Source organism: Rhodococcus sp. no. 34 (assembly GCF_054589475.1).
Genome location: NZ_BAAILK010000035.1, coordinates 198,445 through 293,810 on the forward strand (window position 1 = coordinate 198,445; position 95,366 = coordinate 293,810).

The window sequence follows — 95,366 nt, forward strand, 5'->3', positions numbered from 1 at the left end:
GGGCCTGAAGGGATCATCGTGTCCCTGTTCGAGCAGATCGCCTGAAGCGTCACGGCATTCGGAGCGTCAGATCGCCTTCCAGGAGCTGGCCAGAGCGCCCATCGCGGCCGCGAATTCGGCGAACGCCGCGTCGATTCTGACGCGGTCACCGGTGGTCACCAGATCGAGCGTCAACCCGCGAATCTGCGCCAACACGATCGTCGCGTAGCGATCAGCGCGATCGGGTGGACATCCGTGCGCGAGCGCAGCTTCCGCCAAACCACCCAACCAGTCCCCCACCACATGGTCGAGAAACTCGCGATACCGCTCCGGATGCAACAACGCCTGTCCGTAGATCTCGAACATCAAGCGAAAGTTCGGCAACGATTCCGCTGATGTGCGCCCATTCCAGTAACTCGTCAACATCTCGACGATGTCGGTCCCGGAAGAGATGTCGAGAGAAGAGCTGTCTCGCAGGGTGGCAACTACTTCAGTGAGCAGTTGTTCCTTCGAACCGAAATGATGGATGAGTGTCGCATGACTGATCCCCAGATCCTTGGCCAATGGCCGCATGGACAGTTCACCGACGCCGTTCGCCGTGACGTACGCGGTTACCTGCTCGAGCAATTCGGCACGGCGATGCTGATAACGCAGTTTCCGGCCGTCGATCGGCGTGCTGTCCTCCACCTGCAGGAGCCTACGCAGTACCGGAAACACGGCAGTACCGGAAACACGGCAGTACCGGTTACACGGTGACATGGTGGCGATCCGATCGACTGATCGTCACAGCGGCGACGACAACACCGATCACCACGCCGATGAGAGTGTCCGCGACGCGAGCCACTGCCGCTTCGGTCCCGATCGGAGCACTGAAACCGATGAGGAGCAGTGCCATCGGGGTGACGGCCAGTGATGTCAGTGCATAGTTCTTGATCACGAGCAGCTCAGCAGCAGTCTGCAGAATCACGACCACGGCAACCGCTTGCCAGTAGCCGAGCGTCAATGCGATGAGAGCAGCAGCGACGACGGCGCCACCGACATTTCCCACCAACCGCTGAATCCCACGCTGGACGGTCTGCTTGTAGTTCAGCCCCTGCATCGCGGCGATGGCACCCATCGACGCCCAGAGCGGATGCTCCAACCCGGCTCCCGCCGCGAGCGAACCGGCCAGAGCCGACGCTGCCACGATGCGGAGAGCATTCATCCGCACCGGGCGCGAATACAGCCGATTCAATCCTTCGAGAAAATAGCCTTCGGGCGCGGCCAGGTTCTTTGCCGGTGCGAGATCGTGTTCGATCATGCTGGAACGCTTGAGCTTCCGAAGCTCCTTCTCGTGCCGAGCAATGCTGCGAATCAGGGTGGCGTCGCCGTGCAACTGCCACTCCTGAACTGCCGCTTCCGCTTCGTCGAGCACCGCCACCAGTTCGCGTCCGTGATCGACGGTCGACTTGATCCGGCCACTCGACGCAATAACCAAGCGGGCGTTGGCAATCGATCCGAGCGCCGGTTCCACTCCGCCTGCGCCGGACTGTTCGAGACGCCCCACCGCAGAAACTGCACGGGCAACTGCCAGGCGGGCAGGTCCCATCGGCAGTACGAGCGCTGGGAGCATCGCGGCCGCCCAACCGACCAGAACTCCGAGCGCACCGGCAGTGACCAACCGCGCCAAATCATCAACGCTGGAGGCGTATCCGGCTGCACCGGTCGCCGCGAAGACGAGGATGACGGGCCCTGGTCCGGTGATCCGGAAGCCCGACATGAAGCAGTACGACGCACCCGCAAGCAAAGAGAGGATGCCGATCTGCAACCACATCGGAACGCCCGCGACACCCATGGCGCCGCCGAAGGCAATCGAAACCACCAGTGCAGCACCCACCATTGCCAGCTTGCCGGCCAACCGTGGGTACGGCTCGTACCTGCCGAACGCGGCACACAGCGCGCCCAAGGCCGCGAAGCCGGCCAATTCCCGATGCCCGAGCAGTCCACCGACCACGAGGACTACGGCGGTGGCGAGTCCGACTCTGATCGCCGGGGCGATGGTCGCGTCCGCGGATCCGATACGAAAAGCCGCTCGCCACGTCGCCCCTGAGACGGTATGTGCAATGGCCTCACTCGAATGAGTGAGACGGCTGGGCGTCCTGGCTGCGGTTTCGGTTCGGGTCACCCACCCAGCATACATTTATTTCACTAGTAAATTACTTGTGAAGTAATGTGAAATCTGTCGCTAAGATGGGGCCATGGGCGCGGCGAACAGATCCGAAGACGACTTCATCGACAAAGTCCGTCGCGAATGGAAGCGCGCCTACCCCGAGTTCGACACTGCTCCCGTCGAGGTGATGGGCCGGATCGCCCGCATCAACGCGCAGTCTCTTCACCAGCTCGACCGGGCGCTGGCGTCCAGCGGGGTCTCTCGAGCCGAATTCGACGTGATGAGCGCACTCGCTCGCAGTGACCGTCCCCTGCGGGCGAGCGAGGTCACCGCCGTCACGATGGTCAGCGGCGCCGCCACCACAAAACACGCAGACCGCCTGGCCAAGCTGGGCTTTGTCGAGCGTCAGCGCTTCGAACACGACGGACGAGTGGTTCTGCTTCAACTCACCGATGCCGGTCGCGCATTGGTCGAGGCAGAGTTTCCCCGACGCGTCGAGCGAGACCGTCAAGTACTCACCGGACTCGACGAGGACGAACGTGCCCAACTGACGGCACTGCTCAAACGAATCTCACTCAACATCGACTCAGGCATCTGGGACTGACCTACTTCGGCAGCGGTACGTTCTGCAAACGCACCTGACCGCGCGCCACCTCTTTGCCCGATTCCGGATCGGTGATGACCACCGACCACAACTGCTGAACCCGTCCTTGTTGAATCGGGAGAGCTACGACGTCCACGCGCCCACCCGTGCGGGCGCGCAGGAAATCCGTTCCGTTGTGCACTCCGACGGCAAATTCGCCACGGTCCGCCACTGCGGTACTCGCCCCGATGCTCGCGGCCGACTCGACGGCAGTCGTGTAAACGCCGCCGTGGACAACGCCCCACGGAGTGTGGTGTGCCTCGGACAGATCGATGTGCCCGACAACCTTGGTGCCGGAGACCTCGTCCAGTTGCAATCCGGCGGCACTGACAAATCCGCTTGCTGCCTCGAGATTCAATTCCGTCATGTCGACCCCTCATCTGCTCGGTTGGATTTCTCGACTCACCTTCCGCCTCGAAATACGTGCCGTCAAGTGCTAAGTTGGATTTCCCAACTAACGTCTTCAACCAATAAGGACACCGACACGATGGCAGCAAAAGGACGTAACTGCTCCATCGCCAACGCCTTGGAGGTCGTCGGCGAAAAGTGGTCACTTCTGGTGCTCCGAGAAATCGTTCTCGGGCAACGACGGTTCGACGAGATCGCCGCGGGCACGGGAGCCAGCCGCGACATCCTCGCCGCGCGTCTACGCACCCTTGTCGACGCCAACGTCCTCGCAAAGCGACGGTACGAAGAACATCCGCCGCGCTACGAATACATCGCCACCGAATCAGGAAAGGCGCTCTACCCGATCCTGATCGCACTCATGGAATGGGGAGACACCTTTGCGACGACGGGTCCGCCGCCAACCGTCGTCGAACACCGTTGCGGTGAGATCCTGCACGCCCAAGTTGTGTGCGCGCACTGCAAAGAGCCGCTGGCCGCCAAAGACGCGCATGTAGTCGAACTCTCGCCGCCTGCTCGATAACGTCAGCGTCCGGGCGGAAACCCGCCTGTTGCGATCGGACCCCAGGAGTCGACGGTGACGCGGATCAGGCTCTTACCCTGCTTGCGCATGGCTTCGCGGTACTCGTCCCAGTCGGGATGATCACCGGCGATGGATCGGTAGTAGTCGACCAACGGTTCCACCGAGTCCGGGAGGTCGATCAACTCCGCGGTTCCGTTCACCTGGACGTACGGGCCATTCCACTCGTCGGAGTGGATACACAGAGACACCGCCGGGGTGCGGCGGACATTCGCGGCCTTGGCCCGTTCCGGGTACGTGGAGATGACGATCCGACCCTCGTCGTCGACCCCGCACGTCACCGGAGAGATCTGCAGCTCGCCGGATTTCTTCACCGTGACGAACGTGGCCCGATGGCGCGGCCTGATGAACTCGAGGAGTTCGGCAAACGACACACGATCTGCGCTGGCGATCTTGGACATGACCTCAGCCTAATTCGATTTACGAACTGACGCTCAGGGCATCTCGATGGTCTGTGCACGTGCGATTTCGTCGATTGCACGAATAATGTACGCGCTCTGAGCTTTCTTCACTCCGGTCGACAAACTCCCGATGACCAGAACCGCCGAACGCAGGTACGCGCCGTGCCCGATGCGGAACGAATCGTCTTCCAGATCCGAAATCCCGAGCGCCCCGGTGTAGACCGCAGCGAGCGCCTGCACGTCCAGATCCGGCAGCCACACGATCGTGGACTTGGCGCAGGCGGTGAGCGCATCCTGCACGTCCTCGCTGGACAAGCCGTCCGGATGCGTGTCCTCGAGCAATTCGCGCACGATCGCCGCGTGAACCGAGCTGACCTGCTCGAACGAGAGCCCGCGCAGTTCCTCGACAGCCACGAGTAGTCCGTCACGATTTGCCGCCCGCACCGCGGCGAGTGCGTCGGCCGTGGCATCGGCGATGTCACGGGCGACCTTCGGCCAATGCGTCGGCCAGCTCTGTTCTGGCGTCCGCTGTTCTGGCGTCATCGTGGTATCTCCTCGGTCCTCGTGTTCATGCGGAAGCCTTCCATATCCCACCGACATGAGAGGCGATCCGTCAGCGCAGTCGCTCCAACAAGGACATTGCGTTGTGCGGCGCAAAGCCTTTCATGTCGTTGTCGAAGTAGACGTACACGTCGAGGCCCTCGTCCATCCAATCCCGAAAGCGCTTGGACCACTTGTCCAGAGCTTCGTCGGTGTACCCACTCGCATACAGTTCCTTGTCCCCGTGCATCCGCACATAGACAAAATCGGCAGTAGGAGTGGTGATGCGGGGATACCTGCCGGCTGTGTCTGCGACGACAAAACCGATGGAGTGCTCGCGCATCAGGTCCACGGCTTCGTCGGTCTCGAAGCTGGCGTGCCGCGCTTCCACCGCGTAACGAATCGGCACGTCCCTCTCGGTCTGGGCGAACACTCGGTCTTCGGTGAGTTTGTCGTCGTGCTGTGCTGCCAGATCGGCTGCAGCCTGAGTGGTACGGGGAAGACCGTCGAAGAAGTCGGCCAATCGCTGCGATTCGAACTGCAGCGTCGGAGGTAGTTGCCAGAGAATCGGCCCGAGCTTGGGGCCGAGGGCGAGTGTTCCGGCGGCAAAGAAGTTGGCGAGTCCGTCACGGGCGTCGAGCAGCCGTTTCATGTGTGTGATGTACCGGCCGCCCTTGATCGCGAACACAAAATCTTCGGGAGTTTCGCTGCGCCATTTGGTGTAGCTTTCCGGCTTCTGCAGCGCGTAGAACGAGCCGTTGATCTCAATCGACGTCAATCTCTCTGCGGCATAAGACAATTCTTTGCGGTGAGCAAGACCTTTCGGATAGAAATCTCCGCGCCACGCGGGATACGTCCACCCGGAGATACCTACCCGAATATCTGCCATCGATTCAGACTAAGCGGCACTCGAGCGTTTTGGCACTCCGTGTTTCAAACTCCGGCGCTGAGCGCGACGGATACCGGTACGACGGTCAGGCACACCACCGCACCGACGAACAACGCGATCACGAGGCGACGGTCCCACTTTCCGCGTGCACCACTGGCAGCGAGCATGAAGATCACAAAACCTACACACACGGACACGATAGTCACGATCACCGGAGTTCCAACCATGCCGTGATTGTCCCCTACCCATTGCCACCGAGCGCCCTACGGGTACACGATCGAAGTACCCATCCCGAGCTAGGAGTGGAAATGCCGAAATACCTCTGGCAAGTGACGTACTCACCCTCCGGCGCCGCCGGTCTACAGCAGGAGGGAGGCACTGCGCGGCGCGACGCGATAACGCGAATGGTCGAAAGCATCGGTGGCACTGTCGAATCCTGCCACTTCGCACTGGGCGGTCACGACATGTTCGTGATCGGCAACCTGCCGGACGACGTCGCGGCAGCCGCATTGAGCATTCGCACGGCTGCGGCAGGTGCAGCACGCTCGGAGTCGATCACACTGCTCACGCCGGAGCAGATCGACGAGGCAGTCAAGCGACCGACCGACTACCGCGCGCCGGGCAAATGACGACGGAAGGAATAGATCCCGGCAGCAGCCGAGTTGCACCCGCTGTGACGGAGACTACGAAAACACCTGACCTGGGAACCTACGGAATCTGGCGAGGAGCGGCTGGTTTGCCGCCCGAGCTGGGAACTGCGATCGAGAAACTCGGTTTCGGCACCATCTGGATCGGCGGCTCCCCACGCGCCGATCTACGGATCGCCGAGAAACTTCTCGACGCGACCGAGCACATCACCGTGGCAACCGGAATCGTCAACATCTGGTCCTCACCTGCGGCTGAGGTGGCGGAGTCCTATCACCGACTCGAAGCCGCGCACCCGGGTCGATTCCTGCTCGGCGTAGGCGTCGGACATCCGGAGGCTACCGGCGACTACACCAAGCCGTACGCCTCACTCGTGTCGTACCTCGACGAACTCGACGCGGCCCAGGTCCCGGAATCGCGGCGCGTCCTCGCCGCACTGGGGCCGAAGGTGTTGAAACTGTCCGCCGCTCGCGCCGCCGGCGCGCATCCGTACCTGACCACCCCCGAACACACGGCCGAAGCTCGCGAAATCCTCGGCCCTTCGAAGATCCTGGCCCCCGAGCACAAGGTTGTCCTGGAAACCGATCCGGAGAAGGCCAGAGCAATCGGTCGCCCCGCCGTCGCCAACCCGTATCTGTATCTGCGCAACTACACGAGCAATCTCGAGCGCCTCGGTTTTGCGCCCGAAGAGTTGGCCAACGAGGGGAACGATCGCGTCATCGACGCCCTGGTTGCGCGGGGTACCGCGAAGTCCATCGCGGATCGACTTCGGGAGCATGTCGCGGCGGGTGCCGATCACGTTGCGATCCAAGCACTTCCCGCCGAAGGTGATCCGATCGCGACCTACGAAGCACTGGCCGCCGAACTCTTCGACTGACCGGACAACCCTTGACTTGGATAAGTAGTGTCCGAGCATACTTGGACACTACTTATCCGAGTAAAGGAGAAAACATGAAGATCGTCATTTTCGGAAGCGGACTCATCGGAAGCCAGGTCGCCGCCAAGCTCGCTGACGCCGGGCACGACGTGAAGGCGCTCGGTCGCGGCGACGGGATCGACATCACCACCGGCGCAGGTATCGCCGAGGCAGTCGAGGGTGCCGACGTCGTCGTGGATCTGACCAATTCCCCGTCGTGGTCGGACGACGACGTCTTGGCCTTCTTCCGCGACGGAACCGGCCACATCCTCGCCGCGGAAGAGAAGGCAGGCGTCGGGCACCACGTCATCCTGTCCATCGTGGGTGCCGATCGACTGCCCGATTCCGGGTACATGCGAGCCAAGGTCGCCCAGGAAGACCTGGTCAAAGCGGGCCCGACCCCCCTACACGATCGTCCGATCGACCCAATTCTTCGAGTTCGTCGCCGGAATCGCCGACGCGGGAACCACCGACGGCGCCGTCCACGCAACGCCGGGACATCTGCAACCCATCGCGTCTCGAGACGTCGTGTCCCACGTCGCCGAGGTAGTGACCGCCGCGCCGCGAAACGGCACGGTCGAGATTGCCGGACCCGAACCGCTGGGCATCGACGAACTGGTCCGGCGCTTGTTCCTCGTCACCGGCGACAAGCGTTCGGTGATCTCCGATCCCGAAGCCGGCTACTTCGGCGCGAAACTCGACAACTCGGCACTGACCCCGACACCCGGTGCAGATGCATGGATCGCGCCGACAACATACGACGCGTGGCTTGCCGAGAAGGCCTGACGTCGACAACTCGAGCGACGTCCGGCCCTCACCGCTTTCCGCGGCGTCGATAGAGTCCAATCATGAAGCTTTCCGGAGGCGTGGAGTGGTCACTCCACTGCTGCGTGGTTCTGAGCCAGTCCGAGGGGCCGGTACCCACAGCCAGACTCGCCGAACTTCACGGGGTGTCGAAGACATACCTGGCGAAGCATCTGCGAGCGCTCGCGCACGCCGGTCTGGTCAATCCGACCGAGGGCCGAGACGGCGGGTACGTTCTCACCCGGGCTCCCGAGAAGATCACCGTTCTCGACGTCGTACAGGCCGTTGACGGCACCGAACCTGCGTTCCGGTGCACGGAGATTCGACAGCAAGGAATCCTCGCCGCCCCACCGGAACAGTGCCGTTCCGCCTGCGGAATCGCCAAGGTCATGGCCGACGCCGAAAAAGCCTGGCGCGCATCACTGTCGGGGGTCACTATTGCAGATCTTGCTGCAACCCTGGACCTTCCGGCACTCAGAAAGATCCTGACCACACCGATCACACCCTAGAGCAGCCCACACCCCACGAGACGGCAATCCATCGTTCAACTATCGGGTACCTTGTTCGGGGATCAAATCTTGACGAAGAATCTTCCGGGAATTTTCGCAAGATCTCGGAGGGGGTTTCATGGGAGTCAGTGGCGCTGCGGGGTTGGGGCAGAACATTCGTCAAACAACTGGACTGTTGAGTCGCTGGTGGTCTCTTGCATACGACGGCGAATGGTTCCCGAGGTTCCTGGCTGCTCGATCGATGTTGGGGACAGCCAGGGTGGTCGTCACCTTTTGGTGCGCTGTGTTCGTGGCACTCGCCGTACTGGCTCAATTCGTGAAGGGTGGCGCAACCGAGCTCCCTGAACGGCTCGCGGCGGGCGCAGCATGCATGATCGCGCTCTACTGCATGATTCGCTGGTCACTCGGACGGTCTTGGCCGAGTCACCATCAATCCGTTCGTTTCGTCTCGCTCACCAATATCTGCTTGTCCTTGATACTTCTCGCCGGAATCCATTCGAGCTTCCTGGCATTGACCGGCACCGTTCTGTTCGTGGTCGTCGCGAACTATTCGTCGGTATTCCACAGCCCTCGAATAGTCACAGCACAGATCACCGGCGCGCTGTTCGTCGTTGCGCTACTGACAATTCGAGCTGTAACCGATCCGGATACCGACTCTTCGCTGTCGGTGTCCACTGGATTCGTCATCGGGTGTGTTATCGCTTCAGCTTCGATGACCGTGCATTTCCTCGTCCTGTATTTGACCGACGACGCACGACACTCTTGGCGCGATCCACTCACCGCTGCCCTGAATCGACGTGGGCTGCACAATGTCTGGCAACAGTTGTTCGGTGTCGGCGAACTCCAAGGACACGTAGTCCTTGCGGTGGTGATCGATGTCGATTCGTTCAAGAGCGTCAACGACAATCTGGGTCACGCAGAAGGTGATCGGATGCTGGTGACAGTCGGCCGGCGCCTGAACTCGGTGGTCGGAGAGGTCGGGCTGGTTGCGCGGACTGGCGGCGACGAGTTCGTGATTCTCATGCCCGTGGAGCCACGTCGCATCGAACAAACCGTGGTGGACATTCACAATTCGATATCGCGGCCCGCCGGCCGGCAGTCGATTTCCGTGAGCGTCGGAGCCAGCGTGTGGCTGTCCTCGACAATCCCGGACGCTTCGGGAACCATCGATCGGATTCTTGCCGACGCCGACAACGCGATGTATCGGGCGAAACGACGAGGTGGAGACCAGGTAGCTTGGGCAGTAACGCATCTGAGCTGAATCGGCACGATTACCTGCCGATCGAATTCAGAGCGCCGCTTCGCTGTCGTTCGCCGGATCCAGCTGATCCTGGGTTGCCGCCCAACTCGCCAAGAGTTTGAGTGCGTCAGCCGTGGGCGTCCCAGGCGCCGCGGTGTAGACCAGCAGTGTCAGCCCGGGATTGGACGGCAGTTCCATCGCCTCGAAGTTCAGCTCCAGGTCTCCGACGACGGGGTGACGAACCTTCTTGAATCCCGTCCGATGAAAGCGCACATTGTGTTTCGCCCATCGGGTGCGGAATACCTCACTGCGAGTGGCAAGTTCGCCGATAAGCTCGGTCAACGCCTTGTCATGAGGATTGCGCCCCGCTTCCGAGCGGAGCATCGCGGCGATGTCGTCTGCCGCGCGCTCCCAATCCACGAAGAAGTCCTGCGATGCCGGGTCCAGGTACACGAACCGGGCGTTGTTCGCCGGCCTACGTGGATCGGCCAACACCGGCGAATACAACGCGCGCGCCATACGATTGGCCGCCAGCATGTCGTGCCTGGCATTACGTACCCACGCCGGCGCGTCGGTGATGGCGTCGAGTATCTGCTGAATCGCCGGGCTCACGCCCTTGGGGGCGGGCCGCTTTCTACTCGGTGCGCCTGCACTGGCGGCCTTCGCGAGGTCGTACAAATGGGCAGTTTCGGCTTCGTCGAGTTGCAATGCTCGGGAAAGGCTTTCGAGCACCGAGTCCGACGCTCCCGCCAGATTTCCGCGTTCCATGCGCACGTAGTAGTCGATGCTCACACCGGCGAGCAGAGCGACTTCCTCACGGCGCAACCCCTTGACGCGACGGTTTCCGCCGTATGCCGGCAGCCCTGCCTGCTCGGGTGTGATGCGAGCACGACGGGAGCTGAGGAATTCGCGGATCTCGGCTCGGTTGTCCATGCAGTTCACGTTACTCGAGCGGAGAAGACCGAGGGAGGTACTGCCGTTACCTGGAACAACAGACACTCCCGCGCCCGCGAGGCGCGGCGTTGACTGATTGCAGTCGACCGGTCCACGCCGAAACGTCGACTTCGAAGCACGCGACACCAGAAGCAAGAGGGGACACCATGCGAGCAACCATCATGTACGGCGCCGGAGACGTTCGAGTCGAGACCGTGCCCGATCCGGCACTGCAGCAGCCGACGGACGCGATCGTGCGGGTCGTCAGGGCGTGCGTTTGCGGCTCTGACCTGCACCCTTACCACAACATGCCGGCCACGCCCGGTGGTTCCCCGATGGGCCACGAATTTGTCGGAGTGGTGGAAGAGACCGGTCGCGAGGTGTCCACGTTGAAGAAGGGCGACTTCGTCATCGCCCCCTTCGCCTGGTCCGACGGGACGTGCGACTTCTGCCGCGAAGGCTTGCAGACGTCTTGCCGACACGGTGGATTCTGGGCCGGAAACGGGATCGGAGGCGGTCAGGCAGAGGCCATCCGAGTGCCGTTGGCAGACGGCACCCTGGTCAAGGCGCCGGTCGGTGAGGATTCCGAACTCCTACCGTCACTGCTCACACTCTCCGACGTCTTCGGCACCGGCTATCACGCGGCGCTCAAGGGTGGCGTCAACCAACGCACGACGGTCACGGTCATCGGCGATGGAGCCGTGGGGCTGATGGCAGTGCTCTCCGCCAAACGCCTCGGCGCCGAGCGCATCATCCTCATGGGGCGCCACAAGACCCGCACGGATCTCGGTCTCGAGTTCGGAGCCACCGACGTGGTTGCCGAACGTGGAGACGAGGGCATCGAGAAAGTCCGCGAACTGACCGGAGGCGACGGCACTCATGTCGTCCTCGAAGCGGTAGGTCACATGCCTGCCTACGAGCAGTCGCTCGGAGTTGTCCGACCGGGCGGCATCATCAGCCGAGTCGGAGTACCCCAATACGAAGAAGCTCCAATCGGATTCGGGACACTCTTCGGACCCAACATCACACTCACCGGTGGACCGGCCCCGGTGCGCGCGTACATCGAAGAGCTGATGCCGGATGTGCTCGACGGAAAGATCGAGCCGGGCAAGGTCTTCGACCACACCGTCGGACTCGACGACGTAGCGGAAGGCTACCGAGCCATGGACTCCCGTGAATCGTTGAAGGTCCTCGTCCGCCCGTAGTCCACCACTTGCGAAAGTCCACCACTTGCGAAGAAGAAGCGCGTGACCCACACTGCCACCCGTCCTGTTGCCGGTCGCATCAATCCCACCGCGATCCTGGCGATCATTCTGATCAGCTATTTCATGATCCTGCTCGACAATTCGATCATCTTCACCGGGCTACCCAGCATCCAAAGCAGCATGGGTTACTCGGCAACCGGGCTGTCCTGGGTCCAGGACGCCTACACCCTGGTGTTCGGCGGGCTTCTCCTGCTGGGTGCTCGTCTCGGGGACATCTTCGGCCGTCGTCGCGTATTCGTGGCCGGTCTCGCGATTTTCGCGATTGCGTCGTTTCTCGTCGGGGTCGCGCCGAACGGTTGGTGGCTCATCGCAGCGCGCGCTCTCCAAGGCGTCGGAGCCGCAGTGGTGGCCCCGGCGTCGCTGTCACTGCTGACCGCCAGCTTCCCGCCCGGCCCGGAGCGAACGCGCGCTGTTGCCTGGTACGGCGCTGCTGCGGGAATAGGCGCCAGCCTCGGACTCGTGATCGGCGGCGCCCTTGCCGACTGGGTGTCTTGGCGCGCAGGCTTTTTCATCAACGTTCCGATCGGTATCGCGATGATCGCTCTCGCTCCCCGGTTCATTCCGGAAACCGAGCCCAACTCCGGACGTTTCGATGTGGCCGGCGCTGTTCTCGCCACACTCGGGATGACCGCGCTCGTCTTCGGCACCGTCAACTCGGCCGAAGCGGGGTGGACCTCACCGATCACCGTTGCGACACTGGCGGCCGGGGCGATACTACTGACCTTGCTCTTCCTCAACGAAGCGAGAGCGGAGCAGCCGATCATGCCACTGAGGTTGTTCCGTAGCCGGGAGCGATCCGGGGCGTACGCCGCCCGAATGCTCTATCTGGGTGCCATGATCGGATTCTTCTACTTCACGACTCAGCTACTCCAAGGCGTCATGGGCTTCAGCGCGTTCCAAGCAGGCATCGCCTTCTTCCCGATGACGATCGTCAATTTTGCTGTGGCGATGCTTATTCCGCGACTGACACCGCGATTCGGAAATTCCGCAATTCTGTCGGTTGGCATTGCCGTCACCCTGGCCGGGATGGCGTGGCTCAGTCTGGTCCATCCCGGCAGCACGTACCTCACTGCGATAGCACTTCCGATGATCTTGATCGGCGCCGGACAGGGGTTGGCTTTCGCCCCACTGACTTCTGCCGGCATCTCCGGGGTACAGGCCGAGGATGCCGGTGCCGCATCAGGATTGGTCAACACTGCACATCAACTGGGCAGTGCTCTCGGACTCGGCATCCTCGTCGCAGTCTCCGCGGGCGCCGGATCCTCTGCCGACGACGCTACAACGGCACTCACCGATCACGTATCAACGGCTCTCACCGCAGGCGCCGCCCTGCTCGCCGCCTGTCTCGTCATCGTCCTCGCACTGATCGTCCCGGCTACGAGAACGCGAAGTACCGCAAAGCAATTCGACCAGGAGAAAGGAAGCCGAGATGTCGCACTCGTGGACCGAGGCTGAACTGACCAAGATCGGCGACGCCGAGGAGTTGCAGATCTCCTCGTACCGCCGAGACGGAACCGCAAGGCCGTACGTCACGATTTGGGTTGTCCGCACCGACAACCAACTGTACGTTCGCTCGGCCTACGGAACCGACAACCCGTGGTTCGTCCGAGCAACGGCAAGTGGAACGGGCCGAATCCGAGCAGGAGGAATCGAGCGGGACGTGGCGTTCGAGTCCGCCGCACCCGATGCCCACTCGTCGATCGACTCCGCCTATCACACCAAATACGACCGCTACGGCCCGCAGATCGTCGGCTCCGTCACCGGCCGCGCCGCCGCACCCAACACCATTCGACTTGTTCCGCTGACGCAGAACTGAACCGCCCCTTTCGATTCCGAGGAGACCTCATGGAAATCTTGAAGCCCCAGCCCACCAGCAAAGCACCCAGCGACTGGTTCACCGGCGACGTCTGGTGGGACGTCATCTACGCCGGACAGGAGCCGTCGAGGATGCGCGCCAACATGGTTCGCTTTGCACCGTGCGCGCGAACCGACTGGCACTCCCATGCAGTCGGACAGACCCTCCACATCGTCTCCGGTACCGCGCTGGTTCAAGCTCGCGGCGGCGAGATCGTCGAAGTCCACCCGGGTGAGACCGTCTACACCCCGGCAGGAGAGGAACACTGGCACGGCGCAGCACCCGACCGTTTCATGACCCACCTTGCGCTGTGGGAAGGACCCGGCGACGGAGGCACCGAAACTACATGGGGCGACAAAGTCACCGATGAGGAATACGGCGGTCCCCGCGCCAAACGTCGTTGAGACCGGACACCTCTCAGATACGGCGCATCACGGAAACAACTTTGCCCAGGATGACCGCGTGATCGCCGTCGATGACGCTGTACGCGGGATTGCGAGGCTCGAGGTACACGTGACCGTCGCGACGCCGGAGCACCTTCACCGTGGCCTCGCCGTCGATCATCGCGGCGACGATCTCACCGGAATGAGCTTCGTCCTGGCGGCGCACCACGACGACGTCACCGTCACAGATCGCTGCGTCGACCATCGACTCACCACGCACCCGAAGTCCGAACACCGTGCCAGAGCCGACGAGCTCGCGAGGAAGCGCAAGCACCTCGTCGGCGTGCTCCTCCGCGAGGATCGGCGCGCCGGCCGCGATGTCACCGACGACCGGAACCGTCACCGTATTCGACGACGACTGTTCCTTCGCGCCTACGAGGAACGGCCGCACGTCCAACTGCCGAGCCATGGCCGCTCCCCTACGGAGGAAGCCCTTCTCTTCGAGACTCTTGAGGTGCTTGGACACCGTCGACGTCGAGCGCAGACCAACCGCGTCTCCGATCTGCCGTGTGCTCGGCGTGCACCCGTTGGCAGCCACGAGATCCCGGATGGTCATCAGAATCTGCTGCTGGCGGAGCGGCAGGGAGGAGGCGTCGAGGCCACCGAACATGTCGAGATCGTCGTAATCGGTCACGACGAGAATCGTAGTGAGGGGTCCCGACATCCAGGCCAGGCAGTCGGAGTCCGCCAGAAACGGCACAGGCAGTTTGTTTCCCGAGCGGCGCATGGCACGCTGAGCTGATGGAGCCTCTCGAACCGATGCGCCCGGTCAGTGTTGCAGTCGACACGCGGACCAAGACTCCACTCTGGAAGTTGGTGGTGCTCTATCCGGCAGTGACATCGGTGTTCATGTTTGCCGCACTCACCACCCGAACGGGAATTGGTCTTGTCGTCCTGGGACTGGTCATTTTCGCAGTCGGCGCGAGCACTTACGCGATGTCGGAGCGACGGATGCTTCGAGAGAACTCCGGGGTTCGAGTTCCATACTTCGCCGGACCTCCTGTCGCCCCGCGGCACGTCGATCTACTCGCGGCAGCAGGGATGCCCCTGCTTACGAGTGGAGCTGTGTTGACCGTGCGAGCGTCCGAAGCAGCGCGCCCCTGGGTCTTCATATCGGTGTTCGTGATAGCGATGGTCCTGGCAATAACTGTCCCGATGGTTGTGCATAACGCGCGGGTCAAGCGGACAGAATCAGCCTGAACAGTCACGCCATACCGACATCTTGCAGCGTCACGTTCAGCCTTCCCAGACGTCGGACCGACGTCTGGGTGGTGCGACCGGTCCATCCCCCGGTGGAGCCGACTATGCGCTGGCGACCTTGCTATCAGGCACGACAGCAATATCGACCTTGCTGAACTGCAGCACACCGTCTTCGATCTCGGCGTCGTGCATCAGCTTGCGGTCGCGGTAGTAATTGTTGACCACTTTCCACGCACCGCGGGCACCCTGACGCGGCATCTCTCCGTCGCCACGCTGGATGTAGCCCGATGTCAGGGCTCCGCCCATGAGAGATTCTTCGGCGAAGTCCTCAGGTTCGGCGTGAACCTCGAAAGTCGTGTAGTCGCGCTTACGCATGATCTTGAGTACGCGACACAGATAGGACGCGGCCAGGTCGGCCTTGAGCGTCCAGGATGCGTTGGTGTAGCCGAGGATCATCAGGAAGTTCGGGATGTCGGAGTAGAGCACGCTCTTGTAGGCGACCGTCTCGTTGAGCTTGACGGGCTCGCCGTCGATGCTCATGGTCGCCCCGCCCAGGATCTGTACGTTCAAGCCGGTCGCCGTGACGATGACGTCGGCCTCGATTTCGCGGCCCGACTCGGTCACGATTCCCTTCTCGGTGAACGTGGCGATACGGTCGGTGACGATGTCGGCCTTGCCGCTCTTGAGCACCTTGAACAGGTCCCCGTTGGGAACCACGCACAGGCGCTGATCCCACGGGTTGTAATTGGGGGTGAAGTGACGCAGGTCCACGTTCTTGCCGAGTTGCAAGCGGATCTGGGTGAGGAACAGCTTCTTCGCCAGCTTCGGATTGGTACGTGAGAGCTGAAAGCTGGCGCGTTGCAGTGCGATATTGCGGGCTCGACCGATCTTGTAAGCGATCTGGTCGGGAACGCGTGCAAGCTTGAGACCCTTGGCCACAGGGTCCTCGGACGGTAGCGCCTGGATCCACGTGGGCGAGCGCTGCAGCATGGTGACGTGACCGGCAGTGGGGGCCATCGACGGGATCAGGGTGATCGCGGTAGCACCGGAACCGATGACCACTACCTTCTTTCCGGTGTAATCGAGATCCTCCGGCCAGTGCTGCGGGTGCACGATCTGACCGCGGAAGTCGTCCTCACCGGGGAAGGCGGGGCGGTATCCCTTGTCGTAGTTGTAGTAACCACAGGCGCCGACGAGGACGTTCGCGGTCCACGTCTCGGTCTCCCCCGTCGCCTCGACCAGGACGGTCACGGACCACTGAGCAGTCGCGCGATCGAAGTCCATTGCCACGACCTTGCGGCCGAAGTTGATGTGGTCGGTGACGCCGTATTCCTTGGCGGTTTCCTCGACGTAGTCACGGATACTGGCGCCGTCTGCGAGCACTTTGGTTCCGATCCACGGACGGAAACCGAATCCGAAGGTGAGCATGTCGGAATCCGATCGGATGCCGGGATACTTGAACAGGTCCCAGGTGCCACCGATGTTCTCGCGGCGTTCGAGGATCGCGTAAGTGCTTCCGGTCTGCTCACGAATGAGGTGGCAAGCCGCGCCGATTCCGGACAAGCCAGCGCCGATGATCAGTACGTCGACATGCTGTGTCATGAGGAAACTCGTTTCGTCGGTCGTCGCGAAGCTACTTCTGGCGTCGGCAGTGACCGAGAACGATCGGCCGGTTCAGGCCGGGTTCCCTAAGGTCAGCGCCAATGAACAGGGTATGTGCAACTGACGGTAACAGTCAATATCTCGACCCGGCCGCGTACGGAACATTGAGGCGCGACGCACCGGCCTCGCGGAAACTCGATCGAGACGCCTGAATGCCTCGAGCCATTGGGGAGTCGTTCACGTCGTCGACGGAACGCCTAATGGCTCGTCTACGCGGGATACTCATCGCCCGAATATTCAGCGCCCTAGCATAATTCGAAGGTCCACGATCAGGTGTCGAACGCGCGAGTTTCCATGGGAGGACGGGCAACTGCGATATCGCCGTAACCTTCGTGCGCATCAGCGGAAAGGTCACTGCGATAGCTAACCTGCTGACGAAACCACGCTGAAAGCAACGGTTTTGGTTCCGCAGCGAAGAGAGCGGGCGGAGTGGACCTCCACCGGAGATGTAGTCGCTATGACACTCTCCAGCACAGTCACCCTGTACACCACTCATAGCGATCGAGAGTTCGCCAATGCAATCGCTGCCGGAATCAGCGCCAGGGCTTATTCCGAGCCACAAACCGCAGACATGAGCCTGTTAAGGCATCACACCAGCGATCACGGTAGAGCGCTCGTTCTCCTACCACTCGGGGGCGTCGATTGGCAGGTGAAGGAGCTCTCCGCGCTCGAGGGATCGGTCCTGGTCGGCGATCTCAGTAGCGGCAACTCCATGATTCGGGGGCTCGCAGCGGGCGCCCACGCCGTGCTCAACTCTCAACTGCCATTCGCATCCCTGCTCGATGAGCTGCAGGCCGCGATCAACCCCAACTCCGCTCGGTCTGCACACGACAAGTCCTCGCTCGTACAACGCATCCGGTTGCGCACCGAAGAATTCGCACGAATCAGCAGTCTCACCGATCGCGAGTTCGAGATCGTGGGCCTTCTCTACGGAGGCTCGAATGTCGACTCGATTGCTCGAACCGCCCACATCGCACCGACCACGGTTCGCGCCCACATCCGAAGCATCCTGCAAAAACTGGGGGTGCATTCCCAGCTGGAGGCATGCGCGATGCTCCGCCGCTCTGGTCACGACGCACGCAGACACCCACTGGAACTTCGGATCGGACGCTTCTAGCAGGAAGTGCCCCAGACACACTCGCTGAGATGGGGTGCCGCCCCTGATCGAACTGGACCTTCGAAAAGATCGTCAATTTTGACGATTCGATGACGCGCCCGGACGTCGAATATTAGGTCCTACACGACACCGAAGACACGAGTGAACATCGAAAGGTGCATTCAATCAATGGAATACACACGCACAGTGCCGCGGCATCTTGTCCACAGACATGCTGTTGCCGAGGTTTTCTTGACGGACTACCGGATCGAATCGGACTCGGCGTACCAGGTTGCTGTGCAACTCCCGGTCTCGCACCGGATATTCGACGTATCGAGCGAGCAACACGATCCGCTCGGGGTGGCAGAAGCATTTCGACAGGCAGTGGTGCTTCTGTGCCACACCCGATACGAGATTCCACTGCACTACAAGTTCCTCATGGAAACGTTCAGCTTCGAGATGCTGGACGCGCTCGACGTGCAATCAGTCGCGAAGCCGTTGAGTTTCTCGATGACAGTGGACAACCTCACTCATCGCGACGGAGCGGTTTCGGGGGTCGAAGTGTCGGGGATCCTCAGCGAGGGCAACCGGCACGTCGCCAGATGCAACGCTGTTGCGCGAGGAGTCAGCCCCGAGGGATACCGTCGAATTCGGCAAGGACGAGAAGACCACCGCCCGAGCCGGCGCATCCTTCCTTCCGGAGCCGCGGTGGTCGGATCGGAGCGAGTCGGACGCCTAACCGATGGAGATGTGCTCATCAGCACTGATCCTGTTCGGCACGCGATGTTCTGCGCTCCCGATCCGCGCAACCACTCCCTTTTCGACCACCCCGTCGACCACATCCCAGGAATGATTCTTTTCGAGGCCGCCCGACAAGCGCTCCGATTTCACATCGGCAACCCAGCAACAAAGATCGCCTCGCTCTCGGCGGTCTTTCCGAGGTTCACTGAATGGGAAACGCCGTGCGAGGTGTCAACGATCCCCCTTGACGCGTCGGGCCATGTGCACCGAGTTCGGTTCACTCAAGAACTGGAAACCACCGCGGAACTCGAAATTACAGTTGCGGACCAATCATGAGAGGGAACGAACACGTTCTTCTCGTCGCGTCTACCACGTCAAGCGCTCGGTGCTTCCCACTCTCTCGGTGCAAGCGCCGCCAGTTGCATGACGTGCGCCAACTTGTCCTCGCGGACGATCGTTGGCAGCACCAGGTTCCACATCTGACTCAACCGCTCGTACAGATCGGTTCTGCCCGTCAGCATTTCCGAGAGAATCTGCACTCCGGTGAACGACCCCACCACAAATCGAGCCAACGCGTCGATATCGGTGCCCGGGACGATATCGCCGGCTTCGGCCGCTTGGGTTGCCACCTGCTTGATAGCCTCGATCCAATCGAGGTACGGCTGTTCGATGGGGCCTTGAATACTGCCGATCTCCATCGTCAACCGCATGCCACCTCGCGCGATGGGCTCGGTCACAAGCTGCCGAGCCATCTCCTGCGAAACGAGCACCAGGGTTTCGACCGCGATGTCGGAGTGCGCAGCAACCCGCCGGGTACCCTCCATCGCCATACCGTGCTGCGCTGCGATGACCGCGTGCGCAAGCTCCTCCTTGGACGCGAAATGAAAATACATCGCCCCCTTCGACACACCCCCGTGCTGCAAGATCGTGCCCAAACTGGCGGAGTACCCGAACTTCTCGAAGCTCTTCGCAGCACCCAAAATGACGGCCTGGCGCGTCAGGACAGCACGCTCCTGCATGATCTACCCAGCTCTCGTTGCCGACGGAATGAATCTCAACGATACGTCGAAAGAGCCCGCAGCAACGCTCTCGACACGGACACACCGTGACGACTCTGGTACTCGGGGCCACTGGTTTCATCGGCTCCGCAGTGATGAAACAGCTGGTTTCCCGCGACGGAAACGCTGCAATCGGTTTCGTTCGCACGGCCACCGCAGCCAAACAGTTCGGCCGCGTCGGAATTGCCACCGCGATCGGCGACATCAACGAAAGTGCTTCTCTACGAGTTGCAATGAGTCAGGCGTCGACCGTCATCTGCTGCGTGTCGTACGTGGGCGACGACGAACAACAGTGCATTCACGTCAACCAACACGGCGTACAGAACGTTGCGTCGATGGCCGCCGCCGTCGGCGTCGAACGCTTGCTCTACGTCAGTACCGCGGCCGTGTACGGGCCGGGACCGTTTCGAGACTTGCCGGTCAACGGCGCACCTCTCAGCCCCTTCTCACCTGCCAGTCGCACGCGCGCTCTCGCCGAGAAGTTCGTGCGCGACGCCGGAGGCCTGGTCGTCCGGCCGCATCTTGTGTACGGACCCGGCGACAGATGGTTTCTTCCGACACTGACGCGAATTGTCTCTCGCCTCGACTCGATCATCGACGGCGGTAGCGCTGTCCTGTCGGTAGTCGACGTAGACCTACTCGCCCGATCCATCTACGAGTTGTCGATAGAACAGCAATTTCGCTACGGCTCAACACTTCACGTCAACGAGCCTGTCCCGCGGACAGTCATCGACCTTCTCGAGCAACATGCACGAGAGACCAACTGGACTCTGCCCCAGAACTCTATCCCCCGCGCCGACGCGGTGAAAGCTGCTGCCCAGCTAAGTCTCGACATGCACCAGATCGACATGATCAGCCTCGATCACTGGTTCCGGTCGAGAGTGTACTGATGGCACACGGATCACTCTCGCCAAAATACCTGTCTCCCAACCTTTTCAGCCCACCCTATTGTTCAGCCTCAGCAATCAATAGGACCTATTTCGCAGTCACTACAGGCGAACAGAGAGAGCTCTGATCGACGAAAACCACGGCTGTACAAAGACGGCAGTGATCGCGCACACCAAAGAAGCGGCGTTCACGCGACTGGCAGCAGCCTGGGGCTCCCTTCCGTCCGCCTTCGCCGCCGAATGCAGTGTGTGGCGATCATGTCGTGCGCGACGGGACCGTCGGGATTTCCGACATCAAAGGAGAAAGTTCTCCGTCTCAACGACCTCGGCTACCGTCATCTGAACCAGAAAACGGGAGAACAGATGCTCACTGCGGATAATTTGCTGTCGGGCCCGCGCGGGCGCCGGATGCTGCTCGCGTATGCGATCGACGCCGAACGCGCTCTGCGTCCCGAGCCAGGCGACGACATGTTCCGCATCAACGCTCACCGGGCGGCGTATCATCTCGACGTCGGACAAGGAACCTCCCGAGTGTTGTTCGGCCCGGGCGCCGAAGAGGCCCGGCAGACCATAGTCACCGCGGAGGACGTGGCGCGCAGCCTCACGGAAATATCGCTCCCCGAGGTCACCGCCGTCGATCTACGCTCCGCCCTCGCAGAAGCGGTCGATGCGGCGCGTTACTGGCAGGATCCCGACGGAGAAGACGTCCTCGTCGCCACCGAAGTTATGCGAGATGAGCTTCGACGCGTCGCGGAGCACATTGCCGGATCCGAACAGGCGCAATGGTGGAGCAGCCCGCTTGCCGCGCCCGACCAATGGTCGATCATGAGCAGAGGTGAGGAATCTCCGGACACAGACGAAGTGCCTGCTGCGCAACAACTCCTCAGCGAGTGGCGCACGAGCACCCTGGAATCGGAAGCGAGAGCTGAACGTGACCGCCCGGTGGACCCCGCGGCGAACTGGTCAGGTTATTGGTGGTCGAATCCACCCACTCAGGGTTCGACGAGGGCGCTGTTCGACGGGACTCCGGCGGGCTTGTGGTTCGTCGAAGACAGCATGGGATGGGAACGGGTCGTCGTCCGAGCATTGCGGCCACCGACTGGCGCACGCATCTACGAGATCGACAGCGCGCAAGCCTGGTCGGAGCTGTGCAGACGGTTCCCGCTCGAGGTCACCGCAGAAACGCGGCAGGTTTGGTACCGGACTACCGGCCGATCAGGCAGGTGGGTCATCCCCGACTGGGTGCAGGTCGCGGAAAGATTTGAGGGAGTGCACCTTACCGTGACGGGATACCTCGCGGCAGCAGGAACCGCGATCGAGGTCGATACCGAGACGGCGAGCGTCATCGCGGGCTGGGCACCCGACGAAACATACTGGTTCACCGATGCTGCCACCTATATTTCCGAGCCGTGTGCTTGGGGGCTGCACGACGGCCCGGAAGTGACCGACCAGCCCGCATGGACGCTGGAATCGCAGCAATGACCCGCACGTGAGGGTCTACTAGGCATGAGGTTCCGTGAGGAATCGATCGCAGTTGCCCTCCGAGTCGAGTCAACTGCCCCGTGCGCGGTCGGCAGGAGCACTCACGTGCACGCAGATATGCGGAAGGGCGGTACCCCGCCCATGCCGATCCGAACCCGAGTGCCCTAGATCACAAAGGTAAACCTATCCACAAATCGCCAAATGTCCTACATTTGACTCATGCCGGATTCCCGTATCGCACCCACCGCACGCAACATCCCACTTTCAGTGCAGATCGCGGAACAACTGCGGTCCCAGATCACTTCTGGCAACTGGGAATTAGGGGAGAAGATCCCCGGCGAGCATCAACTTGTCGAAATGACCGGCGCGAGCCGCAATACAGTCCGGGAGGCCATTCGCGGCCTCGTCCATGCCGGCCTCCTCGAAGCACGCCCGGGAGACGGAACCTACGTCTGCGCGAGCTCAGAACTCGAGATTGCGCTCCAACGACGTGCAGCGGCGGAGAACGTGCTCGAAATCTTCGAAGCCCGTGAAGCTTTGGAGCTCTACGCCGCCCGACTCGCTGCCGAACGAGCCCTGCCCGAAGACATCGACCGAATGACTCGGGCTTTGGATGGCCGAGACGCTGAGCCCGACGTCGCCAAATCCGTCGAGTACGACCTCGACTTCCACCTGGAGATGTTCGCAGCGAGCGGGAACCAACTGATCACGGACATCTACCGCAGTCTCGATCGCTCTGACACCATGAGCATCCCACAAGGTAAGTCCGACAAGGAGACTCGACAGCTGTTCATCGGACCTTGGACCGACGACGACCCACACCGGCAGCTGCTTGCGGCCATCCGTGACCGCGATCCGGACGGCGCAGCCGCCGCAGTGGTCCGACTGATGGACCACAGCCGATCCCTCTTTCTGCAAAACATGCCGAAGTAGCTGACACACAAGAGGTTCAGCGCACAGACAATCTCAGAAGGGCACACCTATGGCTAACGTCATCTCCGACACCGAAAACGTGGCGTCTGCCCCGAGCGCGATACCGATAATGCGCCGAGGACTCGTTATCGCTGGCATTCTTCTCATCGCAGCCAATCTTCGAGCCTCAATCACAGTCGTCGGCCCGCTACTCGGTGAGGTACGCACCGATCTCGATATCTCGTCGACAACAGCATCAGCGCTGATCAGCCTTCCACTGCTGTGCTTCGCAGTGTTCTCCCCCGTTGCCCCGGTCATCGCAGCTCGGTGGGGAATGGAACGGACACTCGCAGCAGCACTCGGCATGCTCGCCTTAGCGATCGTGATCCGCTCTGTTCCGTGGATGCCTGCGCTGTGGATCGGTACCGTATCGCTCGGCATGACCATCGCAACAATGAACGTTCTACTGCCGGCGCTCCTCAAACGAGACTTCCCGACCGAAGCCGGCCGTTTGACCGGCATCTTCTCGGCGGTCTCTGCAGCCGTCGCCGCAACCGCATCCGGACTTGCCGTGCCGATCGCCGGTCTCACCGATCACGGTTGGCGGATCGCATTCGGAATCTGGGCTGCTATGGCTCTCATAGGATTTGGGGTGTTCCTTCCCCAACTTCGCCGACGCACGCTTCCGAAACACGATCACGCTGCGGCTTTGGATCCCCATCCAGGCGGCCATCGCTCCCCCTGGCGCTCAGCACTCGGGTGGCAGATCACAATATTCATGGGCGTCCAATCTCTCTTCTTCTACACCGTTCTGACATGGTGGCCCACCATTGAAGAATCACACGGCACTACCGCGGCTACAGCCGGACTGCATCAAGGCATCATGCAAATATTCTCGATCGTCGGCAGCCTCCTCACAGCAGTGCTCCTGCACAAACTGCCCAAGGATCAGAGAGGAGCCGTCCTCGGGCTGGTGTCGGTCGCCGCAGTGGCAGTTCTCGGCCAACTCCTCCTCCCCTCCTGGGCCCTGCTGTGGAATGCATTCCTCGGCATCGGCATCGGCGGATCGATTGTCATTGCCTTGTCCTTCTTCGCAATACGCACTGTCAATCACGGTCAAGCAGCGGCACTCTCGGGTATGGCACAGTCCGTCGGATACCTTCTGGCCGCCACCGGTCCCCTCGTTTTCGGTGCACTGCACGACGCCGTCGATTCCTGGACGACTCCGCTGATCGCGTTGCTGGTGCTGCTGGCCGTGCAACTCGTCTTCGGCTCCCTCGCCGGCCGCAACAAGACACTGGGATAAGCGAACCACGGTCGCCTCGAATCCACCCACCAACCTCCCCAGACCCGTGCCGCGACCCGAACTGTCGTCGACGTGCTGAGGTCCGAGGATGTCGACGAGAGAGCGGGGCGCTCAACGGCCTACCGAATTGCACCCGGCCCATCCCCGACTGGTGGATCGGAGCCGGAAGTCGATAATGAGGGCATGAACGAGACACAACCCCACAACCTCGAACGAGAGCGCTGGCGCACGCTGCCAACTCCACCGTCGACCGAGTTGATCGAGATGGTCGGGGACGGACCTTCGAGCGCAGACTTCGACCCTGCTGCACCAGCGGCACAGCAGGGGTGAGACAGTCACGACATTCCGGTATCGCGCAGCGTGATGTTCAACCGTCCGGACGGCAGACCTATGTCGGGACTTGCACTTCCCGCAATAACTTTCGGCACTCCGTGATATGCGAACCGAGACTCTCCACCGAAGACGAAGAGATCACCCGAATGGAGTTCGACATCGGTGTACGGCTTGTTCCGGTTCTCGGAATTCCCGAATCGAAAGACACAACTCTGCCCGACACTCAGTGAGACGACGGGAGCGTCGCAGCGCTCGTCCTTGTCCTGGTGCATTCCCATCCGAGCGCCCTCGTCGTAGAAATTGATCAGCGCGGTGTCCGGCGTGTACCGCTCCCCCGCAGTCGGATCATCATAGGCAGCGGCAACTGCGGCCCGGCCGAGATCGACGAGCCAGTCAGGCACCGCTGCGACAGGCGCACCGTTCACGTCGTCGGCGATGCGCGTGTACTTGTACGGCTGCCAATGCCACCCGAGACAGACTGTTTGCACCGACATCTTGTGCCCACCAGGGACAACAGCGGAGCGCATCGGTACGGGTGCGGTCGCCCACCGTCGGCACTCGGCCACCAAGAAGCGTTGCTGTTCGACGCTGAGCCAATCCGGAACGAGGATCGCCCCCGGCGCCACTTCCAATCGTGGCCGAGGAATCAGAGCGTTCATGGTTTCCACGCTAATCGGTTTCGAAGCATTGACACCCTCGGCATGGGCTCGTATCGTAATCAACAGGTTGGTTGATAAAGGAGATGGTTGACAAGTGATCGTGGATCCAGGGGCAGACGAGCGTCTCGACAAAGCGTTCATGGCGCTTGCCGACCCGGTACGACGGCGGATCATCGCCCGCCTGAGCACCGGCCCCCAAACGGTCAACGAGTTGGCCGAGCCGTTCGAGATCACGAAACAGGCCATCTCCAAACATATTCAGGTACTCGAAGCCGCGGGTTTGGTCACTCGCAGCCGCGAAGCCCAGAGGCGGCCGGTACATCTCAACGCCGCAACTCTCGAGGCTTTGACCGCCTGGATCGACCGCTATCGACTGATCCACGAACAACAGTTCCGCAAGCTCGATCACCTACTCAGCACCACACAGAAGGAGACTTAGCCATGGCTACCACCAATCCCGTCACCATCACGGCTCCTGAGGGCGTGCCGTACATCGACATCACCCGCGAATTCGACGCACCCGTCAGTGCCGTCTTCGCAGCTCATTCGAATCCCGATCTGGTCAAGCAGTGGCTCGGCCCCAACGGATACGAGATGGAGATCGACGAATACGAGTTCGTGAGCGGCGGTCGATACAAGTACGTCCATCGCAACCCCGAGGGCGAAGAGTTCCGGTTCAACGGTGTATTTCACGTCGTTCGCGAGAACGACTTTGCCATCCAGACCTTCGAATACGAGGGATTTCCCGACGTCGTCAGCATCGAATCGATCACGTTCGAGGATCTGGGCAACGGACGCACCCGCCTCTCCGGCCATTCCGTATATCCGAGCCTCGAAGCGCGAGACGGAATGATCGAGAGCAATATGGAGCTCGGCGTCACCGAAGGTTACGAACGCCTGGACAAGATCGTCGCGCAACTCTGACCACCTGTTTGCCCGAACCTCCTCAGCGAAAGGCAGTTTCATGGACTGGACCCTCGAAGTAGTCATCGTTCCCGTCAGTGACCTCGACCGCTCCATCGAGTTCTACCGTGACAAGGTCGGTTTCGATCTCGACCACCACACCGTCAACGAACACATGACGGTCGCCCAGCTCACTCCGCGTGGTTCGGGCTGCTCGATCGTCATCGGGAACCTGCCGTCGCAGACCGAGATGACCCCTGGTTCGTTGAAGGGATTGCAGTTGGTCGTGGCCGACGCTGCAGCGGCTCGCCAAGAGCTCATCGGCCGCGGCGTCGATGCCAGTGAAGTCACCGTCTTCGACGAGCGTGACGGGGGCACCTTCTTCGGATTCGCCGACCCGGACGGCAATACCTGGGCTGTCCAGCAGCTGAAGGTCCGCGGCGACAAGCCGCTCATTCCGAAGGAGTACCGCGACCGCTTCGGCGCGTAGCAACTACCTTCCAGGCTGCGTAACCTTCGGGCATGCAGACGGCACAGGGGCGATAGCCGGCCGCAATCGCGGTCGGCTCGTCCGCGAAGAACACCCGACTGGCGACATACCCGCCACGCGCGATTGCCTGCGCAGCCCCTCGACAGTCGAGTCGCCCGTAGATCTTCGTTTTCCGGTGCCCGCCAAGCACACCGGGCGTCGAACTCTCGTAGGGTTTGTTGCGAGCGTCGCGGAGAATGTACGTCTTACTCGGCATCGTGAAGCACCAATCCCAATGTTCGACGCGTACCCGAGTGCACCACGCTGACACCATGTCGCACAGGGGCTCTCGACCACCCACGAGAACTCTGCACCGGTCGATCCCGCGTGGTGAAGATCAAAGCGTGACCTTGCTCGAGAACTGTCACCGTCCCTTTCGACTGGGCGCGCGGCCGCTGTTCCACGAGCAAGAACTCGCCGCCGACGTGGTCGATGCGAGGTCTGTCGAGCCCGATCACGACTTGCAAGGGAAACACCAACTCTCCGTACAAGTCCCGATGCAATGCATTCCAGTCACCAGGTCCGTAGGACAGAAGGATCGGGGTAGGGCGATTCTGACCGGCGTCGTGACACTGATCGATCCATTCTTCGAAAGAATCCGGCCACGGTGCACCCTCACCCAGCTTGAACGCCCACTCCCGCGCCACGGGCAGGAGGTGTCGGTAGAAGGCGGATCGCATAGCTGTGATCGGCTCCGGTACGGGATCACCGAAGTACCGGTACTCCCCTTGGCCGAAACGGTATCGAGCCATGTCGACGGTGCTCCGGAACCGGTCGACCTCCGAGTACCAGGAAGCAATTTCGCGACATTCCGACTCGTCGAGTATCGGCGTCGTCTGGGCACACCCACTGGAGTCGATTCCCTCGATCAGCGCAGGCCAATCGAGGGAATCAACTCGAGCAGACAGATCGGTGAAGAGGTCCATACGTCGTAGACGACGCGGCGGTCAGGAATGTGAGAATGCCAGCAGCTGGTCAGCCAGATCGTTGTACGTACGGGCGATCCCGGCATAACTGAGCACGGGTTCCGGATTCCAGGTGCCGATCTTCCCCTCCTTCACCGCGGACAAGTTGGACCACGCAGGATTGGCGCCGAGCGTATCCAGTTGCAAACTGGACGGGCGATCGTCGAGGAAGATCATGTCGGCCGGATAGTGGTCCGCCATCTCCCAAGCCAGTTTCTCGACGTAGACCGACGATCCCTCGGCCGGATCGACGACGGCAAGGCCCAATCCCGCCAGATCTGCAAGGATCGGGAAGCCCGAACGACTGACACGAATCGTGTCCGGATCTGCGGACGCGAACAAAACCTGTGAATTATTCAGCGAAGAAGCAACTTCGGAGATCCGTGCACGCGCAGCGTCGTAGTCTTTTCGCTGAGCCTCCACATCCTGGTCCGCCCCGAGTTCCACGGCCAGTTCCACGATCTCTTGCACGGCTCGGTCGATGGTTCCTGCTGCCGTTTCCACGAACAGTACTGTCGACAAGCCTTTCACCGCATCCAAGTTCGCCTCGTCGAGTAGTGCCGAACCACGCAGCTGAGGGACTATGACGACGTCCGGCTCCAGCGCAGCGATCTTCTCGAGTTCCACTTGTCCCCAGAGCTGCCCGACCATGTCGGTTTTCGAGAAATCCAAATTGCCGGAGATGCTGGTGTCCCTTGATCCCGGCGATCGTGTCAGTGCCCCGAAAACTCCGACAGGCACCAGTCCGTAATCCCACAGAGCACCCGCGATACCGGTGTAGGTGACAAATCTCCTTGGTGGTGAATCCAATTCGATCAGATTGCCGCGATCATCGGTGAAGGACCAGCCTGCATCGCCTTCGCCCCCGGCGTCTGCGTCCGAACGCGAGCAACCGGCCGCTGCCAGCGCAGCAGCCAATCCTGCTGCAGCGCCGAGGAACCTGCGGCGATTCCAGTCCATCTCGATACGCCGGTGCGGTCGTGGAGTGAACAGCGTGGTCATGTGTGTGCCCTTTCGGCGATTGGTTGAACTGTTGCAGGAGTTGACGAACGAGAAAAGAGAAGGATCGACACCAAACCCGTGAGCATTCCGACGCCGGCACAGAAGACCAACGGCCACAGCAAGGCGAACTCGTCCGGACCGACGAAGAGCGAGCCGCACAACGCAATTCCGACGGCAAGCCCGAGTTGACGCGACGAGTTGGCTGTTGCCGAAGCCGTCCCGGCGCGCTCTGCCGGGGCGTCCGACATCGCGGCACCCGGCAGCACCGGCGACACCATCGCCGAACCGACACCGGTCAGAATCAGCCCGGCGATCAGTGCGGGCCAGACCGGCTCGGCGAGAACGTACAGCATGGCCACGCAACCGATTCCGCAAAGGATCGTCCCGAATCCGAGCGACAGTCGAAGGTCGACGCGCTGAAGCCGTGATCCACACAAGGCCGATACGAAGACAAAAGCGAGCGGTTGAATCGAGAGCACAAGTGCGGCCGCCGATGCCGACAGTTCCAGCCCTTTCTGCAGCCACAGTGAAAGGACTACGAGCGGGCCGTAGGCCGCGAGGTAGTACCCGAAAGCAGCGACGAGGACGCCGTCGAATTTCAGGGATCGGAACAATGCCGGATCGAGCATCGGACTGCTGCCTCGACGCTGCCAGAACACAAACGCCGTCAACGCACCGGTTGCGATCAGGAAGGCAAGAGCTGTCGACGACGAAGCCCACCCGATGTCGCCGCCCCACGTCACGCCGAGAACCGCGGCAACGGCAGCGAGGGTGAACAAAACGATTCCGGCCCAGTCGACGTTGTCGTCGCCGCGCTCACTGTCGGCGAAACAGAACACAGCCATTGCGAGCGCCACTGCGGCCACGGGGATTCCGGAATAGAAGACCGCACGCCAGTCGAAGAACTGCGTCAGCAGCCCTCCTGCAACATTGCCGATTCCCGCCGCCAATCCAGCGAGGGCACCCCACGCAGCAAAAGCCACGTGCCGATCGCGGCCCGAATATGCGTCGCCGAGCAGAGGCAGGAGTGTCGCGAACATCGCCGCACCGGCAATTCCTTGCACGCCGCGAGCAACGACCAGAACCGTGACGTCCGGAGCAATCGCGCACACGGCCGTTGCAACCAGGAACACGACCAGTCCGCAGATGTAGAGGCGTTTGCGTCCCCACGCATCGCCGAGTGCGCCCATGCCCACAAGAAGCGCGGCAAGAGCCAGCGTGTAGGCGTCGACGACCCATGACATCGCGCCCGTACTGCCGTCCAAACCGACTGCGATGGCCGGCACCGCGATCGTTGTGATCGTGGCGTACGTCAGTAACAGGAAAGTTCCGATGCATGCGGCGATGAGCGGCAGCCATCGTCGTGCCGACATGGTCAACCTCCGGATAGGGCGGTAAGTGCGCCCTAACTATGAAGGTTCAAGTCAACTTGAAGTCAAGCGCCGCTTCGACACGAATGTCGAGCTGCTCGAGCAACCACGGGCACTGCATCGGACGCTCTTGCCGACACGTCAGGTGATGCTCGAGTATCAGTTTCGCTCGGTTGGCTGCGGATATCTGTGCCTCGAGCGTCGACACTTGATCTGCGAGAACCGTGGAGAACTGCTCGGACGTGGTGTCGGTTTCGATGAAGGACCGCACCTGCTCCAAGGACATTCCTGTCTCGGTGTACATCCGGATCAATGCCAGCCGTCGCAGCTCACGCTGCCCGTACCAGCGTTTGCCGCCAGTTCGCGACCGCGCGGACAGCAGTCCTTCGTCCTCGTAATACCGCAAGGTCGACGCCGCGATTCCGAACGATTTTGCAACCTCGCCGATCGGGATCAAGTGCTCACGCATTCACCGATCGTAGGCTGAACGCGTAGGCGGTTCCGGCAGTTATGTGTGACTTGGCATACTGACTAACGGAAGGGGTCGCGCAAGTGATCTCACGGCAAAATGCTGGATGCGCTCGTTGAACGAGGGAGAGCTGTGCTGGATCCAACGCGACCTGTCGGGCCGTACTCGTCAGGAGTGCCCGCCACTGCCCTCGAAGTCCGCATGCCGGACCTCGAACGCTTCGGCCTCGCCCAGTTGTGGCGTTCCGCGATCATCGCAGTCGTGTTGTCCACGTCGATCATGCTGGCACTGATCGTGTGGCCTTTCCGCAAGCGTGGACGCACCTGGGCAGACGCTGCTTCCGACGGGATGGTCGACGGCTTCATCGCGCTGGGGCCCACCTTCGTCAAGCTCGGCCAACTGGTCGCGTCGTCGTCCGGCCTGTTCCCGGCACCCGTCGCCAATGCATGCCTACGCTGCCTCGACGATGTTCCGTCTTTCCCGGCCGAGCAGGCCAGAAGCGTCGTGCAGAAGGACCTCGGTTACTCCGTGGACGACCTGTTCGCGAAATTCGACGACGTACCTCTCGCGGCCGCATCGGTAGCGCAGGTACACGCGTGCGTTCTGCACGACGGCCGAGAGGCGGTCATCAAGATCCAGCGTCCGGACATCTATGCGCGGATGCTGATCGACCTGCGGGCGGCGTACTGGGGCGCGAACATCCTCGAGAAATTTGTCGAGTTCCTTCGAATTGCCAATGCCACCGCCATCATTCGCGATCTGCACAACGCCACGATGACGGAATTGAACAGCGCGGTCGAGGCCGACCGGCAAACCACTTTCCGGAACAACATCAGTGCGTTCGGCGACAACAAAGGAGTCACGACACCAGAGGTGTACTGGGACTACTGCGGCCCCCGAGTCATCTGCATGGAACGCATGCGAGGCGTTCCGCTCGATCGGTTCGTCGCCGGTCCGGACGGTATCGACGAAGCCCGCATGCTGATCCGACGCGGAGTGAAGGTCTGGCTCGAATCAGTCATCGTTCACGGTCCGTTCCACGGAGACGTACATGCCGGGAATCTGTGGGTCCTCGACGACGGCCGGATAGCGATGCTCGACTTCGGCATCGTCGGCGTCCTTCCCGAGACCTGGAGATCCATCCTTTCCGACATGTTCCGAGCCACCCTCATCGACGGTGATTTCGCCCGTGTCGCCCGCGGAATTCGATCCTTGGGATATGCAACCGACTACGAGGTCAACGACGATCAGCTCGGTATGCAGGTCGCAACGGCCCTGGCCCCGATTCTCGGCCGTGACCTGGGTGAACTCAAGCTCAGTGAATTGATCATGGCACTGATTCAGTTGGGCAAGCAGTGGGGCGTTGCGAGTCCCGAGGAATTGGTTCTTTTCGGTAAACAACTCGGATACTTCGAGCGATATGCGACGGCTTTGGCACCTGGTTGGGTGATCGGACAAGACCTTTATCTGTTCAAGAACGTTTTTCCAGAGGCAGTCGCCGAAAAGGTGCAGGAACTCGGCATCACCATGCCTGACGAATAAATTTGTCCCCTATTTCCTTATTCTGCATTTCGCCTGTCGGGGTTAGCCTGTAATGACCCACTGGCCGAGGAGCAAATGTGCAGCCACTTTCTGTAGCCCTCCCGCAAGCGTCGACAGGTCCGAGGAGTAACGGGCCGAGTGTCGGCACCACCCTCGGCGCCCTCATGCATTCCACGGACAAGTCCGTGATCGAGCTTCTGGAAAGCCCGGACGGACTCGATGTCGAAATCCGTTCGATCGCCCTCGTCGAGTCCTCCGATATCGACGGCACCGACAGCCGTGGTGCGATCTCCGACATTTACCTTCCCGTGGGAGTTCCCGAATCGACGTTGACGCAGTGGTTGCGAAAGTTCGAAGGCAGGCCGGCGAGGCGTCGTCCGAAGCTCTTGCTCGTCAAGAATGCGCGCGCGGCGACGACGCTTCTCACCGCCGCACGCAACATCGGAATCGCAGTGGCCGCGGTACATCCGCAGGCTAGTTCCGGACACGTCTATTCACTCGTACAACGACTTCTGACACAGAGCATGTACCGTTCGCGGGCCGTCTCAGGAGCTGTGGCCGGTGGCGATTCGGATCTGTTCGCGCTCTCGGAGACGATCGCCGAATTGACCGGCGGACTCGTGACGATCGACGACACGGCACTCCATGTCATCGCATATTCAGCTGCTCACGAAGGTGAAGACGAACTCCGTCAGCTCTCCATACTGGGCCGGGAGTGGCCGATCGAATACACCGAATGGATAGAGCGCAGAGGCGTGTTCGAGCATCTCAGGCGATCGGACGAGGTCATCAGTCTGCCCTCCGAGCCGAGCATCGGAGCCGCGCACAGGTTGGCTGTGAGCATCACCCGCCCGGACCTGTCAGCGCCGACGGGTTCTGTTGCACACCAACACAATCTCGGCAGCATCTGGGTGCAGCGCGCCTCTGAACCTCTTTCCGACGACGCCCAAGCGGTATTGCGGGGTGCAGCGGCAGTCGCCGCACGCATTCTCATGCGAACCTTGGACGCCTCCAGCCGCGAGAATGCCCAATTGCAAAGGCTGTTCGGCGTTCGCTCCGGCGGAGTCGACATGCACTCGCTGGCCGGCTCCTTCGGCATCAACACCGACGGACCGTCTGCGGTCATCGGATTTGCGACATCACTCGCGCCCGGATCGAATCTCGATCGAATCACCAACGCCTTGCGCCTGCGCGCCAGCGCATTCCGCAGCGACGCGGTCACAACGATCATCGACAACCGGATCTACGTGCTGTTTCCTCAGGCCGAACACGAGGTCGCGATCAGCGACTGGGCTTACGACACCGTGCGAGTAGTCGAGGCCCGTGCGGGCATCAGCGTGCGCGCCGCCGTCGCGGTCCCGATCGCGCGATTGCACGGCGTACCCGAGGCGCGTCGAGAAGTGGACCGCGTGCTCGATACCACCGATGATCACGAAACCTCGAAGGTCACCACACTCGCGGCGTCACGCACCGCGGTGTTGCTGGGCGAGATACTCGACCTCGTTGCTGATCACGAGCGATTGCGGGACCCTCGTATCGACAGACTCGTCTCCTACGACGACAAGAACACCTCTGACATGCAGTTCACGCTCACGGCCTACCTGACAGCTTTCGGGGATGTGAAGAAGGCCGCCTCGTCTTTGAAAGTACATCCGAACACCCTGCGCTACCGCATTCGGCGCGCTGAACAGATCATGGGCATTTCGTTGGACGAGCCGGATACGCGACTGCTCACCGAACTACAACTCGCCATCTTGGGACGCACCCCGGACGAGTCTGAAAGATACGAAACATCCGATCAGTGAGATAGGCCTCGAGCCCGTCCTGAACTCTCGAGTAGACAACTGAGGAAGCCGAAGAACAACTCTTACCTCAGGAGATACCTTGCGCACTCGTGGAGCCGTCATTCGCCAAGCACCAGGTACATACGAGGTGGTCGATCTCGAACTCGATTCACCCCGCAGCGGCGAACTCACTGTCAAAATGGTCGCCTCAGGCCTGTGCCACTCGGACGATCACATCGCCAGCGGCGACCACGGAGTCGGCCGCTACCCCATCTGCGGTGGACACGAAGGCGCCGGAATCGTCGTCGAGGTCGGGCCGAACACGGAAGGATGGTCCGAGGGCGATCATGTCGTGTTCTCGTTCCTCGCCGCCTGCGGCCGTTGCCGTTGGTGTGCAAGCGGAATCCAGAACCTCTGCGACAACGGCGCCGCCATCATGACTGGCAGCAGACCCGGCGAAACCTCGAGTTACAGAATGTCTCTCGACGGTCAGCCCGTCGCACAAACCTGCGGCCTGTCCACCTTCAGTGAATACACCACGGTCAGCACTCTCTCGGCTGTGAAAGTCGACAAGCACCTGCCACTCGACGCTTTGTGTCTGCTCGGCTGCGGCGTCGGAACCGGTTGGGGCGCCGCGGTCAACTCCGCTCAGGTGTATCCCGGGCAGACTGTCATCGTCATGGGCGTCGGCGGAATCGGAATCAACGCGGTGCAGGGCGCCTCGCATGCCGGCGCCGCCCACGTGATCGCGGTGGACCCGGTTGCGTTCAAGCGCGACAGTGCATTGAAGTTGGGCGCCACCCATGCCGTGGCCACCATGGAGGAAGCCACCGACATAGCGCGCTCGTTCACCAACGGCCAGGGCGCGGATTCGGCCATCGTCACCGTCGGTGTCACCACCGGAGAACATGTCGCGCAGGCATTCTCGTCAATCCGCAAGGCAGGAACCTGCGTCGTCACCGGTCTCGGGAAGATGACGGACATCGGCATTCCCGTGAGCCTGATGGAACTCACCTTGTACCAGAAGAGAATTCAAGGATCCTTGTTCGGCGCATCCAATCCCACTGCCGACATTCCCTGGATGATCGATCTCTATACCAGCGGCAAGCTCGAACTCGACGGACTCATCACCAACCGGTACAGCCTCGACCAGATCAACGACGGTTTCGCCGACATGCATGCCGGTCGCAACCTCCGCGGAATCATCACCTTCTGAGCGAGATCTCTCCGGACTTGACGCATAAGCCAGTCCGGAGAGATCCTCACATCTGCGTCACCAGGCGTTCATGGTGTCGAGAATTTGTCCTCTGGCCATCCACAATTCAGCAGACCAATACGGCCACGAGTGAATCCCGGCGGGCGGAAAGCTGTACGTCGCTGGGATTCCCAAGGATTTCAGGCGAATTTCGAATGCACGCGCGTGCACCCACGAGAGCGCCTCGAGCCCCATACCCGTCGCCGTGTGGAAGTAATCGATCGGCGCAGAGGGATGATCGTACGGTCCCGGGATGCCGTTGGACGACGAAATGTACATCGACAGTCCGCGAAGCGATTCCGCGTTGACGAACGGGTCGTTGCGAAGCCATCCGGATGACCACGGCGGGCCCCACATCGAATCGACGTTGTACCGGCCGGCGTCGAACATGGCTACGCGGATCGCTTCACGCATACCCGGACCCGAGATATTGATGTAGCCGGACAGCGAGCCGGCGAACTTGAACTGATCCCGATGATGCCCCGCCAGGTTCAACGCGGCACTGCCGCCCATCGACAACCCGATGATCGCATTGTTGGTTGGTGAAACGCCGTACCCTGCAAGGAAGTCCGGAAGCTCGCGGGTGAGGAACGTTTCCCACCTGTACGTTATCGGCTGAGCGTTGAAATTGGACGGCGCGTACCAATCCGTGTAGAAACTCGACTCACCGCCGACCGGCATCACCAACGTGATGTTGTCATTGCGGTACTGATCGAGTGCGTTCGTTTCGAAACTCCAAGCATTTCTGTCGTTTTGCGCGCGAAGACCGTCGAGCAGGTACAACGCGGCGTTGCCACCGCGCGCGGCCCACTGCACCTGAACCTTGATGTTTCCCATCGAAGACGGGACCCACAACTCGTCGTACCCACCCCATGGCGCCGAGCGCGCCGGAGTAGCACTCGCGGCGGTCGGACCGAACATACCGCCGAGCAGGAACATCGACAACAACGCCGCTACGAGCACCCGCACCCGCCGTGTATTGCGTTCGGGCAACGTGAATCTGATTCTCTGCAAGGTTGTGTCTTTCCCCGAAACTGCGCATCAAGAAACTCGCTTCGGTAAGTGCATCGTCGGTTCCACTGTCGACGTGTTTGTCCCTTTCCGGGGGCTCCGGTGTTACAAAGTCGAGGTCATCGCAACAATCGGACAACTGTCGTGCCGAGCGAATCCAGGTGGCGAAAAGCACAATTCACGAAGCACGCTGAATGCGCTCACTCAGCCGAGTGACGAAGCGATCGCATCACGACCTGCGGCAGCACACGCTTGGTCCTGCATTCCGTCTGGAGCGCCACCGACACCTATACCGGCGATCGACCCGGCTCCAGCCTTCAATGTGACTCCACCTGCAAGGAAGAGAGTGCCGGGAAGGTCGGCGATGGTTGATCCTTCGCCTTTGGTACGCTGCGAGAGGTCACTGGTGTCGGCTCCGAAAGCTGCAGAGGTGTATGCCTTCTCGCGTGAGGCTTCCACCGTGTGCTGGGCTGCGTTGTCGCCGCGCACCATGGCGATGACATTTCCCGCGCGGTCTACGACGGAGACGGTGACGAAGCCGAGACCGTCGGCGCGGCATTTCGCCAGGGCCGCACCAGCAGCCTTCACTGCTGCGTCGGCACTGAGTCGATTCTGAGTGACAATCGCCGAATCACCGGTCGCGGCAGGCTGCTGCGTGGCAGTAATCGACGTCGTGCTCGATGCGTTCGCCACCGGTGTGTCGGTGGTCGAGCATGCGGCGCTGGCAAGGATTGCGACAACCGGAACGGCGACAGCGAGCGTACGGGGAAGTCGTGTGTAAATGCGGTGGTTCATGTCGGGCACACTTTCAATCGAATGGTTCGAAACCGTCCACTACAGCGTCGCGTCCGGGGGCGGGTGCGCACATCGGGCGCTCGGGTGACGAACCGTGCCCCCTACGGCTACCCGGATATCATCCGAATGGTTGATACGACGGCCTGGTGCCCTCCGTAACATTCGAGGGATGAGTAACGGAGCCATGAACGCCGACGCCGAACGCGGCCTACGCGGCCCGTTGGCGTATGCGATCCACGCGTCGTTCTTCGTACTGCTGTCTACATCGGGAGTTCGGTACGTCACAGTCCACGGGACCAGCGGTCGGTTCGGGGTTGTACTCGTCCTGGCCGTGGTCCTCGCCCTGCTCTACGCCGTCATGGCCACGGTGTCCTCGCGAGATGTGGTTCGCCAACGGCTGTGGATGTGGCCGGTACTGAGCGCATGGGCAGCGCTGGTCTGGCTTGCCCCGAGTTTCGCGTGGTGTGCGTTTCCCGTTCTCTTCCTCTGCATTCGTCTGTATCCGAGCAAGATCGCCTACCCCCTCGTCGGGATCCTGGGCGTCCTCGCCGGTATCGCGTTCTACCGGGTCACCGGTCGTGCCGAATTGGTGACACTTCTCGGGCCGCTGTGCACCGCGGCACTGGTCGCGGCCGCGTACGGGCAGATGGAACGAGATGCCCGAGAACGCCTTCGGCTTCTGCGTCAGGTAGCAGAAGCGCAATCTGCATTGGCAGATACCGAACGCGCTGCCGGCGTTGCCGCTGAGCGAGAGCGCCTCGCGCGCGAAATCCACGACACCGTTACCCAGGGACTGGCGAGCGCCCTTCTACGGCTCGAGGCAGCCGAACAAACGTGGAATACAACGGGTTCGCCGTCTCGAGCCGATGTCGATGCCGCAGCAGAGAACATCCGAACGAGCTTGATGCAGAGTCGCGACCTCGTCCACGATCTGGCGCCGACCAAGGGCGGTACGGGCGACTTCGACGCCTTGGTCGTGGCCGCCGCCCGCCAGTTCGTCCCGGCCGTTCGGATCCGCACCGTCGGTGAAGCCGTCATCTTGCCCTCGGACGTAGCTCATGCCATCGTGCGAGTGGTCTCGAGCGCGTCCTCCAACATCGCCCGCCACGCTCGCGCCGAAACGGCGGGCGTGACGATCACGTATCTCGACCACTCCGTCTCCGTAGACATCTTCGACGACGGCGTCGGCTTCGATCCGGGACAGCTCGCCGACCATTCTCGGTACGGTGGATACGGCCTGCGTGCGATGCGAAGCCGCGTCGCACAGCTCGGCGGATCGTTCACCGTGGAAAGTGCACCGGGAGACGGCACCGTCGTCGCGGCCCAGTTCCCTCTCGAACGGAGGATCCGGTGACCACCACCATTCGCGTGTTCCTCGTCGACGATCATCTGGTCGTGCGAGCCGGGCTGAGAGCGCTGCTGAACACTCAGCCGGACGTCGAAGTAGTAGGCGAAGCATCGTCCGGCGAGGAGGCGGCCACGGCGATACCGTCGGCCTCACCGGATCTGGTGATGATGGATCTGGACATGGGCACCGGCATGCACGGTGCAGAAGCGATCAAACGCCTGCGAAGCGACGGTGTCGATGTTCCCGTACTGGTTTTCACGACGTATGACACCGACGCCGACGTCGTGCGGGCCGTGGACGCCGGTGCCATCGGTTACCTACTCAAGGACTCGACTCCTGACGAGATCTTCGGCGCGGTGCGGGGCGCGGTCGCCGGGCGCAGCGTCCTATCCCCCGCCGTGGCCTCTCGTCTCGTCCAGCAGATGCAGCGCCCGCAGGAAGCGCTCACCGCCCGTGAGTCCGAACTGCTCAGCCTGCTCGCCGAGGGGATGACCAACCGCGAGCTGGGTAAAGCACTCTTCATCAGCGAAGCGACGGTGAAAACACACCTCGGGCACATCTACGCCAAACTCGGTGTCGATACCCGCTCTGCCGCAGTGTCCGTCGCACTACGTCGCGACGGAATACGCTGACCTCGGTGGCGGCCGAACAGCTCAGCCGCCCATCGCCTTACGCACTCCGTCGATCAGTTCGAGGAATTCAGCCTTGGGAGCAAAGTCGACATACTCCGAGTCGTCGATCGCTCCGGGAACGTGACCGGGTGCCCAGTAGAACACGTCGCCGGCATCGTAGGTTTGCCGACCTGCTTCGGAATCTGTGTAGATCCTTCCTTTCAAGACGTATCCGTAGTGCGGACATTGACAGCGCCCGCCTTCCAATTGTGCGAACGGTTCGGCGAAGTCTGCACCAGCAGGAATTTTGACGAAGTTGACGATCATGTCGCCTTCTTCTCGCATCCGCAATTCGAACTCGCCGTCCTGCAACACGATGGGAAGATCGTGAGCCGAGATGGTGTGCATAGGAGTACCTTTCGACTTCAGAAGGGGAAGGTCTGCGCCGCTGGCCGGCTGGTTCGCCACTGCCAGGTGGTGAATTCGTCCCAACTGCTTTGAGTTCCGAATCTCGCGCCGTTTCCGGAGGCACCCGTGCCACCGAATGGTGCATAGGCATCGTTGTTCAAAGTCTGATCGTTGATGTGCACGATGCCGGTACGCAGTCGGTCCGCGATCCGCTCGCCGCGTTCAACCGATCCTGTTTGAATGGCAGCAACCAGACCGTATTCGCTGTCATTGGCCGACCTGACTGCCTCGTCTTCGTCCTTGACGATCACGACGGGCGCCACGGGCCCGAAGATTTCTTCACGGAACGCGGGCATGTCCGAGGTGACTCCGGCCAGGACGGTCGGCTGATAGAAGAGCCCTTCGTATGTTCCACCGGCGCGGATTTCGGCGCCGGCCGCCTTGGTGCCCTGGACGATTCGATCGACGTTCGCAATCTGCCGCGCGTTGATGAGCGGTCCGAGAGCGACGTCGCCTGTATTGGGATCGCCGACCGGCAGGACCGCTGCGCGCTTGGCCAGCAGGTCCAGGTACTGATCGGCGACCGATTCCAACACGATGTGGCGGCCTGCGGTCATGCAGACCTGCCCCTGATGCAGGAACGAACCCCACGCGCCCGCCGAGCTCGCGGCATCCAGGTCTGCGTCGTCGAGGACAATCAGCGCATTGTTCCCACCCAGTTCCAGCGAGACACGCTTGAGCGTGCGACCGGCAGTTGCCCCGACCTGACGGCCGACGGCGGTCGAACCCGTGAAGGACACCATCGCGATGCTCGGGCTCTCGCACAATGCCTGACCAGGTTCCGCGTCACCGGCGAGCACATGCAGGAGGCCTTCGGGAAGACCTGCGGACGTGAACAATTCCGCGATGACCGCACCCCCGCTGATCGCGGTTTGAACATCCGGCTTGAGAACGACGCCATTTCCGAGCGCCAAGGCGGGGGCGACAGCGCGCATGGCGAGGAGAAGCGGGAAATTCCACGGGCTGATCACGCCGACCACACCCAGGGGCACCCGGCGACCGATGCTCGTGCGCCCCTCTTGGCTGGCGGGCAGAAGGTGCCCGAACGGCTGTGTCGGCAGTGCCGAGGCTTCCCACAGTTCGGAGATGACAAGATCAACTTCGAATGCGGCTTTCCCTGGTACGGAACCACCTTCACGGATCAACCAGCGCTCCACCTCGGCTCGCTCGGCTTCCAAAATCTGCGCTGCCTTACGGATCACCGAAGCGCGAGCCTGCCCGATCGTCGCCGCCCACGCCGGCTGCGCGGCCGACGCGATGTGTGCCGCTCGATCGATATCCGCAGCAGTCGCCGTGCCGATCACACCGAGCACCTCGCCGGTAGCCGGTTCGAGCGACTCGACGGTGTCACCGCCTCCGTCGATCCATTGGCCGTCGAAAATCTTTCCGTGCCATTGCTGATGAGCGAGCAGATTCGTCATGCGTTCCTCGATTCGTAGCTTTCGCTGCGGTCCTCGCTGTTCGTGGACCTGAGCTCTTCGCGAGCCTGAAAAAGCGATCTGAAACACACTCTGCCCCGGTATTCGGGCTCCCAGTTGTCGTGATCGGACACGTTTGTTGTTCGGATGCGACAGATCAGTGACGTTCGCGGGCGTTCGGATCAGGCGAGTTACGTACTTCCGACGGCGCCGCACCGAATTCCGCTTTGAACGCACGCGAAAACGCTGGTGCGTCATGGAAACACCATCGTGCGGCCAGGATGGAGATCGAATGACCCCGCAGTGAGACGTCGGTGAGATCGCGGCGTACGCGGATCAACCGTTCGCGGCGAATCAGCGCACTGAGGGTCAGATCCCCGTCACCGAAGTGACGCTGAACGGTTCGCGGCGACAGGTGCAACGCACCGGCGATCGACGCGACCGAGAGGTCTGGTGAGTCGAGATTCCGAAGCGCATATCGCAAGATCTCCTCTCGCGTCGAACGTCCGGGTGTCGCGGGCGCAGATCCTTGCATCAGAACTGCCGAAGCGAGATTGACTCCAGCATCTCCGAGAAGCCCGGCTGCGCTGCCGTCGACCTGGGATGCAACAGCGCCCGAGATGAAATTTTCCAGCAATGCACCGGACCCACGCCGACCGTCGTGGGTGCGCTCGAGCGCGCAACTCAGTTCTCGCTCGGTCAGACTCACCGCACTGCGCGGTAGGGTCATGACGGTGCACGACCAGTGACCGTCGAAACGCAGCGCGTACGAATGCTCGACGTCGTAGAGAATCATCGCGCCGGGCGGGGCCGTCAACTCGCGGTCCGATTGGCGCAGTATCGCGCTCCCGGTTCGGACCGTGCAGATCTTGAGCAGATCACTACCGTGTCGCTTTGCTGCGCGTGCGCTCCGCCGCAGTATCTGCGGTGAACCGGAGATGTCGAAAGCGCCTACGTCCCCGAGACTTACACCGCTGACCGTACCGACAGGCGCGGCATCGACGGAACTCTCGGGGCACAGGCCACCGAAGGTCTCCGACATCTCGCAGTGCCACTGCTGCACAGATTCCGGCAGGCTCGGAGGCGTGGCAGACACGGCAGACACGGCGGGCTACTTGATCGAAGATCCGTGCTGCGTCAACGGCATGACCTCGATGGTCATGTACGGGAACAGGGGCAGGTTCCAGAGAATCTCATGGAGTTCGTCAGCCGACTCGACATCGAAGATGCTGATGTTGCTGAACTGTCCCACAATTCGCCACAGATGCACCCACTTTCCCTGTCGCTGAAGGTCTTGCGAGTACGCCTTCTCCGTTGCGACGGTATCGGCGCGTACCTCCGGATCCAGGTCGCGCGGAATATCGACGTCCATCCGAACGTGAAAGAGTGCCATGTTCTTCTATCCTCTAGTTCCTGGTCCAGGTCTTGACGGCGTCCATGTTCAGTTCGACTCCCAGGCCAGGTCCGGCGGGGAGGTGCAACTGACCCTCGGAATACTTCAGGGGTTCCTGAAGCAACTCTTCACTGAAGAGCAGTGGGCCGAAAAGCTCTGTTCCGAAGTTGATTCCGGGCTCGGCGCACGCGAAGTGCAACGAAGCGGCCGTGCCGATCGGGCCTTCGATGGACGTCGCACCGTGGCACGCGATACCGGCGGCCTTGGCAATCGCGACGATGTCGCGGCTGCGCTGGAGGCCACCACATTTGGTGGTCTTGAGGGCGATGACATCGGCGGCGCTCCGGCGGGCGATTTCCAGAGCGTCGTGTGGGGTCTGCACACTCTCGTCGGCCATGATCGGAATCGGTAGAAGCCTACTGAGTTCGGCGAGGACCTCGATTTGGTCTGCCGGAGTGGGTTGTTCGATCAGTTCGACTCCACCCTCGGCGAGTTGCGGCAAGTACCGCAGGGCAGTGAAGCGATCCCACCGTGCGTTGACGTCGACACGGACTCCGGCGTGGCCGTCCAGCGCCTGCGCGATGCTGACGATGCGCGCGACGTCGACCGCCGGATCGAGTGCTCCCATTTTCAGTTTGAAGCTGAAATTGAGCCGGGATTCGAGCTTTTCGTGAGCTTCTTCGATGATCTCGTCCGCCGGCGCAGCACCCAGTGCCCACGTGACGTCGACACTCTCGCGGAAAGCCCCGCCGAGGAGCGTGTGCACGGGGACTCCCAGGCTACGCGCCCAGGCGTCGTGGAACGCCACGTCGACTGCGGCCTTCGCGAATCGTGCATTGGCAACAACTTTTTCGATGTCGGCCATGATCACGGTGATGTGATCCACGCGTCTGCCGACCACCACCGGCGCGATGTACTTCTCGATGATGACCTGCATCGTCTCCACCGATTCGCCACCCCACCACGGCCCGCCCGGAACGACTCCTTCGCCGTATCCGATCACCCCGTCGGAGGTGCGAATCGCGACCAGCAACAACGGCTGCGCCGTCATCGACGTGGTGGCGAACTTGTGGGGGCGAACCAGCGGAACGTCGAGGATGGTCGTCTCGATGGAGACGATCGACAGGTCTGTCATCAAATCACTTTCTTCAGAGCAGTTGTGGATCAGGCCGGATCGAGCACGAAGTCGTATGTGACCCGGTTGGTTCCGTCGGCACCTGGCTTCGGATCGAGAATCAGTTCGGGCTTCGTCGCCGTTGCCACGTCGTTCTCGATCCACTCTCCATCCTTGAAATAGAGCTGGGTGGTGATGGTGCGCTTACCGGGAGCCTTCACCATGAGGTGCAGGTGAGCCGGACGCCACGGGTGCCAGCCGGCCTTCTCGATGAACCAGCCGGTGGGGCCGTCGGTCGGGATCTGGTACGGCGCAGGCTGAATCGTGGTGATCTCGAAGCGTCCCTCGTCGTCGGCGACGATCGTTCCGCGGAGGTTGCCGTCGGGGATGTGCGGCGCGAAATGGGAGTAGTAGCCCTCGTCGTCCGCGTGCCAGAGTTCGACGGTTGCACCGCCCAACCCCTTGCCGTCGAGATCGCGAACCTGGCCCTCGAAGACCAGCTTCGATCCAACCTCGTTGTCACGCATCGGAAGTTCACACTTGGCAGGCAACGTCTTGGCATCGGCAACGTAGTACGGGCCCTCGATGCTTCCCTTGGTGCCGTGCTGGCCGCGGTACGCAACCTCCTCGACGTTGTGCTCGAGGAAGACGTCCAGCCACAGGGGCCACTCGCCGAACTGGCCGATGTCGATGAGCCACTGCTTGAGGACGCGGTACTCGGGGTAGGTGATGCCGTGCTTGTCGATGACGCCTGCGAGTGCCTCGAGCACGTCCTTGGCGATGGCCGAGACGCGTTCGGGCGGGGTGTCCGCGCTGACTCGTTCCTGGAGGAACTTGTCGGTGGCGGCAGTGCCCGAACCTACTGCGGTGGGGCTCTCGGAAGTGGTCATGTGGTCCTCCTCGGGGCCGTATGTGGCTGTTACCGGGTGGGTGCCGTACTGCTGGGCTGCGTCGGCTCCCCAAGTTTGGGTTGTACGCTCTGCGTACCTCTGTTACGCTGTGCGTACGCTTGTACTGTGCGCCCAGTCACAAGGTTTGTCAACCTTCGAAGGCGTCGATCGGGCATACCCGCAGATGAAAGGCCATTCCGTGAGCGAGAACGATCGCGATTACATCCAGAGCATCGAGCGTGGATTTGCTGTGCTGACGGCCTTCGACGAGAAGAACCCCAACCCGTCGCTCGCCGATCTTGCCGCCGAAACGGGTCTCTCCCGCCCAGCGGTCCGGCGCATCCTCCTCACGCTGCAGAAGCTCGGATACGTCACCGGCAACAACAGTCGGTGGTCGCTCACCCCACGCGTTCTGAGCATCGGGCAGCACTTCTCGGCATCACATGCCTTGACGGAGGCGGCGCTCCCTCGTCTGTTGGAGATCGCAGAACACACCCACGAGTCGGCGTCGCTCGGGGTGCTCGACGGTGTCGACGTGGTCTACGCCGCGCGTGTACCCGTCCGGCGGATCATGAGCATCAACGTCAGCGTCGGCACCCGAGTGCCTGCATATGCCACCTCCATGGGTCGAGCCCTGCTAGCTTGGGCGCCAACCGAAATCGTCGACAACGTCATCGCGAACTCCACGTTCGACGCCCTCACACCCACCACGATCACCGACGAAGGCGCATTCCATACCGCCCTCCGGGTGGTGCGCGAGCAGGGATACGCGCTCACATCGGAGGAACTGGAAGACGGCCTGATTTCCCTCGCTGCTCCCGTCCGCGACGCCGGTGGAAGCGTCGTCGGAGTGACAGCGTGTTCGACCTCGGCCGGACGAACATCCCCGGAAGCTTTCCGCGCCGACGTCGCGCCTTTCCTCGTCGAAAAGGCGAACCAACTCAGCGCGGACATGGGGTACCGAAGCTAGTGCCTCAACACCTCGGAAGGCAGCAATCCGTACTTACGCCGAAAGGACGACGCGAACCGTCCGGTGTGCGTGAAACCCCATCTCACAGCGACATCGGTGACCGTCGTCGAGTCGTCGGCATCCACCAGATCTGCATGGACCCGCTCGAGACGGATGTCGAGCAGGCATTCCGACGGACTCCGGCCCACGTACTGCCGAAATCCCTCCTGCAATCTCCGTACGCTGACGCCCGCCACCTCCGCCATCTCGGCTGCGGTCCACACGCGGGCCGGGTCGTCGTGCATCTCGTCGAGCACCCGCTTGACGATGCGTGGCCTGGCGTGTCGCACCGCGTCCTCGCTTTCGGGCATTGCGGCAAGGACGAATGCCGTGACCACGGCGCCGGAGAGCTGACCTGCCACCAGTTCGTTGTGCAGCACGCCGACCGGGCCGAGTATCTGATCCGACAGTGAGCGAACAAATTTCAGCCATCTGGCTCCGTCGTCCCCCCGAAGATCCACCTGATCAGGCAAGTGCATTCCGGGTCGACCGAGAACCTTTTCCATCTCACGGTCGAGGTACTGACGGTCCATCCGGACTCCGACGATCTCGCAGTCCGCACTCCACCGCGTAATTCTTGTCGTGATGTCGGGTGGACATACCGTCGCAACACCCTGCGTCGAGAGCACGTGCGAGCCCGCGAACACCGACTCGAGCTCGCCCGAGAGCGGGATGTTCACCCCATAGGCACCGGGATGATCGGATTCGACGGCGACGTCTGCTCCCCACCGAATATGAGCGATCCTCAGCGGTCCCAACTCGGTGGTGCACACCCCGACTCCACTGGCCGCATGCCGAGACAACGGCGTCAGCGTGTGCGGAAAGTAGGCGTCCGAAACCGCATGACACGCCTCGTCCCAGTCGCGGGGAGCTGTACCGATCATGGAGTCGACCATCGTCCTTCTTCACCTTCCAAACCCGTGACCAGCCACATTGCCGAGCAAGGGCGCTGAACATCATTGAACACTGTGTCCCCGGTCACTTCCAAGAGAAAACGGGTACGGGCCGCGATCGGGTGCGCAATCCGGATAGCCACCGCGCTGTACGGATCGACCGAAGCCTGCGCCCGCCGTACGTTCGTCTTCACTCCCGGCGCGAGTCGCCCACTACTTCCCTCCCGCACTTCGCGGCACTCTCACTCAACCGCCATCCGACAAGGAGGTCCGGTCATGGAACAAAATCAGCTTCGAGGAATCTTCGGTCAATTCGCGAGCGGCGTCACCGTCATCACCTGTACCAATGCCGACGGTCAACCACACGGAGCCACGGTCACCGCATTCACGGCCATTTCCCTGGAACCACGGCTGTGCCAGATCACGATGACTCGCAAGTCCAAGGCGTGCGGCTACCTCGGCAACGCGCCGTTTGCGGTCAACATCCTTGCCTCCGACCAAGTGGACACGGCCATGCATTTTGCCGGCCGACCGCAGCGCACCGAACCGAGGTGGATCGACGGACCGACCGCTCCCCTGCTCGACGGCGCCGCAGCAACCATCTCGTGCGTCCCGTGGAGGGAGTACGACGGCGGTGACCACATCATCTTCATCGGCGAGATCGTCGACGCTCAGTCGAGTGGCAAGGATCCGCTTCTGTTCTACCGAAGCACTTTTCACGATCTAGGCGCTACCTCGTCGACCACAGTCTGGAACGGAAGTCAGGACGACCCCCACAGCGGCTGGTTCGACGCCACCACTTCGTTCACCCCGATTCATCTTCAGCCCGCACCCCAAACGATCTGAAAGGCTTTGCCATGACGACCACCGAAATTCCTCCCACCGGCGTCGATCCCGCAGATTCCGGAGCGCCACAGGTCAATCCGGCCGCCGACTGCGAAGCCAACCGTACGAAGAACTTCGCCACCCGACCGATGACCGGTGACGAGTACATCTCGAGCCTGCAGGACGGCCGCGAGATCTGGCTTCACGGTGATCGCGTCAAGGACGTCACGACGCACCCCGCGTTCCGGAATCCGATCCGCATGACCGCGAGGCTGTACGACGCTCTGCATACGGGCGAGCACGTGGACGCCTTGACCGTTCCGACGGACACGGGCAACGGCGGTGTCACCATGCCGTTCTTCCGCACTCCGACGTCGTCGGCCGATCTGCTCAAGGAACGCGATGCCATAGCGACGTGGGCTCGTATGACCTACGGCTGGATGGGCCGTTCCCCCGACTACAAGGCGAGTTTCCTGGGCACCCTCCACGCCAACAAGGAGTTGTACGCACCGTTCCAGGACAACGCCGAACGCTGGTACCGCGAATCGCAGGAGAAAGTTCTGTACTGGAACCACGCGATCATCAATCCCCCGGTGGATCGCCAACTTCCACCGGACGAGGTCGGTGACGTCTTCATGAAGGTGGAGAAGGAAACCGACGCAGGTTTGATCGTCAGCGGCGCCAAAGTGGTCGCCACCGGATCGGCGATCACGAACTACAACTTCATCGCTCACTACGGTCTGCCGATCAAGAAGAAGCAGTTCGCCCTGATCTGCACGGTACCGATGGACGCGCCGGGTGTGAAGCTGATCTGCCGCACCTCGTACACCGAACATGCTGCGGTGATGGGCAGTCCGTTCGATTATCCGCTGTCGAGTCGCATGGACGAGAACGACACCATCTTCGTCTTCGACAAGGTGTTGGTTCCGTGGGAAAACGTCTTCATGTACGGCGACGTCGACCGGATCAACGCATTCTTCCCTCAATCAGGCTTCCTGCCGCGCTTCACCTTTCAGGGCTGCACTCGCCTGGCCGTCAAGCTCGACTTCATCGCCGGACTGTTGATGAAGGCACTCGAAGCCACCGGCGCCGGCGGCTTCCGCGGAGTCCAGACCCGTGTCGGTGAGGTGATCGGGTGGCGAAACCTCTTCTGGTCGTTGACCGAATCGATGGCACGCGATCCCGAACAGTGGGTCGGCGATTCGGTGATCCCGAAGCTCGAGTACGGCCTCACCTATCGAATGTTCATGATCCAGGGGTACCCGCGGATCAAGGAGATCATCGAACAGGACGTCGCGTCGGGCTTGATCTACCTGCCTTCGAGTTCACTCGACTTCAAGAGCCCGGACGTGCGTCCGTACCTCGACAAGTACGTTCGCGGTTCCGACGGCATCACCGCCGTCGACCGCGTGAAAGTCATGAAGGCGCTGTGGGATTCGATCGGGACCGAGTTCGGCGGCCGACACGAACTCTACGAGCGCAACTACTCCGGCAATCACGAGAACGTCAAAGCCGAACTGCTGTTCGCAGCCCAGAATCGTGGACACGCAAGTTCCATGAAGGGACTGGCCGAGCAGTGCCTGAGTGAATACGACCTCGACGGCTGGACGGTCCCTGACCTCATCGGCAACGACGACGTCTCGTTCTTCAAGAACCGGTAATCCCCTCGGCAGGTAGGGCGGACTCGCGATGTCGAGTCCGCCCTGCTCGTCGTCTTCAGCAGGCATGGCCCATCAGCAGAATTCGACGAACACTGCACCCTTGGTCAGGACTAGGCAATTGCCTAGTGTGACCCGAGACACACGATGTCAAGGTGAATTCAGTACCGGACGCAGCCCCGTCCGGAAAGCGGGTCCCACCGATTTGGTCCGACAGCCCTCGGCTTTCTCGGTAGGCGCCCACTCTTATCTGGAGGACACCCATGACGGATATGTTGGATGCTGCCCGCGGCACCGACCAGTTCGCGAACATCCGCGCCGCCCTCGACGACGTGCTCGTCGAGGACCCGGAGACCGGCCGCTACCAGGTGCGGCGCAGCGTCTTCACGGACGAGCAACTGTTCGAACTCGAGATGACGCACATCTTCGAAGGCAATTGGATCTACCTCGCGCACGAGAGCCAGATCCCGAACGTCGGCGACTACTTCACCACCTACATGGGCCGTCAGCCCATCGTGATCACCCGCAACAAGGACGGCGAATTGGGTGCGCTGATCAACGCATGCAGCCACCGCGGTGCGATGCTCTGTCGCCGTAAGACCGACAACCGAACCACCTTCACCTGCCCGTTCCACGGCTGGACCTTCAACAACAGCGGAAAACTCCTCAAGGCCAAGGACGCTCGCACCGGTGGCTATCCAGAGCAGTTCAACAAAGACGGCTCACACGACCTGACCAGGGTGGCGCGGTTCGAGAACTATCGCGGCTTCCTCTTCGGCAGCCTCAACCCCGACGTGCTGCCACTCGAAGAGCACCTCGGTGACACCACGAAGGTCATCGACATGATCGTCGATCAGTCACCTGACGGACTCGAAGTTCTGCGCGGTGCATCCACCTACACCTACGACGGCAACTGGAAGTTGCAGACCGAGAACGGTGCCGACGGCTACCACGTGTCTTCGACGCACTGGAACTACGCCGCTACCACCGCTCGCCGCACCGCCGGTGAATCGTCCAACGAGACCAAAGCCATGGACGCCGGCACCTGGGGGAAGCAGGGCGGTGGGTACTTCTCGTACGACTACGGCCACCTCCTGCTCTGGATGTGGTGGGGCAATCCCGAGGACCGACCCCTGTTCGAACGCAAAGCAGAACTGGAGGCTCAGTTCGGTTCCAAGAAGGCCGAATTCATGGTCGGTGCGTCGAGGAACCTCTGCCTGTACCCGAACGTCTACCTCATGGATCAGTTCAGCAGCCAAATCCGGCACTTCCGTCCGATCTCCGTGGACCAGACCGAAGTCACCATCTACTGCATCGCGCCCAAGGGAGAGAGCGCCGAAGCGCGCAGCAACCGCATCCGTCAGTACGAGGACTTCTTCAATGCCAGCGGTATGGCCACCCCGGACGATCTCGAAGAGTTCCGTTCCTGCCAGAAGACCTACCAGGCAGCCGGAGCCCCGTGGAACGACCTCAGCCGTGGTGTCACACGACAGATTCCCGGTCCGAACGACGTCGCGAAGGATCTCGGCATGAATCGCGTGCTCTCGAGCGGAGCCAAGACCGAGGACGAAGGCTTGTATCCCATTCAGCACGGGTACTGGCGCGACGCCATGCTTGCGGCCGTAGATGCCGAGCAAGCCGCTTCCAACCGGACCATCTGAGGACGATCACCATGACTGTCACCACCACCAATGCCGTCGCCCTCGAAACAGTGCAGCAGTTTCTCTACCGTGAGGCTCGCTATCTGGACGATCGCGAGTTCGAGAAGTGGATCGAGTGCTACCACCCCGATTCCGAGTACTGGATGCCCGCATGGGCGGACGACGGCGAGCTGACCACGGACCCGGCCGCAGAGATCTCCCTGATCTACTACCCGAATCGGGGCGGTATCGAGGATCGCGTATTCCGAATCAGGACTGACCGTTCCAGCGCGACAAGCCTTCCCGAGCCCCGCACCGGTCACAACATCACCAACGTGGAAGTGATCGAAGAACGCGGCTTCGTCGTCGACGTCCGCTTCAATTGGTTCACGCTGTACTTCCGCTACAACACAGTCGACACCTACTTCGGCACCTCGCACTACACGATCGACTTCTCGGGCGAGCAGCCGTTGATCATGAAGAAGAAGGTAGTCCTCAAGAACGACTACATCCATCACGTGGTCGACATCTACCACTTCTGACACGACTTCCCTTCGAATCGAGCTGTTTCCCATGAGCATTCAAGCTGCGCCGACCTTTCAAGTAGCCCTGAGTTTCGAAGACGGCATAACCCGCTTCGTCGAATGCAACACCGACGAGACCGTCGCGGACGCGTCGTACCGCGCACGAATCAACATTCCGCTCGACTGCCGCGACGGAGCTTGCGGCACCTGCAAATCACTCTGTGAGTCAGGCACTTTCGACGCCGGCGACTACATCGAGGAGGCCCTGACGGACGACGAGGCCGAGCAGGGATACTGCCTTCCTTGCCAGATGGTGCCGGAATCTGATCTCGTGCTGCAGATTCCCACCACGTCGGCGGTCGCCAAGACCACTGCCGGTTCGTACACGTCCACCATCACCGAGATCATTCGCCATTCGGATTCCACGGTGGGTTTCACCGTCGCAGTCGACAACCGCGCAGATCTGGTCTTCCTCCCCGGTCAGTACGTGAACATCCTCGTTCCCGGAACCGAAGCGACGCGGTCGTACTCGTTCAGCTCCGGCCCTGAGGTCGAGTCGGCGTCGTTCCTGGTCAAGATCACCCCGGGTGGTCTGATGTCCGAGTATCTCAGTCAGCGTGCGCAGGTAGGCGACACTCTCGAATTGACCGGACCGATGGGTAGCTTCTTCCTCCGGTCAGGTCAACGGAGAGCCCTACTGCTTGCCGGTGGAACCGGCTTGGCCCCGCTGCTCTCCATACTGGAGAAGATGCGTACCGAAAGCTCCACTCGGCCCGTCCATCTGGTCTACGGCGTCAGCTCCGACACCGATCTCGTCGAACTCGACAAACTGCACGACTACGCGGAGTCTCTACCCCAGTTCACCTTCGACTGCTGCGTATCCGATCCCGACAGCACAGCACCGAACAAGGGCTATGTCACGGGCTTGATCGAGCCCGATCACCTCGACGACGGCAACGTAGACGTCTACCTGTGCGGCCCGCCGCCGATGGTCGAAGCCGTACGTCTGCACTTCAAGGACGTATCGATCACACCCACGAACTTCTACTTCGAAAAGTTCAACAATGCGGCAGCACCGGCTGATTCACCGGCAGCCTCGGCCGAAGAATCAGCTGCCGGCACGTACGAGATCGGTGAAGAACATCTGCCGGTCGCGGAGTCGGACGCACAGTTCGACGCTCGGATGGCCCTCGAACTCGGAGCAATGGAACTCACGATCGGCCGCCTCACTCCAGCACAGTTGACGGAGTACCGCATTCTGGCGGAGAACTCGGCTGCTTCCATCGACCGCGATCACTTCACGGACGCAGCGGCATTCACCGAAACCAATGCCCTGTTCCACGACTTCCTCTTCCGCTGCACCGGAAACGAAGTGCTCCTGCAGGCATACCACCGTCTCGAGGTCACACAACTGATGAACCGAGTGCTCCGCACCGCCGATTGGGTGGACGAACATGTTGCGGAGGATCACTCACGTATCGTGAGTGCATTCGAGCAGAATGATCGCGCCGCGGCCCGTAATCTGATCGTCCAGCACAGCGAACACGCCAAGTCGACGATGCACCGCGCCATCACTGACGCTCGGGAAAGTGTGGCGTCGTGAGCACGAGATTCTTCGCCGGCCGGTTCGACGACCGGGTCGTGGTCGTCACCGGAGCGGCTCAGGGGATCGGGCGCAGCGTTGCCGAAAGAGTTTCCGCAGAAGGCGGTTCCGTCGCGCTTGTGGATCGAGCTGAACTGGTTCACGACATCGCGACACCGCTGGAGCGTTCCCATTCGGTGACCGCGGATCTCGAGACGTTCGAAGGCGCCCAGAATGCAATAGATTCCGCATTGGAGCGCTTCGGACGCATCGACGTCCTGGTCAACAACGTCGGTGGGACCATCTGGGCCAAACCCTACGAGCACTACACGCCGCAGCAGATACAAGCCGAGGTCGCACGATCACTGTTCCCCACGCTCTGGACGTGTCGCGCCGTACTGCCCCATCTGATCGAGCAGGCGAGCGGCACCATCGTCAACGTCTCCTCGGTCGCCACCCGCGGTGTCAACCGTGTTCCTTACGCGGCGGCCAAGGGCGGGGTCAGCGCGATCACCGCTGCACTGGCGATGGAAGTCGCGCAGTACGGAATACGCGTCGTGGCAACCGCTCCCGGCGGAACCGAGGCGCCACCACGCGTCGTGGCACGCGGGCCGGGTGCCGAGACCGACGAAGAGAAGGCCTGGTACCAGCAGATCGTCGACCAGACCGTCGACTCGTCGCTACTCAAGCGTTACGGCACCCTGGACGAACAGGCTGCTGCTATCACTTTCCTTGCCTCCGAAGAGGCTTCGTATGTCACCGGAACGGTTCTGCCCGTCGCCGGTGGCGACCTCGGCTGAATCCAGCCTCCCCCGATTCCTGATCTCTCGAACGGAGATTCGCCATGTCCTCGATCGAACGTGGTTCCTGGGCCAGTGCCCGCCATCGCTCGTCAGTGTTGTGGGTGGTCACCATCGCCGCCATTGCTATTCTGTTCGACGGATACGACCTGGTCGTGTACGGCACGATCCTGCCCGTACTCATGGACGACCCCAGCCATATCGGCACCTTGACCGCATCTCAGGCCGGCGCGTTGGGTTCGTATGCACTCGTCGGAGTGATGGTCGGCGCACTGACGTGTGGAGCGATCGGCGATCACTTCGGTCGCCGAAAGATGATGCTGGTCAACATCATCTGGTTCTCGGTCGGAATGGCACTGGCAGCGTTCGCCACCAGCATCACCACCTTCGGTCTGCTGCGGTTCTTCACCGGCATCGGTGTCGGTGGGCTTGTCGCCACCGCCGGAGCCATGATTGCCGAGTTCGCGCCGCCGGGACGCCGCAATCTGTTCAACGCCATCGTCTACAGCGGTGTCCCGGCCGGTGGCGTCATGGCTTCCGTCCTGGCGATCGTTCTCCGTGATTCCATCGGATGGCGCGGACTGTTCCTCATCGGCGCCCTGCCATTGGTGTTCCTGTTCCCACTCGCCTGGTTCAAACTGCCCGAGTCTCCCGCGTGGCTGATTGCTCGCGGACGTGTCGACGAAGCTCGCGCCATTTCCTCGAAAACCGGAATTCCATTGCCTGCCGGTACAGATCGACCCAACGACGCCGTAGCCGAGAAGGTCGGCTTCCGAGCGTTGGCGAGCAGACAATATGTCTGGGGCACCGCGCTTCTCGGCCTCATGAGCTTCGCCGGCCTCCTCCTGACCTACGGACTGAACACCTGGCTGCCCAAGATCATGGAAAGCGCGGGATACAACGCGAAGGGTTCGCTCTCGTTCCTGTTGGTACTCAACGGCGGTGCCATCATCGGTGGACTTCTCGCCTCCAAGATCGCGGACGTCACCGGTCCGCAGCGGGTTGTCGCAACCACCTTCGGCCTGGCCGCACTCGCCCTGCTCCTGTTCACATTCGGGTTCCCGCTTCCCGTACTCCTCGCCTCCGTTGCCATCGCGGGTGTCGGAACCATCGGTACTCAGGTTCTGATCTACGGATTCGTGTCCAACTACTATTCGACGGCCGCTCGGGCCGCAGGTGTCGCGTGGTGCGCCGGATTCGGACGTCTGGGCGGGATATTCGGGCCACTGATCGGTGGAAGTTTGATCAGCGCCGGAATCAGTTCCGAATCGGCGTTCTACGTCTTCGCCGGCATCGCGGTGCTGGGCGCCATCGTCACCTTCTTCGTGCCGAAGCAAGCACCCGACCTGGGTGCCACTGCACTTCGATCCGATGGAGACCGTGCCGAAAAGCAAACCCGTGGTGAGCCCGGCGTTACGGTAGTCGGGTGACACTTCGTGACCTGTTGCTCGGCCGAGAACGCGAGCTCGCCGTTCTCAGCCGAGCCTTGGCCGCGGCAGAGACAGGAGTGCCGACTCTCGTGCTGGTCGAGGGCGATGCCGGTAGCGGTAAGTCCACTCTCGTCGACCGGTTCGCCGAAATCTCTTCCGCTCATACGCTCCGCCGCGCTCGTGGGCTGGAGTGGGAATCGAACACTGCCTTCGGAGTGATCGAACAACTACTCGAACGTCCGGTTTCCAACTCGGACCCGGTCGCCGTTGCACACGAGATCGTCGACGCAGCGGAGCAACTGACCCTGATCGTCGTCGACGATGCCCATCACAGCGATGTCAGCTCGCTTCAGGCAATCACCTCCGCCCTCCATCGAGGCCGAACGGCACCACTGCTCTTCGTCCTCGTCGCCGAGGAAACGCCGTTCCTGCGCGAGGATGTCAGGCAAATTCTCGACCTGCACTGGTCGACGCGTTTGCACATCAGCCCGATCGACGCACCCGTCATCATCGACATCGCCCGGATGCGAAGCGGAATCGATCTCAGTTCCGGCGCCGCGCTTGCCCTTCAGGACTTCACCGCGGGCAACACACTCGACATCGTCTCGCTTCTCGACGAGCTGCCACCTACCTATTGGACCCAGTGGCACCGAACTTTGCCCGTACCTCGCCATCGTGCAGTGTCGATCGCCGCCGCCCTCGCTACGTGTTCGGCGGGAGCACGAACGTTGATCGAAGCTGCAGCAGTTGTCGGGCGCAGCACGACGTTGTCGCATCTTGCTCAGCTGGCCGAAATCGACGACGTGGTCGGCGCCTTGGACAGCGCCTTCGCCAGCGGCCTCCTTTCTGTCCACGAGCAGCACGGCAGCACCGAGGTGTCACTGAGCAGCACGATGGTCACGGCCGCAGTGCGCGGGGCGTTGGGACCCGCGCACTTGCATCTGCTGCACACACGCGCAGCCGAGATCGCTTGGGGAGAAGGTGAACGGCTTTTCCACCTTGCCGCTGCCAGCACCACCCATGACGAGGACCTCGCCGCCGAACTCGTTGCGTACGCATCACTACGAGCATCCGACGGCGCGTGGTCGGAAGTCGCCGACGCCATGGTCACGGCAAGCCGTCTCACCACGGCCCGAACCGAACACGAGGACCGACTGCTCCGCGGAGTCGACGCGCTGACCGGATCGGGTGACATCCCCCGCGCCATGGTCTTCGTGCCGGAGATCGAGAGTATTTCGCGCGGGCCTCTCCGCGACGCCGTCCTCGGCTACCTCGCCATCCATAGAGGGCGACCGACCGAGACCGCCGATCTTCTGACCAGAGCGTGGGACAGCTGCAGCGTGGATCGTGAGCCAGGCATCGCTGCGATGATCGCCCAACGAATGGTCCTGCATTCTCTGGCTCGGCTCGATGGCACGGCGCTCGTCGAGTGGGTTGACCGCGCAGTCGAATTGGTGGGCCCTTCCGATCCCGCAGCAGTGGAGTCCGAAGCGATCAAGGGTCTCGGGCTCGGCGCTACCGGAAGAACCGAGAATGCGCTCGCGGCATACGCCGAACTCTCCGATCGTGTCCGCCCCGGAGCCCAAGCACAGCGCTTCCAGATGGGACGCGGATGGCTCGAGCTTGCGTTGGACCACCCGGAGTCCGCCAGACGCGACCTCGAAAGTGCGGTGTCCACAGAGTTTTCCAGTGGTTCGGCAAGAATCTCACTGTGGGCACAGGCCTGGCTCGCCCGCACTCAATTCGCTCTCGGCGCCTGGGACGAAGCGCTCTCGACCGTCGAGGGCGCCGGTGCCGAGGTGGATCGGTTCGAGATCGAGATCATCCGGCCGTTGGTCCACTGGTCGGGAGCACAGATTCACGCTCTGCGCGGCAACTGGGAACTGGCCCGTGGCCATGTGCGACGTGCGTACGCCGGCATTCACGCCTACGAAATCATGTATGTTCCTGCACTTCTCGCCAGGGCCCAGGTTGCCGAGGCCGCCGCCGACTACGCCGAAGTTCTGGTGGCGCTGGCTCCGCTCACCTCGAGCAAGGCGCAACAATGGCTCGACGAGCCGGGCTTCTGGCCGTGGGTCGATCTCTACGCCAATGCATTGGTCATGGTCGGGCGAGCTGATGATGCCGACGCCTTTCTGCAACCACACGAGCAGACCGCACGACGTCGTGAGCACCGCTCAGCTGCGGCACGTCTCGGCTACGTTCGCGGCCGGATCCACGGCGCACGGGGCGAACTCGACTCGGCAAGAGAAAGTTTCGATGCTGCACTACTCGGCATCGAGACGCTGCCGCTCCCCTACGACCGAGCCCGAATCAATTTTGCCTACGGCCAAACTCTCCGCCGGGCGGGGAAACGCGCGGAGGCCGACGTCGTCCTCCGCGCCGCCCGCGAGCTGTATCACTCGTTGGGCGCCGCTACTTACGTCGAGCGCTGCGAGCGCGAACTCCGCGCGGGCGGGTTGAACCTCTCGCGGACGGAGAAGGGAATCACCGACCTGACCCCGCAAGAACGAGCCGTCGCCGACCTTGTCGCAGCGGGCAAGTCCAACAAGGAAGCTGCCGGCGAATTGTTCCTCTCCGTCAAGACCATTCAATATCACCTCACGCGCGCGTACGCGAAACTCGGACTGCGATCACGGAGCGAACTCGCGGCTTTGTTCCGCGACCGCGGGCTTTCGGATCCGCATCAGGAGAACTGAGAACATGCCGGACACTTCGACGACCGCGCCCGTTCGCGTCGTCACCGAGCCACTCCCGCAACCGCTCTACGGCCCGAAGCGGGTCTTGCGCGACTTCGGCGGAACGTCCATTGCCAACGGAATCATCGGCATCGTCTTCTCGGCCACCGGGCCGGTGGCGGTCATTCTCGCTGCGGGGTTGGCGGGTGGACTGAGTCAAGCTCAATTGGCCTCTTGGCTTTTCGGTGCCTTCTTCGTCAACGGCATTCTCACCATCACGGCTTCCTGGCTGTACCGGCAGCCGCTGGCCTTCTTCTGGACGATTCCCGGAACCGTTGTCGTCGGAGCGTCGTTGGAGCATCTGCCGTGGGAGCAAGTGCTCGGAGCGTTCTTCGCGACCGGCGCCCTGATATTGCTGTTGGGATTGACAGGGTGGGTCACACCGATCATGGCCGCATTACCCTTGCCCATCGTAATGGCAATGGTGGCAGGTGTTTTCCTTCATTTCGGAACCGATTTGGTCGAAGCGCCTGCCCACGACGCGGTGATCGCCCTGCCGATGATCGCCACCTTTGTCGCTCTGAGCGTGTTCACCAAGCTGGGAAGATTCGTTCCGCCCGTTCTCGGCGCGTTGATCGTCGGCGTGGTCGTGATACTCGCGGCCGGAAGATTCAACTCCGCCGGCGACGCTCATGAGTGGCTGGCGCATCCGATGCTGACCACGCCAACCTGGTCTTGGCAGGCGATGATCGAACTGGTTGTACCGCTGGCGATCACAGTCGTCGTCGTGCAGAACAGCCAAGGAATCGCAGTCCTCCGCGCAGCGGGTCATCAACCGCCGATCGGGGCAGCAACGGTTGCCTGCGGCGTGTTCTCACTCGTGAACGCGACGGTGGGTTGTGTCTCGACGTGCCTGACCGGGCCGACGAACGCATTGCTCACGGCGTCGGGAGAGCGGACACGCCAATACACCGCCGGAATCTTCTGCGGCTTACTCGCCGTCGTCTTCGGACTGTTCGCCCCGACTTTCGTCGCGATGATGTTGGGAACTCCGACGGCATTCATCGTCACTCTGGGTGGTCTGGCCATGCTCAAGGCCTTACAGGGAGCCTTCGTGACCGCATTCGGCGGGAAATTCACCTTCGGCGCTTTGATCGCGTTCCTCGTGACGATCTCCGACATCGAACTACTCAATATCGGAGCCGCTTTCTGGGGACTCGTCTTCGGGGTCATCGCCTCGCGCATGCTCGAACGAGCCGACTACACCTGACATGCGAATATTCGCATACTCGACTTTGACAATCATTTACATTAAGCAGTAGATCTATACCCATGCACCTCAACACCCGCATGTCGCGGCGCCTCACCCTTGCCACATCAGTGGGCCTCTCACTCGCCCTCGTTACGGGTTGCTCGTCCGACAACAAGGACTCCGCCCAGTCCGAAACCACAACCACGACGTCGGCCGCACCAACCGAACAGGCCTCGGCAACACCACGTCTCGCCGTGTCGTACGACGGCGGCGTCCTGGTGCTGGATGCAACTTCCCTCGACGTGGTCGGCGAGACCGAGATCGACGGCTTCACCCGACTCAACCCGGCCGGCGACGGTCGCCACGTCATGATCTCTGCCGGCGAAGCATTCAAGGTGCTCGACACCGGCACGTGGTCTTCGGCTCACGGTGATCATTCTCATTACTACACAGCCGATCCCGCGATGTCCGAGGTCGAGTTCGCAGCCACCGAGCCCGGACACGTCGTACGCCATGCCGGAAAGACGGTCCTCTTCAACGACGGCTCGGGACTGGTCGAGATCTTCGACCCGGTTCAGTTGGCGAAACGTCAGCCCCGCGTCGAGACGTACACCACCCCGGAACCCCATCACGGCGTCGCGGTCGCACTTGCCGACGGCAGTCTGTTGACGACAATCGGAAATTCGGAGTCCCGCAACGGCATAGCTGTCCTCGATGCCGACCGCAAGGAAATCCTGCGCAACGAACAGTGCCCCGGTGTCCACGGCGAAGCAGTCGCTGCCGGCGAAGCCATCGTGCTGGGCTGCCAGGACGGGTTGCTCGTGTACAAGAACGGAGCGATCACCAAGGTCCAGAGTCCGGATGCATACGGCCGCATCGGAAATCAGGCAGGCTCGGAGGAGTCGGACATCGTGCTGGGTGATTACAAGACCGACAAGGACGCCGAACTCGAACGTCCGCAACGGGTCTCGCTGACCAACACGACGACGTCCGAACTCAAGCTCGTCGACCTCGGCACCAGCTACACCTTCCGCTCACTCGGCCGCGGACCACACGGAGAGGCACTGGTGCTCGGCACCGACGGCGCCATCCACGTCATCGACCCGAACACCGGCGTCGTCACCAAGAAGATCGCCGTCATAGACGCATGGACCGAGCCCACCAAATGGCAAGAGCCCAGGCCCGCGCTCTTCGTAGAAGATCACACCGCTTACGTCACCGACCCAGCGTCGAAGAAGCTGATCGCAGTCGACCTCGAGGACGGCAGCATCCTGACCGAGACCACCCTCGATCACGCCCCGAACGAATTGACCGGCGTAACCGGCTGATTCAGATCCTCACCTCAGGCCCCCATCTCACACCGAGATGGGGGCCGGAGCCGTTCTCGTCCTTCGCCTACTGACCAGGGAATCTCGATACCCAGGCAGTCCTCGAGGTGCTACGACGCGCACCTCGGACAATCGGAGCTGTTGTCGCCCAGCTCTGCCGGAGCTGAACGATGGGCAGGACCACGACTGACCGCGGCACGAGTCAGCGTGGAATAACTTTCCGCAGAGGTTCGTTGTAGAGGGTGTCGGTGTTCGGTTCTTTGCCCCGGGTACCACCCCAGAATTGCCACTTCGAGTGGCCACTTGCCGAGAGGCGCAAGACGGGCACCGACGCGCTGGAGCCGCTGGACACCTTTCGGTGCCAGCGGCTTTGTCGTCTGAATGATCAGGCCGGGTTTTCGCCGGCAGCGACGTCGAGGATCCACGTCACCCCGAACGCATCGGTGAGCATGCCGAAACCGGGGCTCCACGCCGCCGCGGCAAGACCCCCGATGATCGATGCACCAGCAGAGAGTTTGGCCCAGTAGTTCTGCACCTCTTCGAGGGTTTTGCCGCGAACCGAGACGAAGAACGGTTGGTCGGTGATCGTGGTGCCGTTCTCGCGGTGTGTCGAGCCTGCGTTGCCGGCCGAGCCGCCCGACTGTCCAGGGATGTCGTATGCCATCACACAGAAGCCGTCCTCTGTCTCCACCTGGCCGAACACGACGTTCTCAGCGCCGGGCACCTCCTTGGGCATCCCGAAGTCGCCGTAGGTTGCGATCGTGACCTGGCCACCGAAGACGGACTGGTAGAACTCCAGAGCCGCGCGGGCGTCTCCGCGGAAGTTGAGGTGGGTCGTTGTCTTGATGCTCATGTCTGCTCCTGGTACGAACGTCGCTCGGGTTTTCCCTGACAACGTCGACTCTCACAGCCGTATAGGACTGTTTTCGTCCTAGACTCGTCGTAGTCTCACCGCATGGCGACCACCACTCGACTCTTGAATCTGCTGTCCCTCTTGCAGACGAGACGCGACTGGCCGGGCGCTCTACTCGCCGAGCGGCTCGACATCAGCCATCGCACGGTCCGCCGCGACATCGACCGGCTCAGGGAGATGGGTTACCGCATTGCGGCGACCATGGGCCCGGACGGCGGATACCGACTCGACGCCGGCAGCGAGCTGCCACCCCTGCTGTTCGACGACGATCAGGTCATCGCATTGGCAGTTGCGCTGCAGGCGGCGACGCTGACCGGCGTCGGTATCGAAGAGGATGCGGTTCGAGCGTTGACCACTGTGCGGCAAGTGATGCCGTCGCGTCTGCGCCATCGCCTCGACGCGCTCACGTTCACCACGATTTCGGCCGGCTCCGGCGACGCAGACTCCGTGTCCCCAGAGGTGCTCGTAGCAATTTCCGCTGCAGTCCGCGCTCGCGAGGTGTTCCGCTTCGATTACTCGAACGACCACTCAACCGACAACAGCGAAATAACACCCCCGCGCCGAGTGGAGCCGCATCATCTGGTGACCTCCAAGCGTCGCTGGTACCTCGTCGCGTGGGATCTCGCGCGAGACGACTGGCGAATCTTCCGCGCCGATCGCATCACCCCACGCACCCCGAACGGTCCCCGGTTCACGCCGAAGGAAATCCCCGGCGGCGACGTCAGCGAATACGTTTCCGCGCGCTTCAAAGGATCGGAACATATCAACAATTGGCCGTGCCATGGCAAGGTCGTTCTCCATCGACCAGCCAGTTATGTTCTTCCCTTTGTCGGGGACGGAATCGTCGAAGATCTTGGCCCCGAGCAGTGCAGTCTCGAAGCCGGATCATGGTCTTGGACGGCGCTGGCAGCCTCCTTCAACCGATTCGACACCGACATCGATGTCGTCGGCCCGGCAGAACTTACCCACGCTTTCGCACAACTCGCCGCCCGCAACGCCGCGACTGCTGCGAGTTAGTCAGTCGTCTCGAATGAGATCCAGGTCTCCAACACAACCGTGCGCCCGCGGGTTCGTGATAGCTTTCAAGTCCTCAGAGGACCTGAGGACTTGAAGACCTGAACGAAGGGATGCCCAAGGAGATGAAGAAGGGGCAAGTTGCATTTCTCACCGGCACACACGTCGTGAACGATCTGTACCAGGGGGCTGTGCCTGCACTGTTGCCGTTCATGATGCTCGAACGCGGATATTCCTATTCCGCGGTCGCCGGAATCACGCTCGCCGCGACCGGACTATCCAGTGTCGTGCAACCTGCATTCGGCATGCTGGTCGATCGAAAGAGCCGAAACTGGTTGGTACCGACAGGTTTTGTGACGGCCGCAGCAGGCATTGTCGTGGCAGCGATGAGCACCACCTACATCGTCACTTGGCTGGCAATTGCCGTGGCCGGCATCGGCATCGCCGCATACCATCCTCCCGCCACAAATTTGGCGCGCGCGGCTGGAGGTCATTCACAGAAAGCCATGAGCGTGTTCTCCGTGGGCGGTACGTTGGGCGCCTCGCTGGCGCCACCGTTTGTCACGCTCGTGGTTGGCTCACTCGGTTTGTCCGGCGGCTATCTACTCGCAGTTCCTGCAGCGGTGGCGGCTATTTGGTGGATGGTCGCCCAGTCGCGATCGGTCAACACGGGTGCGGCCGAGTCAGCCCAGTCGTTGAGTGCGCAACTGGCAGCGAACGGTCCCGTGTCAGACGATTGGCGCTCGTTCACACGACTCGTGCTGGTAACGGTCTGTTGGTCAATTCCGTACGTGACCACACTGTCGTTGGTCTCACCGTTCGTGCTCAACGCACTGAACGGATCGTCCTCGAGCGCTGCAATCGTGTTGTCCTCCTTCACATTGGCAGGAGCGGCCGGAACGCTACTGGGTGGAGTCCTCGCGGACCGTCGTGGTCGACGCGCATCCATCCGACTCGGCTACCTGCTTGCGGTACCTTCACTGGCGCTGCTCGCTGCCGCTCCGAACGTTGCAGTTGCCGAATTGGGAATCGTCTGTCTCGGATTTGCTATGTTCCTGCCCTTCGCGCCACAGGTGACATTGGCGCAGGACTACCTACCGAATCGCCCCGGCACAGCAAGTGGGGTGACACTCGGACTCGCGATGTCCGTGGGAGGCATCGCATCTCCACTGTTCGGCTACCTGGCAGATCACTTTGGACCGCGCATGGCGATCGGGGCGACAACTGCAGTGCTGTTCGTCGGCGCCGTCATCGCATTCACCTTGCGCGATCGACGCCTCGACCCGGAAGACGAGACGGAGCGCGAACTGGACGTCATCGCCCTTCGATAAACCAAAAGACGGCCCCGTAGTCTGAAGATTCATCGGAGGACATGAAGTATTACTCGGTGAGCCGCTCCATTGCGGTTCACCGAGTCAGTCAGGAGCAGTCACATGGCAGTGCGCCAGATCAAGCAGCAGTCGCTGGTACAGAAAGCCGCGGACGAACTTGCGCGCCTCATCGGCGACGGCGAGTGGCCGGTCGGGACCAAAATCCCGAACGAGCAGGATCTGAGCACACTCCTCGGCGTCGGGCGTTCGACCGGCAGGGAAGCCGTGCGTGCACTGATTGCGTCGGGACAGCTCTACTCTCATCAAGGATCCGGCACCTACGTCATGTCCTCGACTCCGGTCACAGAACTCGAGCGAGAACTCAAACGCTCGGACCGCCGCGAAGTCTACGAAGTACGCAGACTCCTGGAAGTGGAAGCGGGCCGCCTGGCTGCCATGCGCCGAACTTCGGCCGACGTCGATCTGTTACAGGCAGCACTCGAAGCCCGTGAAAATGCCTCGACACCAACAGAATTTGTCGACGCTGACATGGAACTACATCGTGCCGTGGTGAATGCTGCGCACAACAGCGTGTTGTCGATGGTGTTCGATTCATTCATCGAAACGCTCCGCAACTCGGCCCTGGACGTGATCACCGACGTCGCGGCGCGAGACCCCGAATCGATCGACGACGAAGCCGCAGCCCACCGAGATCTGGTGGAAGCCATCGTCGCGGGTGATGCCGACGCTGCCAGCGCGGCAACGCGCAGGAACATGGACGGGCTCGACTGACCCTCTCTATCGTTGTCAGGCATGACGTCCACATCGCTCCCTCCACGGGGTCTCCGGATCGGTCTGTCCGCCATCGCGTGGCTAAACCTGCTCTCTGCGCTCGTAGGAATGGCGGGCCTGACGATCGGCGGCGGGATGGGCCTGCCTCCTGAGTGGATCGAGGGAACCGTCTTCCCTTCATATTTCTGGCCCGGAATCCTCCTCGGCGTTGTCGTCGGAGGCATCCAGGCCGCCGCACTCTTCGCTCAGCACAACAGGTTCCGTCTGACGTGGGGCCTGCACGCGGCCGCCGGCCTGACCATGATGATCTGGATCTTCGTCGAGATCGCCATCGTTCTCGCCTGGTCGCCGCTGCAGGGCATCTTCTTCACCACCGGACTAGTCCAGACGATCCTCGCCGTTCTCGCACTCGGCGCCTGGCCCCGTCCCTTCCTTCAACGAACCGACAGCAAGCAGCGTGAGTGACGAATTATATTGGGGCAGAGGGCCACTAAGGAACGACCTCGACACTCTCCTTCACACCCATCCAGCTCGACCCCCGACCGTCAACTGAAATCTGTTCAGCCGATGAGGTCTTTCGAGAAGTTCAGCGAGTCGAAAGACCTGTTCGCTACGAGTTCCAACTGTCTCTGTGTTGCACCGTCTCGGGCACGCTGAGACATGCCTTGGATGACTACACCGATGAACTCTGCAAGGTCCTCGGGATCGGAATCAGCGGGCAAAAGCCCGTTGGCGATATCGGCTGCGATCCTCTGAGACAGCAATGCCACGTTGGCATTTCGCATGTCGCGCAATCGTTTTGCTATGTGACTGTTGGCGTCGGTCACGCTGACCGCCGCGCTGATGATCAGACAACCACCCGGACAAGACCCGTCGGTGTAATGGGACGCCGCGTCATTCAAGAGGCGGCGAATCAATTCGGATGCCTCGCGCTCTTCTGCGAACGCCCGGTCCATGAAGTCGCCGCGAGTCGCGTTGTAGTGATCGACGGCGGCAAAGAACACTCCTTCCTTACCGCCGAAAGCGCTGTAGAGACTCGGTGGATTTATCTGCATCGCAGCAGTCAACATGGCAACGGATGTCCCCTCGTAGCCGTGCTCCCAGAAGGCATACATCGCCTTGTCCAAGGCCGCGTCTACGTCGAACTTCCGCCCTTGTCCCGGCACCCCGGCCATGCAACCTCCCAATCCACAGCATCTACCGATCCAAATGTGATCTATTCTACTCTTGTAGCGATCACTATGCGAATGTCCTACTGTTTTCCTCGAAAGTTCATTTCGTTCACTGAAGTACCGCCGTACTGCTGACACAGCTCGCGAACGCTCTTTCACACCGTCTAGGGGGATCGACATGCGTAGTGCCGCTTCATTCAAACTGGGTCTCAGCCACAGCGCGGCCACCGATTCGACATGGAAGGTCGAAGCGGTCAAACAGGTCGAGTATCACGTGATTGCCGCACGAAATCTGTTCGCCAAGGACAGCACTCGACTACTCGACGGGTGCAGCGCAGCGTCGCTACACCGCGGAGACCGACGCTTGATCATCATCGACGCGAACGTCGACCGAATTCACGGGGATAGAATTCGAGGCTACTTCGAACACCACGGAATACGAGCATCCTTCGTACCGATGCGAGCCGACGAGACGGTCAAAGAGTGGGGTTCTGCGGTGCGGGTGGTCGACGCGATGAACGGATTCGGCATCGACCGACGCAGGGAGCCGGTAATCGCGATCGGCGGGGGTGTTCTACTCGACATTGTCGGTTTCGCCGCGAGCGTCTACCGCCGCGGAACGCCGTACATCCGGGTCCCCACCACACTGATCGGCCTCGTCGACGCCGGGGTCGGCGTCAAGACCGGAGTCAACTACGGCATGGGCAAGAATCGACTGGGGACGTATGCACCGGCCCTGGCAACTTTTGTCGACCGAGCATTCCTGCGTACCCTCGACAACCGACACTTGTCCAACGGCCTTGCCGAGATACTCAAGATGGCCTTGATCAAATCCCTCGACCTCTTCGAACTGCTGGAAATCTTCGGGGAACGATTGATCGATGACAGGTTTCAGGGCTCTTCCGACGAACTCGACACAGCAGCAACACAAGTCATCGCCGAGTCGATCCACCTGATGCTCGAGGAACTGCAGCCCAATCTGTGGGAATCCTGCCTCGAACGCTGCGTCGACTACGGCCACACATTCTCGCCCACGCTCGAGATGGAAGCACTACCGGAACTTCTGCACGGTGAAGCCGTCGCTGTCGACATGGCATTGACGTCTGCACTGGGTTATTTGCGGGGAAGTATCAGTGAAGCTGAACTTGATCGCGTCCTGACTGTAATGAGGCGCCTCGGCCTTCCCACCTGGAACGACGTCTTGTCCACACCGGGCGTCCTCGGCGCCGCATTGGCCGACACAGTGCGTCATCGGGACGGGCGGCAACGGCTGCCTTTGCCGGTCGGGATCGGTGGACACCACTTCGTCAATGATGTCACGATCGACGGAATCAACTCTGCCTCCGCCCTTTTGAACAGGAAGAGCGACGAGCTACGCGTCCGTGAGACGTCGGTGACGAAGGTCGCGTCATGAGGTGGGGCGGCCTCTACATCGAAGGCTTCGGCTCATACCTACCGGACAGGCGGGAACAAGCCGCCGACATGGTGACCGAAGGACGGTTCGATCCCGTCGAACAGCAGAAGACCGGACAGACTTCGGTTGCAGTGTCGGACCCTGATATCGGCGAATCCGCGCCGGAGATGGCAGTCTTCGCAGGCAGAGCTGCGTTGGCCGACAGCGGAATCAGCAGCAACGAAATCGACCTACTCGTGCATGCAGTAGTTCTGCACAACGGCCTGGAGGCGTGGAACTGCGGCGCCTACATTCAGAACGAACTTGGCATCGACGACTGCCTGCCGATCGAGATCCGAACAGCCTGCGCCGGAGCAATCGTCGGAATCGAACTGATCGGCCGCTGGTTCGACGGACACGGCAAAGGCCTGGTAACTGCATCCGACGCTTGGCGTCTCCCCCTGTTCGACCGGTGGAATTCCGACAGCGGTCTCGCCTACGGAGACGGCGCGGCCGCTGCTGTCATCGGCCCGGATCCGGGTCCCTTTCGTATTCTTTCGACTTCCGTAGTCACTGATGCACACCTCGAGCAGATGCACCGCGGGCACGAGCGCACAAGCATGCCTGTCTACGGCACCGCCGACCCGATCGATCTCCGAGCACGGGTGGGGGGCTTCACCGAGACTCACTCCATCGACGAGTTCTGGTCACGCAACGCGGCCGCTCTGTCTCGATGCGCTGAAACAGCTTTGGGTGATGCCGCCACTCATCACGGTGACATCGACACCTGGATCGTACCGAATTTCGGCAACGTCCTGCTCCGCAAACAATGTTTCGAGCCACTGAAGATCCGCGCCGAGCAGACCTTGGTCGAACTCGGCCGAACCATCGGCCACACCGGTGCTGCCGACCCACTACTGGGCCTCGACCTGCTCCGCCGCAGGAAGTCCCTGCACCCCGGAGACCGAATCATGCTCACCGGCATCGGCGTCGGGTTCACGTGGGGATGCGCAGTCGTCGAATACACCGGATACGAGAAGGGATAAGCCATGGTGGTCGAAACTCCGCACGAAGTGACGACAACGGCTCGCTCTACCAACGCGAATGTCGCCATAATTTGGATGCTCCTGGCAGTGTTCGGCGTCGGCACTGTCGAATACCTTGTGGCCGGTGTACTTCCGGACATATCCACCGACCTCGGGGTCAGCAACTCCACGGCCGGACTGCTCGTCACCATCTATGCAGTCACCGTGGTCATCGGTGGCCCCTTGCTGACCATCGCTACCACCAGGGTGCCACGGACACCTCTGATCGCCGCTCTGATGGGCCTCTTCGTCATCGGCAACATCGGAACTGCGCTGGCACCGAACTTCGCAACAATGGTGGTATTTCGGATCATCACTGCTCTGCCACACGCGACGTTCTTCGCTCTGTGCCTGGTGCTGGCGACGTCGTTGGTGGCGCCTCAATTCCAAGGGCGTGTGATCGCCCGCGTCACCCTCGGACTGAACCTGGCGACGGTCCTCGGTGTCCCCTTGGGAACTCTCATCGGTACACAACTGGGATGGCGCTGGTCTTTTGCGATCATCGCCGTTTTCCAACTGCTGGTCACCGCTGCGCTGATCGCCTCGACGCGCAACGCCGCTCCCTCGCACCAGACCGGCAACGTCAGCTCAGAGCTACGGGTGTTCACCCGGGGCCCAGTTCTGTGGGCGATCGGGCTGACCGCTCTCAGTCAGGCAGCACTTTTCGTGGTGTTCACCTACATCTCGCCGTATCTCACCGAGCATGCCGGCATCTCGGTGTCGACGGTGACGGTGGTGTTGTTCGTATTCGGCGTCGGGTCTGTTGTCGGCAATCAACTCGGTGGTTACTACGCGGACAAGGACCTGGACAAAACGCTGTACATCGCGTTGACCGCGCTCGCGTTGGCACTTCTCGCTCTCTTCGTCTTCGGCGGAACGTCTTGGTTTGCCTTCGCCTGGATGTTCGTACTCGGTGCTACCGGTTTTTCCATTATTCCGCCGCTCGCCTCGAAACTCATCGGTGCTGCAAGCGAAGCCCCGCACCTTGCTGCCACTGTCAACATTGCAGGATTCCAACTTGCGAATGCTGCCGGCGCGTGGATCGGCTCGATCGCTCTGTCCGGCGGCAACAGCGTTGCAGTCCTGCCTGCTATCGGGGCAGTCCTCGCGGCGGGCGCAGTACTGCTGCTGTTCGTCAGTCGGCGCACTGCTCGGAGCGTGACGTGAAAGCCATGAGAGCTGCGATGATCGACGCTCCCCGTTCCGTGTCGATCGTGACGATCGACCGTCCCAACTGCGGGCCTGACGATGTCGTCGTCAAGGTTGCCTATGTCGGTCTGTGCGGTACGGATCTGGAGTTGTTGCACGGCACGTCGTCATACCTCACTGATGGCCTTACGTCGTTTCCGCATCACTTCGGGCACGAATGGGTGGGCACCGTAGAGCAGACCGGCCCGAATATTCACGATCTGTCGGCGGGTGACGTAGTCACCGGGAGCACGATGATTTTCTGCCAGGCGTGTTCGGCCTGCGGGGCCGGACGACGCAACCAATGCTCCGATCTGCGCGAGGTCGGGCTATACGAACATCCTGGTGCCGCAGCCGAATTCCTCCGCATGCCGCGGCGCACGGTCGTTTCACTCGGTCGCGTCACAGTCGAACCGGAGCACGTTCTCATCGAGCCGCTCGTGACGGTGCTCGAGGCGCTCGACGCTGCTTCGGTGTCGCCGGGTGATCGGGTTCTCGTCGTCGGCGCGGGCACGATCGGCAGCTTGTCCATCGCCATGCTGAGTCGATACCCGATCACCGTCGACGTTCTCGAACCCCGGTCGATCGAACACCTCGACTCCGGCACCGTCACACACAGTTTCACCGATGCCACACACCTGACCGGGCAGTACGACGTGGTCGTGGAGGCGTCTGGCGGCGCCGGTGCGCTGGGTACCGCCGTAGGCGTTCTCCGTCCGGGAGGCAAGTGCATCCTCGTAGGCGTCGCGGCGCACACGGAATCGATCGATCCCGGAGCGGTTGCGCTGGCCGGCATTTCGATCATCGGAGTACGTCACGGGGTAGATCACTACCGCCGAGCCGCGGAACTGTTCCCGCTGATTCGCCCGGCGTTGACCGCATTGATCGACAGTGTGGTTCCTCTGACCGAAGCACAGTCCGCGTTCGATCGTCTCGAAGGCCACAGGACACGGCCGAAGGTGGTGATCTCTGTTGAGTGAGCTCGAATACACAGTGATAACCGGAGCGAGTAGTGGTATCGGCCGGGCAATCGCGCTCGCGCTTGCGAAAGAGGGTCACAACCTCGTCCTCGGATACGGCAATGGTCTCGATCGCATCGCACGGTTGGTGAGCGAACTAAATGCGCAGTTCCGCATCGACGTCGTTCCCCTGCAACTGGACCTGCGCAATGCCGAATCGACAGTCGACGCCGTTCTGAGATGCACAGATGAACTGGGTGAGATCCACTGCCTGGTAAACAATGCCGGAATCAACGATCGATCACCCGCAGATGCACTCGCCATCGATCGAATGCGCGAGGTCATGGCCGTCAATTCGATCACCCCACTTGCGTTGGCCTCGTCGGTGGGGCGCCGGATGATCGCGCGAGGTATCGCAGGATCGATCGTCAACATCACATCGATCCATGACACGGTCCCCATCACCGGCGGTGCAATCTACTGCGCCAGCAAGGCCGCATTGGCGGCGTCGAGTCGTGTCCTCGCCCTCGAATTCGCGCCCCACGGAGTGCGCGTCAATTCCGTCGCACCGGGAGAAACCGCCACCGCGATGAACGGCATCGATGACGAATCGTCGTATGCGGACATCGATCGCCCCGCTATCCCGTTGGGGCGTCCGGCCGGTGTGCACGAGGTCGCAGCAGCCGCGGCGTTCCTCGCCGGGTCCGGTTCGAGCTATCTCACGGGGACCACCGTTACCGTCGACGGCGGACTGGTTCTGACTGCAGCCGAAGCGAATGCCCGCTACGCCGTCGATCATTCTCCAACGCAAGGTCTCATGAAAGGAATCGCATGAAAGCCATCGCAATCGAAGCCACCGGCGACCCAAGCGTTCTCACTCTCACCGAGGTTGACGAGCCGACATCCGGCCCCGGAGACGTCACTGTTTCCGTTGCAGCCGCTGCCGTCAACCCTGTCGATCTGAAGACCCGTTCGGGGTTCTTGCCCATCGAGTTGCACTTCCCAGCCGTATTGGGATGGGACGTCTCCGGAACTGTTATCGCAGTCGGATCCGCGGTAACACGCTTCACGCCAGGAGACCGCGTCATCGGAATGATCGCGCAACCGGCACACCGCTACGGAACCTATGCCGAACGCGTCACCGCCGACCAGTCCTTGTTCGCACCCGCTCCGTCGAACGTCACCCTCGAGCACGCTGCTGCGATCCCACTCGCAGCACTCACCGCTGTGCAATGCCTCGAGAAACTCGACCTTGCACCAGAATCCACGGTGTTGGTGACCGGTGCTGCCGGCGCGGTGGGCCGAATAGCGTCGGCGCTGCTGATCTCGCGGGGACACCGCGTCGAAGCCCTCGCTCGCGAGAGCGACACTGACGAACTCTTGGCCCTAAGCCTCAGCCGGGTCATAGCGAGTCCCGTCGACCTGCCGCAGAAGGAGTACGACGCCATCGTCGACACGGCGGGTGTTGCCGAATCTGTCGACAGTGTGCGAGACGACGGCGCCTTCATCTCCATCGACGACAACGAGCAACCCGCACCGCAACGTGGAATCACACCGGCGAAAAGCTATGTCGACGAGGACGGCTCGGGCCTCGAATCATTCGCCGAACTGGTATCGACCGGTTCGGTCACCGTCCCTGTCGCCCGAACATTCCGGTTCGACGAAGCACCCCAAGCCCACGCTCTGCTGGCCGCGGGCGGAACCCGAGGAAAGGTACTGCTGATCCCATGACCGTGACCGCGAATGTCGAAGATGCCTTGTCCATAGTCGGTGTCACCGTTCCCGATGCGGACGCCGCCGCCAACTTCTTCGCTTCACTCCTGGGTGCGAACCGCGTCGTAAGATCCCCCGGACGTGCCTCCGTACCGATCGGATTGTCGGGGATCGTGGATTTCGTATCAGCGGATTGGCCCCATCAACCCCCACCGCGGTTGGTCGACATCGGTACCAACCATCTGTGCTTCACTGTCGGCGATATCGAACTCGCTGTGAGCTACCTTGATTCGCGAAGCGACGTGACAGTCCTCGGCGACGTGATCGAGGTACCCGAGGGTCCGATTGCGGGCAACAAGTGGGTGTACTTCCGGTCGCCGTGGGGCGATCTCTTCGAACTTCAGCAGTGGCCCGAGGAGCCGGGATACTTCCACGAGACCCAGGCCCGACTCCACCACAGACGAGAGGACATCGCGTCGGCCCTTCTCCCGACCTGCCGCGGTTTGGATCACACGGGCTACAGCGTCCCGGACCTCGACGCCGCGATAGCGCGTCTGGTGACCGCCCATTCGGGAACCGAGGTGCTCCGCACCGACATCGCAGCGGATCGCGGGTTCATGACGGCACAGTTCGATCTCGACGTCGAAGGAACGTCCCGGATGGCGATGGTATCCGTCGGCGACTTGAACATCGAGTTGTTCGAGCACCACATCGGCCGGCAGGAGGCCCCTCGCCCTTTGACCGCCAACGGGGGAAACTTCCTGACGTTCCGCCACGGGGGCGCCGCGCGACTGATTCCGAGTTCGCTGTGAAGTACGGAATCAATCTCCCCAACTTCGGGCCGCAGATCGACCCCGAGGGGATTCTCGCGTGGGCCCGGACAGCGGAAGCTGCCGGATTCGACAATGTCCTACTCTCGGATCACGTGGTGTTGACCGACGACGCGAATCGCCGCTCTCCCGCTCCGTTTTACGAGTGCCTGGCCACGCTGTCCTGGCTCGCAGCGGGTACCGAGTCGATTCGCCTGGGCAGCGGCGTGCTGATCGGCAGTCACCGACACCCGGCCCACCTCGCCCACGCGACCGCGACGATTGATCGACTCAGCGGCGGACGGTTGATCGTGGGCATCGGGGTCGGCTGGACTGCACAGGCTTTCGACGTCCTCGGCGTTCCGTTCACACGTCGAGGCCGACTGACGGATACCACTCTCGAAACCCTGATCGCAGCGTGGACGTCGGAGACATACGACGCACCGGGCTCGGCCGGAACACATCGCGTGCACAACGGACCTCTACCGCTGCAGCAACCACACCCTCCGTTGTGGATCGGCGGCAACGGACCCGCTGCGATCGACCGAACCAACAGATTAGGCACTGCATGGCACCCATTGCACCCTACCCGGGGCCTATGCATCGCTGGAGTCGCTTCACTCGCCCCCGGACGTGAGTTCGTCCCCCGCATCTACTTTCTCCCCACCGAAAAATCTGTCGAATCACCAGACCGTCCACTCGGGTACGGAACCATCAACCAGATACGTGCCGACATCGATTTTCTGTCTGAGATCGGTGCACAGACGATTGTGCTCGATACCGATCCTGGCGACCAGCGACTGCGCCGCTCAACCGACCACGATCTCGATCTGATTCGCATTGCCGGCGAAAGTTTGGGAATGAGTCGGGTGGCCGTCTTATGACTCTGCGGCCCAGCTCGATTCGACAATCCATTTCGACCTCGGCACTGCTGTTCGACATGGACGGAACCCTCGTCGATTCGCAGGCGTCGATCGAGGCTGTCTGGTTCGAATTCGCGGACCGGCACGGCGTTGATCGGGCGGTGGTAGCGCAGGCACTTCCAGGCCGCATCGCTTCCGACATCATCGTTCGGGTTCTCGGTAATCGAGCAAACGTCGAATCCGAACTGAACTGGATCAGGCAAAGCGAAGAGCAGAACTCGCATCCAGTTCGCGCCATCGCCGGCGCCAAGGACTTTCTGGCGTCTGTGCCCCCGGAGCAATGGGCGATTGTCACGTCGGCCCCTCGATCGATGATGGTGCGAAGGCTCACTGAAGCGGGCCTCCCGCTTCCACACGCGTCGGTATGCGCTGAGGACGTGCGCGCCGGCAAGCCAGATCCCGAGGGCTTTCTTGCAGCGGCGGCGCGCTTGAAGGTTTCCGCCGACTCCTGCACCGTATTCGAAGACTCCTCGGCCGGCATGGCTGCTGCGGCCGATTCCGGCGCATCATGCGTTGCAATCGGAGCCGAGCCCGGACGAAACCTTTTGAGAGTGAATAATTTTACTTCACTACGACTCTCCCGAGAGAGATCGGAGCTCGTAATCGACGTGGTACCGGAACTATGACGGATACCGTATCGGTCGATCTGGGAGGTACGTGGCTACGCATCCGCAGCGGTGAGCGAACCGAACGGCTGCCATCGCCCAGCGTGCTCCGACAACCGTCTGCCACTCCCGATCAACTCCTGCGCGAGCTGATCGAGACACTGGATCGATATCTACCGCCGGGTGCCGCAGTGAACATGGCGTGCGGGGCCGCGCTCGACGAACAGAAGGGCGTCGCCCATGGATCCGGCCCATTGTGGGGCGGCGCTCCTGCCGGTGAGATTCCGTTGCTGCGCCTCCTCGAATCCCACCGCCCGGACGTTCGATGGACACTCGTGAACGACGTGACGGCAGGGTTGGCGTCATTCGCTCGTGGGTTTACACGTCCCACCGATCGGCGCATCGCCTACCTCACCATCAGCAGCGGGATCGCACTGCGGATAGCTGATGCAACAGAGGGAGTGATTCCAGTGGATGCATCGGGGTTGCAAGGTGAGGTCGGCCACCTTCGTGCAGTGACGTCGGGGCCGGATACGGTGCGACAGTTGCCCTGCGCATGTGGAGGCATCGGACATGTCGCGGCGATCTCGTCCGGCTCGGCGTTGGCTGCTGTCGCCTCGGCTCTCGAATTGCCCTATGACAGAGATTCGTTCGGTCCAGCACTCGAGTCAGGCGCCCCTGGTGCATCACTTCTGTTGAGCGTGGTCGTCGAGCCGATCGCCGAGCTGGTCAGAACGATGATCGCCCTCGATCCACGACTGGATCGCATCGGGATCGGTGGCGGGCTCGCCGAAGGTCTGTCCGAGATGTACGAGAGGGAACTTTGTTCCCAACTCGCCTCGGTGCGATCGTACGCGGACACGTCACTGACTCCCGAGAGAATCCGTAAGACGATATACCTGTGCCGTCCTCACGACATCGACACCCTGTCCGGTGCCGACGATATTGCCGCCGGTCGCCTCCGCGTAAGCAAGCTGTGAAAGAGGATTCATGACAACGCAACTCACCCATCGCGCAATCGTGAGAAGGGGCAGTCGGTCGAGCGTCGAAAAGCGGCCGACTCCAACTCCCGGACCCGGCGAACTTCTCGTCGCCCCCGAGAAAGTCAGCCTGTGCGGGACTGACATTCAGATTGTGCGCGGAGACAGGGACGACCCCTCGCCCATCGTCGGCCACGAAGGCGCTACCCGCGTCGTCGAAGTGGGCGACGGCGTCACCGACTTCGAGGTAGGTGATCGAGTCGTGGTCAACCCGACGCATCCGCATGATTCATCGTTTCTTCTCGGCCACAACGTCGAGGGGTTGTTTCAACAACGCGTCATCATCGGCGTGCCCGCGGTGAGTGGAGGGTTGGTCACGCCGTTGCCACTGGAACTTTCCAGCGCACGCGCTACTCTCGTCGAACCGTACGCCGTCGTCAGGTATGCGCTCTCCTGCCTCTCACGTGAGTCACCGGGGACGCTGCTCATTTTCGGCGACGGTCTCATCGGAAATCTGGCTGCGGCCCTCGCACCCTCCGTTCTCTTCCCAACCGTCCGAGTAGTAATGGTCCACCGCACCGAACTCGGCATGGAGTGGACGACGAATCACTTTCCATCCGTGGTCAACTCGCTCGCTACCGAGAACTGGGTACGCGAAACCACAGGCTCGGTCGCCGTGCTGGTCGCGACTCACCGCGCCGGCACAGTAGCGTCGATCGACACCGCTCTGGAACGCCTCGGCGATCGAGTTGTCGCCGTGCATCCGATTGGTGGAGTGCCGGCCAAGGCCACGTCCGATTTGTTACCCGGGGTGGACATCGCCGGGGTGCGACAAGCCAACACGGGTGGACCGACACCACCCGCGATCACCACGTTCACCAGGGGCGCTCTGCGCGTTGCCTTGACTGGCAACAGAGGAGTCACGAACCACCAACTCGCCTCCGCTGCAGCTGCATTGACGAGCGCCGACGACACGATCGACACGCTACTCACACACCAACTCGGCATCGATGAGGGCACCGCATTGATGAACGTGATCTGCGAGAAACGGACCCGAGAGGTGGACGGCGAGTTGGTGATTCGATTGGTGGTGAATCTTGCGGGCCATTGAAGGTATTTGATCCGACGAACTCGGGGAACAACCAGCCAAGACCTCCCGCCCGAGATCCCCCACGGACTCGCATTGCTAGTGTTGAGGACGTGTTTGCACAGGGACCCAACGCGCTGACGGTAAAAGGCCAACCGACGCTTCAACACATAGATTTCACCTTTTTGGATTCTTTTCGATTTCCCGACCGGCAGGGCTTCCCCGATTCGTATCGCGCATTCATCCGGCACGCAGGGTGGGCGCGGACCTTCGGACTCTGGCTCATCTATCCGCCCGTCCTTCCCGGATTTGCCGACGGCTGGCAAGGGCGCGCCCGCAACCTCACCGCTCATCTTCATTCGGTCTACACAGAAGGACAGGATGACGAGTTCGATTGGATGATCGAACCCGACGGCGATTGGTCACTCCCCGACTCGCTGCAGGTTTTCGGATGGAGCGAAAACGGTGACGCCCTCCTGTGGGACACAGCATCACGCGACACCGACGGAGAGTTTCCGGTTTGGGAATCACGCTCGTTCAACTCTCTCCACCGTCTCGGCGGGAGCATCCACGAAGCACTACCGTCCATTCGCACCCGGGCTATGGGCCTGTTCGGGCCTCGCACCTTCGACATCGAGCCACTCCAGCCCACCCAACTCTGACGCGCGACCCAAATTATCGATAGGCCGCGGACACAGCCACGAATACGACACCTACGACGACGACCAGGGACAGATAACCGAGAACGAGGCCGGCCACTGCCAATCCGCGCCCACTTTCGCCGGAACGGCGAATCTGGTTCAACGACACATGGCCCACTGGAATAGCAAGAACTCCACCGAAGATTCCAAGTACAAGTGCGACGATGGCCAAGGCATTCGTGCCGCCGACCACCCCGGGGAGCGGCGCCGCCACATGCCTGACAGGCCCGAACGTCGAACGAAGGCTCCTCCCTAACAGCAGCGCCGCGGCCATATACAGCAACAGCCCCGCCACAGATCCGGCTATCCAGGCTCCACGAATCGCCGGCCCGTCGACGTCGAGGATCCTCCCCGCCGCCCTCACACCGGATCCTGCTGCACCGACCGCGATACTCAAATTCACTGCGCCAGGAATAACGGCAAGATGGCAATGGCACCGACACCAAGCGACAATGCCGGGCCACCGCGACGCCGCCACGCCAACGAACTCATCAGCGCTGCAAACAAAGTCACAGCGGTGCCCAGAAGCCCAGTCACAAATCCGACAACGACTCCCGTCTCGAAGTCCCCACCTAGATGACGAGCAACCCACTGTGCCCAGGCCCGCGCGAATGGCGGCCCGAGCGTCAGCGAGACAACGACCGTTGCAACCGCAGCGCACGCCACGACACTGATGACCCGCAGAATCCACCCCAGATAACCGGAATGCGAATTATTCTGCGCAACAGTAGTTTCCGAGCCAATCACCAGGATTCCTTCGTTCAGAGTGTGAGAACAGAACGGCTCTAGCCGTCACTCCACACAGAACCGTGGCCGGACCGGCTCACTCATCTGATCAAGTTCTGGTGCCTGTGTCCGTAGTTCGTTCGCACGACCAAACCGGCGATAGCAACGATTACATGTTTGTGTTAGCGTTGTTTTTATGAGCTCGAGAGCAAAGATTCTGGCCGCAGCGACCGAGCTGCTCAACACCTCCCCCCACGGCGACATATCCACCCGCGCCGTGTGCGAGATGGCCGGCGTCGGCGCCCCCGCGCTCTACCGTCAGTTCGGCGACAAGGACGGACTGCTCGCAGCCGTCGTCGAGGCGGGCTTCTTCGAATACCTCGAAGGCAAACGGGCTGCGACACCTTCCGATGACCCCGTTGCCGATCTACGGGCCGGCTGGGATGCGCACACCGCCTTCGCGCTCGCGCATCCCGCTCACTACCGCTTGATGCACTCACCTTCCGCCCAGAGCGCCGACACCGCCCTGCAGGCCCAGGCGCTACTTCGATCCGTTCTCGAACGATGCGCTGCGGCAGGTGTTCTGACCGTATCGGTCGACGTGGCTACGCAGATGGTGATGTCCGCCAATGCGGGCGTCGCTCTGATGCTCGTCGTCAGGCCGGAACAGTACCCCAATCCGACGCTGTCACAGCGAGTTCGCGACGGAATCTTCGCGTCCATCATCGACGAATCCGGCGCCCACCCGGAAACCACACTCAACAGAGTTGCATCTACTCTCGACGCCCAACTGGCCGCCGCAGATTCAACTTCTCTCTCCGCCAACGAAGTCGGCCTACTACGAGAGTGGCTTCGCAAGCTGTCCGATGCAACCGAAACCAGTTCAGGAGTTACATCATGACTGACACCACCACCCGCGTCGCCATCGTCACCGGAGCTTCCGGCGGCATCGGGCGAGCGACTGCCGAGAAGCTCGCCGCCGACGGAATGGCTGTCGCCGTGCACTATTCAGGAAACATTCAACGCGCCCAGGAAACAGCTGACGCCATCGTCGCTGCGGGCGGTCGCGCCATAGCGGTGCATGCGGACGTCGCCGACGAAGGTGAAGTCGCGGCCCTGTTCGATACGGTCGAGGAGGAGTTCGGGGGCATCGACGTCGTCGTCCATGCAGCCGGAATCATGATTCTCTCCACCGTCGCAGAACTGAACTTCGACGATTTCGATCGGATGCATCGGACCAACGTCCGAGGGACCTTCGTGGTCGACCAGCAGGCAGCCAGACGTGTCCGGCGCGGTGGTGCGATCATCAATTTCTCCACCTCCGTGAAGAAGCTGGCGTTTCCGACTTATGCCGCGTACGCCGCCACCAAAGGTGCTGTCGACGCGATCACTCTGGTTCTCGCGAAAGAGCTACGGGGACGCGATATCACGGTCAACGCCGTAGCCCCAGGCCCCACGGCCACCGATCTATTCCTTGACGGGAAAGACGAAGCTACAGTGGAGAACCTGTCCAAGCTGGCTCCCCTGGAACGCCTCGGCACACCGGCGGACATCGCGGAGGCTGTCGCGTTTCTCGCCGGCCCAGCTCGTTGGGTCAATGGCCAGGTCATCTACGTCAACGGCGGCGTGATTTAGCAAAACCATCGTCTAAGGAGCACACCTTGGCAATTCCGACAAAACAGTCAAACCAGTCGACTTTGGTTGTAATGTGCAAACAATGGATAACCAGGATCGAGGGTCCGCCCGGACGTCACGACGGCAGTTCATCAGCGTTGCAGGGCTGGCGGCAACCGCGGTCATAGCCCTCGCGACCTCCTCGACCGCCGGCGCCGCCGGCCCCACGGCACCCAATCCAGGTTCGCGGGTCGGCGATCCTGCGGAAGCCCAAGCGGTACAGCGCGTCGCAGAGACACTGCTGAACAGCGGAGTCCCCGGTCTTGCCTTCGCCATCGTCAAACCGGATGAGAAGAACCGCAAGGCGAGTGTCACCACTACGTACCACTACGGATATGCCGACGTCGAAAACGGCGTGAGAGTCACTCCACGAACGCAATTCGAGATCGCCTCGGAGACCAAGACCTTCACCGCTGCACTACTGGCGAAACTGATCGCTCGGGGAGAAGTCGGATTGGACGACCTGGCGAGCAAGTATTCGGATGGCAACCCGCTGCCGAAAGGCATCGGCGGCGAGGAGATCACGCTTCGCCAACTGGTCACCCACCGTTCCGGTCTGAGCGACGACCCGCCCAATCTTTCGGCGGGGTGTGCCGATCCCACACGATCGTGCACGGACGAGAAGGCGAAGTACACCAGAAATATGCTCTGGAAAGGACTCCAAGACGCCGGCGCCTTGGAGTTCGCCCCCGGTAGCCACTGGGTGTACTCGGACTTCGGGTTCGGACTGCTCGGCACACTCATGGCCGACAAAATCATTCCGGGACAAGAGAAGCCACCATTCGCGGCGGCAGTCGCCCGCGAAATCACCGACCCGCTCGGGATGATGGGTACCGTGATCGAGACCAAAGCAACCGACCTTGCCGTTCCGTACCACCTCGACGGCACACGAGCGCCTCTGTGGAACAACACGGGTGCGATCGCAGGCGGGGGTGGGCTGGTCAGCACCGCCGAGGACATGTCGATCTGGGCTGCAACAACTCTCGGCTACGGAAACAACCTGCTCAAACCAGTCCTGACCTCGATGCTCGAGCAGATCGACACGCAAGCTCCGGAGAATCCTGCATTCGGAATGGGAATGGCGTGGCAGCTCCAACCCCCGACGCCGAACTTCCCACAACGGTTCGCCAAGAAAAACGGAGACAGCTCGGGATCCAACTGCATCACCCTGCTGGTTCCCGACAGCGGCTGGTCGATCACGATTCTGGCGAACGGTGGAAATGCGGCGATGATCGACCCTGCAGCCGTGAACCTGATGCATGATCTGGTTCCGAGACGACCGATATTCGGTAGCTCGACGGGAAGTTCGTCGGGCAGCGACGTCGGCTTCCAGACCGGGTCATTCGGATAGACCCACTTACCTACGGGCGCTACATCTTCGTCGAGCGTACCATCACGAAGCAGTAGAGCCCGTAGGTGATGATGCCCAATCCGGCAAGGATCAGCAGCGCCACTCCGTACGGCTGCGCGCCCAGCGTCTTGAACGCTCCGTCGAGTCCGGAGGACTTGCCGGGTTCGGAACTGTTGACCGCAAGAAGAACCAGAATGCCGACTGCAGCGATGGCCAAGCCCTTGGCGACGTACCCGACGGTTCCGAGTCGGCGCACGAAGTTGCTGGGTGTGCCTTTCAGATCATCGAGGAAGTTCTGGCTCGCGCCCTTGTACACGTGGTACACACCAACGGCGATGATCGCGATCCCGCCGATCACCAATGCGATAGTTCCAAGCGTGTTCTCCATCAAACGCGCCGTGATCCCCGCACTCTGACCGCTGCTGGACTTCCCGCTACCGCGGGCGAATCCGAATGCAGTGAACGCAAAACCGAAATAGACGAGCGAAATGCCCAGAGCCTTTGCGCGGTTGAAGAACTCTTTCTTCTTGTCGTCAGAGGACGGCGACGACGAGCTTCCCAACGCAGCTTCGGCCAATCTCCACAACGCCATGGCAAGGAAGGCCACGACGCCGACCCACAGAGCGAAGACACCCCCTGGCTTTCCTGCCAACTCGGCCATCGCACCCGATTGGTCCGCAGACCCGGATCCACCGAGAGCAAGGCGGATCGCGATATATCCGATCAGCAGATGAACCACACCGCTGACGACGAATCCGGCACGGGCAAAGCGCTCGAAGACATTGTTCTGTGCGACGTCAGCCGCCGTGGACGCGACGCTCTTCTGGTCGTGCGGTGACGATTCTTTGTTCATCATGATCGTCGAACCATATACGGGCAGACGCTTCCCTCGAACGCCTGCATCAAGTGTTTCGAGATCAAGGGTTTCGAGGGTTCTGATCCGGCGTCGACCGCGGTTCTTCGGGGTTGGGAACCTTGGGGTCGATCGTGTCTGCATGATCTCGTTGCTGGTTCAGTTCCTCGCGAGAACTCGTCGCCTCTTTCCGATGCTGCGCTGCATGATGTTGCAGCGCAGACGCTTCCGCCGCTTTGGCGTCGGCCTCTGCCTGCACCATGCGCGCTTTGGCTGCTGTCTCTTCTGCCCGCGCCTCGCGCTCGCCTACTTGCAGTGACTTGTCTGCGACGTCTTCGCGGATCTGTTCTGCCTCGATGTGACGACGCTCGTCACGCCTGTTTCGCGCCACCCACAGGAGTGCGGCCACGATCGCTATCACCACGACCACGGCAACAATTATCCAGATAATGCTGCTGGTACTCATACTGCGAGAGGTACCCACCTGCGACTTTCTCACACGCAGGCAAACAAATACGCTGAAATTACAGGTCGGTCGGATGTGTGTTGGCTCCGCATAGAACCACGCACAGTTCACCGTCGGACGGCGGCGACACCGTTCCGTTCAGAACCGGAGCCAATGCTGCCGCGGTTCCCAACTCCACCAGAATCCGGAACTCCCGCCACAGGAATGCCCGCGCTTGCCGGATCGAATCATCTTCGACCACAACACTGTCTACCGAACTCTCATGCAGTGTCTCCCAGGCGATGGCACCAATTCGTGTAGCCCCCAACGAGTCTCCGGCGATACTGTTCACTTCGATATCCACCGGACGCCCCGCATCGAGCGAGGTGCGCAAGGTGGCAGCCCCGGTCGGCTCGACGGCTACCACGTGATCTTCGGGACGAGCCGCCGCGACGATTCCAGAGACCAATCCGCCGCCGCCGACTGCAACGCAATACGTGATCGGTCCGGATGCGTCGTCTTCGAGCTCGAGAGCGATGGTGCCGGCCCCACTGACGATGTCGGGCAGGTCGTAGGCATGCAGTTCGAGCGCACCGCTGGTGCGTGCGATGTCCGCCGCAGCGGCAGCAGCGAGTGCATACCGGTCGCCTACCTTGTGAACGGTTGCACCCAACTCTCCGAGAGCCTTCACCTTGGCATCAGGCGCTGTCTCCGGTACCACCACTGTGCAGGTGAGTCCTCGTCGCCGCGCTGCCCACGCGGCCCCGATTGCAGCGTTGCCGCCAGACGCGATCACCACGCCGGCATCGGGCATGGTGCCGTCGGCGACCGCTCGTTCCACTGCATTGAGACTGCCGCGCACTTTGAAGGAACCGCCGTGCTGGAGGTACTCGAGCTTGAACAGAACCGGTACCTCACCCTGTGGCGTCGGTAGCGCAGTGCGAAAGATCGGAGTACGCCGCGCCAGTCCTGCGATACGAGTCCGCGCAGCTTCGACGTCCGAGCGCTCGATTGCCACTGGACCTGCATTGTTGTCGGCGGTGAGAGTCATGTACCAACCCTACGGTTCGCAACTTCGACCCGAAGCAGTCGGCCCATCGTCATCACGATGTCTGTTTTTCACCAAGGAATGCCCGCATCTGACCGAGACAATGCACCTCGGGGTGAATAAATTTACTACTACAAGCACAACGACGACATCAAGGAAAGGCACACCCCATGTCGAAGATCGCAGTATTCGGTGGAAACGGTTTTGCAGGAAGCGCAATCGCGAAAGAAGCCGCTTCACGCGGCCACGAGGTAACCGTCGTCGCTCGCAGCGCGCAGTCCGGAACCGACACGAATGTCGTGCAGGGTTCTGTTCACGACAACACGATCGTGGAGCAGATCACGGCAGACAACGACGTCGTTGTCGTTGCCATCCCCGCTCGCGAGATCGACGGCAAGCGCCTGCTCGACGCCGTCACTCCCCTCGCAGATGCCGCCGCACGCAACGGTGCTCGCATTGCCGTAGTCGGTGGCGCCGGCAGCCTGTTGGTCTCCGAGGGTGGGCCGCGCGTCGTCGACACCCCCGACTTCCCGGACGCATACAAGGGTGAGGCACTCGCTCACGCCGACGTCCTCGATGCGCTCCGCGCGACCGACAGCAATGTCGACTGGTTCTACGTGAGCCCGGCCGCAGCATTCGGCGCCCATGCCGGCGTCGCTCCGAAGGGATCCTTCCAGGTGGGTGGCGACATCCTTCTGACGGACGCCGAGGGCAACTCCGCCATCGCGGGCGAAGACTACGCACACGCTTTTGTCGACGAGATCGAGACTCCGGCACACGGTCGCCAGCGTTTCACCGTCGCACACTGAATATGAGCAACCTTCGTAGGCGCGCAGCCTGGATGACTGTTCCCGCTGCCGCCGCACTCCTGCTCACTGCGTGCTCCAACGACGCGGAATCCGCAACGCCCAGCAGTTCTACGACGTCCACGAGCGTTGTTGCCGAACAGGGCGATCAACTCGAATCCAACAGGACCGTCGTCACAGACTTCTACGAACTGGCGTTCAACGGCCGTCAGGTACAGCAAGCCGCCGACCGGTACCTTGGCGACGTCTACATCCAGCACAACCCCACCGCCGCCGATGGGGCAGCCGGATTTGTCAGCGGCATAGGCGGTTACGTCGAGGCCACACCCGGATTGCATGCCGAGATCACTCGCGTTTTCGCCGAGGGCGATCTGGTTGCCCTCCAGTCCCACACCACGTCTGCACCCGGCGACCGCGGCCAGGCGGTATTCGACATCTTCCGCGTCGACAACGGCAAGATCGTCGAACACTGGGATGCCATTCAAGACGTGCCGGAAACGTCCGCGAATCCGAACACGATGTTCGACGGACCCACCTCGTCGCCGTCCAAGTCGTCAGAAGTCTTGGAGCGCAACACGGCCAACGCGTTGACGTTCCTGCAGCTCGCCTTCAACGAAGGCAAAGCCGCCGAGGCTGCCGACCAGCTGGTCGGTCCGACCTACACGCAGCACAACCCCTCGTTCGCTGACGGCAAGGACGCATTTGTCACCGCACTGGCCGGGATCGAACCCGTTACCGAAGACAAGGCCACCAAGTTTCCACGGACGGTAGCCGAGGGCGACTTCGTCTTTGTTCAGACCTTCGCTTCGTCCGGTGAGGGAACGGCCGGCAGCGGCTCGATGGACATCTTCCGATTCGACGAGAACGGCAAAATCGTCGAGCATTGGGACGCCGTCCAGGACTACCCGTCGACGACTGCAAGCGGCAACACCGTGTGGGACGACGGTCGCTGAGACGGCAACTCCGAACAGTTCAGAGAGGGATGCGGATCAGCCGACGTTGATTCGTTCTGTGTCGCCGTCGTAGTAGTCCAACAATCTCTGATCCATCACCCGGCGCCACAGCGGTGGAATCCACGCGATCACGATCATCACTGCGTAGCCGGCCGGAAGTTGCGGCGCTTCGGCCGCGCTACGCAGACTTTGGTACCGCAGCTTCGGGTTGGCGTGGTGATCGCTGTGCCGCTGCAGTTGGTAGAGAAACAGATTGCTCACGACGTGATCGCTGTTCCAACTGTCAGCGGGGCTGCAGCGAACGTACGAGCCGTCGGCACGCTTGCCACGCAGCAGGCCGTAATGCTCGAGGTAGTTCGCGGCTTCGAGGAAGGTGAATCCGGCAACTGCCTGCAGCAGGAGCCAGGGCGCGACCTCCCAACCGAAGATACCGATCAGCGTCGCGAAGAGGACAACACTCATCGCCCAAGCGTTGAGAATATTGTTCTCGAAGCTCGAGGTTCGTTTGCCTTTCCTCTGGAGTCGAGCGCTCTCGATGCGCCATGCCGAACGCAGCCCGCCGAACACACTTCGTGGCAAGAACCTCCAGAAGCTCTCACCGAACCGTGAGCTGGCCGGGTCCTGCGGAGTAGCTACACGCACATGGTGGCCGAAATTGTGTTCCACGTAGAAGTGCCCGTAGAGAGATTGCGCAAGCGCCACTTTCGCGAGCCACTGTTCGATCTTCTCGCTCTTGTGGCCGAGCTCGTGGGCCGCGTTGATACCGACGCCGGCGACGACGCCCACCGTGAACGACATCGCGATCTTCTCCGCGATTCCCATCGGAGCGTTGATCCAGCACCAGCAGGCGAAGACCAGACCGGCGTATTGCAAGGGGAGGAACGCGTAAGTGCACCAGCGGTAGTAGCGGTCCTTCTGCAGTCGTGGGATCGCATCGTCCGGCGGACTTTCGCCGTCTTCACCGGCCAGCATGTCGATGATCGGGATGACGATGACCAGTAGCCACGCGCCGGTCGCCCAGAACAATCCGAGACGAAGGTTGTCGACGAGAATCCAGGAGAGGAACGGGCTGAGTGGAATCAGCAATCCGAGCGGCCACAGGTACCTCTTGCGGTCGCGCCAGCGCGGATTTTCGCCGGACGGCGAGTCGGTGTTCTGGACAGCGTTCGATTCGGTACACCGTGCGTCGGAAGTCGCTGTCATTCGCCGATCTCGCCTTTCGTCCCCTCGAACGATTCGCCCCACGCACCGTTCACGCTCAGCAAACCAGAACTAATGTCCGGACGGGTATGGTCCCGAAATCCAGAGCGCCCTGCTCGAAAGACGGCACGAGCGCTTGTACTCACCAAAAACTCCCCCGCACATCACTGCTCACCCCGACAGTAGATACGGACAAAATACCCCACGGATCTGCGGGGATGGCGACCACCTCCGCACGTCGCCGAGGATCGATGATCCCTGCCAAGGCAAGGTTGAACCGCGTCGCCCTCGTCGAAGTAACGGTAACCGGCAGTGACAGAAATCATAAGCAGAGGACAGGATTTCCGCTCGTAGTGGCGACCAAAAAGACTGCGCGCCCTCAACTGGTCAGTTGCGGGCACGCAGTGAAAAGGTGAGCAAGCGTCAGAGCGTTGCAAACACCTTCGTTTTCACTTCGTTCAGCCAACCGTTCGCGGTCACGAAGTCTGTGACGCTCGACTGCAATCCGAAGACGTGCCCGGCCTGCGCCGCCGGCAGCCTCGTGAAGAGGTTGTCGTCGAGGACCGCCTGAACCGCCGCACTGGTCGACCCGTCCGCGTTCAGCGGATACAGCACGACCGTCACGCCGTTCAGGATGTCGGCCAACTGCTCCATCGGATAGGACGCGTATCCGGCATCGGTGTAATTGGTCGGAACACCGGGCCCGTACGCCAATCCGAGTTCGTTGACCACCAAATTGCCGATCGCACCGGTGGGCTGCTGAACCGAGAAAGCGCCGGGCGCGTCTCCGAGTGAAATGTGAATCCACTTGTTGGTCGCGATCACGTCGGCGTACTCGCCACGGACACGTTCGAGATTCTCTTCGTAAGCAGTCCGCGTCGACTCGAGCACGTCGGTCTTGCCAATTGCCTCAGCAAGCTCGGTGGTGATCTTCTTCCAGTCGCCTCGGCTCTCTCCCTTGACGATGACGGTGGGTGCAATGCCGGACAGACGGTCGAACGCCGCTTGGTCCACCTCGTCGGCGTCGCCGACAATGATGTCGGGATCCGCCGCAGCGATCGCTTCGAAGTTCATTTCCCCGAAAGGCCCGATGGTCGGGAGCCCGTCGACGAAGGCCTGCTGCTCCGGCGTGAATTCACTGATCCACTTGCCGTAGTCCTGCACAGCAGCCGGTTTCACTCCGAGGGACATGAGCTGCCAAGGAGTGTCGTACGACGCGGCGACGACGCGCTCAGGTGAAACCGGAACCTCGATGTCCCCGTACGCCGACGCGACGGTCCGGACGTCCGTCTGCTCGGAGTCGGCCGACGACGAGGAACAGCCGGTCACCACCATCGCACCTACGACGGCAACCGCCGCCGCTGCAATGACTCTGGAACCGAAAGAAAATGATCGAATTGCGCGCACGCAGAACTCCTACAGGGTGATTGTTTAGCCAACCCTAAGTTCATTCTGCGGCACGGCACAAGTCCGATCGAGATGCTTTGAGTCGCTGTTCGGACTAGTCCTGTAGCCAATCGGTCATTGGCGCGCGCGGATGATCGATCAGGCTTGCAAACTCCCCCGGTGTCACGCCCATCGTTCGACGAAAAGCCGCACCGAACGCGCTTTCGGAACGAAAACCCGTCTTCCGCGCCACAAACGAGATGCTTCGACCGAGTGCCAGAAGTTGCATCGCGTGATGAGCCCGCAATCGCATACGCCATTCCGAGAAGGTCAATCCGGTCTCGGCCGGAAACCTTCGTGTGAGAGTCCTCGTACTGACCTTCGCGTCGGTGGCCCACTCCTCGACCGATCGGGTGTCGGCCGGGCTGGCGACCAACTGATCTGCGATCTGCCGAAGCCACGGCGTCGTCGGCAGCGGTACATCGAAAATCAGTCGCGGAACAGGTTCGACGAGGTCGATGGCAAACGCCTCGGCTCGTCGACGAGCCGCGTCGGTCAGGTCGTCTCGGGTGAGGTGATCGAGTACTTGTTCGAGCAGCGGAGGGGTGGACAAGGCCACCACACGATCCAACCCGGTCACATCGGATGCCACCAACCACGTGCACGACAATTCTGTGCCGCTGCGCGCTGTCACCTCGTGGGGAACAAAGGACGGGATCCACAGACTGACTCCGCTCGGCACCGTGTACACAGTCTCCGGAGTACGGACCTCGAGAACACCGTCGATCGCCCACAGCAATTCGTGATCGCTGTGGCGGTGCATCTCCCAGGTGTAGTCGGAATCGACGGCCAGCCGATTGGTCGCCAACCGCAAGTACCCGTCGGCACTGACGCGCAGCGGTCGAACGACGCGTTGCCACTCGGACAGTTCGTCGAGCGGACTGCTGAGCGGGTAGTCGATCTGCTCGCTCACCGCAGCGTCGACAGTTCGGGATGTCCGAACAGGCCAGGCAACCCACCGGTGTGCAGGAAGACCGTTTTTGATCCCGCCGTGATGGCTTCGTCCTTCACGAGTTGGATCAATCCCGCAAAGGCTCGGCCGGTGTACGTCGGGTCGAGGAAGATGCCCTCAGTACGAGCCAAACATCGGATCGCGCCGGCTGATGCTTCCGTGAGCGTCGAATATCCTTGTCCAACTTGGTTTCGCAGGATCTGAAGATCTGCGGCTCGCGCGGTCGGACCAGGCATCTCGTCCAACAACCCAGCGACAGTCGACACCGGGTCGGCAACAGCCCCGACGTCGACGCCCACAACTCTGTCGACGCCCAGATGCGCGACAAGGCCTGCCATCGTTCCACCCGATCCGAGTGCAACCACGACGCGATCGACGCCGGCGAGTTGCTGTTCGATCTCGCGTGCGCAGTCCACGTATCCCTGCGCAGCCACCGCGCTGGTACCACCGAAGGGAATGACAAAAGGTACACCGCCCGAGTCCGCGACGGCCTGCACCGCGGCGTCGAGCGCGGATGCCGTGTCCCCACCGGCCCAGACGATCTCAGCGCCCGCGAGTGCATCCAGAACGAGATTTCCCTGCGCGGATTCCGGCTCGGCACCACCGAGCACCAGCACACAACGCAATCCCAAACGGGCTGCTGCCGACGCAGTCAAGCGAGCGTGATTGCTTTGCGGCGCACCGGTAGTGATCAGAGTCGTCGCGCCGACGGCCAAAGCCTGAGCGCAGGTGTACTGCAGCTTTCGGATCTTGTTGCCGCCGCCGCCCAGGCCAGTGACGTCGTCACGTTTGATCCACAGATCTTCCGGCCCCAATCCGAGTGCCTGCGCGCAACGCGCCAGAGGTTCGACGGGCGTCGGCCAACTGCCCAAGCTGATCGGCGGAACGGCGGAACTCAACATTTGACGAGTCTAGTTCGACCGTGCACCTACAGGCTGGGCTCAGATACAGTCGGGACATGGGAACTTTCACGACGACCACACGTGATGTACCGCTGACCGTCAGCCGACCGGATTCGCCGAGTGAACCGAGACATACGGTAGTAGTTCTCCAAGAAGCGTGGGGCGTGAACCAACACATCGAGAGCATCCTCGAACGCCTCGCCGATGCCGGCTACCTTGCCGTCGCCCCGCATCTCTACCATCGCGGCGCACAGACCTCCTTCACCGACTTCCCGTCCGCCAAGGATGCGCTCATGGCACTCGACGGCACAAGCATCGGCCACGACGTACGTGCCGCCGTCGACTACAGCCGATCCGAGGGAGCAGACAAAGTCGGCTCCCTCGGATTCTGCATGGGCGGCACCGCATCCCTGTGGTGTGCCGCCGTACCCCTCGTCGATTCCGCTGTCACGTACTACGGTGGCGGCGTTGCAGAAGCCCGATGGGATGGGATTGCCGCAGGCACCGAACTTGCAGCGCAACTGCAGGTCCCGTGGCTCGGTCACTACGGCGACCTCGATCCGAGTATCCCGCCGGAGAGCGTCGAGCAATTGCGCGCAACCGCGTCCGATCTCGCCCGGGTGTACCGCTATGCCGACGCCGGCCACGCGTTCAACAACGACACTTCGGCCAGCCACTACGCCCCGGATTCTGCTGCCCTCGCCTGGACCCGCACTATGGAGTTTTTCGCCGAAACCCTTTGATTGCCAATGTAAGTCAGGGAACCCGCTTGACCACCGTGCCGGTGATCTCGTCCTGAACCTGTTCAGCCGTCACCGCTCGACTCTGCGCCCGACGTGATCGGGTGAAGTAGTAGATGCCGATCACGGCAAGAACAAACGGCACCCCGAACACCAAGGTCATCTTGAAATCCTCGACCCACAATGTCGTGACGAGGATCGCGACCATGAGGACACCACCCAGTATCGTCCCCACCGGGAAGAACGGAATCGTGAACGAGAGGGTTCGTCCTTCGCTTGCCATCCGCTTGCGAAAGAACCAGTGCGTCACGAAGATCAGCAGCCACGTCGCCATCGCCCCGAACATCGACAGCGAGATCATCAAGGTGAATGCCTGCTCGGGAAAGAGCACGTAGACGATGGTTGCGACGGCGATACCCGACGTCGACAGCAGCAAGGCATTGACCGGTGAGCCGTTGGCCCTGACCTTGCCGAGAATGGCCGGCGCGTCACCAGCACGGGAGAGCGAGAACATCATTCGCGAAGACACGTACAGCTGACTGTTCATCGCGGACAGCGCGGCGATGATCACCACGAAGTTCAGCACACTGTCTGCGCCCGGAATCTTCACAACCTGCATCACCGTGACGAAGGGACTTCCGCCGCTCAAGATCTTGTCCATCGGAGCGATTGCCAGAATCAGGGCAAGCGTTGCGATGTAGAAGACGAACAGTCGGACGATCGTCACACGGAACGCCTTCTTCACCGCCACCGCGGGGTTTTCCGCCTCACCGGCTGCAATGGCGATCATCTCGATGCTCAAGTAGCTGAAGATCGATACGATCACGGCAAACCACATGCCGGACAAACCATTCGGGAAGAATCCGCCACCGGCCGTGTAGTTGTGAAATCCGTAGTCCGGGTTCCCGCTACCGAACACTACGTACGCTGCCATCACGATGAACGCCACGATCGCGAAGACCTTGATCGTCGAGAACCAGTACTCCATCGTTCCGAAGGCCTTGACGTTGAACATGTTCACGCCGATCAGCACTCCGGAGAACAACACGATCCACAGCCATGACGGTACGTCGGCGAACCAGAACTGCATATATTCACCGATTGCGGTGACCTCGGTACCGACCGCGAGGACGATGCACGACCAGTAGAGATAGCGAACGAGGAAGCCGATCAACGGTCCGACGTAGAACTCTGCGTACGCACCGAACGAACCCGATGTCGCATGCGCGACAGTCATTTCGGCGAGGGCGCCCATCAGCAGGAGGGCGATCAGCCCACCGATCGCGTAACTGACGATGACGCTCGGCCCGGCAAAGCCGATGGCGAACTTACTGCCGAGGAAGAGTCCGGTGCCGATTGCGCCGCCGAGCGCGATCATGCTCATCTGCTTGGGGCCGAGTTCGCGTTTGAGACCTGATTCTCGTTGCTGGATGTTTTTGAAATCACTCATGAAAGCTCCTTGCGAAAGGCGGCACCTCCCGGTCCGCGGAAACTTGGAAGAAGAATCAGGTGACTGCGTCGCGCTCGCGGAATTCGGGGCGATCCCAGGACTTGTTCTCGAGGATGTCTCGCAACACGTCGACGGCGTTCCACACGTCGGCGTATCCGAGATAGAGCGGAGTGATACCGAACCTCAGCACTCCGGGTTCGCGGTAGTCGCCGATGACGCCCCGCGCGATGAGAGCCTTCATGATCGAATAGCCCTCGGGATGAACTAAACTCACGTGCGAGCCACGACGCTCGTGCTCGCGCGGCGTGATCAACTCCAAACCGTAGGCAGCGCAACGCTCCTCGACGAGGCTGATGAAGAGATCGGCCAGCGCGAGCGACTTGCTGCGGATGTCGGCCATGTCAGCTTTGAGCATGACGTCGAGACCACACTCGACGAGTGACAACGACGTGATGGGTTGAGTACCACTCAGAAACCGTCGTATTCCTGCGCCCGGTTCGTAGGCCGACTCCATCGCGAACGGTCGCGCGTGCCCCCACCACCCGGACAGCGGCTGGATTCCGGTGTTCTGATGGCGACGGTTGACCCAGATGAATGCAGGTGAACCCGGACCGCCATTGAGGTACTTGTACGTACACCCGACCGCGAAGTCGGCGTCGGCACCGCTCAGATCGACAGTGACGGCGCCGGCCGAGTGTGCGAGATCCCAGATCATGAGGGCGCCACGTTCCTGCACTGCTGCAGTGACTTCCGTCATCGCATACAGGTTTCCGGTGCGGTAGTTGACGTGCGACAACATCACTACGGCGGTGTCCGGTCCTACTGCTTCGGTGAGGTCGCCCGGTTGGTCGATCAGGCGTAGTTCGTATCCCTGATCGAGCAGCGAGATGATGCCCTCCGCAATGTAGAGGTCAGTGGGGAAATTGTCGCGCTCGGAGACGATCACCTTCCGGCTGGGATCCTGAGCAGCCGCGATGGACAGCGCAGAGGCCAATGCCTTGAACAGGTTGATCGACGTCGAATCCGTTACTACCACTTCGCCTTCACCTGCTCCCAGCAACGGGGCAAGTTTGTCACCGAGGCGGACCGGGAGGTCGAACCATCCAGCCTCGTTCCAACTGCGAACCAAGCCGTTGCCCCACTCGTCGCCGATCACTCTCGCGGCGCATTCCTGCGCGGCAATGGGACGCGCGCCGAGCGAGTTTCCGTCGAAGTAGAGAACGCCCTCCGGAATCGCGAACTCGCGGCGGAACTCCCTCAGAGGATCCACTGCGTCGGCCTTGACGCAGTCTTCCAACGAAAGTGTGGTTGTCGATGTCATGACGATTCTTCTCCTGCATGTGTCGGCGTTGAAAGTGATGAAGGCAGAGTCCGGAGCACGGCGCGTACCGGGCTGGCATCGAGGTCGAGGAACTTCAGCGGCAGTGCGATCAACTCGTAGTAGCCTTCGTCGACGTCGTCGAGGCAAAGTCCTTCGAGGATCGCGACGCTACGATCGCTTGCCGCGTGGTGCCCGTCCATGGTCTTGCTGTCCATCGGATCGAACGAGGCGCCGTCGATTCCGATCAGAACTCCACCGCGGTCGGCGAACCAGTGGGTCAGCTCCGGAGAAACACCGGCGAAGTCGTTGTCCCACTTGCGTGGGTACTTCGGGTACGTCCTCAGAATCAGCCGTTGCGGCAGATGGCCGCCGAGTCGCTCCACCGTCTCTTCGACGGGCCTGATGCAGGCGGCACCGTCGACCCCCGTCATGTCGACCACCAGTGCTTCGCCGAGATAGGGCTCGAGGGGAACGGAACCAATGGTCGCGCCGTCGATGCGAGTGTGCGCCGGCGCATCGGCGTGAGCACCGATATGCGGAGTGGTGGTGATTCGGTTGATGGTGACGGCGTCACTGCCGCCGAGGTCGGACGTGACAGCGCGGGTGAAGGCGGTATCGCCTGGCCACACGGGCGTCGATTCGGAGATCGGCGGGCTGATGTCGATCAACCGCGCCCTCCAGTCGCCCGTGTGTCCGTCGCCCGCGTGTCGGCCGATCCTCGGAAGCATCCAGACCCCTTCGTCGCAACAGTCGACTGTGTAGATCTCGACCGTTTGATAATTCGATGTGTTTGGCAAAAGCTAGGATCATCGACGGGCGCGGTCAATAGATGCTGAATATTTTCGCGACGGCAGGGAGAAATCGGATGATAAATGCGATCGAACGGGCAGCTGCCGCAGCTCGGCCGAATCATGTTCGGCTCGACGACGTCGATACGGCGATTCTCCGCGAACTCGTCCGGGATGCACGCATCCCCAACAACGCACTCGCCGAGAAGGTCGGGATAGCGCCGTCGACCGCTCTGGCGCGGATGCGCGCTCTACGCGAATCGGGCGTCATCAAGGGGTTTCACGCAGACATAGACCTCGAGCTACTCGGCCTCGAGATCTCGGCGATGGTGTCGATTCTGATTCACTCCCACGCCAGAAGTCGGATGACGGAAATTGCCGAGCACCTGAGCGGATTGGATTCCGTTCAGCGAGTGTTCCTGATGAGTGGGGACCGTGATCTCCTGGTGCACGTGTCGTGTGAATCCCCCACTCGGCTTCGCGATTTCGTCAGCGCGCACCTCAACGATCCGGCCATCGCCAATACCCAGACCAACCTGATCTTCAGCGAACTGAGTCAAGGCGGCTGAACTGCAGCTGTCGCCAAGGCGTCTTCGGGTGCTTCCGAGATCGACACCTCGATTCGAACTTCCCCCACTAGAGTCGAACGGCATGTTGCCACTCGGGTTGTCCATGCTCTGGGAGTCGGTGGAGTCGGAAGCCGCTCTGAAGCAGCGATTCGGATTCAACAGCTTCGGCGCAGCCACCCATTGGGTCTCGGCGGTACTCGAGCAGACTTGGGGATTGACGGCCCTCGAGTGCTCGCGAATGGCGATCAGTGACCAGAACGCGATCGTGTGGGTTGCGAGCGACCGAGGTGGGCTGGTGGTGAAGTGGTCGCGCGACACAGAGCGCTTCGCGAACCTGGAGGCGTCGACGCGCCTGCTGAGCGCACTCGCCGGGCAGGGTGCGCCCGTTCCGTCGCCAATCACTTCCCTGAACGGATTGGACCGGGAAACACTGCTGGACCGGGAAACACTGGAAGGGCCTTCGTGCGCAGTGTCATTCACCGTACTGCCGGAGTTGGCGGGAGATTGGTTGGACGTGCAAGACCGCGCGGCGGTCCGTTCGGCAGGAGCATGTCTGGCAGAAATACACCGAACGCTCGGCGCCACCCATGTCGACGGATCGGTTTTCTCGTCGCGCAGCACCGGGTTGAAGGAGCGCATCGGTGGTTGGCTCGAGAATTTCGACCGCGGGTTCGCGCCTGAGGCAACGCGTAGGCTCGTGGGCCTCCTGGCGCGTGCGTCCGAGCTCGATGACCAAACTCAACTGGTACACAACGACTTCCGTGCAGCCAACATCTTGACTCGAAACTCTCGGACCACCGGAGTACTCGACTTCGACGACGTGGTGATCGACCACCGGGTGAGCGACCTGGCCAAGGCAAGCGTCTATCTGGGCACCCTGTTCACCGATTGGCGACCGACACCGATCGCGGTACGGCAGAGCCTGCGCGCCGGCTACGAATCCGTCCGTCCCCTCAGCCGATCCGAGACAGAATGGTTCGAGATCCTCGAACTGTGGCACGGCCTGATGGCAATCCCGGGTGAGAACGACACCGCCGGTTGGGCATCAGCGTTGTGACAAAAGTGGGGACGCCGGTACCGGCGTCCCCACTTCGCTTCTGATCACATCAGGATCCGGCGCGGATCCATTCTTCGAGATGCGGCGCCTCGGTACCGATCGTCGTGCCGTCGCCGTGACCGGTGTGAACCTCGGTCTCGGAGGGGAGCGCGAACAGCTTGTCGCGAATGGACCCAATGATGGTCGGGAAGTCTGAGTACGACCGCCCCGTTGCGCCGGGTCCACCGGAGAACAAGGTGTCGCCGCTGAACAGTTCCCCCGCCTCGGGCAGGTAGAGGCAGGTCGACCCCGGGGAATGGCCCGGTGTGTGGATGGCCAGAATGTCCGTACCCGCCACAGCAATACGCTGATCATCTTCCAAGCTCAGATGCTTCACCCCGGGGTGAGTCATCTCCCAGAGGACATCGTCGGCCGGGTTCAGGT

The 95,366-nt window shown here is 61.6% G+C and carries 102 protein-coding genes and 1 pseudogene; 62 read left to right on the top strand and 41 right to left on the bottom strand.

The features are described 5' to 3' along the window. Nucleotides 1-66: 66 nt before the first annotated feature. Entirely contained in the window at nt 67-666 is a 600-nt protein-coding gene (locus tag ACYP01_RS14070) for a TetR/AcrR family transcriptional regulator (RefSeq protein ID WP_003940389.1), read from the bottom strand. A gap of 58 nt (nt 667-724) precedes the next feature. After that, a complete protein-coding gene (locus tag ACYP01_RS14075) occupies nt 725-2,158 on the bottom strand; it encodes an FUSC family protein (RefSeq protein ID WP_459680642.1) in 1,434 nt (477 codons plus the stop codon). 58 nt (nt 2,159-2,216) lie between these two features. Here ACYP01_RS14075 and ACYP01_RS14080 point away from each other — a divergent pair, with 58 nt between their 5' ends. Continuing rightward, a complete protein-coding gene (locus ACYP01_RS14080; protein ID WP_003940222.1) occupies nt 2,217-2,732 on the top strand; it encodes a MarR family winged helix-turn-helix transcriptional regulator in 516 nt (171 codons plus the stop codon). A gap of 1 nt (nt 2,733) precedes the next feature. Here the strand turns inward: ACYP01_RS14080 and ACYP01_RS14085 are convergent, their stop codons facing one another. Continuing rightward, on the bottom strand, nt 2,734-3,138 hold the full coding sequence (locus ACYP01_RS14085; protein ID WP_069145498.1) for a PaaI family thioesterase: 405 nt from the start codon (nt 3,136-3,138) through the stop codon (nt 2,734-2,736). 120 nt (nt 3,139-3,258) lie between these two features. On the opposite strand from ACYP01_RS14085, the gene ACYP01_RS14090 reads away from it, so the two are divergent. Continuing rightward, the gene (locus ACYP01_RS14090; RefSeq protein WP_459680645.1) at nt 3,259-3,699 is read left to right on the top strand and encodes a winged helix-turn-helix transcriptional regulator; all 441 of its coding nucleotides are present in this window, start codon (nt 3,259-3,261) and stop codon (nt 3,697-3,699) included. Between the two features lie 2 nt (nt 3,700-3,701). Here the strand turns inward: ACYP01_RS14090 and ACYP01_RS14095 are convergent, their stop codons facing one another. The 4 genes from ACYP01_RS14095 to ACYP01_RS14110 form a co-directional block, all read right to left on the bottom strand. Then, complete coding sequence (locus ACYP01_RS14095; RefSeq protein ID WP_007729721.1) at nt 3,702-4,157, bottom strand: PPOX class F420-dependent oxidoreductase; 456 nt, start codon at nt 4,155-4,157, stop codon at nt 3,702-3,704. A gap of 33 nt (nt 4,158-4,190) precedes the next feature. Beyond that, complete coding sequence (locus ACYP01_RS14100) at nt 4,191-4,700, bottom strand: hypothetical protein (protein ID WP_003940463.1); 510 nt, start codon at nt 4,698-4,700, stop codon at nt 4,191-4,193. A gap of 70 nt (nt 4,701-4,770) precedes the next feature. Then, complete coding sequence (locus ACYP01_RS14105) at nt 4,771-5,586, bottom strand: DUF72 domain-containing protein (protein WP_030536491.1); 816 nt, start codon at nt 5,584-5,586, stop codon at nt 4,771-4,773. A 44-nt stretch (nt 5,587-5,630) separates the two neighbouring features. Next, a complete protein-coding gene (locus ACYP01_RS14110) occupies nt 5,631-5,813 on the bottom strand; it encodes a hypothetical protein (protein ID WP_007729726.1) in 183 nt (60 codons plus the stop codon). Between the two features lie 81 nt (nt 5,814-5,894). Here ACYP01_RS14110 and ACYP01_RS14115 point away from each other — a divergent pair, with 81 nt between their 5' ends. From ACYP01_RS14115 to ACYP01_RS14135, 5 genes and pseudogenes are all read left to right on the top strand, one after another. Beyond that, nucleotides 5,895-6,215, top strand: coding sequence for a GYD domain-containing protein (locus ACYP01_RS14115; protein WP_007729728.1), 321 nt, complete (start codon nt 5,895-5,897; stop codon nt 6,213-6,215). Nucleotides 6,216-6,259: 44 nt separating this feature from the next. Beyond that, nucleotides 6,260-7,108, top strand: a complete 849-nt coding sequence (locus tag ACYP01_RS14120) for an LLM class F420-dependent oxidoreductase (RefSeq protein ID WP_030536489.1) — start codon at nt 6,260-6,262, stop codon at nt 7,106-7,108. Nucleotides 7,109-7,182: 74 nt separating this feature from the next. Then, nucleotides 7,183-7,933: pseudogene (locus ACYP01_RS14125) on the top strand (SDR family oxidoreductase). A 62-nt stretch (nt 7,934-7,995) separates the two neighbouring features. Next, on the top strand, nt 7,996-8,460 hold the full coding sequence (locus ACYP01_RS14130) for an RrF2 family transcriptional regulator (RefSeq protein WP_039973110.1): 465 nt from the start codon (nt 7,996-7,998) through the stop codon (nt 8,458-8,460). A gap of 118 nt (nt 8,461-8,578) precedes the next feature. Further along, complete coding sequence (locus ACYP01_RS14135; RefSeq protein ID WP_322001198.1) at nt 8,579-9,721, top strand: GGDEF domain-containing protein; 1,143 nt, start codon at nt 8,579-8,581, stop codon at nt 9,719-9,721. Between the two features lie 27 nt (nt 9,722-9,748). Here the strand turns inward: ACYP01_RS14135 and ACYP01_RS14140 are convergent, their stop codons facing one another. Continuing rightward, nucleotides 9,749-10,633 (bottom strand): helix-turn-helix transcriptional regulator, encoded by an 885-nt coding sequence (locus tag ACYP01_RS14140; RefSeq protein ID WP_007729733.1) that lies wholly within the window; start codon nt 10,631-10,633, stop codon nt 9,749-9,751. Between the two features lie 167 nt (nt 10,634-10,800). Between ACYP01_RS14140 and ACYP01_RS14145 the strand changes: the two genes are divergently transcribed. The 4 genes from ACYP01_RS14145 to ACYP01_RS14160 are packed head-to-tail and all read left to right on the top strand — an operon-like array spanning nt 10,801 to nt 14,157. Next, nucleotides 10,801-11,838, top strand: coding sequence for a zinc-dependent alcohol dehydrogenase family protein (locus tag ACYP01_RS14145; protein ID WP_459680652.1), 1,038 nt, complete (start codon nt 10,801-10,803; stop codon nt 11,836-11,838). Between the two features lie 42 nt (nt 11,839-11,880). Then, nucleotides 11,881-13,353, top strand: a complete 1,473-nt coding sequence (locus tag ACYP01_RS14150) for an MFS transporter (protein WP_459680654.1) — start codon at nt 11,881-11,883, stop codon at nt 13,351-13,353. Further along, a complete protein-coding gene (locus ACYP01_RS14155; RefSeq protein WP_054825998.1) occupies nt 13,328-13,714 on the top strand; it encodes a DUF2255 family protein in 387 nt (128 codons plus the stop codon). The genes ACYP01_RS14150 and ACYP01_RS14155 overlap by 26 nt, the downstream gene beginning before the upstream one ends. Before the next feature lie 29 nt (nt 13,715-13,743). Beyond that, the gene (locus ACYP01_RS14160) at nt 13,744-14,157 is read left to right on the top strand and encodes a (R)-mandelonitrile lyase (protein ID WP_459680657.1); all 414 of its coding nucleotides are present in this window, start codon (nt 13,744-13,746) and stop codon (nt 14,155-14,157) included. 13 nt (nt 14,158-14,170) lie between these two features. Here ACYP01_RS14160 and lexA read toward each other — a convergent pair whose 3' ends face one another. Continuing rightward, entirely contained in the window at nt 14,171-14,860 is a 690-nt protein-coding gene (gene lexA / locus ACYP01_RS14165; RefSeq protein WP_269611392.1) for a transcriptional repressor LexA, read from the bottom strand. Nucleotides 14,861-14,937: 77 nt separating this feature from the next. On the opposite strand from lexA, the gene ACYP01_RS14170 reads away from it, so the two are divergent. Next, nucleotides 14,938-15,396 carry a hypothetical protein gene (locus ACYP01_RS14170; protein WP_054825996.1) on the top strand — a complete coding sequence of 153 codons (459 nt, stop codon included), beginning with the start codon at nt 14,938-14,940 and terminating at the stop codon, nt 15,394-15,396. Between the two features lie 102 nt (nt 15,397-15,498). Here the strand turns inward: ACYP01_RS14170 and ACYP01_RS14175 are convergent, their stop codons facing one another. Further along, nucleotides 15,499-16,998 carry a flavin-containing monooxygenase gene (locus ACYP01_RS14175; RefSeq protein WP_003940522.1) on the bottom strand — a complete coding sequence of 500 codons (1,500 nt, stop codon included), beginning with the start codon at nt 16,996-16,998 and terminating at the stop codon, nt 15,499-15,501. A gap of 517 nt (nt 16,999-17,515) precedes the next feature. Between ACYP01_RS14175 and ACYP01_RS14180 the strand changes: the two genes are divergently transcribed. Next, nucleotides 17,516-18,175 (top strand): LuxR C-terminal-related transcriptional regulator, encoded by a 660-nt coding sequence (locus tag ACYP01_RS14180; protein WP_003939969.1) that lies wholly within the window; start codon nt 17,516-17,518, stop codon nt 18,173-18,175. A 168-nt stretch (nt 18,176-18,343) separates the two neighbouring features. Continuing rightward, nucleotides 18,344-19,231 carry a ScbA/BarX family gamma-butyrolactone biosynthesis protein gene (locus ACYP01_RS14185; RefSeq protein ID WP_459680660.1) on the top strand — a complete coding sequence of 296 codons (888 nt, stop codon included), beginning with the start codon at nt 18,344-18,346 and terminating at the stop codon, nt 19,229-19,231. A 38-nt stretch (nt 19,232-19,269) separates the two neighbouring features. On the opposite strand, the gene ACYP01_RS14190 is transcribed toward ACYP01_RS14185, so the two are convergent. Beyond that, nucleotides 19,270-19,914, bottom strand: a complete 645-nt coding sequence (locus ACYP01_RS14190; protein ID WP_003940238.1) for a ScbR family autoregulator-binding transcription factor — start codon at nt 19,912-19,914, stop codon at nt 19,270-19,272. 86 nt (nt 19,915-20,000) lie between these two features. On the opposite strand from ACYP01_RS14190, the gene ACYP01_RS14195 reads away from it, so the two are divergent. The 5 genes from ACYP01_RS14195 (at nt 20,001) to ACYP01_RS14215 (ending at nt 24,870) form a co-directional block, all read left to right on the top strand. After that, the gene (locus tag ACYP01_RS14195) at nt 20,001-20,843 is read left to right on the top strand and encodes an NAD-dependent epimerase/dehydratase family protein (protein ID WP_459680663.1); all 843 of its coding nucleotides are present in this window, start codon (nt 20,001-20,003) and stop codon (nt 20,841-20,843) included. A 360-nt stretch (nt 20,844-21,203) separates the two neighbouring features. Beyond that, nucleotides 21,204-22,322 (top strand): hypothetical protein, encoded by a 1,119-nt coding sequence (locus ACYP01_RS14200; RefSeq protein ID WP_459680666.1) that lies wholly within the window; start codon nt 21,204-21,206, stop codon nt 22,320-22,322. Between the two features lie 219 nt (nt 22,323-22,541). Then, the gene (locus ACYP01_RS14205; protein WP_003940486.1) at nt 22,542-23,255 is read left to right on the top strand and encodes a FadR/GntR family transcriptional regulator; all 714 of its coding nucleotides are present in this window, start codon (nt 22,542-22,544) and stop codon (nt 23,253-23,255) included. A 49-nt stretch (nt 23,256-23,304) separates the two neighbouring features. Then, complete coding sequence (locus tag ACYP01_RS14210) at nt 23,305-24,540, top strand: CynX/NimT family MFS transporter (RefSeq protein WP_030536477.1); 1,236 nt, start codon at nt 23,305-23,307, stop codon at nt 24,538-24,540. A gap of 183 nt (nt 24,541-24,723) precedes the next feature. Continuing rightward, nucleotides 24,724-24,870, top strand: a complete 147-nt coding sequence (locus ACYP01_RS14215) for a hypothetical protein (protein ID WP_167398223.1) — start codon at nt 24,724-24,726, stop codon at nt 24,868-24,870. 5 nt (nt 24,871-24,875) lie between these two features. On the opposite strand, the gene ACYP01_RS14220 is transcribed toward ACYP01_RS14215, so the two are convergent. Then, nucleotides 24,876-25,532, bottom strand: a complete 657-nt coding sequence (locus ACYP01_RS14220) for an alpha-ketoglutarate-dependent dioxygenase AlkB family protein (protein ID WP_030536476.1) — start codon at nt 25,530-25,532, stop codon at nt 24,876-24,878. Nucleotides 25,533-25,626: 94 nt separating this feature from the next. Between ACYP01_RS14220 and ACYP01_RS14225 the strand changes: the two genes are divergently transcribed. From ACYP01_RS14225 to ACYP01_RS14235, 3 genes are read left to right on the top strand one after another with little or no spacing between them, the layout of a single operon-like run. Beyond that, nucleotides 25,627-25,971, top strand: coding sequence for an ArsR/SmtB family transcription factor (locus ACYP01_RS14225; protein ID WP_003939956.1), 345 nt, complete (start codon nt 25,627-25,629; stop codon nt 25,969-25,971). 2 nt (nt 25,972-25,973) lie between these two features. After that, entirely contained in the window at nt 25,974-26,456 is a 483-nt protein-coding gene (locus ACYP01_RS14230) for an SRPBCC family protein (protein ID WP_003940319.1), read from the top strand. A gap of 40 nt (nt 26,457-26,496) precedes the next feature. After that, nucleotides 26,497-26,925 (top strand): VOC family protein, encoded by a 429-nt coding sequence (locus ACYP01_RS14235; protein WP_007729747.1) that lies wholly within the window; start codon nt 26,497-26,499, stop codon nt 26,923-26,925. Here ACYP01_RS14235 and ACYP01_RS14240 read toward each other — a convergent pair. Genes ACYP01_RS14240 through ACYP01_RS14260 form a run of 5 tightly spaced genes read right to left on the bottom strand, consistent with a single transcriptional unit; the run spans nt 26,888 to nt 30,770 of the window. After that, nucleotides 26,888-27,181 (bottom strand): Ada metal-binding domain-containing protein, encoded by a 294-nt coding sequence (locus ACYP01_RS14240; protein WP_030536475.1) that lies wholly within the window; start codon nt 27,179-27,181, stop codon nt 26,888-26,890. The genes ACYP01_RS14235 and ACYP01_RS14240 overlap by 38 nt on opposite strands. Further along, the gene (locus ACYP01_RS14245) at nt 27,171-27,890 is read right to left on the bottom strand and encodes a 2OG-Fe(II) oxygenase (protein WP_030536474.1); all 720 of its coding nucleotides are present in this window, start codon (nt 27,888-27,890) and stop codon (nt 27,171-27,173) included. The genes ACYP01_RS14240 and ACYP01_RS14245 overlap by 11 nt, the downstream gene beginning before the upstream one ends. A 21-nt stretch (nt 27,891-27,911) precedes the next feature. Beyond that, nucleotides 27,912-28,931 carry an ABC transporter substrate-binding protein gene (locus ACYP01_RS14250; RefSeq protein ID WP_459680672.1) on the bottom strand — a complete coding sequence of 340 codons (1,020 nt, stop codon included), beginning with the start codon at nt 28,929-28,931 and terminating at the stop codon, nt 27,912-27,914. Then, the gene (locus ACYP01_RS14255; protein WP_459680674.1) at nt 28,928-30,304 is read right to left on the bottom strand and encodes an MFS transporter; all 1,377 of its coding nucleotides are present in this window, start codon (nt 30,302-30,304) and stop codon (nt 28,928-28,930) included. Before ACYP01_RS14255 ends, ACYP01_RS14250 begins: the two co-directional genes overlap by 4 nt. Nucleotides 30,305-30,350: 46 nt before the next feature. Beyond that, entirely contained in the window at nt 30,351-30,770 is a 420-nt protein-coding gene (locus ACYP01_RS14260) for a MerR family transcriptional regulator (protein WP_075834569.1), read from the bottom strand. A gap of 132 nt (nt 30,771-30,902) precedes the next feature. Between ACYP01_RS14260 and ACYP01_RS14265 the strand changes: the two genes are divergently transcribed. The 3 genes from ACYP01_RS14265 to ACYP01_RS14275 all read left to right on the top strand — a co-directional run bounded on the left by ACYP01_RS14265 (nt 30,903) and on the right by ACYP01_RS14275 (nt 35,312). After that, the gene (locus tag ACYP01_RS14265; RefSeq protein WP_459680677.1) at nt 30,903-32,312 is read left to right on the top strand and encodes an ABC1 kinase family protein; all 1,410 of its coding nucleotides are present in this window, start codon (nt 30,903-30,905) and stop codon (nt 32,310-32,312) included. A 77-nt stretch (nt 32,313-32,389) separates the two neighbouring features. Beyond that, a complete protein-coding gene (locus ACYP01_RS14270) occupies nt 32,390-34,117 on the top strand; it encodes a PucR family transcriptional regulator (RefSeq protein WP_459680679.1) in 1,728 nt (575 codons plus the stop codon). A gap of 79 nt (nt 34,118-34,196) precedes the next feature. Then, nucleotides 34,197-35,312, top strand: a complete 1,116-nt coding sequence (locus ACYP01_RS14275; protein ID WP_021331791.1) for an NDMA-dependent alcohol dehydrogenase — start codon at nt 34,197-34,199, stop codon at nt 35,310-35,312. 57 nt (nt 35,313-35,369) lie between these two features. Here ACYP01_RS14275 and ACYP01_RS14280 read toward each other — a convergent pair whose 3' ends face one another. Beyond that, the gene (locus ACYP01_RS14280) at nt 35,370-36,290 is read right to left on the bottom strand and encodes an alpha/beta hydrolase (RefSeq protein WP_233272397.1); all 921 of its coding nucleotides are present in this window, start codon (nt 36,288-36,290) and stop codon (nt 35,370-35,372) included. A 276-nt stretch (nt 36,291-36,566) separates the two neighbouring features. After that, nucleotides 36,567-37,157 carry a GlcG/HbpS family heme-binding protein gene (locus ACYP01_RS14285; RefSeq protein WP_003940245.1) on the bottom strand — a complete coding sequence of 197 codons (591 nt, stop codon included), beginning with the start codon at nt 37,155-37,157 and terminating at the stop codon, nt 36,567-36,569. 184 nt (nt 37,158-37,341) lie between these two features. On the opposite strand from ACYP01_RS14285, the gene ACYP01_RS14290 reads away from it, so the two are divergent. Continuing rightward, entirely contained in the window at nt 37,342-38,511 is a 1,170-nt protein-coding gene (locus ACYP01_RS14290) for a sensor histidine kinase (protein ID WP_322002951.1), read from the top strand. Then, nucleotides 38,508-39,137, top strand: a complete 630-nt coding sequence (locus ACYP01_RS14295) for a response regulator (RefSeq protein WP_058038293.1) — start codon at nt 38,508-38,510, stop codon at nt 39,135-39,137. The genes ACYP01_RS14290 and ACYP01_RS14295 overlap by 4 nt, the downstream gene beginning before the upstream one ends. Nucleotides 39,138-39,158: 21 nt before the next feature. Here ACYP01_RS14295 and ACYP01_RS14300 read toward each other — a convergent pair whose 3' ends face one another. The 6 genes from ACYP01_RS14300 to catA all read right to left on the bottom strand — a co-directional run bounded on the left by ACYP01_RS14300 (nt 39,159) and on the right by catA (nt 44,399). Beyond that, complete coding sequence (locus ACYP01_RS14300) at nt 39,159-39,524, bottom strand: cupin domain-containing protein (RefSeq protein ID WP_003939951.1); 366 nt, start codon at nt 39,522-39,524, stop codon at nt 39,159-39,161. 17 nt (nt 39,525-39,541) lie between these two features. Continuing rightward, nucleotides 39,542-41,005 (bottom strand): benzaldehyde dehydrogenase, encoded by a 1,464-nt coding sequence (locus ACYP01_RS14305; protein WP_065351504.1) that lies wholly within the window; start codon nt 41,003-41,005, stop codon nt 39,542-39,544. A gap of 154 nt (nt 41,006-41,159) precedes the next feature. Continuing rightward, nucleotides 41,160-42,107: a helix-turn-helix domain-containing protein gene (locus tag ACYP01_RS14310; RefSeq protein ID WP_235867752.1), complete on the bottom strand. Its 948-nt coding sequence runs from the start codon at nt 42,105-42,107 to the stop codon at nt 41,160-41,162. A 6-nt stretch (nt 42,108-42,113) separates the two neighbouring features. Beyond that, nucleotides 42,114-42,395: a muconolactone Delta-isomerase gene (catC, locus tag ACYP01_RS14315; protein WP_003940264.1), complete on the bottom strand. Its 282-nt coding sequence runs from the start codon at nt 42,393-42,395 to the stop codon at nt 42,114-42,116. Nucleotides 42,396-42,408: 13 nt separating this feature from the next. Then, a complete protein-coding gene (locus tag ACYP01_RS14320; RefSeq protein WP_459680684.1) occupies nt 42,409-43,530 on the bottom strand; it encodes a muconate/chloromuconate family cycloisomerase in 1,122 nt (373 codons plus the stop codon). A 29-nt stretch (nt 43,531-43,559) separates the two neighbouring features. Then, nucleotides 43,560-44,399 (bottom strand): catechol 1,2-dioxygenase, encoded by an 840-nt coding sequence (catA, locus tag ACYP01_RS14325; RefSeq protein WP_003940427.1) that lies wholly within the window; start codon nt 44,397-44,399, stop codon nt 43,560-43,562. A gap of 199 nt (nt 44,400-44,598) precedes the next feature. Between catA and ACYP01_RS14330 the strand changes: the two genes are divergently transcribed. After that, on the top strand, nt 44,599-45,369 hold the full coding sequence (locus ACYP01_RS14330) for an IclR family transcriptional regulator (protein WP_003939932.1): 771 nt from the start codon (nt 44,599-44,601) through the stop codon (nt 45,367-45,369). Here ACYP01_RS14330 and ACYP01_RS14335 read toward each other — a convergent pair. Next, the gene (locus ACYP01_RS14335) at nt 45,366-46,304 is read right to left on the bottom strand and encodes an AraC family transcriptional regulator (protein ID WP_459680689.1); all 939 of its coding nucleotides are present in this window, start codon (nt 46,302-46,304) and stop codon (nt 45,366-45,368) included. The two genes, ACYP01_RS14330 and ACYP01_RS14335, sit on opposite strands and share 4 nt — an antisense overlap. Nucleotides 46,305-46,577: 273 nt before the next feature. Between ACYP01_RS14335 and ACYP01_RS14340 the strand changes: the two genes are divergently transcribed. From ACYP01_RS14340 to aztD, 10 genes are all read left to right on the top strand, one after another. After that, nucleotides 46,578-47,147, top strand: coding sequence for a flavin reductase family protein (locus ACYP01_RS14340; protein ID WP_007729773.1), 570 nt, complete (start codon nt 46,578-46,580; stop codon nt 47,145-47,147). An 11-nt stretch (nt 47,148-47,158) separates the two neighbouring features. Continuing rightward, complete coding sequence (locus tag ACYP01_RS14345) at nt 47,159-48,787, top strand: 4-hydroxyphenylacetate 3-hydroxylase family protein (protein ID WP_003939685.1); 1,629 nt, start codon at nt 47,159-47,161, stop codon at nt 48,785-48,787. A gap of 260 nt (nt 48,788-49,047) precedes the next feature. Continuing rightward, nucleotides 49,048-50,445, top strand: coding sequence for a benzoate 1,2-dioxygenase large subunit (benA, locus tag ACYP01_RS14350; protein WP_459680692.1), 1,398 nt, complete (start codon nt 49,048-49,050; stop codon nt 50,443-50,445). An 11-nt stretch (nt 50,446-50,456) separates the two neighbouring features. After that, nucleotides 50,457-50,966 (top strand): benzoate 1,2-dioxygenase small subunit, encoded by a 510-nt coding sequence (benB, locus tag ACYP01_RS14355; RefSeq protein WP_003939939.1) that lies wholly within the window; start codon nt 50,457-50,459, stop codon nt 50,964-50,966. A gap of 31 nt (nt 50,967-50,997) precedes the next feature. Further along, nucleotides 50,998-52,551 carry a benzoate 1,2-dioxygenase electron transfer component BenC gene (benC, locus tag ACYP01_RS14360; protein ID WP_459680694.1) on the top strand — a complete coding sequence of 518 codons (1,554 nt, stop codon included), beginning with the start codon at nt 50,998-51,000 and terminating at the stop codon, nt 52,549-52,551. Beyond that, a complete protein-coding gene (locus tag ACYP01_RS14365) occupies nt 52,548-53,330 on the top strand; it encodes a 1,6-dihydroxycyclohexa-2,4-diene-1-carboxylate dehydrogenase (protein WP_064443639.1) in 783 nt (260 codons plus the stop codon). The genes benC and ACYP01_RS14365 overlap by 4 nt, the downstream gene beginning before the upstream one ends. A 44-nt stretch (nt 53,331-53,374) precedes the next feature. Continuing rightward, nucleotides 53,375-54,760 (top strand): MFS transporter, encoded by a 1,386-nt coding sequence (locus ACYP01_RS14370; RefSeq protein ID WP_459680696.1) that lies wholly within the window; start codon nt 53,375-53,377, stop codon nt 54,758-54,760. Further along, complete coding sequence (locus ACYP01_RS14375) at nt 54,757-57,459, top strand: helix-turn-helix transcriptional regulator (RefSeq protein WP_459680698.1); 2,703 nt, start codon at nt 54,757-54,759, stop codon at nt 57,457-57,459. The genes ACYP01_RS14370 and ACYP01_RS14375 overlap by 4 nt, the downstream gene beginning before the upstream one ends. 4 nt (nt 57,460-57,463) lie before the next feature. Beyond that, nucleotides 57,464-58,708: a benzoate/H(+) symporter BenE family transporter gene (locus tag ACYP01_RS14380; RefSeq protein WP_003940258.1), complete on the top strand. Its 1,245-nt coding sequence runs from the start codon at nt 57,464-57,466 to the stop codon at nt 58,706-58,708. 62 nt (nt 58,709-58,770) lie between these two features. After that, complete coding sequence (gene aztD / locus ACYP01_RS14385) at nt 58,771-60,018, top strand: zinc metallochaperone AztD (RefSeq protein WP_459680700.1); 1,248 nt, start codon at nt 58,771-58,773, stop codon at nt 60,016-60,018. Nucleotides 60,019-60,403: 385 nt separating this feature from the next. Here the strand turns inward: aztD and ACYP01_RS14390 are convergent, their stop codons facing one another. Then, the gene (locus ACYP01_RS14390; RefSeq protein WP_459680702.1) at nt 60,404-60,871 is read right to left on the bottom strand and encodes a VOC family protein; all 468 of its coding nucleotides are present in this window, start codon (nt 60,869-60,871) and stop codon (nt 60,404-60,406) included. A gap of 102 nt (nt 60,872-60,973) precedes the next feature. On the opposite strand from ACYP01_RS14390, the gene ACYP01_RS14395 reads away from it, so the two are divergent. From ACYP01_RS14395 to ACYP01_RS14410, 4 genes are all read left to right on the top strand, one after another. Continuing rightward, a complete protein-coding gene (locus tag ACYP01_RS14395; RefSeq protein ID WP_314682440.1) occupies nt 60,974-61,948 on the top strand; it encodes a helix-turn-helix transcriptional regulator in 975 nt (324 codons plus the stop codon). A gap of 122 nt (nt 61,949-62,070) precedes the next feature. Then, nucleotides 62,071-63,276, top strand: coding sequence for an MFS transporter (locus tag ACYP01_RS14400; protein ID WP_285183567.1), 1,206 nt, complete (start codon nt 62,071-62,073; stop codon nt 63,274-63,276). Between the two features lie 102 nt (nt 63,277-63,378). Continuing rightward, entirely contained in the window at nt 63,379-64,047 is a 669-nt protein-coding gene (locus tag ACYP01_RS14405) for a FadR/GntR family transcriptional regulator (RefSeq protein ID WP_003939850.1), read from the top strand. A 21-nt stretch (nt 64,048-64,068) separates the two neighbouring features. Continuing rightward, nucleotides 64,069-64,512, top strand: coding sequence for a hypothetical protein (locus ACYP01_RS14410; protein WP_459680705.1), 444 nt, complete (start codon nt 64,069-64,071; stop codon nt 64,510-64,512). 95 nt (nt 64,513-64,607) lie between these two features. Here the strand turns inward: ACYP01_RS14410 and ACYP01_RS14415 are convergent, their stop codons facing one another. After that, complete coding sequence (locus tag ACYP01_RS14415; protein WP_459680707.1) at nt 64,608-65,222, bottom strand: TetR/AcrR family transcriptional regulator; 615 nt, start codon at nt 65,220-65,222, stop codon at nt 64,608-64,610. Nucleotides 65,223-65,397: 175 nt separating this feature from the next. Between ACYP01_RS14415 and ACYP01_RS14420 the strand changes: the two genes are divergently transcribed. From ACYP01_RS14420 to ACYP01_RS14475, 12 genes are all read left to right on the top strand, one after another. Beyond that, complete coding sequence (locus ACYP01_RS14420) at nt 65,398-66,633, top strand: sedoheptulose 7-phosphate cyclase (protein ID WP_021345782.1); 1,236 nt, start codon at nt 65,398-65,400, stop codon at nt 66,631-66,633. Then, nucleotides 66,630-67,658, top strand: coding sequence for a 3-oxoacyl-ACP synthase III family protein (locus ACYP01_RS14425; protein ID WP_459680710.1), 1,029 nt, complete (start codon nt 66,630-66,632; stop codon nt 67,656-67,658). The genes ACYP01_RS14420 and ACYP01_RS14425 overlap by 4 nt, the downstream gene beginning before the upstream one ends. A 3-nt stretch (nt 67,659-67,661) precedes the next feature. Further along, a complete protein-coding gene (locus ACYP01_RS14430; RefSeq protein ID WP_459680713.1) occupies nt 67,662-68,864 on the top strand; it encodes an MFS transporter in 1,203 nt (400 codons plus the stop codon). 5 nt (nt 68,865-68,869) lie between these two features. Beyond that, on the top strand, nt 68,870-69,865 hold the full coding sequence (locus ACYP01_RS14435; RefSeq protein ID WP_020909399.1) for a zinc-dependent alcohol dehydrogenase: 996 nt from the start codon (nt 68,870-68,872) through the stop codon (nt 69,863-69,865). Beyond that, nucleotides 69,858-70,679, top strand: a complete 822-nt coding sequence (locus ACYP01_RS14440; protein WP_019745655.1) for an SDR family oxidoreductase — start codon at nt 69,858-69,860, stop codon at nt 70,677-70,679. Before ACYP01_RS14435 ends, ACYP01_RS14440 begins: the two co-directional genes overlap by 8 nt. Then, the gene (locus tag ACYP01_RS14445) at nt 70,676-71,575 is read left to right on the top strand and encodes an NADP-dependent oxidoreductase (RefSeq protein WP_447000870.1); all 900 of its coding nucleotides are present in this window, start codon (nt 70,676-70,678) and stop codon (nt 71,573-71,575) included. The genes ACYP01_RS14440 and ACYP01_RS14445 overlap by 4 nt, the downstream gene beginning before the upstream one ends. After that, the gene (locus ACYP01_RS14450; RefSeq protein ID WP_459680716.1) at nt 71,572-72,369 is read left to right on the top strand and encodes a VOC family protein; all 798 of its coding nucleotides are present in this window, start codon (nt 71,572-71,574) and stop codon (nt 72,367-72,369) included. The genes ACYP01_RS14445 and ACYP01_RS14450 overlap by 4 nt, the downstream gene beginning before the upstream one ends. Then, nucleotides 72,366-73,250, top strand: a complete 885-nt coding sequence (locus tag ACYP01_RS14455; protein WP_083056428.1) for a TIGR03619 family F420-dependent LLM class oxidoreductase — start codon at nt 72,366-72,368, stop codon at nt 73,248-73,250. Before ACYP01_RS14450 ends, ACYP01_RS14455 begins: the two co-directional genes overlap by 4 nt. After that, a complete protein-coding gene (locus ACYP01_RS14460; RefSeq protein WP_459680718.1) occupies nt 73,247-73,915 on the top strand; it encodes an HAD-IA family hydrolase in 669 nt (222 codons plus the stop codon). The genes ACYP01_RS14455 and ACYP01_RS14460 overlap by 4 nt, the downstream gene beginning before the upstream one ends. Further along, complete coding sequence (locus ACYP01_RS14465; RefSeq protein ID WP_459680720.1) at nt 73,912-74,874, top strand: ROK family protein; 963 nt, start codon at nt 73,912-73,914, stop codon at nt 74,872-74,874. The genes ACYP01_RS14460 and ACYP01_RS14465 overlap by 4 nt, the downstream gene beginning before the upstream one ends. Nucleotides 74,875-74,884: 10 nt before the next feature. Further along, nucleotides 74,885-75,985, top strand: coding sequence for an alcohol dehydrogenase catalytic domain-containing protein (locus ACYP01_RS14470; protein WP_447000875.1), 1,101 nt, complete (start codon nt 74,885-74,887; stop codon nt 75,983-75,985). Between the two features lie 89 nt (nt 75,986-76,074). Beyond that, complete coding sequence (locus ACYP01_RS14475; RefSeq protein WP_459680724.1) at nt 76,075-76,623, top strand: SMI1/KNR4 family protein; 549 nt, start codon at nt 76,075-76,077, stop codon at nt 76,621-76,623. 13 nt (nt 76,624-76,636) lie between these two features. On the opposite strand, the gene ACYP01_RS14480 is transcribed toward ACYP01_RS14475, so the two are convergent. Next, the gene (locus ACYP01_RS14480; protein WP_459680727.1) at nt 76,637-77,065 is read right to left on the bottom strand and encodes a DUF4190 domain-containing protein; all 429 of its coding nucleotides are present in this window, start codon (nt 77,063-77,065) and stop codon (nt 76,637-76,639) included. After that, nucleotides 77,062-77,409, bottom strand: coding sequence for a hypothetical protein (locus ACYP01_RS14485; protein ID WP_459680729.1), 348 nt, complete (start codon nt 77,407-77,409; stop codon nt 77,062-77,064). Before ACYP01_RS14485 ends, ACYP01_RS14480 begins: the two co-directional genes overlap by 4 nt. A gap of 175 nt (nt 77,410-77,584) precedes the next feature. Between ACYP01_RS14485 and ACYP01_RS14490 the strand changes: the two genes are divergently transcribed. The 3 genes from ACYP01_RS14490 (at nt 77,585) to ACYP01_RS14500 (ending at nt 80,413) form a co-directional block, all read left to right on the top strand. Continuing rightward, nucleotides 77,585-78,289, top strand: a complete 705-nt coding sequence (locus tag ACYP01_RS14490; RefSeq protein WP_459680732.1) for a TetR/AcrR family transcriptional regulator — start codon at nt 77,585-77,587, stop codon at nt 78,287-78,289. Continuing rightward, entirely contained in the window at nt 78,286-79,023 is a 738-nt protein-coding gene (locus ACYP01_RS14495) for an SDR family oxidoreductase (protein ID WP_081558526.1), read from the top strand. Before ACYP01_RS14490 ends, ACYP01_RS14495 begins: the two co-directional genes overlap by 4 nt. Before the next feature lie 82 nt (nt 79,024-79,105). After that, complete coding sequence (locus tag ACYP01_RS14500; RefSeq protein WP_459680734.1) at nt 79,106-80,413, top strand: serine hydrolase domain-containing protein; 1,308 nt, start codon at nt 79,106-79,108, stop codon at nt 80,411-80,413. 19 nt (nt 80,414-80,432) lie between these two features. Here ACYP01_RS14500 and ACYP01_RS14505 read toward each other — a convergent pair whose 3' ends face one another. The 3 genes from ACYP01_RS14505 to ACYP01_RS14515 form a co-directional block, all read right to left on the bottom strand. Then, nucleotides 80,433-81,269 (bottom strand): DUF1206 domain-containing protein, encoded by an 837-nt coding sequence (locus ACYP01_RS14505; RefSeq protein WP_459680736.1) that lies wholly within the window; start codon nt 81,267-81,269, stop codon nt 80,433-80,435. 61 nt (nt 81,270-81,330) lie between these two features. After that, complete coding sequence (locus ACYP01_RS14510; protein ID WP_020971062.1) at nt 81,331-81,732, bottom strand: hypothetical protein; 402 nt, start codon at nt 81,730-81,732, stop codon at nt 81,331-81,333. A gap of 58 nt (nt 81,733-81,790) precedes the next feature. After that, on the bottom strand, nt 81,791-82,762 hold the full coding sequence (locus ACYP01_RS14515; protein WP_050655983.1) for a serine/threonine dehydratase: 972 nt from the start codon (nt 82,760-82,762) through the stop codon (nt 81,791-81,793). 167 nt (nt 82,763-82,929) lie between these two features. Here ACYP01_RS14515 and ACYP01_RS14520 point away from each other — a divergent pair, with 167 nt between their 5' ends. After that, on the top strand, nt 82,930-83,568 hold the full coding sequence (locus ACYP01_RS14520) for an NAD(P)-dependent oxidoreductase (RefSeq protein WP_459680739.1): 639 nt from the start codon (nt 82,930-82,932) through the stop codon (nt 83,566-83,568). Between the two features lie 32 nt (nt 83,569-83,600). Further along, nucleotides 83,601-84,518 (top strand): nuclear transport factor 2 family protein, encoded by a 918-nt coding sequence (locus tag ACYP01_RS14525; RefSeq protein WP_242692427.1) that lies wholly within the window; start codon nt 83,601-83,603, stop codon nt 84,516-84,518. A gap of 36 nt (nt 84,519-84,554) precedes the next feature. Here ACYP01_RS14525 and ACYP01_RS14530 read toward each other — a convergent pair whose 3' ends face one another. The 4 genes from ACYP01_RS14530 to ACYP01_RS14545 all read right to left on the bottom strand — a co-directional run bounded on the left by ACYP01_RS14530 (nt 84,555) and on the right by ACYP01_RS14545 (nt 89,018). Continuing rightward, nucleotides 84,555-85,721: an alkane 1-monooxygenase gene (locus ACYP01_RS14530; RefSeq protein WP_459680742.1), complete on the bottom strand. Its 1,167-nt coding sequence runs from the start codon at nt 85,719-85,721 to the stop codon at nt 84,555-84,557. Between the two features lie 420 nt (nt 85,722-86,141). Further along, entirely contained in the window at nt 86,142-87,125 is a 984-nt protein-coding gene (locus tag ACYP01_RS14535) for an ABC transporter substrate-binding protein (RefSeq protein ID WP_030536016.1), read from the bottom strand. A gap of 94 nt (nt 87,126-87,219) precedes the next feature. Beyond that, nucleotides 87,220-88,077: a helix-turn-helix transcriptional regulator gene (locus tag ACYP01_RS14540; protein WP_050655982.1), complete on the bottom strand. Its 858-nt coding sequence runs from the start codon at nt 88,075-88,077 to the stop codon at nt 87,220-87,222. Next, nucleotides 88,074-89,018: a D-cysteine desulfhydrase family protein gene (locus tag ACYP01_RS14545; protein WP_054187490.1), complete on the bottom strand. Its 945-nt coding sequence runs from the start codon at nt 89,016-89,018 to the stop codon at nt 88,074-88,076. Before ACYP01_RS14545 ends, ACYP01_RS14540 begins: the two co-directional genes overlap by 4 nt. A 56-nt stretch (nt 89,019-89,074) precedes the next feature. On the opposite strand from ACYP01_RS14545, the gene ACYP01_RS14550 reads away from it, so the two are divergent. Then, entirely contained in the window at nt 89,075-89,761 is a 687-nt protein-coding gene (locus ACYP01_RS14550) for a dienelactone hydrolase family protein (protein ID WP_459680747.1), read from the top strand. Nucleotides 89,762-89,774: 13 nt separating this feature from the next. Here the strand turns inward: ACYP01_RS14550 and ACYP01_RS14555 are convergent, their stop codons facing one another. Genes ACYP01_RS14555 through kynB form a run of 3 tightly spaced genes read right to left on the bottom strand, consistent with a single transcriptional unit; the run spans nt 89,775 to nt 93,257 of the window. Continuing rightward, the gene (locus ACYP01_RS14555) at nt 89,775-91,208 is read right to left on the bottom strand and encodes an amino acid permease (protein WP_287482569.1); all 1,434 of its coding nucleotides are present in this window, start codon (nt 91,206-91,208) and stop codon (nt 89,775-89,777) included. A 55-nt stretch (nt 91,209-91,263) separates the two neighbouring features. Continuing rightward, nucleotides 91,264-92,529, bottom strand: coding sequence for a kynureninase (gene kynU, locus ACYP01_RS14560; RefSeq protein ID WP_459680750.1), 1,266 nt, complete (start codon nt 92,527-92,529; stop codon nt 91,264-91,266). Next, nucleotides 92,526-93,257 (bottom strand): arylformamidase, encoded by a 732-nt coding sequence (gene kynB, locus ACYP01_RS14565; RefSeq protein WP_459680752.1) that lies wholly within the window; start codon nt 93,255-93,257, stop codon nt 92,526-92,528. Before kynB ends, kynU begins: the two co-directional genes overlap by 4 nt. Nucleotides 93,258-93,394: 137 nt before the next feature. Between kynB and ACYP01_RS14570 the strand changes: the two genes are divergently transcribed. Then, nucleotides 93,395-93,886, top strand: coding sequence for an Lrp/AsnC family transcriptional regulator (locus ACYP01_RS14570; RefSeq protein ID WP_007730865.1), 492 nt, complete (start codon nt 93,395-93,397; stop codon nt 93,884-93,886). An 82-nt stretch (nt 93,887-93,968) separates the two neighbouring features. Further along, nucleotides 93,969-94,943 (top strand): phosphotransferase enzyme family protein, encoded by a 975-nt coding sequence (locus ACYP01_RS14575; RefSeq protein WP_459680754.1) that lies wholly within the window; start codon nt 93,969-93,971, stop codon nt 94,941-94,943. 49 nt (nt 94,944-94,992) lie between these two features. On the opposite strand, the gene ACYP01_RS14580 is transcribed toward ACYP01_RS14575, so the two are convergent. Further along, nucleotides 94,993-95,366, bottom strand: a 374-nt coding sequence (locus ACYP01_RS14580; RefSeq protein WP_459680756.1) for an MBL fold metallo-hydrolase, incomplete at its 5' end; no start/stop codon positions are given.

Bases quoted from the DNA above. Each gene is read 5' to 3' on its own strand.
- ACYP01_RS14075 (WP_459680642.1), bottom strand. From the start codon at position 2,158: ATGTATGCTGGGTGGGTGACCCGAACCGAAACCGCAGCCAGGACGCCC.
- ACYP01_RS14080 (WP_003940222.1), top strand. From the start codon at position 2,217: ATGGGCGCGGCGAACAGATCCGAAGACGACTTCATCGACAAAGTCCGT.
- ACYP01_RS14085 (WP_069145498.1), bottom strand. From the start codon at position 3,138: ATGACGGAATTGAATCTCGAGGCAGCAAGCGGATTTGTCAGTGCCGCC.
- ACYP01_RS14090 (WP_459680645.1), top strand. From the start codon at position 3,259: ATGGCAGCAAAAGGACGTAACTGCTCCATCGCCAACGCCTTGGAGGTC.
- ACYP01_RS14095 (WP_007729721.1), bottom strand. From the start codon at position 4,157: ATGTCCAAGATCGCCAGCGCAGATCGTGTGTCGTTTGCCGAACTCCTC.
- ACYP01_RS14100 (WP_003940463.1), bottom strand. From the start codon at position 4,700: ATGACGCCAGAACAGCGGACGCCAGAACAGAGCTGGCCGACGCATTGG.
- ACYP01_RS14105 (WP_030536491.1), bottom strand. From the start codon at position 5,586: ATGGCAGATATTCGGGTAGGTATCTCCGGGTGGACGTATCCCGCGTGG.
- ACYP01_RS14110 (WP_007729726.1), bottom strand. From the start codon at position 5,813: ATGGTTGGAACTCCGGTGATCGTGACTATCGTGTCCGTGTGTGTAGGT.
- ACYP01_RS14115 (WP_007729728.1), top strand. From the start codon at position 5,895: ATGCCGAAATACCTCTGGCAAGTGACGTACTCACCCTCCGGCGCCGCC.
- ACYP01_RS14130 (WP_039973110.1), top strand. From the start codon at position 7,996: ATGAAGCTTTCCGGAGGCGTGGAGTGGTCACTCCACTGCTGCGTGGTT.
- ACYP01_RS14135 (WP_322001198.1), top strand. From the start codon at position 8,579: ATGGGAGTCAGTGGCGCTGCGGGGTTGGGGCAGAACATTCGTCAAACA.
- ACYP01_RS14140 (WP_007729733.1), bottom strand. From the start codon at position 10,633: ATGGACAACCGAGCCGAGATCCGCGAATTCCTCAGCTCCCGTCGTGCT.
- ACYP01_RS14145 (WP_459680652.1), top strand. From the start codon at position 10,801: ATGCGAGCAACCATCATGTACGGCGCCGGAGACGTTCGAGTCGAGACC.
- ACYP01_RS14155 (WP_054825998.1), top strand. From the start codon at position 13,328: ATGTCGCACTCGTGGACCGAGGCTGAACTGACCAAGATCGGCGACGCC.
- ACYP01_RS14160 (WP_459680657.1), top strand. From the start codon at position 13,744: ATGGAAATCTTGAAGCCCCAGCCCACCAGCAAAGCACCCAGCGACTGG.
- lexA (WP_269611392.1), bottom strand. From the start codon at position 14,860: ATGTCGGGACCCCTCACTACGATTCTCGTCGTGACCGATTACGACGAT.
- ACYP01_RS14170 (WP_054825996.1), top strand. From the start codon at position 14,938: ATGGAGCCTCTCGAACCGATGCGCCCGGTCAGTGTTGCAGTCGACACG.
- ACYP01_RS14175 (WP_003940522.1), bottom strand. From the start codon at position 16,998: ATGACACAGCATGTCGACGTACTGATCATCGGCGCTGGCTTGTCCGGA.
- ACYP01_RS14180 (WP_003939969.1), top strand. From the start codon at position 17,516: ATGACACTCTCCAGCACAGTCACCCTGTACACCACTCATAGCGATCGA.
- ACYP01_RS14185 (WP_459680660.1), top strand. From the start codon at position 18,344: ATGGAATACACACGCACAGTGCCGCGGCATCTTGTCCACAGACATGCT.
- ACYP01_RS14190 (WP_003940238.1), bottom strand. From the start codon at position 19,914: ATGCAGGAGCGTGCTGTCCTGACGCGCCAGGCCGTCATTTTGGGTGCT.
- ACYP01_RS14200 (WP_459680666.1), top strand. From the start codon at position 21,204: ATGCTCACTGCGGATAATTTGCTGTCGGGCCCGCGCGGGCGCCGGATG.
- ACYP01_RS14205 (WP_003940486.1), top strand. From the start codon at position 22,542: ATGCCGGATTCCCGTATCGCACCCACCGCACGCAACATCCCACTTTCA.
- ACYP01_RS14210 (WP_030536477.1), top strand. From the start codon at position 23,305: ATGGCTAACGTCATCTCCGACACCGAAAACGTGGCGTCTGCCCCGAGC.
- ACYP01_RS14215 (WP_167398223.1), top strand. From the start codon at position 24,724: ATGAACGAGACACAACCCCACAACCTCGAACGAGAGCGCTGGCGCACG.
- ACYP01_RS14220 (WP_030536476.1), bottom strand. From the start codon at position 25,532: ATGAACGCTCTGATTCCTCGGCCACGATTGGAAGTGGCGCCGGGGGCG.
- ACYP01_RS14230 (WP_003940319.1), top strand. From the start codon at position 25,974: ATGGCTACCACCAATCCCGTCACCATCACGGCTCCTGAGGGCGTGCCG.
- ACYP01_RS14235 (WP_007729747.1), top strand. From the start codon at position 26,497: ATGGACTGGACCCTCGAAGTAGTCATCGTTCCCGTCAGTGACCTCGAC.
- ACYP01_RS14240 (WP_030536475.1), bottom strand. From the start codon at position 27,181: ATGCCGAGTAAGACGTACATTCTCCGCGACGCTCGCAACAAACCCTAC.
- ACYP01_RS14245 (WP_030536474.1), bottom strand. From the start codon at position 27,890: ATGGACCTCTTCACCGATCTGTCTGCTCGAGTTGATTCCCTCGATTGG.
- ACYP01_RS14250 (WP_459680672.1), bottom strand. From the start codon at position 28,931: ATGACCACGCTGTTCACTCCACGACCGCACCGGCGTATCGAGATGGAC.
- ACYP01_RS14255 (WP_459680674.1), bottom strand. From the start codon at position 30,304: ATGTCGGCACGACGATGGCTGCCGCTCATCGCCGCATGCATCGGAACT.
- ACYP01_RS14260 (WP_075834569.1), bottom strand. From the start codon at position 30,770: ATGCGTGAGCACTTGATCCCGATCGGCGAGGTTGCAAAATCGTTCGGA.
- ACYP01_RS14280 (WP_233272397.1), bottom strand. From the start codon at position 36,290: ATGTTCCTGCTCGGCGGTATGTTCGGTCCGACCGCCGCGAGTGCTACT.
- ACYP01_RS14285 (WP_003940245.1), bottom strand. From the start codon at position 37,157: ATGAACCACCGCATTTACACACGACTTCCCCGTACGCTCGCTGTCGCC.
- ACYP01_RS14290 (WP_322002951.1), top strand. From the start codon at position 37,342: ATGAACGCCGACGCCGAACGCGGCCTACGCGGCCCGTTGGCGTATGCG.
- ACYP01_RS14300 (WP_003939951.1), bottom strand. From the start codon at position 39,524: ATGCACACCATCTCGGCTCACGATCTTCCCATCGTGTTGCAGGACGGC.
- ACYP01_RS14305 (WP_065351504.1), bottom strand. From the start codon at position 41,005: ATGACGAATCTGCTCGCTCATCAGCAATGGCACGGAAAGATTTTCGAC.
- catC (WP_003940264.1), bottom strand. From the start codon at position 42,395: ATGGCACTCTTTCACGTTCGGATGGACGTCGATATTCCGCGCGACCTG.
- ACYP01_RS14320 (WP_459680684.1), bottom strand. From the start codon at position 43,530: ATGACAGACCTGTCGATCGTCTCCATCGAGACGACCATCCTCGACGTT.
- catA (WP_003940427.1), bottom strand. From the start codon at position 44,399: ATGACCACTTCCGAGAGCCCCACCGCAGTAGGTTCGGGCACTGCCGCC.
- ACYP01_RS14335 (WP_459680689.1), bottom strand. From the start codon at position 46,304: ATGGTCGACTCCATGATCGGTACAGCTCCCCGCGACTGGGACGAGGCG.
- ACYP01_RS14340 (WP_007729773.1), top strand. From the start codon at position 46,578: ATGGAACAAAATCAGCTTCGAGGAATCTTCGGTCAATTCGCGAGCGGC.
- ACYP01_RS14345 (WP_003939685.1), top strand. From the start codon at position 47,159: ATGACGACCACCGAAATTCCTCCCACCGGCGTCGATCCCGCAGATTCC.
- benA (WP_459680692.1), top strand. From the start codon at position 49,048: ATGACGGATATGTTGGATGCTGCCCGCGGCACCGACCAGTTCGCGAAC.
- benB (WP_003939939.1), top strand. From the start codon at position 50,457: ATGACTGTCACCACCACCAATGCCGTCGCCCTCGAAACAGTGCAGCAG.
- benC (WP_459680694.1), top strand. From the start codon at position 50,998: ATGAGCATTCAAGCTGCGCCGACCTTTCAAGTAGCCCTGAGTTTCGAA.
- ACYP01_RS14370 (WP_459680696.1), top strand. From the start codon at position 53,375: ATGTCCTCGATCGAACGTGGTTCCTGGGCCAGTGCCCGCCATCGCTCG.
- ACYP01_RS14380 (WP_003940258.1), top strand. From the start codon at position 57,464: ATGCCGGACACTTCGACGACCGCGCCCGTTCGCGTCGTCACCGAGCCA.
- aztD (WP_459680700.1), top strand. From the start codon at position 58,771: ATGCACCTCAACACCCGCATGTCGCGGCGCCTCACCCTTGCCACATCA.
- ACYP01_RS14390 (WP_459680702.1), bottom strand. From the start codon at position 60,871: ATGAGCATCAAGACAACGACCCACCTCAACTTCCGCGGAGACGCCCGC.
- ACYP01_RS14395 (WP_314682440.1), top strand. From the start codon at position 60,974: ATGGCGACCACCACTCGACTCTTGAATCTGCTGTCCCTCTTGCAGACG.
- ACYP01_RS14400 (WP_285183567.1), top strand. From the start codon at position 62,071: ATGAAGAAGGGGCAAGTTGCATTTCTCACCGGCACACACGTCGTGAAC.
- ACYP01_RS14405 (WP_003939850.1), top strand. From the start codon at position 63,379: ATGGCAGTGCGCCAGATCAAGCAGCAGTCGCTGGTACAGAAAGCCGCG.
- ACYP01_RS14410 (WP_459680705.1), top strand. From the start codon at position 64,069: ATGACGTCCACATCGCTCCCTCCACGGGGTCTCCGGATCGGTCTGTCC.
- ACYP01_RS14415 (WP_459680707.1), bottom strand. From the start codon at position 65,222: ATGGCCGGGGTGCCGGGACAAGGGCGGAAGTTCGACGTAGACGCGGCC.
- ACYP01_RS14420 (WP_021345782.1), top strand. From the start codon at position 65,398: ATGCGTAGTGCCGCTTCATTCAAACTGGGTCTCAGCCACAGCGCGGCC.
- ACYP01_RS14425 (WP_459680710.1), top strand. From the start codon at position 66,630: ATGAGGTGGGGCGGCCTCTACATCGAAGGCTTCGGCTCATACCTACCG.
- ACYP01_RS14430 (WP_459680713.1), top strand. From the start codon at position 67,662: ATGGTGGTCGAAACTCCGCACGAAGTGACGACAACGGCTCGCTCTACC.
- ACYP01_RS14435 (WP_020909399.1), top strand. From the start codon at position 68,870: ATGAGAGCTGCGATGATCGACGCTCCCCGTTCCGTGTCGATCGTGACG.
- ACYP01_RS14445 (WP_447000870.1), top strand. From the start codon at position 70,676: ATGAAAGCCATCGCAATCGAAGCCACCGGCGACCCAAGCGTTCTCACT.
- ACYP01_RS14450 (WP_459680716.1), top strand. From the start codon at position 71,572: ATGACCGTGACCGCGAATGTCGAAGATGCCTTGTCCATAGTCGGTGTC.
- ACYP01_RS14460 (WP_459680718.1), top strand. From the start codon at position 73,247: ATGACTCTGCGGCCCAGCTCGATTCGACAATCCATTTCGACCTCGGCA.
- ACYP01_RS14465 (WP_459680720.1), top strand. From the start codon at position 73,912: ATGACGGATACCGTATCGGTCGATCTGGGAGGTACGTGGCTACGCATC.
- ACYP01_RS14470 (WP_447000875.1), top strand. From the start codon at position 74,885: ATGACAACGCAACTCACCCATCGCGCAATCGTGAGAAGGGGCAGTCGG.
- ACYP01_RS14490 (WP_459680732.1), top strand. From the start codon at position 77,585: ATGAGCTCGAGAGCAAAGATTCTGGCCGCAGCGACCGAGCTGCTCAAC.
- ACYP01_RS14495 (WP_081558526.1), top strand. From the start codon at position 78,286: ATGACTGACACCACCACCCGCGTCGCCATCGTCACCGGAGCTTCCGGC.
- ACYP01_RS14500 (WP_459680734.1), top strand. From the start codon at position 79,106: ATGGATAACCAGGATCGAGGGTCCGCCCGGACGTCACGACGGCAGTTC.
- ACYP01_RS14505 (WP_459680736.1), bottom strand. From the start codon at position 81,269: ATGATGAACAAAGAATCGTCACCGCACGACCAGAAGAGCGTCGCGTCC.
- ACYP01_RS14510 (WP_020971062.1), bottom strand. From the start codon at position 81,732: ATGAGTACCAGCAGCATTATCTGGATAATTGTTGCCGTGGTCGTGGTG.
- ACYP01_RS14515 (WP_050655983.1), bottom strand. From the start codon at position 82,762: ATGACTCTCACCGCCGACAACAATGCAGGTCCAGTGGCAATCGAGCGC.
- ACYP01_RS14520 (WP_459680739.1), top strand. From the start codon at position 82,930: ATGTCGAAGATCGCAGTATTCGGTGGAAACGGTTTTGCAGGAAGCGCA.
- ACYP01_RS14525 (WP_242692427.1), top strand. From the start codon at position 83,601: ATGACTGTTCCCGCTGCCGCCGCACTCCTGCTCACTGCGTGCTCCAAC.
- ACYP01_RS14530 (WP_459680742.1), bottom strand. From the start codon at position 85,721: ATGACAGCGACTTCCGACGCACGGTGTACCGAATCGAACGCTGTCCAG.
- ACYP01_RS14545 (WP_054187490.1), bottom strand. From the start codon at position 89,018: ATGTTGAGTTCCGCCGTTCCGCCGATCAGCTTGGGCAGTTGGCCGACG.
- ACYP01_RS14550 (WP_459680747.1), top strand. From the start codon at position 89,075: ATGGGAACTTTCACGACGACCACACGTGATGTACCGCTGACCGTCAGC.
- ACYP01_RS14555 (WP_287482569.1), bottom strand. From the start codon at position 91,208: ATGAGTGATTTCAAAAACATCCAGCAACGAGAATCAGGTCTCAAACGC.
- kynU (WP_459680750.1), bottom strand. From the start codon at position 92,529: ATGACATCGACAACCACACTTTCGTTGGAAGACTGCGTCAAGGCCGAC.
- kynB (WP_459680752.1), bottom strand. From the start codon at position 93,257: ATGCTTCCGAGGATCGGCCGACACGCGGGCGACGGACACACGGGCGAC.
- ACYP01_RS14570 (WP_007730865.1), top strand. From the start codon at position 93,395: ATGATAAATGCGATCGAACGGGCAGCTGCCGCAGCTCGGCCGAATCAT.
- ACYP01_RS14575 (WP_459680754.1), top strand. From the start codon at position 93,969: ATGTTGCCACTCGGGTTGTCCATGCTCTGGGAGTCGGTGGAGTCGGAA.